General features: G+C 72.0%; 99 protein-coding genes, 3 pseudogenes and 1 riboswitch (2 of these 103 cut by a window edge). Of the genes and pseudogenes, 60 read left to right on the top strand and 42 right to left on the bottom strand.

Annotated features, from left to right (window positions below; translation table 11 throughout):
* Nucleotides 1-5: the 5' portion of a DUF559 domain-containing protein gene (locus CLT71_RS17870; RefSeq protein WP_486483321.1), read on the bottom strand. The gene continues 826 nt to the left of window position 1, outside the view; only the first 5 of its 831 coding nucleotides appear in the window; its start codon is at nt 3-5; its stop codon lies beyond the left edge, outside the window.
* Between the two features lie 363 nt (nt 6-368).
* Nucleotides 369-479, top strand: a riboswitch (TPP riboswitch).
* Here CLT71_RS17870 and thiE point away from each other — a divergent pair.
* From thiE to thiC, 7 genes and pseudogenes are all read left to right on the top strand, one after another.
* Nucleotides 474-1097 (top strand): annotated as a pseudogene (gene thiE / locus CLT71_RS17865) (thiamine phosphate synthase); the annotation flags it as partial. Its footprint overlaps the riboswitch before it by 6 nt.
* A gap of 206 nt (nt 1098-1303) precedes the next feature.
* A pseudogene (gene thiO / locus CLT71_RS17860) lies at nt 1304-2434 on the top strand (glycine oxidase ThiO); the annotation flags it as partial.
* Nucleotides 2435-2577: 143 nt separating this feature from the next.
* On the top strand, nt 2578-2778 hold the full coding sequence (gene thiS, locus CLT71_RS17855; protein ID WP_101368111.1) for a sulfur carrier protein ThiS: 201 nt from the start codon (nt 2578-2580) through the stop codon (nt 2776-2778).
* A gap of 5 nt (nt 2779-2783) precedes the next feature.
* The gene (locus tag CLT71_RS17850; protein WP_101371551.1) at nt 2784-3623 is read left to right on the top strand and encodes a thiazole synthase; all 840 of its coding nucleotides are present in this window, start codon (nt 2784-2786) and stop codon (nt 3621-3623) included.
* Between the two features lie 71 nt (nt 3624-3694).
* Nucleotides 3695-4348, top strand: coding sequence for a thiamine phosphate synthase (locus tag CLT71_RS17845; protein ID WP_101368110.1), 654 nt, complete (start codon nt 3695-3697; stop codon nt 4346-4348).
* Nucleotides 4345-5280, top strand: coding sequence for a bifunctional hydroxymethylpyrimidine kinase/phosphomethylpyrimidine kinase (gene thiD, locus CLT71_RS17840; protein ID WP_101371550.1), 936 nt, complete (start codon nt 4345-4347; stop codon nt 5278-5280). Before CLT71_RS17845 ends, thiD begins: the two co-directional genes overlap by 4 nt.
* Nucleotides 5277-6869, top strand: a complete 1593-nt coding sequence (gene thiC / locus CLT71_RS17835; protein ID WP_101368109.1) for a phosphomethylpyrimidine synthase ThiC — start codon at nt 5277-5279, stop codon at nt 6867-6869. The genes thiD and thiC overlap by 4 nt, the downstream gene beginning before the upstream one ends.
* 35 nt (nt 6870-6904) lie before the next feature.
* Here the strand turns inward: thiC and CLT71_RS38070 are convergent, their stop codons facing one another.
* From CLT71_RS38070 to CLT71_RS17820, 3 genes are all read right to left on the bottom strand, one after another.
* Nucleotides 6905-9286, bottom strand: a complete 2382-nt coding sequence (locus CLT71_RS38070) for a hypothetical protein (RefSeq protein WP_101368108.1) — start codon at nt 9284-9286, stop codon at nt 6905-6907.
* A gap of 132 nt (nt 9287-9418) precedes the next feature.
* On the bottom strand, nt 9419-10228 hold the full coding sequence (locus CLT71_RS17825) for an ABC transporter ATP-binding protein (RefSeq protein WP_101368107.1): 810 nt from the start codon (nt 10226-10228) through the stop codon (nt 9419-9421).
* Nucleotides 10229-10338: 110 nt separating this feature from the next.
* On the bottom strand, nt 10339-11532 hold the full coding sequence (locus tag CLT71_RS17820; protein ID WP_101371549.1) for an ABC transporter substrate-binding protein: 1194 nt from the start codon (nt 11530-11532) through the stop codon (nt 10339-10341).
* 454 nt (nt 11533-11986) lie between these two features.
* Here CLT71_RS17820 and CLT71_RS17815 point away from each other — a divergent pair, with 454 nt between their 5' ends.
* The 5 genes from CLT71_RS17815 to CLT71_RS17795 all read left to right on the top strand — a co-directional run bounded on the left by CLT71_RS17815 (nt 11987) and on the right by CLT71_RS17795 (nt 17378).
* Nucleotides 11987-15106 (top strand): sensor histidine kinase, encoded by a 3120-nt coding sequence (locus tag CLT71_RS17815; protein WP_101368106.1) that lies wholly within the window; start codon nt 11987-11989, stop codon nt 15104-15106.
* Nucleotides 15103-15513, top strand: coding sequence for a roadblock/LC7 domain-containing protein (locus tag CLT71_RS17810; RefSeq protein WP_101368105.1), 411 nt, complete (start codon nt 15103-15105; stop codon nt 15511-15513). The genes CLT71_RS17815 and CLT71_RS17810 overlap by 4 nt, the downstream gene beginning before the upstream one ends.
* Before the next feature lie 64 nt (nt 15514-15577).
* Entirely contained in the window at nt 15578-15946 is a 369-nt protein-coding gene (locus CLT71_RS17805) for a DUF742 domain-containing protein (protein ID WP_101368104.1), read from the top strand.
* Complete coding sequence (locus tag CLT71_RS17800; protein ID WP_486483320.1) at nt 15927-16586, top strand: GTP-binding protein; 660 nt, start codon at nt 15927-15929, stop codon at nt 16584-16586. Before CLT71_RS17805 ends, CLT71_RS17800 begins: the two co-directional genes overlap by 20 nt.
* 72 nt (nt 16587-16658) lie before the next feature.
* Nucleotides 16659-17378 (top strand): SDR family oxidoreductase, encoded by a 720-nt coding sequence (locus CLT71_RS17795; protein WP_101368103.1) that lies wholly within the window; start codon nt 16659-16661, stop codon nt 17376-17378.
* Between the two features lie 126 nt (nt 17379-17504).
* On the opposite strand, the gene CLT71_RS17790 is transcribed toward CLT71_RS17795, so the two are convergent.
* From CLT71_RS17790 to CLT71_RS17760, 7 genes are all read right to left on the bottom strand, one after another.
* A complete protein-coding gene (locus tag CLT71_RS17790; RefSeq protein ID WP_101368102.1) occupies nt 17505-18281 on the bottom strand; it encodes an ABC transporter permease in 777 nt (258 codons plus the stop codon).
* Nucleotides 18282-18451: 170 nt separating this feature from the next.
* Nucleotides 18452-19474 (bottom strand): ABC transporter substrate-binding protein, encoded by a 1023-nt coding sequence (locus CLT71_RS17785; RefSeq protein ID WP_158242251.1) that lies wholly within the window; start codon nt 19472-19474, stop codon nt 18452-18454.
* Between the two features lie 475 nt (nt 19475-19949).
* On the bottom strand, nt 19950-21038 hold the full coding sequence (locus tag CLT71_RS17780) for a uroporphyrinogen-III synthase (RefSeq protein WP_101368100.1): 1089 nt from the start codon (nt 21036-21038) through the stop codon (nt 19950-19952).
* Nucleotides 21038-21412: a nitrite reductase small subunit NirD gene (gene nirD / locus CLT71_RS17775; protein ID WP_101368099.1), complete on the bottom strand. Its 375-nt coding sequence runs from the start codon at nt 21410-21412 to the stop codon at nt 21038-21040. Before nirD ends, CLT71_RS17780 begins: the two co-directional genes overlap by 1 nt.
* Entirely contained in the window at nt 21409-23973 is a 2565-nt protein-coding gene (gene nirB, locus CLT71_RS17770) for a nitrite reductase large subunit NirB (RefSeq protein ID WP_101368098.1), read from the bottom strand. Before nirB ends, nirD begins: the two co-directional genes overlap by 4 nt.
* Nucleotides 23970-25457: an FAD-dependent oxidoreductase gene (locus CLT71_RS17765; RefSeq protein WP_101368097.1), complete on the bottom strand. Its 1488-nt coding sequence runs from the start codon at nt 25455-25457 to the stop codon at nt 23970-23972. The genes nirB and CLT71_RS17765 overlap by 4 nt, the downstream gene beginning before the upstream one ends.
* Nucleotides 25454-27607, bottom strand: coding sequence for a molybdopterin oxidoreductase family protein (locus tag CLT71_RS17760; RefSeq protein WP_101368096.1), 2154 nt, complete (start codon nt 27605-27607; stop codon nt 25454-25456). Before CLT71_RS17760 ends, CLT71_RS17765 begins: the two co-directional genes overlap by 4 nt.
* Nucleotides 27608-27764: 157 nt before the next feature.
* Between CLT71_RS17760 and CLT71_RS17755 the strand changes: the two genes are divergently transcribed.
* The 7 genes from CLT71_RS17755 (at nt 27765) to glmM (ending at nt 33416) form a co-directional block, all read left to right on the top strand.
* Nucleotides 27765-28463, top strand: a complete 699-nt coding sequence (locus CLT71_RS17755; protein WP_101368095.1) for a class I SAM-dependent methyltransferase — start codon at nt 27765-27767, stop codon at nt 28461-28463.
* Nucleotides 28464-28636: 173 nt separating this feature from the next.
* Entirely contained in the window at nt 28637-28894 is a 258-nt protein-coding gene (locus CLT71_RS17750; protein ID WP_101368094.1) for a DUF6364 family protein, read from the top strand.
* On the top strand, nt 28884-29177 hold the full coding sequence (locus CLT71_RS17745) for a type II toxin-antitoxin system PemK/MazF family toxin (RefSeq protein ID WP_101371547.1): 294 nt from the start codon (nt 28884-28886) through the stop codon (nt 29175-29177). The genes CLT71_RS17750 and CLT71_RS17745 overlap by 11 nt, the downstream gene beginning before the upstream one ends.
* Nucleotides 29178-29327: 150 nt before the next feature.
* On the top strand, nt 29328-30788 hold the full coding sequence (locus CLT71_RS17740; RefSeq protein ID WP_101368093.1) for an MFS transporter: 1461 nt from the start codon (nt 29328-29330) through the stop codon (nt 30786-30788).
* Nucleotides 30789-31026: 238 nt separating this feature from the next.
* On the top strand, nt 31027-31470 hold the full coding sequence (gene rplM, locus CLT71_RS17735; protein WP_101368092.1) for a 50S ribosomal protein L13: 444 nt from the start codon (nt 31027-31029) through the stop codon (nt 31468-31470).
* A gap of 20 nt (nt 31471-31490) precedes the next feature.
* A complete protein-coding gene (gene rpsI / locus CLT71_RS17730) occupies nt 31491-31943 on the top strand; it encodes a 30S ribosomal protein S9 (protein ID WP_101368091.1) in 453 nt (150 codons plus the stop codon).
* Between the two features lie 114 nt (nt 31944-32057).
* On the top strand, nt 32058-33416 hold the full coding sequence (gene glmM, locus CLT71_RS17725; RefSeq protein ID WP_101368090.1) for a phosphoglucosamine mutase: 1359 nt from the start codon (nt 32058-32060) through the stop codon (nt 33414-33416).
* Between the two features lie 80 nt (nt 33417-33496).
* On the opposite strand, the gene CLT71_RS17720 is transcribed toward glmM, so the two are convergent.
* The 3 genes from CLT71_RS17720 to CLT71_RS17710 form a co-directional block, all read right to left on the bottom strand.
* On the bottom strand, nt 33497-34390 hold the full coding sequence (locus tag CLT71_RS17720; RefSeq protein WP_101368089.1) for a hypothetical protein: 894 nt from the start codon (nt 34388-34390) through the stop codon (nt 33497-33499).
* Between the two features lie 284 nt (nt 34391-34674).
* Nucleotides 34675-35340 carry an ABC transporter ATP-binding protein gene (locus CLT71_RS17715; RefSeq protein WP_486483694.1) on the bottom strand — a complete coding sequence of 222 codons (666 nt, stop codon included), beginning with the start codon at nt 35338-35340 and terminating at the stop codon, nt 34675-34677.
* 80 nt (nt 35341-35420) lie between these two features.
* A complete protein-coding gene (locus CLT71_RS17710) occupies nt 35421-38240 on the bottom strand; it encodes an ABC transporter permease (RefSeq protein ID WP_101368087.1) in 2820 nt (939 codons plus the stop codon).
* A 90-nt stretch (nt 38241-38330) separates the two neighbouring features.
* Between CLT71_RS17710 and CLT71_RS17705 the strand changes: the two genes are divergently transcribed.
* Nucleotides 38331-38945: a PadR family transcriptional regulator gene (locus CLT71_RS17705; protein ID WP_101368086.1), complete on the top strand. Its 615-nt coding sequence runs from the start codon at nt 38331-38333 to the stop codon at nt 38943-38945.
* Nucleotides 38946-38972: 27 nt separating this feature from the next.
* Here the strand turns inward: CLT71_RS17705 and CLT71_RS17700 are convergent, their stop codons facing one another.
* On the bottom strand, nt 38973-40193 hold the full coding sequence (locus CLT71_RS17700; RefSeq protein WP_101368085.1) for a pyridoxal phosphate-dependent aminotransferase: 1221 nt from the start codon (nt 40191-40193) through the stop codon (nt 38973-38975).
* A gap of 32 nt (nt 40194-40225) precedes the next feature.
* Nucleotides 40226-41368 (bottom strand): MmpS family transport accessory protein, encoded by a 1143-nt coding sequence (locus CLT71_RS17695; protein WP_101368084.1) that lies wholly within the window; start codon nt 41366-41368, stop codon nt 40226-40228.
* Nucleotides 41369-41625: 257 nt separating this feature from the next.
* Here CLT71_RS17695 and glmS point away from each other — a divergent pair, with 257 nt between their 5' ends.
* From glmS to CLT71_RS17660, 7 genes are all read left to right on the top strand, one after another.
* Nucleotides 41626-43521 (top strand): glutamine--fructose-6-phosphate transaminase (isomerizing), encoded by a 1896-nt coding sequence (gene glmS, locus CLT71_RS17690; protein ID WP_101368083.1) that lies wholly within the window; start codon nt 41626-41628, stop codon nt 43519-43521.
* Nucleotides 43522-43569: 48 nt separating this feature from the next.
* Complete coding sequence (locus CLT71_RS17685) at nt 43570-43938, top strand: holo-ACP synthase (RefSeq protein WP_101368082.1); 369 nt, start codon at nt 43570-43572, stop codon at nt 43936-43938.
* Entirely contained in the window at nt 43935-45404 is a 1470-nt protein-coding gene (locus CLT71_RS17680) for an NAD(P)H-hydrate dehydratase (RefSeq protein WP_101368081.1), read from the top strand. The genes CLT71_RS17685 and CLT71_RS17680 overlap by 4 nt, the downstream gene beginning before the upstream one ends.
* Before the next feature lie 65 nt (nt 45405-45469).
* Nucleotides 45470-46588 carry an alanine racemase gene (gene alr / locus CLT71_RS17675; protein ID WP_101368080.1) on the top strand — a complete coding sequence of 373 codons (1119 nt, stop codon included), beginning with the start codon at nt 45470-45472 and terminating at the stop codon, nt 46586-46588.
* Between the two features lie 77 nt (nt 46589-46665).
* Nucleotides 46666-47730, top strand: a complete 1065-nt coding sequence (locus CLT71_RS17670) for an alpha/beta fold hydrolase (protein WP_486483693.1) — start codon at nt 46666-46668, stop codon at nt 47728-47730.
* Between the two features lie 9 nt (nt 47731-47739).
* Nucleotides 47740-48243, top strand: coding sequence for a tRNA (adenosine(37)-N6)-threonylcarbamoyltransferase complex ATPase subunit type 1 TsaE (gene tsaE, locus CLT71_RS17665; protein ID WP_101368079.1), 504 nt, complete (start codon nt 47740-47742; stop codon nt 48241-48243).
* Nucleotides 48244-48316: 73 nt separating this feature from the next.
* The gene (locus CLT71_RS17660) at nt 48317-49003 is read left to right on the top strand and encodes a uracil-DNA glycosylase (RefSeq protein WP_101368078.1); all 687 of its coding nucleotides are present in this window, start codon (nt 48317-48319) and stop codon (nt 49001-49003) included.
* Between the two features lies 1 nt (nt 49004).
* On the opposite strand, the gene CLT71_RS17655 is transcribed toward CLT71_RS17660, so the two are convergent.
* The gene (locus CLT71_RS17655) at nt 49005-49256 is read right to left on the bottom strand and encodes a helix-turn-helix domain-containing protein (protein WP_101368077.1); all 252 of its coding nucleotides are present in this window, start codon (nt 49254-49256) and stop codon (nt 49005-49007) included.
* 140 nt (nt 49257-49396) lie between these two features.
* On the opposite strand from CLT71_RS17655, the gene tsaB reads away from it, so the two are divergent.
* The 7 genes from tsaB (at nt 49397) to CLT71_RS17620 (ending at nt 56445) form a co-directional block, all read left to right on the top strand.
* Nucleotides 49397-50098, top strand: a complete 702-nt coding sequence (gene tsaB / locus CLT71_RS17650; protein WP_101368076.1) for a tRNA (adenosine(37)-N6)-threonylcarbamoyltransferase complex dimerization subunit type 1 TsaB — start codon at nt 49397-49399, stop codon at nt 50096-50098.
* A gap of 26 nt (nt 50099-50124) precedes the next feature.
* Nucleotides 50125-50589: a ribosomal protein S18-alanine N-acetyltransferase gene (rimI, locus tag CLT71_RS17645; RefSeq protein ID WP_101368075.1), complete on the top strand. Its 465-nt coding sequence runs from the start codon at nt 50125-50127 to the stop codon at nt 50587-50589.
* Nucleotides 50582-51628: a tRNA (adenosine(37)-N6)-threonylcarbamoyltransferase complex transferase subunit TsaD gene (gene tsaD, locus CLT71_RS17640; protein ID WP_101368074.1), complete on the top strand. Its 1047-nt coding sequence runs from the start codon at nt 50582-50584 to the stop codon at nt 51626-51628. Before rimI ends, tsaD begins: the two co-directional genes overlap by 8 nt.
* A 43-nt stretch (nt 51629-51671) precedes the next feature.
* On the top strand, nt 51672-51926 hold the full coding sequence (locus CLT71_RS17635) for a hypothetical protein (RefSeq protein WP_101371545.1): 255 nt from the start codon (nt 51672-51674) through the stop codon (nt 51924-51926).
* A 50-nt stretch (nt 51927-51976) separates the two neighbouring features.
* Nucleotides 51977-54370: an Hsp70 family protein gene (locus CLT71_RS17630; protein WP_143743500.1), complete on the top strand. Its 2394-nt coding sequence runs from the start codon at nt 51977-51979 to the stop codon at nt 54368-54370.
* Between the two features lie 96 nt (nt 54371-54466).
* Complete coding sequence (locus CLT71_RS17625; protein ID WP_101368072.1) at nt 54467-55105, top strand: winged helix-turn-helix domain-containing protein; 639 nt, start codon at nt 54467-54469, stop codon at nt 55103-55105.
* Nucleotides 55105-56445 (top strand): MFS transporter, encoded by a 1341-nt coding sequence (locus CLT71_RS17620; protein WP_101368071.1) that lies wholly within the window; start codon nt 55105-55107, stop codon nt 56443-56445. The genes CLT71_RS17625 and CLT71_RS17620 overlap by 1 nt, the downstream gene beginning before the upstream one ends.
* On the opposite strand, the gene CLT71_RS17615 is transcribed toward CLT71_RS17620, so the two are convergent.
* The 8 genes from CLT71_RS17615 to CLT71_RS17580 all read right to left on the bottom strand — a co-directional run bounded on the left by CLT71_RS17615 (nt 56423) and on the right by CLT71_RS17580 (nt 64332).
* Nucleotides 56423-57166, bottom strand: coding sequence for a copper homeostasis protein CutC (locus CLT71_RS17615; RefSeq protein WP_101371544.1), 744 nt, complete (start codon nt 57164-57166; stop codon nt 56423-56425). The two genes, CLT71_RS17620 and CLT71_RS17615, sit on opposite strands and share 23 nt — an antisense overlap.
* A gap of 160 nt (nt 57167-57326) precedes the next feature.
* The gene (locus tag CLT71_RS17610) at nt 57327-57629 is read right to left on the bottom strand and encodes a DUF1707 SHOCT-like domain-containing protein (protein WP_101368070.1); all 303 of its coding nucleotides are present in this window, start codon (nt 57627-57629) and stop codon (nt 57327-57329) included.
* 29 nt (nt 57630-57658) lie between these two features.
* Entirely contained in the window at nt 57659-58858 is a 1200-nt protein-coding gene (locus tag CLT71_RS17605; RefSeq protein ID WP_101368069.1) for an ROK family protein, read from the bottom strand.
* An 8-nt stretch (nt 58859-58866) separates the two neighbouring features.
* Entirely contained in the window at nt 58867-60135 is a 1269-nt protein-coding gene (locus CLT71_RS17600) for an ABC transporter permease subunit (protein WP_101368068.1), read from the bottom strand.
* Entirely contained in the window at nt 60132-60950 is an 819-nt protein-coding gene (locus CLT71_RS17595; RefSeq protein WP_101368067.1) for an ATP-binding cassette domain-containing protein, read from the bottom strand. The genes CLT71_RS17600 and CLT71_RS17595 overlap by 4 nt, the downstream gene beginning before the upstream one ends.
* A gap of 164 nt (nt 60951-61114) precedes the next feature.
* Nucleotides 61115-62206 carry a substrate-binding domain-containing protein gene (locus CLT71_RS17590; RefSeq protein ID WP_101368066.1) on the bottom strand — a complete coding sequence of 364 codons (1092 nt, stop codon included), beginning with the start codon at nt 62204-62206 and terminating at the stop codon, nt 61115-61117.
* Nucleotides 62207-62617: 411 nt separating this feature from the next.
* On the bottom strand, nt 62618-63097 hold the full coding sequence (gene ybaK / locus CLT71_RS17585; RefSeq protein WP_101368065.1) for a Cys-tRNA(Pro) deacylase: 480 nt from the start codon (nt 63095-63097) through the stop codon (nt 62618-62620).
* 11 nt (nt 63098-63108) lie between these two features.
* Nucleotides 63109-64332, bottom strand: a complete 1224-nt coding sequence (locus tag CLT71_RS17580; protein ID WP_101368064.1) for a THUMP-like domain-containing protein — start codon at nt 64330-64332, stop codon at nt 63109-63111.
* A 248-nt stretch (nt 64333-64580) separates the two neighbouring features.
* Here CLT71_RS17580 and groES point away from each other — a divergent pair, with 248 nt between their 5' ends.
* The 3 genes from groES (at nt 64581) to CLT71_RS17565 (ending at nt 68406) form a co-directional block, all read left to right on the top strand.
* Nucleotides 64581-64895 (top strand): co-chaperone GroES, encoded by a 315-nt coding sequence (groES, locus tag CLT71_RS17575; protein ID WP_199187625.1) that lies wholly within the window; start codon nt 64581-64583, stop codon nt 64893-64895.
* A 79-nt stretch (nt 64896-64974) separates the two neighbouring features.
* The gene (gene groL / locus CLT71_RS17570; protein WP_101368063.1) at nt 64975-66621 is read left to right on the top strand and encodes a chaperonin GroEL; all 1647 of its coding nucleotides are present in this window, start codon (nt 64975-64977) and stop codon (nt 66619-66621) included.
* A gap of 249 nt (nt 66622-66870) precedes the next feature.
* Nucleotides 66871-68406, top strand: a complete 1536-nt coding sequence (locus tag CLT71_RS17565; protein WP_101371542.1) for a molybdopterin-dependent oxidoreductase — start codon at nt 66871-66873, stop codon at nt 68404-68406.
* Between the two features lie 133 nt (nt 68407-68539).
* On the opposite strand, the gene CLT71_RS17560 is transcribed toward CLT71_RS17565, so the two are convergent.
* Nucleotides 68540-68950 carry a WhiB family transcriptional regulator gene (locus CLT71_RS17560; protein ID WP_101371541.1) on the bottom strand — a complete coding sequence of 137 codons (411 nt, stop codon included), beginning with the start codon at nt 68948-68950 and terminating at the stop codon, nt 68540-68542.
* A gap of 252 nt (nt 68951-69202) precedes the next feature.
* Between CLT71_RS17560 and CLT71_RS17555 the strand changes: the two genes are divergently transcribed.
* Complete coding sequence (locus tag CLT71_RS17555) at nt 69203-70222, top strand: helix-turn-helix domain-containing protein (protein WP_101368062.1); 1020 nt, start codon at nt 69203-69205, stop codon at nt 70220-70222.
* 223 nt (nt 70223-70445) lie between these two features.
* Here CLT71_RS17555 and CLT71_RS17550 read toward each other — a convergent pair whose 3' ends face one another.
* The gene (locus CLT71_RS17550; RefSeq protein WP_101371540.1) at nt 70446-70871 is read right to left on the bottom strand and encodes a DUF5319 domain-containing protein; all 426 of its coding nucleotides are present in this window, start codon (nt 70869-70871) and stop codon (nt 70446-70448) included.
* A gap of 274 nt (nt 70872-71145) precedes the next feature.
* Between CLT71_RS17550 and guaB the strand changes: the two genes are divergently transcribed.
* From guaB to CLT71_RS17535, 3 genes are read left to right on the top strand one after another with little or no spacing between them, the layout of a single operon-like run.
* Nucleotides 71146-72708 (top strand): IMP dehydrogenase, encoded by a 1563-nt coding sequence (guaB, locus tag CLT71_RS17545; RefSeq protein ID WP_101368061.1) that lies wholly within the window; start codon nt 71146-71148, stop codon nt 72706-72708.
* A gap of 47 nt (nt 72709-72755) precedes the next feature.
* Nucleotides 72756-73874, top strand: a complete 1119-nt coding sequence (locus CLT71_RS17540; RefSeq protein WP_101368060.1) for a GuaB3 family IMP dehydrogenase-related protein — start codon at nt 72756-72758, stop codon at nt 73872-73874.
* Between the two features lie 27 nt (nt 73875-73901).
* A complete protein-coding gene (locus CLT71_RS17535; protein ID WP_486483692.1) occupies nt 73902-75320 on the top strand; it encodes a M1 family metallopeptidase in 1419 nt (472 codons plus the stop codon).
* Nucleotides 75321-75412: 92 nt separating this feature from the next.
* Here the strand turns inward: CLT71_RS17535 and CLT71_RS17530 are convergent, their stop codons facing one another.
* Nucleotides 75413-76327, bottom strand: coding sequence for an NAD-dependent epimerase/dehydratase family protein (locus tag CLT71_RS17530; RefSeq protein WP_101368059.1), 915 nt, complete (start codon nt 76325-76327; stop codon nt 75413-75415).
* Nucleotides 76328-76410: 83 nt separating this feature from the next.
* Between CLT71_RS17530 and CLT71_RS17525 the strand changes: the two genes are divergently transcribed.
* The gene (locus CLT71_RS17525; RefSeq protein ID WP_101368058.1) at nt 76411-76890 is read left to right on the top strand and encodes a MarR family transcriptional regulator; all 480 of its coding nucleotides are present in this window, start codon (nt 76411-76413) and stop codon (nt 76888-76890) included.
* A 124-nt stretch (nt 76891-77014) separates the two neighbouring features.
* On the opposite strand, the gene CLT71_RS17520 is transcribed toward CLT71_RS17525, so the two are convergent.
* A complete protein-coding gene (locus CLT71_RS17520; RefSeq protein ID WP_486483319.1) occupies nt 77015-77956 on the bottom strand; it encodes a hypothetical protein in 942 nt (313 codons plus the stop codon).
* 133 nt (nt 77957-78089) lie between these two features.
* Nucleotides 78090-79184: an LCP family protein gene (locus CLT71_RS17515; RefSeq protein ID WP_486483691.1), complete on the bottom strand. Its 1095-nt coding sequence runs from the start codon at nt 79182-79184 to the stop codon at nt 78090-78092.
* Between the two features lie 266 nt (nt 79185-79450).
* Between CLT71_RS17515 and CLT71_RS17510 the strand changes: the two genes are divergently transcribed.
* Both CLT71_RS17510 and guaA read left to right on the top strand, forming a co-directional pair.
* Complete coding sequence (locus tag CLT71_RS17510) at nt 79451-81259, top strand: FAD-dependent oxidoreductase (protein ID WP_486483318.1); 1809 nt, start codon at nt 79451-79453, stop codon at nt 81257-81259.
* A 127-nt stretch (nt 81260-81386) separates the two neighbouring features.
* Nucleotides 81387-82940, top strand: coding sequence for a glutamine-hydrolyzing GMP synthase (gene guaA, locus CLT71_RS17505; RefSeq protein ID WP_101368055.1), 1554 nt, complete (start codon nt 81387-81389; stop codon nt 82938-82940).
* A gap of 265 nt (nt 82941-83205) precedes the next feature.
* Here the strand turns inward: guaA and CLT71_RS17500 are convergent.
* Nucleotides 83206-83517 (bottom strand): annotated as a pseudogene (locus CLT71_RS17500) (PspC domain-containing protein); the annotation flags it as partial.
* Nucleotides 83518-83683: 166 nt separating this feature from the next.
* On the opposite strand from CLT71_RS17500, the gene CLT71_RS17495 reads away from it, so the two are divergent.
* The 3 genes from CLT71_RS17495 (at nt 83684) to CLT71_RS17485 (ending at nt 87173) form a co-directional block, all read left to right on the top strand.
* Nucleotides 83684-84631 carry an NUDIX domain-containing protein gene (locus CLT71_RS17495; protein ID WP_101368054.1) on the top strand — a complete coding sequence of 316 codons (948 nt, stop codon included), beginning with the start codon at nt 83684-83686 and terminating at the stop codon, nt 84629-84631.
* A 286-nt stretch (nt 84632-84917) separates the two neighbouring features.
* Nucleotides 84918-85847 (top strand): NUDIX domain-containing protein, encoded by a 930-nt coding sequence (locus CLT71_RS17490; protein WP_101371537.1) that lies wholly within the window; start codon nt 84918-84920, stop codon nt 85845-85847.
* 390 nt (nt 85848-86237) lie between these two features.
* Entirely contained in the window at nt 86238-87173 is a 936-nt protein-coding gene (locus CLT71_RS17485; RefSeq protein ID WP_101371536.1) for a CDP-alcohol phosphatidyltransferase family protein, read from the top strand.
* Nucleotides 87174-87298: 125 nt separating this feature from the next.
* On the opposite strand, the gene CLT71_RS17480 is transcribed toward CLT71_RS17485, so the two are convergent.
* From CLT71_RS17480 to CLT71_RS17470, 3 genes are all read right to left on the bottom strand, one after another.
* Nucleotides 87299-88552, bottom strand: a complete 1254-nt coding sequence (locus tag CLT71_RS17480; protein ID WP_101368053.1) for a phosphatidylserine decarboxylase — start codon at nt 88550-88552, stop codon at nt 87299-87301.
* Nucleotides 88553-88861: 309 nt separating this feature from the next.
* Nucleotides 88862-89512, bottom strand: a complete 651-nt coding sequence (locus CLT71_RS38065) for a phage holin family protein (protein WP_486483317.1) — start codon at nt 89510-89512, stop codon at nt 88862-88864.
* The gene (locus tag CLT71_RS17470; RefSeq protein ID WP_101368052.1) at nt 89509-91134 is read right to left on the bottom strand and encodes a PspC domain-containing protein; all 1626 of its coding nucleotides are present in this window, start codon (nt 91132-91134) and stop codon (nt 89509-89511) included. The genes CLT71_RS38065 and CLT71_RS17470 overlap by 4 nt, the downstream gene beginning before the upstream one ends.
* A 206-nt stretch (nt 91135-91340) precedes the next feature.
* Here CLT71_RS17470 and CLT71_RS17465 point away from each other — a divergent pair, with 206 nt between their 5' ends.
* From CLT71_RS17465 to CLT71_RS17435, 7 genes are all read left to right on the top strand, one after another.
* Complete coding sequence (locus CLT71_RS17465; protein WP_486483690.1) at nt 91341-92582, top strand: PspC domain-containing protein; 1242 nt, start codon at nt 91341-91343, stop codon at nt 92580-92582.
* Between the two features lie 5 nt (nt 92583-92587).
* Nucleotides 92588-93271: a response regulator transcription factor gene (locus CLT71_RS17460; RefSeq protein ID WP_101368050.1), complete on the top strand. Its 684-nt coding sequence runs from the start codon at nt 92588-92590 to the stop codon at nt 93269-93271.
* 481 nt (nt 93272-93752) lie between these two features.
* On the top strand, nt 93753-95357 hold the full coding sequence (locus CLT71_RS17455) for a peptide ABC transporter substrate-binding protein (RefSeq protein ID WP_486483316.1): 1605 nt from the start codon (nt 93753-93755) through the stop codon (nt 95355-95357).
* A 180-nt stretch (nt 95358-95537) separates the two neighbouring features.
* Nucleotides 95538-96464, top strand: coding sequence for an ABC transporter permease (locus CLT71_RS17450; RefSeq protein ID WP_101368048.1), 927 nt, complete (start codon nt 95538-95540; stop codon nt 96462-96464).
* Between the two features lie 93 nt (nt 96465-96557).
* Entirely contained in the window at nt 96558-97496 is a 939-nt protein-coding gene (locus CLT71_RS17445; RefSeq protein ID WP_101368047.1) for an ABC transporter permease, read from the top strand.
* A gap of 8 nt (nt 97497-97504) precedes the next feature.
* Nucleotides 97505-98551: an ABC transporter ATP-binding protein gene (locus CLT71_RS17440; protein WP_101368046.1), complete on the top strand. Its 1047-nt coding sequence runs from the start codon at nt 97505-97507 to the stop codon at nt 98549-98551.
* Nucleotides 98532-99581, top strand: coding sequence for an ABC transporter ATP-binding protein (locus tag CLT71_RS17435; protein WP_486483315.1), 1050 nt, complete (start codon nt 98532-98534; stop codon nt 99579-99581). The genes CLT71_RS17440 and CLT71_RS17435 overlap by 20 nt, the downstream gene beginning before the upstream one ends.
* Nucleotides 99582-99761: 180 nt before the next feature.
* Here CLT71_RS17435 and CLT71_RS17430 read toward each other — a convergent pair whose 3' ends face one another.
* On the bottom strand, nt 99762-100097 hold the full coding sequence (locus CLT71_RS17430) for a chorismate mutase (protein WP_101368044.1): 336 nt from the start codon (nt 100095-100097) through the stop codon (nt 99762-99764).
* 313 nt (nt 100098-100410) lie between these two features.
* Here CLT71_RS17430 and pcrA point away from each other — a divergent pair, with 313 nt between their 5' ends.
* On the top strand, nt 100411-102816 hold the full coding sequence (pcrA, locus tag CLT71_RS17425) for a DNA helicase PcrA (RefSeq protein ID WP_101368043.1): 2406 nt from the start codon (nt 100411-100413) through the stop codon (nt 102814-102816).
* A gap of 41 nt (nt 102817-102857) precedes the next feature.
* On the opposite strand, the gene CLT71_RS17420 is transcribed toward pcrA, so the two are convergent.
* Entirely contained in the window at nt 102858-103649 is a 792-nt protein-coding gene (locus CLT71_RS17420) for a M23 family metallopeptidase (protein ID WP_101371535.1), read from the bottom strand.
* A 355-nt stretch (nt 103650-104004) separates the two neighbouring features.
* Nucleotides 104005-104727 carry a peptidoglycan DD-metalloendopeptidase family protein gene (locus CLT71_RS17415; RefSeq protein ID WP_101371534.1) on the bottom strand — a complete coding sequence of 241 codons (723 nt, stop codon included), beginning with the start codon at nt 104725-104727 and terminating at the stop codon, nt 104005-104007.
* Nucleotides 104728-105196: 469 nt separating this feature from the next.
* Here CLT71_RS17415 and icmB point away from each other — a divergent pair, with 469 nt between their 5' ends.
* From icmB to CLT71_RS17395, 4 genes are all read left to right on the top strand, one after another.
* The gene (gene icmB, locus CLT71_RS17410) at nt 105197-105604 is read left to right on the top strand and encodes a coenzyme B12-dependent isobutyryl CoA mutase small subunit (protein ID WP_101368042.1); all 408 of its coding nucleotides are present in this window, start codon (nt 105197-105199) and stop codon (nt 105602-105604) included.
* 503 nt (nt 105605-106107) lie between these two features.
* Complete coding sequence (gene sucC, locus CLT71_RS17405; RefSeq protein ID WP_101368041.1) at nt 106108-107286, top strand: ADP-forming succinate--CoA ligase subunit beta; 1179 nt, start codon at nt 106108-106110, stop codon at nt 107284-107286.
* A 1-nt stretch (nt 107287) separates the two neighbouring features.
* On the top strand, nt 107288-108175 hold the full coding sequence (sucD, locus tag CLT71_RS17400; RefSeq protein WP_101368040.1) for a succinate--CoA ligase subunit alpha: 888 nt from the start codon (nt 107288-107290) through the stop codon (nt 108173-108175).
* A gap of 189 nt (nt 108176-108364) precedes the next feature.
* Nucleotides 108365-109729 (top strand): cell division protein PerM, encoded by a 1365-nt coding sequence (locus tag CLT71_RS17395; protein WP_486483314.1) that lies wholly within the window; start codon nt 108365-108367, stop codon nt 109727-109729.
* A 149-nt stretch (nt 109730-109878) separates the two neighbouring features.
* Here CLT71_RS17395 and CLT71_RS17390 read toward each other — a convergent pair whose 3' ends face one another.
* Both CLT71_RS17390 and CLT71_RS17385 read right to left on the bottom strand, forming a co-directional pair.
* Complete coding sequence (locus CLT71_RS17390) at nt 109879-110445, bottom strand: hypothetical protein (RefSeq protein WP_101368039.1); 567 nt, start codon at nt 110443-110445, stop codon at nt 109879-109881.
* Nucleotides 110446-110474: 29 nt separating this feature from the next.
* Nucleotides 110475-110717 carry a CD225/dispanin family protein gene (locus CLT71_RS17385; RefSeq protein WP_486483313.1) on the bottom strand — a complete coding sequence of 81 codons (243 nt, stop codon included), beginning with the start codon at nt 110715-110717 and terminating at the stop codon, nt 110475-110477.
* Between the two features lie 297 nt (nt 110718-111014).
* On the opposite strand from CLT71_RS17385, the gene purH reads away from it, so the two are divergent.
* On the top strand, nt 111015-113213 hold the full coding sequence (gene purH / locus CLT71_RS17380) for a bifunctional phosphoribosylaminoimidazolecarboxamide formyltransferase/IMP cyclohydrolase (RefSeq protein WP_101368037.1): 2199 nt from the start codon (nt 111015-111017) through the stop codon (nt 113211-113213).
* Nucleotides 113214-113270: 57 nt separating this feature from the next.
* Here the strand turns inward: purH and CLT71_RS17375 are convergent, their stop codons facing one another.
* The 3 genes in view from CLT71_RS17375 to CLT71_RS17365 are tightly spaced (at most 60 nt apart) and all read right to left on the bottom strand, a layout consistent with a single transcriptional unit that may run on beyond the window.
* The gene (locus CLT71_RS17375; protein WP_101368036.1) at nt 113271-113717 is read right to left on the bottom strand and encodes a hypothetical protein; all 447 of its coding nucleotides are present in this window, start codon (nt 113715-113717) and stop codon (nt 113271-113273) included.
* A 60-nt stretch (nt 113718-113777) separates the two neighbouring features.
* On the bottom strand, nt 113778-114824 hold the full coding sequence (locus CLT71_RS17370; RefSeq protein WP_101368035.1) for a dipeptide ABC transporter ATP-binding protein: 1047 nt from the start codon (nt 114822-114824) through the stop codon (nt 113778-113780).
* A protein-coding gene (locus tag CLT71_RS17365) for an ABC transporter ATP-binding protein (RefSeq protein WP_101368034.1) crosses the window boundary here: on the bottom strand, nt 114811-115343 show its 3' portion. The gene runs 514 nt beyond the window's last position; only the last 533 of its 1047 coding nucleotides appear in the window; its start codon lies off the right edge, out of view; its stop codon occupies nt 114811-114813. The genes CLT71_RS17370 and CLT71_RS17365 overlap by 14 nt, the downstream gene beginning before the upstream one ends.

Genomic DNA, 115343 nt, shown 5'->3' with positions numbered 1-115343 from the left:
AACATGCTCCGGGTGATGAGCCCTGCGGAGACGGCTGCCCTGGCCGAGAACGGCAGGAACGCTAATCGGGCGGGTACCAGGGGAGGACGGGACATCGGGTCAGCCTGCCGCAGCCCTCACCGCTGCACTGCCCCGTCCACCAGCAACACCATCGCAGAACAGCACACACATCACCTCGCGGCGCCCTGCCTTCGACCTGGACACCAGAGGCGTTACCCGGTCCCGTTGACGCCTCTGGTGTCCAGGTCAGTGCGGGAGAGCGTTCGGGTGGTGTCCAGAGGCGAGCCTCGGTAAGTGGTGGAGTGCTGACAGTGTGCGATGTGTCACGGCTCTTTACGGATTCGTGACCGGCCGCGTACTCTCGCCGACAAGTAACCCACGGGAGCCCGGTGGACCGGGCTGAGAGGGGGGCTGTCGAGCCCCCGACCGTCGAACCTGATCCGGGTAATGCCGGCGCAGGGAGGAGCGTTGCCGTGCCATCCATCGGACGACTTCACCTCATCACCGACACCCGACCCGGCCGGGACCCGCTCGCGGTCCTCGACGCGGCCCTCTCGGTCGCTGGCCCCGAACTGGTCGTACAGGTCCGGGTCTCCGACGACACCGACGACCGGACGGCGTACGAGCTGACCGCCGAGGTGGCCCGCCGGTGTACCGCCGCCGGGGCGTCCTGCCTGGTCAACGACCGGCTACACCTCGCACTCGCCGTCGGGGCGGCCGGCGGGCACGTCGGCGCCCGGGACCTGCCGGTCGACGCCGCCCGCCGGGTGCTCGGCCCGGACGCCGTGCTCGGCGCGACCGCCCGGGACCCGGAAACGGGTGCGGCAGCGGTCGCGGCCGGCGCCAGCTACCTCGGCGTCGGCCCGTGTCACGCCACCTCCACAAAGGACGGGCTCCCCGCACCGATCGGCCCGGAGGGGATCCGCCGGGTCGTCGCCGCTGTGCCGGTACCGGTGATCGCGATCGGCGGGATCACCGCCGACCGGGTACCCGCACTGCTGGCCGCCGGGGCGTACGGGGTGGCTGTGGTGGGTGCCGTCTCCGGGGCCGCCGACCCGGCCCGGGCCACCGCCGAACTCCTCGCCGCCCTCCGCACCGATCCGCCCCCATCCGATCCGGGACGGGAAACATCGCCGGGGTGGGACCCCCGGCGTGGTTCCCCGCACTCCGGTCCGGGCGTGGGGGCGGGAGCGGGAGGATGGTAGGCGCCGGCCGGGAGGTGGTCGGTAACGGCGGCCGCAACGGCAACGGCAATGGCGACGGCGACGGCGACGCCGACGGCAACGGCAACGGCGACCGGAGGGTGGTCGGCGGCGACGGTGCGGTGGATGTCGCGGTGGTGGGCGCCGGCCCGATCGGGCTCGCCGTCGCCTGGCGCTGCGCCACCCGGGGTATGCGGGTCGACGTCTACGACGCCGCACCCGGCTCGGGCGCCTCCGACGTCGCGGCCGGAATGCTCGCCCCGGTCGCCGAGAGCTACTTCGGTGAGCGGGTACTGACCGGACTGCTTGTGGAGTCCGCCGCCCGCTGGCCGGCCTTCGCCGCCGAACTCACCGAAGCGACCGGCCTGGACCTCGGCTACCGGACCGAGGGGACACTCACCGTCGCGCTCACCTCCGACGACCTGGCCGAGGCGGAGCGGCTCTGGGCGTACCAGCGGAAACTGGGACTGCCGGTGACCCCGCTGCGGCCGGCGGAGCTGCGGGACCGCGAACCGCTGCTGGCCACCCGGCTGCGCGGCGGCGCCTTCGCCGCGAGCGACCACCAGGTCGACCCGCGTCGCCTGGTCACCGCGCTGCGGGTCGCCGCCGAACGCGCCGGAGTGACGGTGCTGTCCCGCTCGGTCCGGGACCTCGCCGAGTTGGACGCGGCGGCGACGGTCGTCGCTGCCGGCTGCGGCACGGCCGCGCTGACCGGCCTGCCGGTCCGGCCGGTGAAGGGACAGATCCTGCGGCTGCGGGCCCCCGGCGGAGCCCCGCCCGGCTTCCGGCACGTGATTCGGGGACACGCCGACGGCCGGCACGTCTACCTGGTACCCCGGACCGACGGCGAGGTGGTGGTCGGCGCCACCGTGGAGGAGCGGTCCGACCTCGGTGTCACCGCCGGAGCCGTACTCGACCTGCTCCGCGCCGCCACCGACCTGCTTCCGGAACTGGCCGAGTACGAGCTGGTCGAGGCCCGGTCCGGGCTGCGCCCCGGTACGCCGGACAACGCACCGCTGCTCGGACCGCTGCCGGACCGGCCCGAGGTGGTGGTCGCGGCGGGGCACTTCCGGCACGGCATCGTGCTCACCCCGCTCACCGCCGACCTGGTCGCCGACCTGCTCGCCACCGGCGTACCAGATCCGGCGCTCGCGCCGCTCTCGCCGGCCCGGTTCGCCGACCCGGCCGCGTCGGGGCCGACCGGAGTCGGGCGTGCGGCGCCAGCGGGTGCGGACGCGGTTGTCGCCGACCCGGTCCGGTCAGGACCGACCGGAGTCGGGCGTGCGGCGCCTGCGGGTGCGGACGCGGTGGACGGGACGGTGGCCGGCGGGGAGCCGGGGCCGGACGACGGAACGAGCAGGGTGGGGAGGACGCGGTGGAGCTGACCGTGAACGGAGTCGAGGAGCGGCTGCCCGCCGGGCTGACCGTGGCGGAGCTGGTGCAGCGGATCACCAGCGCACACCGGGGCGTGGCGGTCGCGGTCAACGGCGAGGTGGTGCCGCGCGGCGGCTGGCCGGCCCGGCAGCTCCGGGACGGCGACCGGGTCGAGGTGCTGACCGCGGCGCAGGGCGGGTGACCGCGATGTCGTTCGAAGTCCCCGCACCCGATCCCGGATTCGATCCCCGATTCGGTCCCGAGTCCGAGCCCGAGCCCGGATTCGTGCTCGCCGGGGAGAAGTTCGGCTCCCGACTGATCCTCGGCACCGGCGGGGCGACCAGCCCGTACGTGCTGGAGCAGACGGTCCGGGCCAGCGGCAGTGAACTGGTCACCGTCTCGCTGCGCCGGATCGACAGCAACGCCACCATGGGCGGCGGAGTGCTGGAGGTGCTCGGCCGGTGCGGCGTACGGCTGCTGCCGAACACCGCCGGTTGCCGTACCGCTGCCGAGGCGGTCACCGTGGCGCAGCTCGCCCGCGACGCGTTCGAGACGTCGTGGGTCAAGCTGGAGGTGATCGGTGACGAACGGACCCTGCTGCCCGACGCGGTCGAGTTGGTCACCGCCGCCGAGCGGCTGGTCGCCGACGGGTTCACGGTGCTGCCGTACGTCACCGACGACCCGGTACTGGCCCGCCGGATGCAGGATCTCGGCTGTGCCGCGGTGATGCCGGCGGGTGCGCCGATCGGTTCCGGGCTGGGCATCAACAACCCGCACAACCTGCGACTGCTGCGGCAGAACGTGGACGTACCGGTGATCCTGGACGCGGGTGTCGGTACCGCCTCGGACGCGGCGCTGGCGATGGAACTCGGCTGTGACGCGGTGATGCTGGCCAGCGCGGTCACCCGGGCGGCCGACCCGGTACGGATGGCCACCGCCATGCGGTTCGCCATCGAGGCGGGACGGCTGGCCGCCGGTGCGGGACGGATTCCCCGGCGCTTCCACGCGCTGGCGTCCACCCCGGACGAGGGGCGGCCGGAGCTGTGACCGGCCCGCGAGCCGTTGCGGCAGTGACGCCGGCAGTGACGCTGGCAGTGACGCCGACAGGGACGCTGGCAGTGACGTCACCGGTGCGGGGGATCGTGCTGGTCACCGACCGCTGGCAGGCGAACCGGCCGCTCGACGAGGTGGTCCGGGCCGCGGTCGACGGCGGTGCCCGGTGGGTACTGCTCCGGGAGCGGGACCTGCCCCGGCCGGAGCGGCTCGAACTGGCCCGTCGGTTGCGGGGGATCCTCGCGGCGGTGCACGGCACCCTGCTGGTCGCCGGGCCGGACCCACTCGACGGCGACGCGGTGCACCTGCCGGCCGCTGGCCCGTATCCGCCACCGGCGCTGCCGCTGGTCGGCCGCTCGTGCCACGACACCGCCGAGCTGGGGCGGCTCTGCACAGAGGACTACGTGACCCTCTCGCCGGTATACCCGAGCCCGTCCAAGCCCGGATACGGCCCACCACTCGGTCCGGAGGGCCTGGCGGAACTGGTCGCCCGCAGCCCGGTACCGGTGGTCGCGCTCGGCGGCATCGGTACCCCCGGGCAGGTCGACGCCTGCCTGGCGGCCGGCGCGGCCGGGGTGGCGGTGATGGGCGCGGTGATGCGCTCGGACGACCCGACCCGGCTGGTCAGCGACCTCTGCGCGGCCGTCGAGGCGCGGACCGGTGCGTCGGCCCCGGAGGACCCGATCCCGGGTGTGTCGGGCTCGGGGTGGGCGCGGTGACCCCGCCGGTGGTGCTGACCGTGGCCGGCTCGGACTCCGGAGCGGGCGCGGGCATCCAGGCCGACCTGAAGGTCTTCGCCGCGCTCGGGGTCTACGGCACGTCGGTGCTCACCGCGGTCACCGCACAGAACACCCACGAGGTACGTGCCGTCCTCCCGATCTCCGCCGCGATGGTGCGTGCGCAGCTCGACGCGTTGGCCGAGGACCTGCCGCCGCTGGCGGTGAAGACCGGGATGCTCGGCGACGCGGAGGTCGCCGCCGCGGTGGCCGAGGCCGCCCGGGCAGGGCTGCTGCCCGATCTGGTGGTCGACCCGGTGCTCGTCTCGACCAGCGGAGCCCGGCTCGGCGTGGTCGGGGCGATCGAACGGCTGCTGCCGTACGCCCTGGTGGCGACGCCGAACCGGGCGGAGGCGGCGGCGATCCTCGGCCGTACCGTCTCCGGTCCCGACGAGATGGCGCAGGCGGCCCGGGACCTGGCCGCCGGCGGCCCCCGGTACGTGGTGGTGACCGGCGGCGACAGCGACGACTCGGGGCTCGCCACCGGCGGCGGCGAGGCGTTCGGCGGGGCGGTCGACGCGCTCTGGACCGGCGTCGAGGTCCGGCTGTTGCGTGGCCCGTGGGTGCCGACCCGGAACACCCACGGCACCGGCTGTTCGTTCTCGGCCGCGATCGCCGCCCGGCTGGCGCTCGGCGACCAGGTGCCGGAGGCGGTGGCCTTCGCCAAGGAGTACGTCACCCGCGCGCTGCTCGGTGCCCGGAACTGGTCGCTGGGGCGCGGTCACGGGCCGCTGGACCACTTCAGCGCATCCGTGACGGCGGCGGGCGACAGGTCCGGCCCGTCCAGCGGATCCGGCCTGCCCAGCGGGTCTGATCCATCCAGCGGGTTCGGTTCATCCAGCGGGTTCGGTTCCAGTACAGGGAGGTTGTCATGAACGCTCGCCGCAAGGTGTACGTGACCGGGGCGCGTCCGGACGTCCGGGTGCCGTTCGCCGAGGTGGAGCTGGCCGGTGACGAACCGCCGGTACGGCTCTACGACACCTCCGGTCCCGGTTCGGACCCCGCCGAAGGGCTGCCGCCGCTGCGCGGGGCGTGGATCGCGGAGCGGGGCGACGTGGCCCCGGTACGCGGTGCCGGTACCCCGCTGGCCGGTCGGGACGGTGCCCGGCCCACCCAACTGGAATACGCCCGGGCCGGAATCGTCACCCCCGAGATGGAGTTCGTGGCGATCCGGGAGGGGATGCCGGCCGAGGTCGTCCGGGAGGAGATCGCGGCCGGCCGGGCGGTACTGCCACTGAACGTGAACCACCCGGAGTGCGAACCGGCGATCATCGGCAAGCGCTTCCTGGTGAAGGTCAACGCCAACATCGGCACCTCGGCGGTCACCTCGTCGATCGCCGAGGAGGTGGAGAAGCTCACCTGGGCCACCCGGTGGGGCGCGGACACCGTGATGGACCTCTCCACCGGCAAGCGGATCCACGAGACCCGGGAAGCGATCATCCGCAACTCCCCGGTGCCGATCGGCACCGTACCGATCTATCAGGCCCTGGAGAAGGTCGGCGGCGACCCGGTGAAACTGAGCTGGGACGTCTTCCGGGAAACCGTGATCGAGCAGGCCGAGCAGGGCGTCGACTACATGACCGTGCACGCCGGGGTACGCCTCGGTTACGTGCCACTGGCGGTCGACCGGGTCACCGGGATCGTCTCCCGGGGCGGCTCGATCATGGCGGCCTGGTGCCTGGCACACCACCAGGAGAACTTCCTCTACACCAACTTCGCCGAACTCTGCGAGATCCTCGCCCGTTACGACGTCACGTTCTCGCTCGGCGACGGGCTGCGACCCGGCTCGATCGCGGACGCGAACGACGAGGCGCAGTTCGCCGAGCTGCGTACCCTGGGGGAGCTGACCTCGGTCGCCTGGGAGCACGGCGTACAGGTGATGATCGAGGGGCCGGGCCACGTGCCGATGCACAAGATCAAGGAGAACGTGGACCTCCAGCAGGAGCTGTGCCACGAGGCGCCGTTCTACACCCTCGGTCCGCTCACCACGGACATCGCCCCGGCGTACGACCACATCACCTCGGCGATCGGCGCCGCGATGATCGGCATGTTCGGTACCGCCATGCTCTGCTACGTCACCCCGAAGGAACACCTCGGGCTGCCGGACCGCGACGACGTCAAGGCGGGGGTGATCGCGTACAAGATCGCGGCACACGCGGCCGACCTGGCCAAGGGGCACCCCGGGGCGCAGGCGTGGGACGACGCGCTGTCGAAGGCGCGGTTCGAGTTCCGCTGGGAGGACCAGTTCAACCTGTCGCTGGATCCGGAGACCGCCCGGGCGTACCACGACGCCACCCTGCCGGCGACACCAGCCAAGACGGCGCACTTCTGCTCCATGTGCGGCCCGAAGTTCTGCTCGATGAAGATCACCCAGGAACTGAAGGAGTACGCGGCACAGGGCATGCAGGAGAAGTCGACCGAGTTCCTGGCCTCGGGCGGCAAGGTGTACCTGCCACTGGCCTGACCACCTGCGCCCACCACCGGTCGACCGGGGAGCAGTCAGTCGGCGTGGTGACGGCCGGTCGAGCGCAGGGATCGCCGTACGCTGCGGTCCAGCCCGAGGTCGTCGCCGTTCGGGTCGGGCTCGCTGAGCCCGCTCACCCAGTCGACGTACTCCTCGTCGCGGGCCGGGACCGGTTCCTCCGTACGGTTACGGCCCTTCGCCTCCCGTTGCTTCGACTCGCCCCTGCCCGGCTTCGACTCGCCGCTGTCCTGTTTCGGGTCGCCCTTGCCGGTCTCACCGGTGCCGGTCTGCTCGGAGTCGGCACTGCCCCGGTTGCGCCGGAACAGGCCGCGACGAATCCGTCCCGTCGGCCGCTCCGCGTCTTCGGTGCCGGACTCGGACTCGGACTCGGACTCGGGCTGGGGCTGAGGCTGGGGATGGGGATGGGGATGGGGATGGGGATGGGCGGTGATTTCCGGGGCGGGGGCGACCGGCAGCGGGGTTCCGGGATCCGGCGTCGTCTGGACCGGGGTGTTCCCGGAGACCACCGGAATGGGCGGGAGCCGGTCGGCACGGGGACGGATTACCGGTGCGAAGGCGTCCCAGACGTCGTCGCTACGGGCTGGCGACGCGGGTGCGGAGGCAGAGGTTGCCGCCCGTGGCGACGGTGGTATCGGTGGCGGTGTCCTGGCAGGTGGCTCCGGTGGTGCCGCGGCTGCTGACGTCGGTGTCGGCGGTGCGACTGGCGCTGGCGGTGTCGTGGCAGGCGCTGGCGGTGTCGGTGTGCTCGGCGGTGTGGTGGTCGGCCAGAAGTCTTCGGTACGCAGCCGACGGGCACCGGACCAACCGGCCGAGGGCTCGGCATCGGCCGAAGCGGCACTCGATCCAGCACCGGCCCGACCAGGCGGCTCCGTGTTGCTCCACTGACCGCTTTCGGACACGGTCGGGGCCGGCGAACCGTACCGCTCGGTGGGGGCGGAGTCCTCCGTCGAGGCGCGCGGGCTCGGGATGCCTCTGCCGATGTCGAACGACCAGTTCCCGGTACTCGGTGGCTGCTCCCGGTAGGGCTCCGTCGGCTCGCCGTACGTTCGCCCACCGGCTGCCGCCGGACCAGGCGTCCAGGTACCGGTCGGTGTGGTGCCCGTGCCGGTGCCGGTGTCAGCGGTCGGGCGTTCGGGGTGCGGGATGTCCAACCGCCAACTCGGTGTGCTCCCGGCGGTGCCGCTCGGCGTGTTCACCGTCGGGATGCTATCGGTCGGCGCATCGTCGTCGTCGTTGGCACCCGCCGTCCCGCCGCCACCGCTACCTGCTGCTGCCGTCCCGCCCCCGTCGCCACCGACAGTCGCTGTCCCAGTGCTTCCGGTAGCTGCCATCCCAGTGCTTCCGGCAGTTGCCGTCCCAGCGGTGCCGATTCCCGCTGTCGCCGTCCCAGCGGTGCCGCCTTCGGGCGCCGTCGTGCCGGCGGAGCCGCCGAGCCCTGCGGCTCCGACCGAATCACCCGCGCCAGCCTGCGCCGCGACGCCTGTGGCCTGCGTCGGGTCGCCTGTGGCCTGCGTCGGGTCGCCTGTTGCCGGCGTGGAGGCGGGCGTGGTCAGCGGCCAGCGGGCCCACGCCGCGAGCGCCGAGCCCAGTGCACCGGCACCGACGGCGGTCAGCGCGCCCCAGTACGGTGCGGCCTGGTAGGCGTCGGCGGAGTCGCCTCGGCCGGCGACGACGTACGCCAGGGCGAGCATCGCCGGTCCCGCCACCCCGCAGCTGGCGACCACCGGCGTCGGCAGTTCGCGCCGCCGGGCCAGGGCGCCGGTGAGCGCGCCCGCGATCAGGGCCAGCGCCGGCATGGTGACCACGGCCAGCCGCTGGCTGGAGCCGGCGCCGAGCCAGCTCGGGTCGACGCCACCGAGCCGGACGGCGGGGAGCGGATCGCTGGGGCCGAGCGAGGGCAGTACGGAGAGCACGGCGAGGAACCAGACCGCGCCGGTCACCGCCCCGATGTTCCAGACCACCGGACGCTGGCTGAGCGCGGCCAGGGCGGCGACGAACCCCACCCCGGCACCGATCACGGCGGCCACTCCGGTCAGGCTCACCGGGTCTGCCGATGCGACCTGCGCCGCCCGGGCGGGCTGCATGGAGAGCGGGGCCACCGCGAGCGCGCCGAGGGCGGCCAGCGCGGAGACTGCCGCTCGGGTGCCGAGGGTGCTGGGCAGGGCGTACCGGCGGGCGAGCCGGTCCGCCACCAGCGCGCCGGCCACGGCTGCCACCATGGCGAACCAGCCGACCCAGCCGAGCTGGGCGGGCCAGTGGTTAACCGTGGCGCCCTCGAAACCACGGTTGAAGCGGACGAGGCCGAGGCCGTACGCGATCCCCAGCTGGCCGGCGCCGCTGACGATCCCGACGAGGAGTGCGGCGAGCAGCACCCTGCCCCAGGTCCGGTAGGCCATGCCGGGCACGTTACGCACTCGTCTGGCCGGCCCGCCACCCTGGGCCGGGACGTCGGGACGCCGTCGAGGGGCGCCCCGACCGGCTGTAACTCCCCGCTGACTGTCGGGTCAGCAGGCCTGCTGACCGTCGGGTCAGTGCGGTTTGTCTGCCTGGCCGCTACCGCTCAGTGCCAGACCAGGGCCGTTCTCGGGGTGGTCGAGCAGGAGTTCGTGCAGTTCCGCGCTGGCCCGGGCGACGTCCTCGAAGTGCGCGTTGCGGCCCAGCGAGCGGGGACGCGGGATGTTGATGTCGAGTACCTTGCGGATCTGCCCGGGGCGCGGGCTGAGTACGACGACCCGGTCGGCGAGCAGCACCGCCTCGTCGATCGAGTGGGTGACGAAGACGATCGTCGCCGAGTGTTCCATGTGAATCCGCTGGAGCTCGACCGACAGCTCCTCCCTGGTCAGCGCGTCCAGCGCGGAGAACGGCTCGTCCATCAGCAGCACCTTCGGCTGCTGGATCAGTGCCCGGCACAGCGACACCCGCTGTTGCATGCCGCCGGACAACTCGTGCGGAAGCCGCTTCTCGAACTCGCTGAGCCCGACCATCGACAGCAGTTCGCGGGCCCGGTCGCGGTGTGCGGCCTTGCTCCAGCCGAAGATCTCGGTGGGCAGCATGACGTTGTCGAGGACCGACCGCCAGGGCAGCAGCGCCGGGCGCTGGAAGACCATGGCGATGTCCCGCCGTGGCCGGGTGACCACCTCGTCCGCCACCCGGATCTCGCCCTCGGTCACCGGCAGCAGGCCGGCGACCAGCCGCAACAGTGTGGACTTGCCACAGCCGGAGCGGCCCACCACGGCGAGGAACTCGCCCTCGGCGACGTCGAGGTCGATGCCCCGCAGCGCCTCAACGGAACCGGACCGACCACCGAAGGTCCGGGAAACTCCGGAGAGTCGGATCATCGCTTTTGCCACCTCATTCGACAGGTCGACAGTGTCGACAGGCTATCCCGGACGCCTTCCGGCGGCGAGGACTCGTTCCGCGCCGCCGGTCCGCGTCGTCGATCGCCGGCTCAGCCGGCCAGCCGCCATCGGCCACCACGGGCCACCAGCAGGCTCAACGCCTGGGGCATCAGCCCCGAGTGGTTCTCCGGCGTCATCCGGATCGGGCCGGAGAGGCCGTCGGTCTCGGCGGTCTCCAGCAGGCTGCGGATGCGTGCCCGGTCCGGCTCCTCGCCGCCGCCGGCCCGTATCGCCGCGTCGACGATGAGTTGCAGCGCGTCGGCCGCGAACGAGGAGTACCCGTAGTAGCCGCCGAACCGGGCGGTGTAGTCCCGGAACCACTTCTTGCTGGCCGCCTTGGCCGGGGTGGTCGCGATCACGTCGTCGATCACCATGGTCTGGGTGAAGACCATTGTGGTCTTCTCCGCGGCGGTGCCGCTGTTGCCGATGAAGAGGTCGCCGGCGGCCACCGCGTCGAAGAAGACGTGACCCTTGAAGCCCTCGGCGGCCAGGCTCCCGATCGCCAGGTTGGCCTGGTCAGCGGGGGTCCAGACGATGATCGCGTCGGGTTCCTCGGCCACCAGCGCGCCGACCGGCTGGCTGACGTCGGTGTCGGTCACCTTCACGGACCGCTTCGCCAGGATCGGGATGTCGGTGGCGTCCTCCTCGGCGCCGACGAGTTCGCTCGCCAGCGTCCGCGCGCCCTCCTCGCCGTACTTGTCGGCGGTGTGCAGCAGCGCCACGGATTCGACGCCTCGGGTCCGGAGTTCGGCGGCGATCGCGGCGACGTTGTCACGGGCGTTCGGGCCGAGTTTGAACATGTATTCCCGGTCCGGTCCGGGTGCCGCGACTTCACCCGCGGGGGCGAGCGCGATCGTCGGAACCTGCTTGCTCTTCACCGTCTTCGCCGCACCGATGGCGCAGTCGTTACAACTGCCCATGATGATGCCGCTGATCGCCGGGTTGGCGGTGAAATCGCCGATGTTGGTTGCCGAGATGCTGGGGTCGAACTTGTTGTCCCGAACCTCCAGACGAACCCGGCGACCGTCCAGTGCACCGGACTCGTTCAGTTGTTCGACCTTGAGTTCCAGTGCCCGCTGGTAGGCCTTGCCGACCTGCGGGGCCGCGCCGGACAGTTCCAGGTCGGCGCCGATCACGATCTCCCCGGACTCCTTCTCCGGCGCGCCGAACTGGCAGCCGGTCAGCGAGGTTGCCAGGATGGCCGACGCGAGCAGCGCGGGTATCGCGGAGCGGATGGGCCTCAACTCAGTCCTCCAGGTATCCGGCGCGGGCGGGGTGCTTGCCCGGCCGCCGATCCGGTCGTCCACAATGGATGGCAGCGATCTGCCGTACGGTTCACGCGAAGCCTTCAAACCCGCAAAACCTTGCCAATGCCGGCCGCCTGGGTCAAGCGGTGGATGGCCGGCTGGTTTCGGGATGACGGGTCTCACATAGTGATAAGAGGGGGTACGGGTGCGGGATAACTTTCCAGATACAAGTGACCACTCTGGAGATATATGTGCTGATCAGAGACTTGCTGATTCGTCGATCTTCCGGGGCCGAGGGTAGCCGACGTCCCATGATGGACCTTTGCTGCCCTCCCGTCGCTTCCCAAAGCGGCCTTCTTCTGATGAAATCGCGGCCGTGCCGCGTGCGGCTCGATCCGCTGCAGCAGGCATCGGTCGACGGGTCACGTAATGAAACGACGGAGGCGATGTCGTGAGCACCGGACCTACGACCCTGCCCGCAAAAGGCCTGCGGGGGGGCGCTGCACCGCGCCGTTGGCTCCCTCGGTTACGGGACACCCGGATTCGGTCCAAGCTCGCACTCCTGCTGGTCGTCCCGGTCGCCGCGGTCCTCGCGCTCGCCACGATCCGACTGGTCGACATCGGACAGGGTGCCTACCAGGCCGGCGTGCTCCGGTCGCTCACCGAACTCTCCGCCGACATCTCGGCGCTCACCCAGGACGTGCACAAGGAGCGGATCGCCGCCGCGCGGCTCCTGGCCAAGTCGAAGGAAACCACGACCGAGGCGTACGACGCGTACGTGCAGCGCACCGATGCCCGGATCGCCGCGTACAACGACCGGCGGGCACAGGTCAGTGACGTCCCCGCCTCGGTGGAGGACCGGCTGCGGGTCATCGACGACCGCCTCGCGACGCTCAACGGCACCCGACAGGAGGTGCTGGAGCGCCCACAGATGCCGCCCGGCGAAGCCACCCTGCGGTACGGCATGATCATCGGCGAACTCGTGGCGTACGGCGAGGTGCTCGGCCAGATCTCCGGTGAGAGCGCGGTCGGCGACAGCCTGCGTACCCTCTCCGCACTTGCCCAGGCGAAGGAGGCGGTGGCCGAGCAGGAGGCGGTGGTCTACAGCGCCCTCGCCATCAACCGGGTGCTCGACCAGGAGCAGTTCTCGGCCTTCATCGCCACCCTGACCAGCCAGCAGGAGGCGCTGCTGGCCTTCGGTGCCTCCGCCAACGCCCGGCAGACCGCGGTGGTCAACGGTGCCGTCACCGGCGACGCGGTGATCCTCGCCGACAAGGTGGCCCGGGACCTGACCCGCTCGGTCGGGCAGAAGGCGCCGATCAGCGCCAGCTCGGCGGCGATCGCGATCGGCTCGATCAACGACCTGATGCGCTGGGCCGAGACGCTGCTCGAATCCGACCTGCTGGACCAGGCCGAGCAGGCCCGCTCCGAGGTCGTCCAGCAGGCGATCGTCGAGTCGGTGATCGTGCTGCTCACGCTGATCATCGCGCTCGCCCTCGCCGTGGTGCTGGCCCGATCGCTCAACCAGTCGCTGCGCCGGCTCCGCGAGGGCGCGCTCTCGGTCGCCAACCACGACCTGCCCGAGGCGGTCCGCCGGCTGCGCGACGTCGGCACCATCGGTGACGGCGGCGTCGACGAGATCGTCCGCCAGGTCCGGGACCCGATCCGGCTCAACAACAAGGACGAGGTGGGCCAGGTCGCCCTGGCGTTCAACGTCGTACACAAGGAAGCGGTCCGGATCGCGGCCGAGCAGGCCGCCCTGCGGACCAGCGTCTCGGCGATGTTCCTCAGCCTGGCCCGCCGAAGCCAGACCCTGGTCGACCGGATGATCGGTGAACTCGACGCGATCGAGCGGGGTGAGGAGGACCCGAAGCGGCTGGCACAGCTCTTCGAGCTCGACCACCTGGCCACCCGGATGCGCCGCAACGACGAGAACCTGCTCGTGCTGGCCGGCGCCGACTCGACGGCACCACGCCGCGAGGACGCGTTGCTTATCGACGCGCTGCGGGCCGCGCAGTCCGAGGTGGAGCTCTACAACCGGATCGAGTTCGGCACCGTCGACCCGGACATCTCGGTCGCCGCGCACGCGGTCAACGACGTGGTCCGGCTGGTCGCCGAGCTGCTCGACAACGCGACCCGCTTCTCGCCGCCGCACACCACGGTGGTCGCCGACGCCCGCCGGATCCGCGACTACGTGTTGATCCAGGTCGAGGACCGGGGACTCGGGCTCAGCGAGGAGCAGATGGACGCCCTGAACCGCCGGCTGGCCGAGCCGCCGGCGGTGGACGTGGCGGCCTTCCGGCTGATGGGTCTCGCGGTGGTGGGCCGGCTGGCGCACCGGCACGAGATCCGGGTCGACCTGCGCCGCAACGTCGAGGGCGGCACGGTCGCCCAGGTCACCCTGCCGGCCAGCACTGTGGTGCTGCCGAACCCGCGCGGTCGTGACCAGGTGCTCGGCCGGCAGCGGCAGCCGCTCGCGGTCGAGCAGGGACCGTCCGGCAGCCGGCCGTCGACCGGCGCGGCCTGGCAGGAGACGCTCTCCCCGGTCGGCGCGTCGCGTACCGCCGGCACGCTCACCGAGCAGTGGCGCAACGCGGGCGACAACCAGTGGCAGACCGGTGGCGACCGGGCCGGTGCGCTGCCGGCCAGCACCGGTGGCCCGGTCAACAGCCAGTTGACGGCGAACCAGTTGCCGGCGATGCCCGCGCCGACGTACCAGCAGGGCGTGACGCCGACCTACCAGAACCCGGCGTCGACGGCACCGCCCGCACACACCGGCCTGGCCGGTTCCGGGGTCACCTCGCCGACCGTGCAGTACCCCACTGTCGCGTCCTCGCTGCCGCAGCGTGGCGGCACGGGTGCCGCACCGGCCGGGACGCACGCCATGACCCCCGCGGTGGCGACACCGTCCGGTCTGCCCTCCGGCCCGGTCGCGGGTGCACCGGTAAGCGCCGCCTCCGCGGTGGCGCCCCGGGTGGAGGACACCGGCGAGGCGCCGATCTTCCGCGAGATGGAGGCGGTCTGGTTCCGTTCCCACGGATCGGACTCGACCGCGATCTTCACCGTGCCGCCGGGTGGCTACCAGTCGCCGCCGGCACCGGCTGCTCCGCCGTCGCCGAGTTCGGCGACACCGGGCCGCACCCCGCTGACCCCCCGTACTCCCGGGCGTTCGGCGCCGCCACCGGCCCCCTACACACCACCGACGCCGCCACCCGCGGCCGCACCGCCACCGGTCGCCGCGCCAGCGCCGGCCGCGCCAGCCCCGGCACCGGCCACGCAGGGCGGATCCGAGGGATCCTGGCGGACCGCTGCCGACGAGGGTTGGGCCCGGGCAAGCCGGGCGGCGGAGCCGGCCGCAGCGGGTACGACCCGGTCCGGCCTGCCGAAGCGGGTGCCCCAGGCGCAACTCGTGCCCGGCGGCGTCGAGCCCAAGAGCGGGCGCGAGCGGACCAGGCGTACCCCGGACGAGGTGCGCGGTCTGTTGTCGGCCTACCACCGTGGCGTACAGCGCGGACGGACGGCCGGTTCCGAGCAGAACGGCATGATCTCAACCAAGGAGACGAGCGGATGAACAGGCCAGCAGCGATGCAGGACATGGGTTGGCTGCTCAGTAACTTCGCCGACAGCGTCGCCGGCATCGCACACGTCGTCGCGGTCTCGGCGGACGGCCTGCTCCTCGCCTCGTCCCGGGACCTGCCGCCGGACCGGGCCGACCAGCTCGCGGCGATCACCTCCGGCGTGGTCAGCCTGACCGACGGCGCCTCCCGGATGTTCAGCGCCGGTGGGGTGCTCCAGACGGTGATCGAGATGGACAGTGGATACCTGTTCTTGATGTCCATCAGCGACGGTTCGTCGATGGCGGTGCTCGCCGCCCGGAGTTGTGACGTGGGCCAGGTTGGCTACGAGATGGCGCTGCTTGTGGAACGGGTCGGCGCGGCATTGGTGCCGTTGCCGCGCGAGGCCGTTTCGCGTCCCTAACCCGGCGCAGACGAAGGATGGCATCGGTGAGACCACGACTCGAAGCTGAGGAGGTGACCACGGCATGGAGGGACGACGCGATGATCCGCGTGGCGCGCTCGTCCGACCGTACGCGGTCACCCGTGGCCGTACCGAGGCTCGTCTGGAGATCGCGCTCGAGGCGGTGCTCGTGGCGAGCCCGGCCGCGGTCGTGGAGTCCCGGTTCGCCGGCCATGACAAGCACCGCATCGCCACGATCTGCGAGGGCCGGGCGCAGTCGCTGGCGGAGATCGCCGCGTACACCCGGCTGCCGTTGGGTGTTGCCCGGGTGCTGGTCGCCGACATGGTGGCGGACAGCCTGCTGACGCTGCACAATGCCGCTCCGCCGTCGGAGGCGTACGAGGAGCGGATGGAACTGCTTGAGAGGGTGCTAAGTGGACTTCGCAGGCTATGACCCGGCCAGGCCGCGTCGCGGCGGTGGTGGCGGTGGCGGTGGTGGCGGCGGCGGTGGTGGCGGGATCACCTCCGCGAAGATCGTCATTGCCGGCGGGTTCGGGGTCGGCAAGACGACGCTCGTGGGTGCGGTCTCGGAGATCACCCCGCTGACCACCGAGGCGGTGATGACCGCGGCCGGGGTCGGCATCGACGACCCCTCGAAGGTGCCGGGCAAGGAGACCACCACGGTCGCCATGGACTTCGGCCGGATCACCATGGCCCAGGACCTGATCCTCTATCTGTTCGGCACCCCCGGACAGACCCGGTTCTGGTTCATGTGGGACGAGATCATCCGTGGCGCGGTCGGGGCGGCGGTGCTGGTCGACACCCGGCGGATCACCGACGCGTTCGCGCCGCTGGACTACTTCGAGAACCGGCACCTGCCGTACGTCGTGGCGTTGAACTGCTTCGACGGCGCACCGCAGTACGAGGCGGAGGAGGTACGCGAGGCGCTCGCGATCGCCCCGCACGTGCCGCTGGTGATGTGCGACGCCCGACACCGCGAGTCGGTCAAGCACGTGCTGGTGAACGTGGTACAGCACGCGATGGAGACGTTGCGTGCGGAGCACGGCCGGGGGCAACCGACCCCGGTCGGCTGACCCTCGCGTTCGCAGGCTTGCCGGGCCCGGGGAGGCTCCGCGGTTCAATCCTGCACAACGAGAGGGACAGATATGCCACAGCACGATGGCCCCGATGGCGGCTGCGTAGTCGTCATCGGGGGTACCTCCGGCCTCGGCCGGGACGTGGCCGAGCACTACGCGAAGCGGGGGCTCGAGGTCGTCATCACCGGACGCGACGCGGCCCGGACCGAAGCGGTCGCCGCGGAGATCGGCGGCCGGACGACGGGTGTCGCAGTCGACCTCGCGAAGCCCGAGTCCATCGCCGCCGCGCTCGCCGGGATCGGCGAGATCAAACACCTTGTCCTCTCCGCCTTCGTCCGGGACGTCAACAAGGTCTCGGATTACCAGATCGACCGGGCGGTCAGCCTGGTCACGGTCAAGCTGGTCGGCTACACCGAGGTGGCGCACACCCTGTCGTCCCGGCTCTCCCCGAACGGTTCGGTGCTGCTCTTCGGCGGCGGTTCCAAGGACCGGCCGTTCCCGGGTTCGGCGACGGTCTCCACCGTCAACGCCGGGGTGGTCGGCCTGGTCAACGTGCTCGCCGCCGAGCTGCGGCCGGTCCGGGTCAACGCCCTGCACCCGGGCATCGTCGGCGACAGCCCGTTCTGGGCGAAGCAGCCGGCCGAGGTGCACGAGACCTACCGGGCGCGTACCGCGACGGGCCGGCTGACCACGATGGCGGACGTCACCGACGCGGCGGTGTTCCTGCTGGAGAACCCGGCCGTCAACGCGGTCAACCTCGACATCAACGGCGGTTCCGGACTGATCTGACCCGTTGGGCGGATCGCCGCTTGACCTGGCGGGCGGGTCATCGTTTGACCCGGTGGGCGGATCACCGTCGGCCAGCGTGGCAGCGGTGATCCGCCCGATCGGTCCGGCGCGGGACGGGGTGGCGGCTCAGGCGGAGATCTTCCGAGCCCACGGCACGGCGAGCCGTTCGGCCACGACGACCGCGTAGAAGACGCTGATGCCGATCACCCCGGTCAGGGTGATCGCGGCGAACGCCAGCGGGGTGTCGAAGGACTGCTGGGTGTTGTAGATGATCGCGCCCAGCCCTTGGTTGAGGGTCTGCAACTCGGCCACCACGGCACCGATCAGTGAGAGCGTGATGCCGAGCTTCAGCCCCACGAAGACCTGGGGAAGCGCCCAGGGCAGCCGGATCTTCAGATAGGTCTTCAGCCGGGACGCCGACAGCGACCGGGTCAGCTCGTAGAGGTCGGCCGGGGTCGAGGTCAGGCCCGCCATGGTGGAGATCATGACGGGGAAGAACGCGATCAGGACGACCAGGGCGATCTTGGTCCGCGAGTCGTAGCCGATCCAGAGGATCAACAGCGGCACGAGCGAGACCTTCGGCACCGCGTTGAACGCCACGATCATCGGCAGGGTGGCCTGCTCGATCAGGCGTGAACTGGTCAGCAGCAACGCCGCGATCATCCCGCCGAGTGCCGCGAGGCCGAAGCCGACGAGGGTTCCCCAGAGGGTCGCCCAGGCAGCCTCGAACAGATAGGCCGGTTCCCGGCGGAAGGCGTCGACGACCTCCGGCGGGGACGGCAGGAACAGGGACCGGACGTCGAAGACGATCGTCACCAGCCACCATAGGGCGATCGCGACGACGGTGCCGATGATCGGCAGCGCGATCCGGGTACCGGAGGAGAGGTTCTGCCGGCCGCTCATCGGATCCGCCGGTGTCTGGAACCGGTGCCCGGGGTCGTCGGCCGGTACTGCGGGTCGCGGGCATCGCCGCCCGGAGGGGTACGGACGCGCAACATTTTCGCTCCTCTTGCGTCGAAAAGGGGACGGCGAGTGGCTCTCCACTCGCCGTCCCCGAACTGCTCCGGCGTCGGTCAGGCCTTTGGCGCGATCGAGAAGTCGATGACCTTGTCCGGGGTGAGGCCGGCCGGGATCAGCTCGGCGCCCTGGAGGATGGCGATGGCCCGGGCGGCACGCTGCTCGTCGAGCGCGCCGATGGTGTTGCCCGGTGCCGAGGTGACGTACGGCGTCATCAGCTTGATCTCCGCCGCCGCGCCCTGCTCGTTCACGTTCGGGTTGTTGGCCTTCATGATCTTGGCGGCCTCTTCGGGGTTCTCCACCGTGTACTTGAGACCCTTCATCGCCGCGTCCTTGAACCGCTTGACGATGTCCGGGTTCTCCTGGGCGTACTTGGCGGTGGTGGTGAGGCCGGTGCCGAGCAGGTCCCGCAGGTAGTCGGTGAGCGGCATGACGGTCATCGTCTGCTTGGTCACCGTCTCCACCGTGTTGCGGGTGATGACGAAGGTGCTCAGCACGTCGACCTTCTTGCTCACCAGCAGGCCGACGAGGGTCTGCGGGGTGCTCTCGACGAACTGGAGCTTGCTGGCGTCGAAGCCGGCGAGCTTGCCGTACGCCGGGAGCAGGGTCCGGGTGATCGAGCCCGCCGCCACGCCGACCCGCTTGCCCTCCAGGTCCTTCGGCTTGGTCACGCCGGAGCCGGGCGGCGCGAAGATCGCCACGAGCGTGCTCTGGTGCACCGCCGCGATCACCCGCATCTCGGTGACCTGCCCCTTGCCGGTCTGGATCATCAGCTGGGTCACGTCGCTGTAGGTGAACTGGGCCTTGCCGGAGAGCAGACCCTGGTTGTTGGTGGCCGGCGCGCCCTGCTGGATGGTGACGTCGAGCCCGGCCTCGGTGAAGAAGCCCTTCTCCTTGGCCACCCACGCGAATGCGTCGTGTCCACCGGTGCCGAACCCGGTGAGGTACGTCACCTTGTCCGGGGTCTTACCGCCGCCGGTGTCACCGCCCTCGGAGTCGTCCGAACCGGAGCAACCGGCGGTGACCAGCATGGCCGTGGCCAGCGCGGCGGCGGCCAGCACGCGTATACGCCTCGTCATTCGTACCTGTCCTTTGAGGAGAATCCATTTAGGATGTGGATCGGTCGCCCGGTTCAGGACCGGCCGCGCCCCGCTGATGGCGCCACGGGTGCAGAGGATTGCCGGCGGCTCGCTATGGCCGGTGCCCGCCATGATCGTAATGCCTTGCCCGATGTCTCCGGCAGTCCTCCTGACGCGTTCGCGAGCAGGGTGTGACGCGACCCGAACTAATCTCTGCCAGGGCGACCGAGCGCCTCACCCGTCCCCTGTGCACAGTCCCGGAGGGCAGTTTACGGGCGCTTCCAGGACGTTGCGGCCTTACCCTGCCAACCGCCTGTCCGCCAGTCAAGGGATCAAATCGAGCCGATACCCAAGCGTGAGGCGGCGGATCGACGGGTCGTCGCAGCTGGTGAACCTTCCTCGCACCGCGTGGTGTCGCGCAGCACGCGGTGGCCGGTCGGGGGCGGGGGTGAAGAATCCTCGGGCACGGGCGACCTCAGTCGACCGGCAGCCGGTAGCCGCGTTTGACCACGGTCTGCACGACACCCGGGGTACGCAGCCCGGCCCGCAACCGGGCCACCGCCATCTCGACGGCGTGCTCGTCGGCGCCCCTGGGCAGGGTACGCAGCAGGGCGGCCCGGGACATCACCCGGCCGGGCGTACTCGCCAGGGCCCGCAGCACCGCCATCGGGGCCGGTGCCAGCGGGCGCAGCTCGCCGTCCAGGATGGCGGCGTGCCCGCGCAGGGTGAGCAGGTGCCCGGCGACCTTGACGCTTATCGCCCGCTGCGGAAGCTCGTCGACGATTGTCCGGACCAGCGCGCCGAGCCGGGCCCGGCTCGGTGACACCACCGGTACCCCGTGCCGGCGCAGTGGCGCGGCGGTGACCGGCCCGACGCAGGCGGCCAGTACGTCCGAGCGCAGCGCGTCGAGTACCGCGTCGGTGCTGGAGCCGGCGGCCCGGAGCAGTGCGCCGACCGCCGGTGCGGAGGTGAAGGTGACCGCGTCGACCAGCCGGCCGGCGATCAGGTCGACCAGCCGGTGCAGCGGGGCCGGGTCGGTAGGCGCCGCCCAGCGGTAGACGGGTACCTCGATCACGCTCGCCCCGGCCGCCTCCAGCGCCGCCGTGCACTCCGGCTGCCGCTCGCCGTGCAGCTGCATCGCGATCAGCTGACCGCGTACGCCACGCTGCCGCAGGTGCTCGATCACCTCGTCGCAGCTCTCCGAGGCGGGCGACCACTCGTCGTGCAGCCCGGCGGCCCGGATCGCGCCCCGGGCCTTCGGTCCCCGGCTGACGATGTAGGCCCGGCCCAGCACCGAGCGCAGCGGCTCGGCCAGCCCCCAGCCCTCGGCCGCCTCCAGCCAGCCGCGCATCCCGATCCCGGTGTTCGCCATCAGCACGTCGGGCGGGTTGTCCAGGCAGGCCCGGGTCGCCGCGCGCAGTTCGGTGTCGTCGGCCAGCGGCACGATCCGCAGCGCCGGGGCGAGCACCACCCGGGCGCCGCGCCGTTCCAGCATGGCGGTGAGTTCGTCGCGGCGTCGGTCGGCGGTGACCCCGACGGTGAAGCCGGCGAGTTCGCCGGACATCAGGCGTCCCCGGCCGGCCGGTGTCGGGGCGCCACCTCGACCAGCCCGTCCCGGCAGCGCACCCGGTAGGTCGGCACCGCCACCCCGGGCACGTCGAGGCAGTCGCCGGTGCGCAGGTCGTAGACCTGTTTGTGCAGCGGGGAGGCGACCGTCGGGATCTCGCCGCGGCTGCCGACGATGCCCCGGGCCATCACGTACGCGCCGGCGATCGGGTCGCGCTGGCCGATCGCGAAGAGTCGGCCGTCGTGGGTGCGGAAGACCGCCACCTGGTCGCCGTCGACAAGTGCGGCCACCCCGCGCTCCGGCTCCAGCCGGGGGTACGGGCAGACGGCCGTCCAGCTCACGTCGTCGTTGATCGTGATGTCGAGAGTCAACTCGGTACCCCCATGGTCGTCGGGAGGCCGAGCGTCACCGGTCGGCGGTCTCCCAGGGCCGGAACGGGCTGTCCCCGTTCCACCTCGAACGTGATCGACGGGTCCGGCACGTCGGGTGCGTTGACGAAGGAGGTGAACCGGCGCAGCCGGTCCGGGTCCGCCAGCGTGTCCCGCCACTCGTCCGAGTACGACCCGACGTGCCGGGCCATCGCGGCGTCGAGTTCGGCGCAGAGCCCGAGCGAGTCGTCGACGATCACCGCCCGCAGGTGTTCCAGGCCGCCCTCCATCGCCTCGATCCAGGCGGCTGTCCGCTGTAGCCGGTCGGCGGTGCGGATGTAGAACATCAGGAACCGGTCGACGTACCGGACGAGGTCCTCGGTGCTGAGATCCTGGCCGAAGAGTTCGGCGTGCCGGGGGCGGAAACCGCCGTTGCCGCCGAGGTAGAGGTTCCAGCCGCCCTCGGTGGCGATGATCCCGAAGTCCTTGCTGCGGGCCTCGGCGCACTCCCTGGCGCAGCCGGAGACCGCTGACTTGATCTTGTGTGGGGCGCGCAGTCCTCGATAGCGCAGCTCCAGGGCGATCGCCAGCCCGACCGAGTCCTGCACCCCGTACCGGCACCAGGTGGAGCCGACGCAGGACTTGACCGTACGCAGCGCCTTGCCGTAGGCGTGCCCGGACTCGAAGCCGGCGTCGACCAGCCGGCGCCAGATCCGCGGCAACTGCTCGACCCGGGCACCGAAGAGGTCGATCCGCTGCCCACCGGTGATCTTCGTGTAGAGGTTGAAGTCCCTCGCCACCTCACCGATCACGATCAGTTTCTCCGGGGTGATCTCGCCACCCGGGATCCTCGGCACCACCGAGTAGGTCCCGTCCCGCTGGATGTTGGCCAGGAAGTGGTCGTTGGTGTCCTGCAACGACGCCTGCTCGCCGTCGAGCACGTAACCGTTGCCGAGCGAGGCGAGGATCGAGGCGACCACCGGCTTGCAGATGTCGCAGCCCCGGCCCCGGCCGTGCTCGGCGACCAGCCGGGAGAAGGTGCGGATCCCGCGTACCCGGACGATGTCGAAGAGCTCCTGCCGGCTGTGGTCGAAATGCTCGCAGAGCGCCCTGCTCAGGCTCACCCCGGAAACCGCAAGCAACTGCTTCAGCATCGGTACGCAGGAGCCGCAGCTCGTACCGGCCCGGGTGCACGCCTTCAGCCCCGGTACGTCGGTGCAGCCCTCGGCGATCGCCCCGACCAGCTGGTCCTTTGTCACCGCGTTGCAGGAGCAGACCTGGGCCGACCCGGGCAGCGCCGCGATCCCGGCCCCGGTGGCGGTGCCGTCGCCGGCCGGGGCGAGCAGTGCCAGCGGCGGGCCGGGCAACGCGCCGCCGACGCTGGCCCGCAACGTCGGGTACGCCGTCACGTCGCCGACCAGCACCCCGCCGAGCAGGGTTCCCGCGTCGTCGGAGAGGACCAGCTTGGCGTAGACCCGGGTGGCCGGGTCGGTGAAGGTGACGTCCAGGCAGCCCGGGGTCCGGCCGTGCGCGTCGCCGAACGAGGCGACGTCCACCCCGAGCAGCTTCAGCTTGGTGGAGAGGTCGGCGCCGGGGAAGGTCGCCGTGCCGCCGACCAGCCGGTCGGCCACCACCTCCGCCATCGCGTAGCCGGGGGCGACCAGGCCGTAGCAGGTCCCCTCGACCGCGGCACACTCGCCGATCGCCCAGATCCGCTCGTCGGCGCTGCGGCAGCTCCCGTCCACCCGGATCCCGCCCCGCTCGCCCAGCTCCAGGCCGGCCGCCCGGGCCAGCTCGTCCCGGGGCCGGATGCCGGCGGCCACCACCACCAGGTCGGTGGGGAGCCAACTGCCGTCCGAGAGGGTAAGCCCGGCCAGCTCGCCGTCCGGGCGGGACCGGATCGCGGTGGTGGCCACCCCGAGGCGCGGCACCACACCCAGCTCCTCGACGTAGCGGCGCAGCATCGCGCCGCCGGCCTCGTCGATCTGCACCGGCATCAGCCGGGGGGCGAACTCCACCACCGAGGTGGCGAGGCCGAGCAGCCGCAGCGCGTTCGCCGCCTCCAGGCCGAGCAGCCCGCCGCCGATCACCGCACCGCTGCGCCGGCCCTTGGCGAAGTCGCGGATCGCGGCCAGGTCGTCCAGGGTTCGGTAGACGAAGACCCCGGGCCGCAGTGCCGGCGTCGGGCCGGGCGCGTCCGGGCCCGACGCCACGTACGCGCCGTCGATCGGCGGCACGAACGGGTACGACCCGGTCGCCAGCACCAGCGCGTCGTAGGCGTACTCCCCGCCACCGGTGACGACCCGTCGACCGGCCCGGTCGATCTCCACCACCGGCTCGCCCAGCCGCAGGTCCACCCCGTCGTCGGGCCGGTGCAGACTCAGCTCGTCCGCGTCCACCCCGTCGAAGAAGGCCGAGAGCCGCACCCGGTCGTACGCCGGCCGCCCCTCCTCGGCCAGCACGGTGACCTGCCAGCGGCCCCCGGTGTCCCGGGAGCGCAGCGCCTCGACGAAGCGCTGCCCCACCATGCCGTTGCCGACCACCACGAGCCGCCGTTTGCTCATGCCGCCACCTCTGCTTCCACCGGGTCGGGAGTGTCGATCGAGGAGAGCCAGCCGAGGATCCCCTCCACGGCGTCCCGGCAACTGCCGCAGCCGGTGGTGGCCCGGGTCGCGGCGACCACGTCGTCCAGGGACCTCGCCCCGGCCCGCCAGCAGCGCACCAGCGCGCCCTTGCGCACGGTGTTGCACTGGCAGACCGTCGCCGCGTCCGGCATCAGCGCCGGTGACTCGACAGGCATCGCTCCGACGCCGTCCCGGCTGCGGCCGAGCAGCAGCGCCCGGCGGTCGACAGGCACCGGGGTACCCCGGTCGAAGAGTTGGATCACCGTGCCGACCGCCGGGTTGTCGCCGAGCATGATCGCCCCGGTGAGCCGTTCACCGACGATGCGCAGCCGGGCGTAGGTGCCCCGGACCGGGTCGGAGAAGCTCAGTTCCTCGACGTCCGGGGCCGGGCCGGCCGCCGCGTCGCCCATCGCGGCCAGGTCGATCCCGGCGGCCTTTAGCCGGGTGACCGACGGCTGTGGCCGGTACCGGTCCCGCGGATCCCGCCCGGCGAGCACCTGGGCCAGCACCCGGGCCTGCTCCCAGGCGGGTGCGACCAGCCCGGTGACCACGCCGGCGTGCTGGGCGCAGTCGCCGATCGCCGAGATGTGCGGATCGCTGGTACGCAGCCGGTCGTCGACCACCACCCCCCGGTCCACGGCGAGCCCGGCGGCCCGGGCCAGTGCCACGTCGGGGCGTACCCCGCAGGAGAGCACCAGCAGGTCGGCGTCGAGGGCACGCCCGTCGGTGAGGGTCAGGGTCAGCCCGTCGGGCCGGGCGTGCACGGCGTCGGCCGCCACCTCCAGGTGGGTGGTGACGCCGAGTCCGGCCAGGGTACGGGCCAGCACCGCGCCGGCCGTCGGATCGAGTTGCCGCTCCATCAGGTGCCCGACCGGGTGCACCACGTGCACGTCGAGTCCCCGGGCGGCGAGCCCACGGGCCGCCTCCAGCCCCAGCAGCCCGCCGCCGAGCACCAGTGCCCGGCGTGCTCCGGTGGCGGCGGCCAGGATCCGCCGGCAGTCGTCGAGGGTGCGGAACACCGCCACCCGGTCCGGCAGCCGTTCCCGGTCCAGCCCGGCCAGCGGCGGCACCAGGGCGCGTCCGCCGGTGGCGAGCACCAGGTGGTCGTACCCGATCAGGTCGCCCTGCCGGGTCGTCACCGTGCGGCTGGCCCGGTCGACGCCGGTCACCTCCACCCCGGGGCGTACGTCGATGCCGTGCCCGGCCGCCTCAGCCAGCTCCACACCGGACTCGTCGACCTTGCCGGCCAGCAGGCTGGACAGCATGATCCGGTTGTACGCCCGGTGCGGCTCGGCACCGAGTACCGTGACCTTCGCGTTGCCGGGCCGGGCGGACAGCTCGGCCGCCAACCGCGCGCCGGCCATGCCGTGCCCGACGATCACGACGCGGTGGGGTGATCCGTCCACTGTCTCCTCTGTCGTCATGCCGTCCCCTCGCTCGGCGTTGCCTTCTCGACCCTCACCGCGCACACCTTGAACTCGGGCATCCTGGAGACCGGGTCGAGCGCGTCGCTGGTCACCGAGTTGACCCGGCCCGCACCCGCCCAGTGGAACGGTGCGAAGACGGTGTCCGGCCGGATGGCCGGGGTGAGCCGGGCCGGCGCCCGCATCTCGCCCCGGCGGCTGGTCACCCGCACCTCGTCGCCATCGTCGATCCCGAGCCGGGTGGCCAGGTCGGGGTGCAACTCCACGAAGGCGTTCGGGGCGACCCGGCGCAGCGCCTCGACCCGCCGGGTCTGCGCACCGGACTGGTACTGCGTCAGCACCCGCCCGGTGGTGAGATAGACCGGATAGTCCGGGCAGACCTCCTCGGCGGCCGCGCGGTGCTCGACCGGCAGGAACCGGGCCCGCCCGTCCGGGGTCGGGAAGCCGTCGGTGAACATCCTCGGTGTGCCGGGCCCGTCCTCGGCCGGGCAGGGCCAGAAGACGCCCTCCTCGGCGTCGATCCGCTCCCAGCTGATCCCGGCGTAGTCGGCGGCACCGCCGGCCGAGGCGCGCCGCAGCTCCGCGAAGACCAGTTCCGGCGAGGCCGGAAAGCGGGACCCGCCCAGACCGGTCGCCCCGTCGACGTGTTCGAGCCGGTCGGCGAGGTCGGCCAGCAGCGCCAGGTCGGTGCGTACCCCTGGCGGCGGCGGGCGGAGCGCGCGGCGACGCAGTACCCGACCCTCCAGGTTGGTCATCGTGCCGTCCTCCTCGGCCCACTGCGCGGTCGGCAGCACCACGTCGGCGATCTCGGCCGTCTCGGAGCGGACGAAGTCGGCCACCACCAGCAGGTCGAGCTCGCGCAGCCGGCTGGTGACCAGGCCCGCCCGGGGTGCCGAGACGACCGGGTTGGAGCCGAACACCAGCAGCCCGCGCGGGCCGCCGTCGGTGCCGAGCGCGCTGAGCAGCTCGTACGCCGAGACGCCCGGTCCGGGCAGCGCGTCCGGGTGCACTCCCCAGACCCCGGCGACGTGTGCCCGGGCGGCCGGGTCGTCGATCCGCCGGTAACCGGGGAGCTGGTCGGCCTTCTGCCCGTGCTCCCGGCCACCCTGGCCGTTGCCCTGCCCGGTGAGGCAGCCGTACCCGGAACCGGGGCGGCCGGGCAGGCCGAGCGCGAGGGCCAGGTTGACGAAGGCGGTGACCGTGTCCACGCCCTTGGCGTGCTGTTCGGCGCCGCGCGCGGTGAGGATGATCGCCCGGTCGGCGGTGCCGAGCGCCCGGGCCGCCGCCTCCAGGTCGGCCACCGGCACCCCGGAGAGCCGCTCCGCCCGGGCCGGCCAGTAACCGGCGGTCACCCGCCGCACCTGGTCGAATCCGGTGGTACGGGCGGCCACGTAGTCCTTGTCGACAAGTCCCTCGGCGAGCGCGATGTGCAGCAGCGCGTTCGCCACCGCCAGATCGGTGCCGGGGGTGGGTTGCAGGTGCAGGGTGGCCTGCCGGGCGGTGGCGGTGACCCGGGGGTCGACCACGATCAGGGTGCCGCCGCGCTGTCGCTGCTTGACCAGGTAGCGGACCAGCGGCGGCATCGTCTCGGCGACGTTCGCGCCGACCAGCAGCAGGGTGTCGGCGGTGCCGAGGTCGGCCAGCGGGAACGGCAGCCCCCGGTCGATCCCGAAGGCGCGCATCCCGGCGGCGGCGGCCGAGGACATGCAGAAGCGTCCGTTGTAGTCGATGTTGCGGGTGCCGAGCGCGACCCGGGCGAATTTGCCGAGGGCGTACGCCTTCTCGTTGGTCAGTCCACCCCCGCCGAACACGGCGACCGCGTCCCGGCCGTACCCGGACTGGATCCGGCGGATGCCGTCGACCACCCGGTCCAGCGCCTCCGGCCAGCTCGCCGGGCGCAGGTCCCCGCCGGGGCGGTCCCGCAGCAGCGGGGTGGTCAGCCGGTCGGGGTGGTCGAGCAGTTCGGCGGCGGTCCAGCCCTTCTGACAGAGCCCGCCCCGGTTGGTCGGGAACTGCCGGGGCAGCACCTCCACCCGCTCGGCGGTACGGCGCAGTGTCATCCCGCACTGGAGGGCGCAGTATGGGCAGTGCGTGACGACGTCCTGGGACACATCTTCCGAATGCGTCGCAGTGCGTGCACCGTCTGTCATGTCCGAAGCGTGCCGGCGCCCGGTTTCACGGCCGGGTCCCTCTTGTTTCGGGCCTGTCAAGAGCCGCTCACACGGACCTTGCTCATCGGGTCGGCTCGGCCTGCCGGGAGTGGATCTATGATGTGGAAGGTCGTTCCACATCTTAGGAGGCACTCCGATGGCCGTGGTGTCGCTCTTCGACGCGGTGGCCGGGTCGTACGACGAGTCCCGTCGCCGGCTCGTGCCGTGCTTCGACGACTTCTACGGCACGGCCGTCGAGGTGGCGGCCCCGCCGCTGCGCCGGGCGCTGGCCTCCGGGCGGGTACCGACCGTACTCGACCTGGGCGCCGGTACCGGGCTCTTCTCGATCCTGCTCGGTGCCGCCGTACCGGGGGTCCGGAGCACCCTGCTCGACGGCGCCCCGGCGATGCTCGCGGTCGCCGAGGGGCACCTGACCCGGCGCGGGGTACCGCACGAGACGGTGGTCGCCGACCTGACCTCGCCGCTGCCCGGCGGCCCGTACGACGCGGTGGTCTCCGCGCTCGCCATCCACCACCTGCCGGACGCCGACAAGCGGGACCTCTATCGCCGGATCCGGCAGGTGCTGGTCCCCGGCGGGGTCTTCGTGAACGCCGAACAGGTCTCCGGCGGCACCCCCGACCTGGACTCCCGGTACGACGAGGTGTGGTTGGCCCAGGTCACCGCGCTCGGTGCCACCGGGGCGGAGATCGCCGCCGCCCGGGAGCGGATGCTGCACGACCGCCCGGCACCGATGCCGGACCAGTGCCGCTGGCTGGTCGAGGCCGGTTTCGTCGGGGTCGACTGTTTCTACAAGTCCTGGCGGTTCGCCGTCTTCGGCGGCCGCCGCGAGCTGTGAGCTGCGACGGCAGCGTCTGTGAGCTGTGAGCTGTGACGGCGGTTGCCTGTGTGCACGGCGGCGGCCGGTGCGCGGCGTGCACGGCCGTGGCCGGGCAGGGCGGCGGCCGACCGACCCGGGGTTGGTGCGGCGTTGGAATGACGGCTGGTCATACCGCCGGTAGGCTGAGCGGCATGACCGCCAAGGTGACCCTCTCGTTCTCCGACGAGACGATCGAAGAGGCGCGGCGCTTCGCGAAACGGGACGGCATGTCGCTTTCCGCCTGGATCGACCAGGCGGCCCGGGAGAAGGCGCTCCGCGAGGTCTTCGCCGCACACGCCGCGGCCGTCGGTCGGGCCCGCCTGGACATCGAGGCCGCCGCGATCGCCGACGCCCAGGAAGCCGCACTCGTCGACGCGGCTCTCGGCGGGCGCCCGAGTGCTGCTGCATAGGGGCGAGATCTGGCGGATCGACGGGGCCCGGTCCCGGCTCGGTCTGGTGATCAGCTCCGACGTCTACAACTCCACTGACGTACCGATAGTGATCGTCGCCGAGGTGGTCGACTCCGAGCTGCTCCGGGACTCTCCGCTCGCCGTCACCATGGGGGAGTACGTGGTGATGCCCGACCGGCTCTCGTCGCCGATGAAGAAGTGGTTCACCGACCGCGTCTCGGTCGCCGACGCCGACACCATGTTCCGGGTCAGCCGGGCACTGCGTATCCTCCAGGGCATCTGAGCGTCGGATCCGTCGGCGCAGCGCCCCGCCGGGCCGGGCTGGGTGGCCGGGGATCTCACCGCCTGCGGTGACCCGCCGTGCGCCGACCGTTGCCGCGCCGACTTCCAGCCCGAACCGCCGGGAAACCCCACGCTCCTACGTTCGGGCGGCATGACGAGTACTGCCACCGGCCCGACCGCCGGTCCCGGGACCGACCGCACGGCCACCGCCCCGGCGGCCGGCCTCGGCACCCTCGCGCCACCCGAGCCCGCAGCCGCCCCCGCAGCCGCCCCCGTGGCCGCCCGCCGGCACCAGATCGACGACTGGCGCCCCGAGGATCCGGACTTCTGGCGTACCACCGGAGCGCCGATCGCCCGGCGCAACCTGATCGTCTCGATCGCATCCGAGCACATCGGCTTCTCGGTGTGGACCCTCTGGTCGGTACTGGTGCTCTTCCTCGGCCCGGAGTACGGGATCGATCCGGCCGGGAAGTTCCTGCTCACCGCCGTACCGGCCGCGCTGGGGGCGGCGCTGCGGCTGCCATACACCCTGGCGGTGGCCCGGTTCGGTGGGCGGAACTGGACGATCTTCAGCGCCCTGCTGCTGCTGGTCCCGGCGGTGCCGATGACGATCCTGATCGAGCCCGGGGTGTCGTACGGCACGCTCATGGTGCTCGCCTGCCTGGCCGGGGTCGGCGGCGGCAACTTCGCCTCCTCGATGGCGAACATCAACCTCTTCTATCCGCAGCGGCTCAAGGGCTGGGCGCTGGGCCTGAACGCGGGGGGCGGCAACCTCGGGGTGGCAGCCGTGCAGCTCGTCGGGCTGGCGGTGCTGGCCACGGCGGGTGCCGCGTACCCGCGCCTGGTGCCCGCGGTCTACCTCCCGCTGATCGTGCTCGCCGCGCTCGCCTCGGCCCGCTACATGGACAACATCACCGGGGTCCGCAACGAGCGGGGGGCGCTGCGGGAGGCGGCCCGGGACCCGCACACCTGGGTGATGTCGGTGCTCTACATCGGCACCTTCGGGTCCTTCATCGGCTTCGGCTTCGCCTTCGGGCAGGTGCTGCTGGTGCAGTTCGGTGACCGGTTCGGCACCCCGCTCGACGCGGCGTACCTGACCTTCCTCGGGCCGCTGGTCGGCTCGCTGATCCGGCCGGTCGGCGGCCACCTGGCCGACCGGTACGGTGGGGCCAGGGTGACCCTGGTGACCTTCGCCGCCATGGCGGCCGGCGCCGGGCTGGTCCACCACGCCTCCGGGGAGCGCTCGCTGACCCTCTACCTGATCGGGTTCATCGGGCTCTTCGTGCTCTCCGGGATCGGCAACGGATCGACGTACAAGATGATCCCGGCGATCTTCCGGGCTCGGGCGAACCGGGCGGTGGCCGACGGCGAACTGGACCCGGCCGACGCACAGCGGCGGGCGTGGCGGCTCTCCGGTGCGTTGATCGGGATCGCCGGGGCGGTCGGCGCGTTCGGGGGCGTACTGGTCAACATCGCCTTCCGGCAGTCGTTCCTGGCGTACTCCTCGGCCGACGCCGCCTACCTGGCCTTCATCGCCTGGTACGCCCTCTGCCTCGTGGTGACCTGGGTGGTCTACCTCCGCCCGTCCCCCCACCGCCTCCCCGGCGTGTGACTTGCCTGCAAGGTGCAAGGAAGGGCCCCCGCATATCGTTTTCTGTTGTAGCGGGGGCCCTTCCTTGCACCCGTTTTGACCTCGGCGCCGGCTAGCGGGTATCGTTGCCTGCTGTTGTGTGACACCCAAGTTTTCACGTGACATCCGCGGGCGTGCCTTCTCCGGGTACGCTTGGTCGTTTGCGCGTGCCTGGCGACCGGTGCGCGACCCCAGACCGACGACGAGACAAGGTAGACCTGTGCGTACGTACAGCCCGAAGCCGGGTGAGATCGAGCGTCAGTGGCACGTCATCGACGCGTCAGACGTCGTGCTGGGCCGTCTGGCCTCCCACGTTGCCACGCTGCTGCGGGGCAAGCACAAGCCGACTTTCGCGCCGCACGTGGACACCGGTGACTTCGTCGTCGTCGTGAACGCGGGCAAGGTGGCGCTGACCGGCAACAAGCGGCACACCAAGGTCGCCTACCGGCACTCCGGCTACCCGGGCGGTCTGAAGCAGGTCGGCTACGACGAGCTGCTGACCAAGCGTCCCGACCGGGCCATCGAGCTGGCCGTCAAGGGCATGCTCCCGCACAACAAGCTCGGCCGTCAGCTGATCAAGAAGCTGAAGGTCTACGCCGGTGCCGAGCACCCGCACGCCGCGCAGCAGCCGGTGCCGTTCGAGATCAAGCAGATCGCGCAGTGAGCGCGGGCGAAGGAAACAGCATGACCGACACCATCGCGACCACCGAAGCCCCGGTGCCCGCCCCGGTGGCCCGGGCTCCTCGTGGCGACCGGCCGATCCAGACCGTTGGCCGGCGCAAGGAGGCGATCGTCCGGGTCCGGATCGTCCCGGGCAGCGGCAAGATCACCTGCAACGGTCGTGAGCTTGAGGCGTACTTCCCGAGCAAGGTGCACCAGCAGCTCATCAAGGAGCCGCTGGTCACCGCCGAGAAGGCCGAGGCGTTCGACATCATCGCCAACCTGCGGGGCGGCGGCACCACCGGCCAGGCCGGCGGGCTGCGGCTGGCCATCGCGCGGGCGCTGATCACCAACGACCCCGATGACCGCCCGGCGCTGAAGAAGGCCGGCTTCCTCACCCGGGACGCCCGGGAGAAGGAAAGCAAGAAGTACGGTCTCAAGAAGGCCCGCAAGGCGCCCCAGTACTCCAAGCGTTGATCAGCGGCAACACCTTGTACGTCTGACGTACGGCCGGAAACCGCCCCCTTCCGCGGTGGCGGTGTCCGGCCGTTTCGTCGTTTACCACTGGTGCGCTTCCCGGAGGTCACGCGCATGGGGCGGCTGTTCGGCACTGACGGCGTACGCGGACGCGCGAACGCCGACCTCACCCCCGAGTTGTCACTCGCGGTCGCCGTCGCGGCCGCGCAGACCCTCGCCGAGTCCGACCGGAGCCATCCACCGCTCGCGGTGGTCGGCCGGGACACCCGGGCCAGCGGCGAGATGCTGGAGGCCGCGGTGGTGGCCGGGCTGACCAGCGCCGGGGCCAACGTGGTCCGGGTCGGGGTGCTGCCCACACCCGGCGTGGCCTTCCTGGTCGGCGAGGCCAAGGCCGACCTCGGGGTGATGCTCTCCGCCTCGCACAACCCGATGCCGGACAACGGGATCAAGCTCTTCGCGGCCGGCGGGCACAAGCTCCCCGACGACGTCGAGTTGAAGATCGAGGCCGCGGTCGAGGCGAATGGCTCGGCCGGCTGGCAGCGGCCGACAGGTGCCGGCGTCGGCCGGGTACACGACCTGCTCGACGGTGCCGAGCACTACATCCAGCACCTGGTCGGCACGATCCCGCACCGGCTCGACGGGCTCAAGGTCGTCGTCGACTGCGCCAACGGCGCCGCCTCGGAGGTCGCCCCGGTGGCGTACCGGGAGGCCGGTGCCGAGGTGATCGCCATCCACGCCGAGCCGGACGGGCTCAACATCAACGACGACTGCGGTTCGCAGCACCTCGACGACCTGCGGGCCGCCGTGGCGGAGCACGGTGCCGACCTCGGCATCGCGCACGACGGCGACGCCGACCGCTGCGTCGCGGTCGCCGCCGACGGCACCGAGGTGGACGGCGACCAGATCATGGCGATCCTGGCGCTGGCCATGCGGGAGGCCGGGACGCTGACCCAGGACACCCTGGTCGCCACCGTGATGAGCAACCTCGGTCTCCGGCTGGCGATGTCCGCGGCCGGGATCCGGCTGGTCGAGACCAAGGTCGGCGACCGGTACGTCCTGGAGGAGCTGCGCGCCTCCGGGCTGGCGCTCGGCGGCGAACAGAGCGGACACCTCGTACTTCCCGCGTACGCGACCACCGGCGACGGCGTCCTCACCGGGCTGCACCTGATGTCCCGGGTGGCCGCCACCGGCCGTAGCCTCGCCGAGCTGGCCTCGGTGGTGACGAAGCTGCCGCAGGTGCTGATCAACGTGCCGGTCGCGGACCGGACGGTGGGAGCCGGTGCGCCTGGCGTACTCGGCGCGGTGCAGCGGGCCGAGGCGGAGCTGGGCGAGACCGGGCGGGTGCTGCTGCGCCCCTCCGGTACCGAGCCGCTGGTCCGGGTGATGGTCGAGGCGGCCACCCTGGAACTGGCCCAGGATGTCGCGGAGCGGATCGCGGCCGAGGTGCGTACCGCCAGCCCGGCACCGGCGTAACGCGCCTGCGCGCAGGCGCTGCCGCCCCGTCGGGCGGAACGACGGGGCGGGCCGAACCACGGACCCCGGCCGGACTCGGGTCAGGGAGACATCCCTGACGGTGTGTCGGGGTCACCCTCGGCGTGCCACCAGGTGCCGGCGATCCGTGGGCTGATCATCACGATTCCGGTATCGGACCATGCGTTGGGATTGATCGTGAAGTAGTTGCCGTCCTGCAGGTTGTCGCTGTGGTATCCGTGGCCGTTGGTGAAGAATCGGGTGTCGTCGGTGAAGCAGGAGAGGAACTGGGCGGCGCGGTTGCGGGCGACGTCGGCGCCAGGGTCCCACCGGGGCCGTTGACTCCAGACGAGTGAGGTGCGCTGGACGGCGACGATGTGCTCGACGGCTTCGTTCCGGCCGACCTCGACCCAGGGATTGGGGTAATTGCGCCGGTAGGACCAGTGGGCGATGAAGCGATCGAGTTCGCTCGTGGGATCGGGCTCGGGCAGTGCGTGGCCGACCCGGCGTTGGATGAGCCAACTGGCCGGATCGAAGCGGCCGTTGAAGTCGGTCTGCGCCCCGATGGCCCGCGTCATGTCCCCGTCGTCGGGGGCTCCGAAGCGTACCGGTGCCAGCAGGGGGCCTTCGACGGGCAGGGAGGCGAGGTCGACGCCGAGCACCCTCTCGATCAAGGCGACGTACGACCGGACCGGCAGCGGCCACTCAAGGTCGTCATTCGAGTACGAGGCGAACTCGTACCGCTGGTGCGCCTTGGCCAGGGCGCTTACCGCATCGTCCAGCTGGAGCCTTCGCCACAGGTCTGGATGTCTCGTTCTGTCCTGCCCGGGTCCTGCGGCATCCAGCACCCATTCGACCGCACGGAGTGCGACATGTGCGGTCAACCAGCCGTCGTCCAGGTGGGAGTCGGCAGTGTCGACAGTGCCGCCGAGCACCTCGGTCAGCAGGTCGACAAGCGCGGTCCGAACATCGTCCACCAAGGTGGTGACCTCCCGTCTCCGTGACTTCCGGTGCCAGCCGTCGACGCGGTGCTCCGGTGGCGGCTGTCCCGTGGCCGTGAACCGGCGCTCCTGCCCAGCGGAGGGCGGCCGTCGCGGGCTGCCCTGGCTCGGTGCGGTCGCCGCGAGCCGGCACGTCGAGGCGGATCCGGTCTTCCTCTATTTTGCGCCCGCTCCGCCGCCCCGAACCACGGGCGGGACGGCGGAGCGGGCCTGGACCGCCGGCCTGCGTCACGGGACCATCGGCGTGGCCGGCGGAGGTTCTAGAGCCGGAGCTGGCTGGCCCGGGCCAGGGTGTGGTCCGGACCGTCGCCACCGGTGAGGTCGAGGTCCTCGGTGACCCGGCCGTCCCTGAGCCGGACCAGCCGGTCGCACCGGGCGGCGATGTGCTGCTCGTGGGTGGCCAGCAGGATCGTGACGCCCCGCTCGGCGCGCAGCCGCATCAGCAGGTCGATGATCTCCCCGCCGGTGGTCGAGTCCAGGTTGCCGGTCGGCTCGTCCGCGAGCAGCAGCGCCGGCTCGCCGATCAGGGCCCGGGCCACCGCGACCCGCTGCTGCTGGCCGCCGGAGAGCTGCGCCGGCAGGGCCCGCTCCCGGCCGCCGAGCCCCACCGCGTCGAGCAGTTCCCGGGCCCGGGCCGTCCGGTCGTAGCCGACCCGGTACGGCAGCACCGGCGCCAGCACGTTGTCCAGCGCGGTCAGTGCGGGCAGCAGGTGGTAGCGCTGGAAGACGAAGCCGACCCTCCGGCGGTACGCGGTCAGGGCGCGGCGACCCAGCCGGGTGATCTCCTGCCCGCCGACGACCACCGAGCCGGAGTCGGCTGGTTCGATCGCCCCGAGCAGGTGCAGCAGGGTCGACTTGCCGGAGCCGCTCGGCCCGGTCAGTGCCACCACCGAGCCGGCGGCCACGTCGAGCGACAGCTCGTCCACCGCGACGATCGGGAGTTCTCCGCCGGAGAACCGCTTGGTCAGCGCGGTGACGGTGACGCCGACCCCGGTGTCCGCCATTGTCACTCCTCGGCTAGCAGACGACTTGTGGGAGCCCGGCGCAGCAGTGCCGCCGGGACGAGCGCCGCGAGGCAGGCGACGAGCGCTCCGGCTGCGGCGGTGCCGACCCCGGTGAGGACGACTCCCGTGGAGAGGCCGCCGATCAGCGCGGCGGCGCCGGCCAGCCCGACCGCCGTACCGGCCAGCGCGCCGAGCAGGCCGATCCCGGCTCCCTCGTAGGCGGCCAGCCGGGTGAGCGCGGACTCCGTCCAGCCGGTCGCCCGCAGTGCCGCCAGCTCGGCGGCCCGGTCGCGGATGTTCAGGTAGAGCACGTCGGCCACGGCCGCCGCGCCGAGCAGCACGGTGGCGGTCGCGGCGACGGTGTCGGCGGTACGCACCGTCGCCGAGACGGTGTCGCCGAGCAGGCTGCCCAGCACCGTGTCCCGGAAGGCGTAGTTGATCGCGGCGAGCACCGTCGACGCGGCCACCCCGATGCCGAGGGCCGCCGCGCCGAGCAGGGCGCGGCCCGGTACCCGGATCAGGTTGAGCACGGCGAGGCCGAGCACTCCGCGTACCCGTCGACTCCGCCGGACCGGGGCGATGGCCGGCCGGAGCGCGCCGGCCGGATGTGAGCGGGCGGCCCGCACCGCCGGGCCGGCGCCGGCCACGACCGCGAGCAGCAGCGCCACCGGTACGGCCAACGCCGCCCGCCGCCAACCCACCTCCACGCCGAGCAGGGCGCCGAGCGGGGCGGCGAGGAGCAGTGACAGCAACCCGGCGGCGAGGCCGATCAGCGCCACCTCGCCGAGGATCGCCGCGCCGATCCGCCGGGCCGGCCAGCCGAGACAGGCCAGCACCGCCAGCTCGGTCCGACGGTCCCGGACGGCGGCCGAGACCGCGTTGGCGAGGAAGAGCGCGCAGACGGTGAGGACGAGCAGGAAGAGTACGACGCTCTTCCGGTCCACCGCCCGGACGATCACCGACGCCACCCCGATCGAGGACCAGCCCTCGGTCAGCCGCAGTTCGGGCCGGCCGAACGAGCCGGCGGGCAGCTCGACGGTCTGCGGGGCCGGTGACGAGCCGAAGGTGACGTCGACGTCGAGTCCGGTACGGGCGGCGATCCGCTCCGCGACCTGCCGGACCTGCCGTTCCGCCGCCTCGGTGTAACCGGCGACTCCGGCGACCCGGATCCGGATCGCGCTGATCGGGGCGGCCAGTTGCGGGTCGTTGCCGCCCTCCAGCAGCCTCGGCACGGCGGCGAGGCTGGTCAGCAGCAGCGGCGGGCTGGAGAGGTAGCCGGCCGGGTTTCCGCTGGGCAGCAGCGGGCGGTCGCCGAGCGCCTCCCGGCTGGCCGGGTCGGCGCCGACGGCCTGCGGTGGCGCGTACGTCTCCAGCGGCACCTCGGAGAGCGCGCTGAAGCTGCTCAGCCGTTCCGGGTCGAAGATGCCGACCGCCTGCCAGCCCAGCCCGGCCCCGCTGCGCGAACTCGGCTGGTCGAGCTGGCGCAGTGGCCGGAAGGCGACGTCACTGGCGAGCCACGGCGCCGGATAGGTGCCCGGCCCGTCGGCCCGGTACGCCGGCAGGTCGGGACTTCCGGCCCGGGGCCGCAGGCTGCCGTCGGAGAGTTGACGGTAGTCGATCGACCCGGCCTGCACGACCGGGCTCAGGCTGCCCAGGCCGGTCTGCTGCCGGACCGCCTCCCGCATCTCCTGCTGGTAGTTGGTGGTCGGATCGGCGCTCGCGCCGCCGGCCGGCTCGCCGCCGCCGCTCAGTGCGGCAAGCAGTTCCTCCTGTTGCAGGCCGGCGACCCGGTCCGGGCGCAGTCGGGTGTAGCTGGCCGCCACCCGGCCGTCCAGGTAGGGGCGGCTGGTGGCGAGCACCGGGACGTTCTGGTAGCCGGGGCCGAGCAACCTGTTCTCGACTGTCGTGTCGTGCCGGGTCAGTGGCCTGCCGTGCACCACGGCGTCGGAGAGCCCGACCAGCCGGTCCTCGGCGGGCGGGTCGACGGCGGCGAGCAGGAACGGGACGATCCACCGGACCGGCAGCACCAGCCGGTCGGTCGGGGTGGGTGCGGGGTCGCGGAGCCCGACGGTGTGGTGCGGCGAGTTCTCGAACCGGCCGTCCGGCAGCAGCCGGGCGACGACTACCTCGGTGTAGTCGGTGTCCGGCGAGGTGCGGGTGAGGGTCGGCTCCGCGCCGATGTTGCAGACCGGTTCGGTCCGCCCGTCCGGGAAGATCTCCCGGGGGACGATGTAGCCGGTCCGGCAGGGGTTGAGCGGGTACCGCCGGCCGTCTGTGTAGAGGGCCGAGCTCGCGACGCCGCCGTTCTCCCAGACCGGATAGGCGAGGCGGTTGCGGGTCAGGTAGACGTACCGGGGTTTGCCCGTGGTGCGGGACAGGCCGCGTTCGGCCAGGAAGGTCGGGTCGACCCGGATCACCTGCCGGTCGAGGGAGCGGTCCACCGCGTCGGTGAGGTCGAGATGGGCCCGCATCTCGTGCAGGGAGTAGCCGAGCATCGCCACCGGGGCCGCGACGTCGACGCCACCGACCGTGCGAACCTGCTCGTACTGGGCCATGCTGATGCCGCCGAAGAGGCCGGAGAGGTAGTTGGGGCGTACGACACCCCGCGCCGTCTCGAGTTCGGCCTGTGTCCCGTTCGGACGGACGAGAATGTCATACGCGGCGCGGGTCTCGCGCTGCACCCGATCGTTGAGGCGCAGTTGGGAGGTGGTGGTGGTGCCGGTGAGCACGACGAATCCGGTGGTCGCGACGAGCACACCGGTCAGCAGGGCGAGCGATCGCCAGAGCCGGGCCCGCAGCTGCCGCCAGATGAATCCGACCACCGGGCCCCTCCTCTTCTCCCGCAGGACACTCTGCGCTATACATTGTCACAATGCAAGAGGCCGTGTTGACGGCCGGAAGGTGGGTCAGGAATGGCCATCCAGCATGCGGTACTCGCGCTGCTCGCCGACGGCCCGAGCTACGGCTACGAGCTGAAGGGCGCCTTCGAGGCTGCCGTCGGTCCACAGTGGGGATCGCTGAACATCGGCCACCTCTACCAGATCCTCGACCGGCTGGCCCGGGACGAACTGGTCCGGGCCGAACGGCAGGCGCAGCCGGTCAAGCCGGACCGGGTGGTCTACGAGATCACCCCCGCCGGCCGGACCGAACTGTCCAAGTGGCTGGCCGAGCCGAGTACGCGCAGCGGCGGCTTCCGGGACGACTTCTTCCTCAAGGTCACCGCCGCCGCCCGCTCCGGCTCCGCCGACGTGGTGCGTACGGTGCTCGCCAACCAGCGCGGCTACCTGCTGCGCGAACTGCGCAACCTCGGCACGCTGCGCCGGGAGGCGACCGACCCGGTGGTCGAGTTGCTGCTCTCCGCCGCGAGTCGGCACGTCGAGGCGGATCTGGCCTTCCTCGACGACGCCGAGACGGCCCTGCTCGACGGCGACCGGATCCGCATCCCGACCGCGCGGACGGGCGGCACCGACGCCGTACCCGGATCGCTGCCCGACGGCCGCGTCACCGGCCTGGCCGAGGGCGCCTGAGCGTCGGCGCGACCGGGGTCAGCCCGGTCAGCCCTCGCCCTCCGGCGGTCTTCCGGGCCAGCCGCCGAGCGTGCCCAGCCGGGTCACCGCCTCGGCCAGCACCTCCGGTCGCTTGCAGAAGGCGAACCGGACCAGCCGCCGCCCCGCCTCGACATGGTCGTAGAAGACCTGCGTCGGCACGGCGACCACCCCGCAACGTTCCGGCAGCGAGCGGCAGAACTCCACCCCGTCCCGCCCGCCCAGTGCGGTGATGTCGGCGGTGACGAAGTAGGTCCCCTCCGGAACCAGCACCTCGAAACCGGCCTCGACCAACCCGGCCGAGAGCTGGTCCCGCCGCGCCTGGAGGTCGGCCCGGTAACCGTGGTAGTAGTCGTCCGGCAGGGCCAGGGCCACCGCGACCGCCGGTTGCAGCGGTGCGCCGCCGGTGAAGGTGAGGAACTGCTTGACCCGCATCGTCGCCGCCACCAGCGGTGCCGGACCACTGGCCCAACCGATCTTCCAGCCGGTGCAGGAGAACGTCTTGCCCGCCGAGGAGATCCGCAGGGTGCGCTCCCGCATCCCCGGCAGGGTGGCCAGCGGGATGTGCCGGCTGCCGGCGTCGGTGAAGACCAGGTGCTCGTAGACCTCGTCGGTGACCGCGAGGGCGTCGAACTCCTGGCACAACCGGGCGATCAGCGCCAGTTCCTCGGCGTCGAAGACCTTGCCGGTGGGATTGTGCGGCGAGTTGAGCAGTACCAGCCGGGTCCGGGGCCCGAAGGCGGCGCGCAGTTCCGCCGGATCGAAGGCGTACCGGCCGCCGTCGACCGGGCGGAGCGTCACCGGCCGCCGTACCGCACCGGCCAGGGCGATCGAGGCGGCGTACGAGTCGTAGTACGGCTCGAAGCAGACCACCTCGTCGCCGGCCTCGCAAAGCCCGAGGATCGCCGCCGCGATCGCCTCGGTCGCCCCGGCCGTGATCAGCACCTGCCCGTCCGGGTCGTAGTCGAGCCCCCAGAACCGGCGCTGGTGTGCGGCGACGGCGGCGCGTAACGCCGGAATCCCCGGCCCGGGCGGGTACTGGTTCTGCCCGCCCCGCAGCGCCGCCACCGCCGCGGCCAACATCTCGGGCGGCCCGTCCGTGTCCGGAAAGCCCTGGCCCAGGTTGACCGCTCCGGTGCGCACCGCCAGCGCCGACATCTCCGCGAAGATGGTGGTGCCGAACGGGCGCATCCGGCGGACCAGGGGATCGGAGTCGGTTGTCGTCGTCACCCCGTCACCCTAGAACCGTGCTGGGCCGTTCGTCAGATCCCGAAATCCGAGCAGGTGAGGGTCGCGTAGTTGCCGCTGGCGGTCTTCGATGCGGTGGACTTCCCGTCGACCGTGATCTTGCAGGCGATGTCTCCGGAACCACCGCCGGTGCGGATCGCCACCACCGTCTTCAGCTCGTCCTCGGGGAGCTTGACCTCCTTCTTCCACGGGAGCTCGACCGCCGGCAGGTGCACCTGCTTGCCGCCGCCGTCGATGTAGGAGAGCGCGACGCGACCCTCGCCGGTCACCTCGTAGACCACCGTCTGGCCGGTGCCGCCCGCGTCACCGCTGTCCTGGCCGTTCGAGGTGGATGGTGGCGGGGTGGCGTCGAGGCTGGTCTCCACCGACTTGCGCAACTGGTCCATGAAGGAGAGCGGGCCCAGGCAGAGCCCGACGCAGGCGATCAGCACGACCACCACCACGGCCACGATCACAATGATCATGGTCTTGTTGCTCTTCTTCGGCGGTGCCGGCGGCGGGAACTGCCCGCCGGGGTAGCCCGGCTGCTCGGGCTGCCCGTAACCGGGGTAGCCGCCGGCGCCGGCCGCCGCGTAGGGGTCGGTGCCGGGCGGAGCGGACTGCGGCGGGCCGGACTGCGGCGGGTAGAGGCCGTAACCGACGTCCTGCTGGTTCGGCGCCCCGCTGGTCGGGTATGGCGTGGCTGGTGGGCCGGACTGCGGCGGGTACGCCGGGCCGGCACCGTAGGGCGGGGCCGGCGGCTGACCCGGGCCGGGCTGCTGCGGCTGGGCGTACGGGTTCGGCTGCTGCGGCTGGGCGTACGGGTTGGGTTGCTGCGGCTGGGCGTACGGGTCCGACGGCTGCGGCTGGCCGTACGGCTGCTGCGGCTGGCCCCAGGCCGGCTGCCCGTACTGGCCGGGTTGGGGCGGCTGTCCGTATCCGCCCGGTTGGGCCGGTGGCTGCCCGTACGTCGTCGGCTGCGCCGGTTGCCCGTAACCGGACGGCTGGCCGGGCTGCGGCTGCTGCGGCGGGGCGTACCTCGTGGTCGGGGCGTCCTCGTCCTCGGCGGGCGTGGGGTTGTCCGGCCGGGGCTGCTGTGGCGGGCCGAACTTCGTCGTCGGCGGCTCGTACTCGGCGGAGGGGTCGTACGGGTTGTGCGGGGGCGGCGAGTCGGTCATCGGGTCTGGCTCCAGATATGGCGGACAGCAGGGGCGCGGCGACCGGGAGAGGGAGGCGCCGGAGGAGATGGCAGCGGATGCGCCAGTCACGGTACCCCGTCCCCGCTGGTCGCGATGTACCGGTGAAGGGCAGGCCGGATTCCGGAGCGACGGTTCGTCCGGTTCTGCCGAGCCGTCGGGATACCGAGCAGGGGCAGTGATCGAATGCGCACCTTTCGAGCACGCTAGATGAGCGAACTTAGGTTAGGCTGCGGGCCATGTGCGGAATCGTGGGTTACGCCGGCGCCAGGCCGGCGCTGGGCATCGTGCTGGACGGGTTGCGGCGGCTGGAATACCGCGGCTACGACTCGGCCGGCGTGGCGGTGGTCGCCGAGGGCGAACTGCTGACCGAGAAGAAGGCCGGCAAGCTGGCCAACCTGGAGAAGGCGTTGGCCGAGCGGTCGACGGACGACGCGGTGCCCGGCATCGGCGCCGGTACCACCGGCATCGGGCACACCAGGTGGGCCACCCACGGCGGGCCCACCGACCGCAACGCCCACCCGCACCGGGCCACCGACGGCCGGGTGGCGGTGATCCACAACGGCATCATCGAGAACTTCGCCAAACTCCGCGCCGAGCTGGAGGCCGACGGCGTCGAGTTCAGCAGCGACACCGACACCGAGTGCGCCGCGCACATGCTCGCCAACGAGCTCGCCCGGCTGCGCGCCGCGGGCGAGCCCGACGGGCCGGCGCTGCTGGCCACCGCGATGCGCCAGGTCTGCCAGCGGCTGGAGGGCGCCTTCACGCTGCTCGCGGTGGACGCCGCGATCCCCGGCGCGGTGGTCGGGGCCCGGCGCAACTCGCCACTCGTGGTCGGGCGCGGGGCCGGGGAGAACTACCTGGCCAGCGACGTTTCCGCGTTCATCGAACACACCCGGGAAGCGGTCGAGCTGGGTCAGGACCAGGTCGTGCTGATCACTGCCGACGCCATCGAGATCACCGACTTCGCCGGCGCCCCGGCCACCGGCAAGGACTTCCACATCGACTGGGACGCCTCGGCCGCCGAGAAGGGCGGCTACGACTACTTCATGCTCAAGGAGATCGCCGAGCAGCCGCAGGCGATCGCCGACACCCTGCTCGGTCGGCTAAAGGAGAACGGGGAGATCGTCCTCGACGAGGTCCGCCTCTCCGACCAGGACCTGCGGGACGTCGACAAGGTCTTCATCGTCGCCTGCGGCACGGCGTACCACGCCGGGATGGTGGCGAAGTACGCCATCGAGCACTGGACCAGGATCCCCTGCGAGGTGGAGCTGGCCAGCGAGTTCCGCTACCGCGACCCGGTGCTGGACCGGTCCACCCTGGTGGTGGCGATCTCGCAGTCCGGCGAGACCATGGACACCCTGATGGCGCTGCGGCACGCCAAGGAGCAGAAGGCCCGGGTGCTGGCGATCTGCAACACCAACGGCTCCACCATCCCGCGCGAGTCCGACGCGGTGCTCTACACCCACGGTGGACCCGAGGTGGCGGTCGCCTCCACCAAGGCGTTCCTCACCCAGTTGGTCGCCTGCTACCTGATCGGCCTGCACCTGGCCCAGGTGCGCGGCATCAAGTACGCCGACGAGGTGGCCGCGGTGGTCGACCAGCTCCAGGAGATGCCGGAGAAGCTGCGGGAACTGCTCGCCGGCATCGAGCCGATCCGCGAGCTGGCCCGGGATCTCAAGGCGGCGCCGACGGTGCTCTTCATCGGCCGGCACGTCGGCTTCCCGGTCGCCCTCGAAGGCGCGCTCAAGCTCAAGGAACTCGCCTACATGCACGCCGAGGGGTTCGCGGCCGGCGAGCTGAAGCACGGGCCGATCGCCCTGATCGACCAGGGCACCCCGGTGGTCTGCATCGTGCCCTCCCCGGCGGGGCGGGGCATGCTGCACGACAAGATCGTCTCCAACATCCAGGAGATCCGGGCCCGGGGCGCCCGCACCATCGTGATCGCCGAGCAGGGCGACGAGGCGGTGACGCCGTACGCCGACCACCTGATCTACGTACCGCGTACCCCGACCCTGCTGGCGCCGCTGGTGACCACGGTGCCGCTGCAGGTGCTCGCCTGCGAGATCGCCGCTGCCCGGGGACACGACGTGGACCAGCCGCGCAACCTGGCCAAGTCGGTCACCGTGGAGTGAGCCGTGCACCGTCGCGTGCGTACCCGCCTCCGCCGGTAGGGTGAGGCGGTGATCGTCGCAGTCGGCATCGACGTCGTACTCGTCGACCGGTTCGCCCGGGCACTGGCCCGCACCCCGCTGCTGGCCGACCGGCTCTTCACCGGGGCGGAGCGGGTCACCGGCTCCGGCAACCCGCGCTCGGCCGAGTCGCTCGCCGCACGGTTCGCCGCCAAGGAGGCGGTGGCCAAGGCGCTCGGCGCACCGGCCGGGCTGCACTGGCACGACTGCGAGGTGGTCTCCGACCCGGACGGGCGGCCGTGGCTGACCGTCTCCGGCACGGTCGCCGCCGCCGCCACCGAGCGCGGGGTGCAGCGCTGGCACCTGTCGCTGTCGCACGACGGCGGGATCGCCTCGGCGATGGTGGTGGCGGAGCGATGAGGGCCGCGTGGCGGGTGGCCGACGTCCGCGCCGCCGAGCGTGCCCTGATGGCCACCCTGCCGGCCGGCACCCTGATGCGGCGTGCCGCCGGTGGGCTGGCCGGGCACTGCGCCCGGCTGCTCGCCGAGCGGGGCGGCGGGGTCTACGGCGCCCGGGTGCTGCTGCTGGTCGGCTCCGGCGACAACGGCGGCGACACCCTCTACGCCGGTGCCCGGCTCGCCGGCCGGGGAGCGGCGGTCCACGCCGTGCTGCTGGATCCGGCGCGGGTGCACTCCGGCGGCCTGGCCGCGCTGCGCTCGGCCGGCGGGCACGTCGTCGACGGGCTGCCGGACCGGGCCGACCTGGTGCTGGACGGGATCGTCGGGATCGGTGGCTCGGGCGGGTTGCGCGAGCCGGCCGCCCGGCTGGTGGCGGGACTGGCCGGCCTGACCGGTCGCTCCGGGGACCGGCCGCCGGTGGTGGCGGTGGACGTGCCGAGCGGGGTCGAGGTGGACACCGGCGAGGTGCCGCGTTCCCTCGGCCTGCCCAGCACTGTCACCGCCGACCTGACGGTCACCTTCGGCTGCCTAAAGCCCGCCCACGTGGTCGGCCCGGCCGCACCCCGGGCCGGGCAGGTCGAGCTGGTCGACATCGGGCTCGGCCCGTGGCTGCGGACCGATCCGGCGGTACGGGTCACCGAGTGGTCGGACGTACGGGACTGGTGGCCCCGGCTCGGTCCCGAGGAGGAGAAGTACAGCCGGGGCGTGGTCGGGCTGGCCACCGGCTCGGGGACGTACCCGGGTGCGGCGGTGCTCTCGGTGGGCGGCGCGGTTGCCGGACCGACCGGCATGATCCGGTACGCCGGTGGTGCCCGTACCGAGGTGCTGCGCCGTTATCCCTCGGTGGTCGCCGCCGACCGGGTCAGCGACGCCGGCCGGGTGCAGGCCTGGGTCTGCGGCTCGGGGCTCGGTACCGACGAGCGGGCCGCCACCGAGCTGCGCTGCGTACTCGCCTCGCCGGTGCCGGTGGTGCTGGACGCGGACGCGCTCACCCTGCTGGTCGACGGCTCGATGGCCGAGCGGCTGCGGGGGCGGGACGCGCCGATCGTGGTCACCCCGCACGACCGGGAGTACGCCCGGCTCTGCGGCGAGCCGCCCACCGACCGGGTCGCCGCCGCGCTGCGACTGGCCACCTGGATGAACGCGGTGGTGCTGCTCAAGGGCGACCGGACGGTGGTCGCCACCCCGGACGGGCGGGCCTTCGCCAACCCGACCGGCACCCCGGCGCTGGCCACCGCCGGCACCGGGGACGTGCTGGCCGGGTTGCTGGGCTCGCTCCTCGCCGCCGGACTGCCGGCCGAGCAGGCGGCGGCCTCCGCCGCGTACCTGCACGGGCTGGCCGGGCAGGAGGCCGCCCGGCGCGGGCCGGTGGTCGCCGCCGACGTGGCCGCCGCGCTGCGCCCGGTGATCGCCCGGCTGCCTCGGTGAGCGGCGCGGTGTCCTGGTCACGCCACCCGGGGCCATTTCGATCTACTCAGAAGTAGGCTGGGCGCATGTGGCAGGCCGAGGTACGCGTCGATCTTGACGCGATCCGCGACAACGTGTCCCGACTGCGGTCCGGGACGAGCGCCGAGCTGATGGCAGTGGTCAAGGGCGACGCGTACGGCCACGGCATGCTGCCGGCCGCCGGGGCGGCGCTCGACGCCGGGGCGGACTGGCTGGGCGTCTGCACCCTGGACGAGGCGTTGACGCTGCGCCGGGCCGGGCTCACCGTCCCGGTGCTGGCCTGGCTGCTGGCGCCCGGGCTTCCGCTGCACGACGGGGTGACCGCCGACGTCGACCTGGCCGCCGCCAGTCTCGGCCAGCTCGCCGAACTGGTCGCCGCGGCCGAGCGGGCCGGCCGGCCGGCACGGGTCCACCTCAAGATCGACACCGGTCTCTCCCGGGGCGGTGCGACCCTGGACGACTGGCCCGAGTTGCTCGACGCGGCGGCCAAGGCCCAGGCCGACGGGCTGATCGAGGTGGTCGGGCTCTGGAGTCACCTGGTCTACGCCGACGCGCCGACGCACGCCACCACCGACCGGCAACTGGCCGTCTTCGCCGAGGGGCTGGCCCTGGCCGAGCGGGCCGGGCTGCGTCCCCGGCTGCGGCACCTGGCCAACTCGGCGGCCACGCTCACCCGGCCCGACACGCACTTCGACCTGGTCCGTCCCGGCATCGCCATGTACGGGCTGTCGCCGGTCCCCGGCGAGCAGTTCGGGCTGCGGCCGGCGATGACCGCGCGGGCCCGGGTGACGCTGACCAAGCGGGTACCCGCCGGCACCGGCGTCTCCTACGGGCACACGTACCACACCGAGCGGGAGACGACGCTTGCCGTCGTACCGCTGGGCTACGCCGACGGGGTGCCCCGGCACGCCTCCAACGTCGGGCCGGTCCAGCTCGCCGGTGCCCGGCGGCGGATCGCCGGCCGGGTCTGCATGGACCAGATCGTGCTCGACTGCGGCGACGATCCGGTCGTCCCCGGTGACGTGGCGACGCTCTTCGGCGACGGTGCCGACGGTGGCCCGACCGCCGACGACTGGGCGGAGGCGATCGGCACCATCAACTACGAGATCGTCACCCGGTTCGGCGGGGTCCGGGTGCCTCGGGTGTACGACGGGCGACAGCCGTGAGCCCGGCCAGGCGGCTCGCCCCGCCCCGGGTACCGGTGCAGCGGCAGCCCGCCCGTAACCAGGCCCGGGCCGGACTCCTGCGGGTGGCCGGCATCATCGGCGCGGCGGCCGGGGTGGCGGCGGCCGGCATCGCCGCCGGGGTGGCCGCCGAACGGGCGGTGGTACGCCGCTCCAAGTCCGCCCCGGGTGACCGGTACGCGACGGAGCCCTTCGGCACGCTGCCGTACGACGAGTCCTGTGTCATCACCACCGCCGACGGCACCGACATCCACGTGGAGATGGTGGGTCCGCCGGCCGGCCCCGGGCGGCCGACCCTGGTCTTCGTGCACGGCTTCTGCCTGGACATGGGCACCTTCCACTTCCAGCGCAGGATGCTGACCGAGCTGGGCGAGGACCGGTTGGTCTTCTACGACCAGCCGGGGCACGGCCGGTCCGGCCGGCTGGAGTCCGGCGAATACCAGCTCCAGGCGCTCGGCGAGACGCTCCGCTCGGTGATCGACCGGACCGCGCCGACCGGCCCGCTGGTGCTGGTCGGGCACTCGATGGGCGGCATGACCATCATGGCGTTCGCGGAGCGCTATCCGGAGCTCTTCGCCGAGCGGGTGATCGGGACGGTGCTGATGGCCACCTCGGGCGGGCTGGTGGCGGAGACGAAGTTCGGCCTGCCGACGATCATCGCCCGGGCCGGTGCACCGCTGCTGCCGGTGGTGGACAACGCCACCCGGCTGACCGGTAGCGTGCTCGACCGGGCCCGGCGCGCCTCGGCCAACCTGGCCTGGCTGCTCACCCGCCGGTACGGCTTCGGCACCCCGACGCCCAGCCCGGCGCTGGTCTCCTATGTGGAGGAGATGAACTCCCGGACCTCGACCGAGACGGTGGCCCGCTATCTGCGCACCATCTACACCCACGCCCGCTATCCGGTGCTGGCCGCGCTGCGGGACAGTCCGACCCTGGTCATCGTGGGCGAGCGCGACATGATCACGCCGGTCACCCACTCCGAGGAGATCGTCCGCTGGCTGCCGGACGCCGAGTACGTCAAGGTGCCCGACAGTGGGCACGTGGTGATGCTGGAACACGCCGACGAGGTCAACCGGGCGCTGCTGGACTTCCTCGACCGGCTGCCCGGCCGAGAAAGGGATTGAGCTGTCTCGATGAGTGACGCGTTGCGCGGTACCGAGCTGGTCCGTGAGCTGCCGACGGTGGCGCAGACCCACGAGTTCGGGCGGCGGCTGGGCGGAGTGCTCGGCGCCGGGGATCTGCTGGTGCTCACCGGCCCGCTCGGCGCCGGCAAGACCGCCCTGGTGCAGGGGATCGCCGCCGGTCTGGGCGTACTCGGTGAGGTCACCTCGCCGACCTTCGTGATCGCCCGGGTACACCGGCCGGATCCGGCTCGGGGTGGCCGGGTCACGCTGGTGCACGCCGACGCGTACCGGCTGGGCGACGCGGTCGACCCCCGGGCCGAGATCGACGACCTCGACCTGGACGCCTCGGTCGACGAGTCGGTCACCGTCGTCGAGTGGGGCGAGGGCATGGTCGAGCACCTGGTCGACACGCACCTGCGGGTGCTCATCGACCGGCGCGACGACGACACCCGGCGCATCGAGCTGGTGCCGTGCGGCGGGGACTGGGCCGAGCGGCTCGCCGAGTTGCGCTGACGGACCGGGGTGCCTGGTGTCGTACCGGACTTCTAGAGTGCGGGAAACGACCGTGGCGTTCGAGAGGTTACCGATGACCCTGGATCTTCCGGCCCTGCTGCCCCCGGCCTGGCGGGCGGCGCTGGACCCGCACCTCGACCCGGCCCAGACCGCCGCGTTGGGCGAGTTCGTCGCCGGGGAGTACGCGACCCAGACCGTCTTCCCGCCGATGGAGGATCTCTTCACGGCCTACCGGCTCTGTGCCCCGGAGGACTGCCGGGTGCTGATCCTGGGCCAGGATCCCTACCACAGGGCGGGGCAGGCGCACGGGCTCAGCTTCAGCGTCCGGGACGGCGTCTCGGTGCCACCGTCGCTGCGCAACGTCTTCAAGGAACTGGCCGACGACCTCGGGGTGCCGGTGTCGCGCAGCGGCAACCTGACCCGCTGGGCGAGCCAGGGCGTGCTGCTGCTCAACGCCGTGTTGACCGTCCGGCAGGCGACGCCGGGATCACACGCCAACAAGGGCTGGGAGGGCTTCACCGACGCCACCATCAAGGCCCTCGACGCCCGCCCGGAACGGGTCGTCTTCCTGCTCTGGGGCGGATACGCCCGCAAGAAGGCCGCGCTGGTCACCAACCCGGCGCACGTGGTGCTGGAGGCAGGTCACCCGAGTCCGATGAACCCGCGCGGCTTCCTCGGCAGCCGCCCGTTCAGCGCCTGCAACAAGGCGCTCGCCGACGCCGGTCGGCCCACCGTCGACTGGGACCTCTCGGCCGGTTGAGTCAGTCCGCCCGGGCGTGCCGGGCCCGCCACCGCCGCAGCGGCTCGACGCCGACGGTGAGCTGGAGGTCGAGCGCGGCCAGCAGTTTCTCCAGCATCGCCACTGTTGGTGCCCGCTCGCCCTGCTCGATCCGGGTCACCGTCGACCGATCGGTCCCGGCGAGCCGGGCCAGCGCGTGCTGGGTGAGGCCACGTAGCTCGCGCTGCTGTCGCAGGGTCCTGCCGATCAGGACGGTCAGCCGGGATGTGCGCATTCCTCGGATGCTGCCGCTATCCGGTCGAGCGAGGTGTCACAGTGTCACCAAGGTGACTTCCTGGCACCTCGGTGAAACGGGTACCCGGTGCCCGGCCGGGTCCCGTGAGCCCGGAGCGACCGTCCGGTTAGGGTGCCTATGTGCTCGTACTCGTGTTGGACTCCTCGACTCCGGCGGTGACCGCCGCGCTGGCGGAGATCACCGCCGACTCGGTCGCGCCGCGCGGCGAACGCAGCGTCGTCGACGCTCGCGCGCACGGCGAACTGCTCGCGCCGCAGGTCTCCGAGGTGCTCGCCGGGGCCGGCGCCCGCCCGGCCGATCTGGCCGCCGTGGTGGCCGGGGTCGGCCCGGGGCCGTTCACCGGGCTGCGGGTCGGCCTGGTCACCGCGGCCAGCATGGGACAGGTGCTCGGCATCCCCACCTACGGCGTGCCCTCGCTCGACGCGATCGGGCACGCCGCCACCCATCCCCGGTCCGGTGCCGCCCCCGAGGTCGGGCCGGTGCTGGCGGCCACCGACGCCCGCCGTCGGGAGATCTACTGGGCCGTCTACGACCTGGCCGGCGAGCGGCTGGCCGGGCCCGAGGTCGACACCCCGGCCGCCGTCGCGGAGCGGGCCCGGGAACTCGGCGTCCGGGTCGCGGTCGGCGAGGGAGCCCGCCGGTACGCCGAGGTCCTCGGACTGCCACCGCGAGCCGGCCTGGACTACCCCCCGCCGTACGCCCTGGCGGAGTTGGCGGCGCAGCGGGTCCGGACCGGCGCCCCCGGTGAGCAGCTCACCCCGCTCTACCTGCGCCGGCCCGATGCGGTGGCGGCGACCGGCCGTAAACCGGTCCTGCGGTGAGGACGGCGGTCGGGGAGGGGAGCGCCGTGGCGACCAGGTTGAGCCCGTTCCGCTGGTGGCACATCTCCGAGGCGTTGCCGATCGAGGCGGACCTGTTCGGCGCCGAGCAGTGGTCGGCGGCGATGTTCTGGAACGAGCTGGCCAACGGGCACCACTACGTGGCGGCGCTGGACTCCACCGACGCGCTGGTCGGCTACGCGGGACTCGCCGTCGCCCCGCCGGACGAGGCGTGGGTGCAGAACGTGGCGGTACGCCGCGACGCCCAGCGCGGCGGCATCGGCCGGATGCTGCTGGTCGACCTGCTGGCCGAGGCGACCCGGCACGGCGTACGCCGGGTACTGCTGGAGGTGGCGGTGGACAACGCACCGGCCCAGCGCCTCTACGCGACGTACGGCTTCGAGCCGGTCGGCGTACGGCGCGGCTACTACCAACCGAGCAACACCGACGCGCTGGTTATGCAGCTCGAACTGGAGCGGGCGAACAATGGCTGACGAACCCCTGATCCTCGGGATCGAGACGTCCTGCGACGAGACCGGCGTCGGTGTCGTACGCGGGCACACCCTGCTCGCCGACGCCCTGGCGTCCAGTGTGGACGAGCACGCCCGGTTCGGCGGGGTGGTGCCGGAGGTGGCCAGCCGGGCCCACCTGGAGGCGATCGTGCCGACCATGCGACGGGCGCTCGACGACGCCGGGGTGACCCTGGCCGACATCGACGCGATCGCCGTCACCGCCGGTCCCGGCCTGGCCGGCGCCCTGCTGGTCGGGGTGGCCGCAGCCAAGGGCTACGCGCTGGCCGCCGAGAAGCCGGTGTACGGCGTCAACCACCTGGCCGCACACGTCGCGGTGGACACCCTGGAGCACGGCCCGCTGCCCGAGCCGGCGATCGCGCTGCTGGTCTCCGGTGGACACTCCTCGCTGCTGCTTGTCGACGACCTGGCGACCGGGGTCACCCCGCTCGGCGCCACCATCGACGACGCCGCCGGGGAGGCGTTCGACAAGGTGGCCCGCCTGCTCGGGCTGCCGTTCCCGGGCGGCCCGCCGATCGACCGGGAGGCGCGCGCGGGTGCTCCGGACGCGATCGCCTTCCCGCGCGGACTGACCGCGCCGAAGGACCTCGCCGCGCACCGGTTCGACTTCTCCTTCTCCGGCCTCAAGACCGCGGTGGCCCGCTGGGTCGAGGCGAAGCAGCGGGCCGGCGAGCCGGTACCGGTGCCGGACGTGGCCGCGTCCTTCCAGGAGGCGGTCTGCGACGTGCTGACCAGCAAGGCGATCGCGGCCTGCCAGGACCGGGGCGTCGAGACGCTTGTGCTCGGCGGCGGGGTGGCGGCGAACTCCCGGCTGCGGGCGCTGGCCGAGGAGCGGGCGGCCAGGCACGGCCTCCGGGTCCGGGTACCCCGGCCGAAGCTCTGCACCGACAACGGCGCGATGGTGGCGGCGCTCGGTTCGCACCTGGTCGCCGCCGGGGTGGCGCCGAGCCGGCTGGACCTGCCCGCCGATTCCGCACTGCCACTCACGACGGTCAGCGTGTAGTGTTCCGGCGGCGTCGAGGGTGGTGGGGAGAGTGACGGCCGAGGTGATCGTACGGATGTGGGAGGTACGCGCCGAGCGTGCCGGCTTCGCCGACCTCATCTCCTGGGTCTGCGACACCGCCCTGCCCGAGTTGGAGCACAACCCGCTGCACATCTCCAGCGAGGTCTTCTCCTCCACCGACAACCGGCTGGTGGTCATCTCGAAGTGGCGGGCCAGCCCGGTCTCGCTGCCCGAGCCGCCGCCCCGGATGCTTGCCCGTACCCCGCACGTCTGGGACTTCACCCAGGTCGACCGCTGACCGCGGGTCAGGCGTGGGCACGGTTGGCCCGGCCCGCATAGAGTGTCGGCGTGGCGGGGGACGGAGTGCGGGTCGGCGTCGATTTCGGCACGTCGAGCACCGCTGCCGTACTCGCCGGTCCCGGAGCGCAGGGCCGCCCGCTGCTGTTCGACGGCTCGCCGCTTCTGCCGTCGGCCGTCTTCGCCGACGCGGACGGCGGCCTGCTGACCGGGCGCGACGCGCTGCACTCGGCGCGTACCCAGCCGGAGCGGTTCGAGCCGGCGCCGAAGCGGTGCGTGGACGACGGGGCGGTGCTGCTCGGGGACCGGGCCGTACCGGTGGCCGAGATGATCGCCGCGGTGCTGCGTCGGGTGGCGGCCGAGGCGCACCAGGTCGCGGGAGAGCCGGTCCGGCGGGCGGTACTGACCCATCCGGTCTCCTGGGGACCGGTGCGCCGGCAGACCCTGCTCGGCGCCGCGTCGACGGTGTTCGCCGAGCCGGCGCTGGTCACCGAGCCGGTCGCGGCGGCGAGCTACTTCCTCACCGTCGCCGGCCGCGAACTACCGGTCGGCTCCACCGCAATGGTGTACGACCTGGGCGCCGGCACCTTCGACGCCACAGTGGTACGCCGCAACGCCGACGGTTTCGACGTGCTCGCCACCGGTGGGCTGGACAACGTCGGCGGGTTGGACATCGACGCCGCGCTCGTCGCCAGCCTCGGCGAGGTTTACCGCCCCCGGGACGAGGCGGCCTGGACACGTCTGCTCCAGCCGAGCACGCCGGCGGACCGGCGGGCGTCCCGGGCGTTCTGGGACGACGTACGGGTCGGCAAGGAGCTGCTCTCGCGGGCTCCGACCGCCATGCTGCACGTACCGATCCTCGACGACGAGGCACTGCTGGGGCGGGAGCAGCTCGAACGGCTCGCCGGACCGATCCTGGACCGTACCGTCGAGGTGGCCGCCCGGGTGCTGGGCGAGGCCGGCAGGGCTCCTGGCGAGCTGGCCGGGTTGTTCCTGGTCGGTGGCGCGAGCCGGATGCCGCTGGTCGCCACGCTGCTGCACCGGCGCTTCGGGGTACCGCCGGTGCTGGTGGACCAGCCGGAGCTGGTGGTCGCCAGCGGCAGCGTGCACGCCCCGTACTCGGCGCGGATCGAACTCTCCCCGCCCTCGCCGCCGGCCGCGCCTGCCGTCGCGCCGCCGCCGGTGGCCCACGTGCTGGTTCCGCACCAGGTGTACCCACCGGCGGGGGTCGGCCCGCGATCGTCCACGGGGCGGGACAACGCCCGCAGGCGGCTTCTCCTCCTCGCCGTCGGTGTGGTGGCCGTTCTCGCGCTGCTCGGCTATTCGGTGTGGAGCGTCGTGCCGTGGAATCGGGGCACGACGGACCTCTCCGGTGATCCGACACCGAGTGCCACCCCGAGTGTCTCGACGACGCCTGTCGTGCTGGAACCACCGGCGCCGACCATGCTGAAGATGCCGGCGGACGCCGAGGCGAACAGTGTCGTGCTGAGTACCGACGGCCAGCGGGTGGCGGCCGTCGGCGCGTACACGATCAGGACGTACACCGTGCCGGACCTGCGTCCGGTCGGGAAGCAGTTGACGGTGGGCAAGGAGACCCGTCGGGTCGCCAGCGGCCCGAGCGAGGTTTACCGGGAGGACTTCGGGGCGGCGACGTTCAGTGCGGACGGTCGGCTGCTCGCCACCTACGACGGTGGGATGTTCGGCTACGTCCAGATCTGGGACGTGGCGACCGGCGCCCGGGTACGCCGGCTCAGTGACGCCTGGTGGGCTTCCTGCCTTGCCTTCAGTCCCAAGGGTGACCAGTTCGTCGCCTGTGCCGGCCCGGACCAGTCGGTGCGGTTCTGGAACGTCTCCGGCTGGAACCGGCCTGGCCGGGTCAGCAGTGACGATCCGGCCGTGGTCCAGCACGTCGCGTTCAGTCCGGACGGCCGGCTGCTGGCCACCGACGGTGGCAAGGGCCGGACCCTGCTCTGGGACGCGCACTCCCGGAAGCGGCTGGCCGTCTTGCAGGCCAGTGAGGTTCCGAGCGGGTTGGTGCCGGTCATGGACCGGGGCGTGCCGGTGGCGTTCAGCCCGGATGGTGGGACGATGGCGACCGGCGGAGCCGACGGCACGGTGCGGCTGTGGGACGTCGCCACCCGCAAGCAGACCGCAGTGCTCGGCACGCACGGCAGTGGCGTGGTCGACGTGGCCTTCGCCGAGGACGGCACCCTGGCCAGCGCGGACCCCAGCGACGTCTGGCTGTGGGACGTGGCAGCCCGCCGGCAGGTCGGCGTGGTCCCGTCGAACTGGGACCGGCCGAGCCAGCGGGAGGGGCTCAACTTCGTCCCGGACAGCCGCTCCCTCGCCTTCACCCCGGACAGCCGTACCCTCTCCGTCTGCCATGGCGACACCATCTGGCGCTGGGACGTCGGAGCCGTCCGGGCCTACGGCACCCCTCGATAGTCAGTCGGAGAGCACGCCCCGCCGGTACGCCCCCACGATTTCCGCTGACCGCTGCACGTCTTGCAAAGAGTTCTTTGCAACGCTAGCTTTGCAAACATGTCTGGTGATGAAATCCGGCTGAACCCGACCTCGCTGCGCGGCCTCGCCCACCCGCTGCGGGTCCGGATACTCAACGCGCTGCGTGAGTACGGTCCCGCCACGGCCACCCTGCTCGCCGAGCGGCTCGGCCAGTCAACCGGCGCCACCAGCTACCACCTGCGGCAACTCGCCCAGTACGGCTTCGTGGTCGAGGAGCCTGGGCGCGGTGCCGGTCGGGAACGGTGGTGGCGGGCAGCGCACCGGAACACCCGGCTCGACAGCGAGGTGGGTCGGGAGGCACTGCCGGACATCGAGACGTACCTGCGATCCGTCGCCGCGCTCTACGCCGAGCGGGTCGACAGGTGGCTCAACGAGTTGACGAATCTCCCGGTGGAGTGGGAGCGGACGGGCACGCTCAGCAACTGGCAGCTCCGGCTGACCCCGGCCGAGGCGCGGGAGTTCTCCGAGGCGCTGACCGCGCTGATCAAGCGGTATCGCCGGGACGAGCCCGGGGTGGCGGCACCGGACGACGCCGAGTCGTTCGTGGTGCAGGCCCAGTTGATGCCCTTCGTCCGGCGCGACGAGCACCGGCAGATTACCGAGGGCGACGACAACCGGCCGACCGGGGGCGACGGCGCGGCGGAGGAGGCGGGCTGATGGCCGGCAACCGCCGACCGCTGATCGGGCTGCTGGTCGCCGAGGGAGTTTCCCTGGTCGGCAGCCGGATGAGCATGGTGGCGCTGCCGTGGTTCGCTCTCCTGGTAACCGGCAGCGCGGCGCGGACCGGCCTGGTGGCGTTCGCCGAGATGCTGCCGTACGTGCTGGCCTGCGCGCTCGGCGGGCCGCTGATCGACCGGGTCGGCGCCCGCCGGAGCAGTATCGTCGCCGACCTGGGCAGCGCGGCGGCGGTGGCCACCGTACCGCTGCTGCACCTGGCCGGCGTGCTCCACTTCGGCACGCTCGTCGGCCTGGTCGCGGTGGCCGGGCTGCTGCGCGGGTTCGGTGACACCGCCAAACGGGTGGCCTTCCCGGAAACCGTTGAGGTGGCGGGCATCCCGATGGCCAGGGCGACCAGCCTGCACGACGGGCTCAGTCGGCTCGCCACGCTGCTCGGCGCGCCGCTGGCCGGGTTGCTGATCGCCGTACTCGACGCCCCGCTGGTGCTGCTCCTCGACGCGGGGACGTTCCTGGCGGGCGCACTACTGGTCGCCCTCACCCTGCCGAAACGCCTATCCACAGTGGATCCGGCGCCGGCCGGGGACGGTGCCGCACCGGGTCGGGAGCCGTACCTGAGCGCGCTGCGCGGTGGCCTGCGCTATCTGCGCCGCGACCGACTCGTGCACGGCATCGTGTTGATGCTGCTGGTGACAAACCTGGCCGACGCGGCGTACACCTCGGTGCTCGCTCCGGTCTGGGCCAGCGAGGTGGTCCGGTCGTCGACGGCGCTCGGCCTGCTCAGCGCGAGTTTCGCCCTCGGCGCGGTGCTGGGCAACGTCGTCTTCACCGTCGTGGCGCACCGGGTGCCGAGGTTTGTCGTCTTCGCGGTCGGCTTCCTGCTCGCCGGGGCGCCCCGGTTCGTCGCACTCGCGCTGCTGGACCGGCTCTGGGTGGTCTATCTGGTCTCTTTCGTCGCCGGGGTCTCCGTCGCGGCGGTCAATCCGATCCTCGGCGCGGTCAGCTTCGAGCGGATCCCGGAGCGGCTCCGGGCCCGGGTGCTCGGGCTGACGCACGCCGCGGCCTGGGCCGGCATCCCGCTCGGTGGGCTGCTCGGCGGGCTCGCCGTGCAGGAGCTACGGCTGCCGGTCGCCTGCCTGGTGCTCGCGGCGGCGTACCTGCTGGTCACGCTCCTGCCGTTCGTGATGCCGGTCTGGCGCGAGCTCGACCGGCCACCCACCCCACCGGCCGATCAGACCCCACCGTCCGAGCCGACTCCACCGGCCGAACCGGCGAGGTCGGCGGCGGGAGGACCGGAGCTTACCGGCGCACCGCGCCGATGATCTGGCCGATCCGCTCCGGCGAGGTCTCCGAGCGCTGGTACTCCGAGCGGCTCAACACCCCACCCATCCGGGGTACCGGGTTGCGGTGCACCGCCGGACCGTCCGCGCTGACCCGGGCGGTGAAGTGGTATTCGTCAGCCCCGGTGGCGGCGACGATCCGGGCGATGTTCCGCTCGTTGATCCCGCCGCCGGCCATCACCGCGATCCGGCCGGCGGCCTTGCCGACCAGGTCGGCGATGAGCGGAGCGCCGGCCAGCGCCGTCTCCTCCTGACCCGAGGTGAGCACCCGGGGGATGCCCAGTTCGATCAGCTGCTCCAGCGCCTCGAACGGATCCCGGACCATGTCGAAGGCCCGGTGGAACGTGACGCTCGCACCGTCGGCGGCGGCGAGCAGCCGCCGCATCGTCGGCAGGTCGAGATCGCCCTCCGGGGTCAGCGCGCCGATCACCACCCCGTGCGCGCCCACCGTCACCGCCGCCTGCACGTCGCGGACCATCGCGTCGACCTCGTACGGGGAGTAGATGAAGTCCCCGCCCCGGGGCCGTACCAGCACGTGCACCCGGATCTGCTCCGCGTGCCGCAGGGCCAGCTCGATCGTGCCGATGCTGGGGGTCAGCCCGCCCTCGAACAGCCCCGCGCAGAGTTCCACCCGGTCGGCACCGGCCCGCTGGGCCGCCAGCGTCCCCTCGACGCTGTCGACACAGATCTCGAACGTGCTCATGCCAGCCTTCTCCCGAACGAGGTTGTTGAACAACCCGAACCAGCCAAGGGCCATCCAAGGGTGCCCGACCGGACCGGGCAACCGCATGTGGGGAAGAACGCTTCGCCGGCCCGGCGGGCGGGGTGGAACGTGACGCCGGGAGCGGTACCGGACGAACAGGTCAGCGGGTGACCGCCATGAAGACCATCAGCAGCAGCAGGGTGGCGACGGCGACGGCGAAGACGATCAGCAGTTCCCGCCGGCTTCCGGTGCCGCCGCCGCCCTCGGCCGGCTCGGCGGTGGCCGGCACCGCGGGCAGGTCGCGGGTGACGCTGGCCAGCTCGCCGAGGGTACGGGCGGTGTAGACCGCGCCGACCCGTTCGGAGAACTCCTCCAGGCTCAACCGGCCCTGCTCGGTGTGCTGTTGCAGGTCGGCGACCACCCGTTGCCGATCCGAGTCGGAGGCGCGCAGTTGCCCGTCCACGCCGGACAGCGTACGCCCCGGGCGCCCGGTCAGCCCGCGTCGAGCGGGTCGGCCAGCAGGTGCTCGAAGGCCAGTTCGGCGGCACCGACAAGCGCGGCGTCCTCGCCCAGTTGCGGGGTACGCAGGCGTACCTGCTCGCGCGCGGTGGGCAGGGCCAGCGAGTTGAGCCGGCTGCGTACCCGGGCCGCCGCCGCGAGGTAGACGTCCCGGAGGGTACCGCCGAAGATCACCACACCGGGGTTGAAGATGTTGACCAGGTTCGCCACCCCGAACCCGAGCCAGTCGCCGACCTGCCGGACCGCCGCCTGGGCGTTCGCGTCACCCTGGGAGGCGGCGTCGACCACCCGCAGGGCGGCCTCCCGGCCCACGGCTTCGCCCCGGCCGGCCGCCAGCAGCAGGGCGTACTCGCCGATCTCGGTCTCCCAGCAGCCGTACGAGCCGCAGCCGCACGGGTTTCCGCCGGGGTTCACCACCATGTGCCCGACCTCGCCGGCGTAACCGCCCTGCCCGGTCAGCCGCCGCCCACCGACGATGATTCCGGCGTCGATGCCGACGTCCCGGTGCAGATAGATGACGTCGTCGTAGCCGCTGGCCGCCCCCCGGGCGTGCTCGGCGACCGCGCTGGCGTCGGCGGCGTTGCTGACCAGCACCGGGCGCTCCTGCGGCAGCAGTTCACCGAGCGCCTCGGCCAGCCGCCGGTCCAGTTCGCCGCCGCCGGCCCAGGCGGCAGTCTCGGGCCGGAGGTGCACCGCGCCGTCGGGCCGGCGCAACCGGCCGCAGACCGCCACGCCGCTGCCGACGTAGACCGAGCCGTCCGGTACCGCCTGGTGCATCTCCTTCACGAAGCCGGCCAGCAGCGGCAGGCTCTCCACCGCCGGCAGCCCCGGCGGACGCTCGGCCTGCCGGCGGTCCAGGACGATCCCGCCGAGCCCGATCCGGGCGGCCCGCAGCCGGTCCACCTCGACGCTGTACGCGTATGCGAAGACCCGCCCGGACTCGGGCCGGACGACAAGCGACGGCCGTCCGGCCCGCCCGGTCTCCCGGGGTGCCCGTTCGCTCACCAGCCCGGCGGCGGCCAGTTCGGCGGTGAGGGCGCCGATGGTGCTCCGGTTCAGCCCGAGCGAGGTGGTCAACTCCGCCCGGGAGGTGGCGCCGTGGATGTGCACGTACCGCAGCAGCGCGCCGAGATTCTGCCGGCGAATCTCCTCCTGGCTCGGCCCCGCGCGCATCGTGCCCCTTATCGGTTACCGGTCGCTGCGGCCCGACGTCGGGAGAGTGCGTCCACACTGGCCGCGAGCAGCAGTACCAGTCCGGTCACCACGAAGGTGAAGCCGGAACTGCGGCCGAGCAGCCCCATCCCGTTGTCGATGACCGCGATCACCGCGCCGCCGAGCACCGCGTCCACGATCCGGCCCTTGCCACCGAAGAGGCTGGTGCCGCCGATCACCGCCGCGCCGACCGCGTAAAGGAGGACCTTACTGCCTCCGGTGTTGGCGTCGACCGAGGTGGCCCGACTGGCCGCCACGATGCCGCCGACCGCCGCCAATGTGGAGCAGATCACGAAGACCGAGATCCGGATCCGGTCCACGTTGATGCCGGCCCGCCGCGCCGCCTCCCGGTTGCCGCCGACCGCGTAGACGTGCCGTCCGTACGCGGTGCGTTGCAGTACGAAGGTCAGCACGACCAGCAGGACGACGATGATCGGCACCACGATCGGTACGCCCTTGAGCGAGACGAGCGCGTTGCGGCTGCGCTCCAGGTTCAGCAGGTAGACGGCGGTACCGGCGACCACCGTCAGCACCCCGATCCGGATCAGCACCACGGCGAGCGGATCGGTGACCAGCCCGAGCGCGCTGCGCCTGCGGTGCCGGACGAGCTGCACCGCGGCGTAGCCGGCGACGGCGAGCAGGGTGAGCGCCCAGCCGAGCCACGGTGGCATGTTCCGGTTGGCGATCGCCACCAGCACCTCGTCCCGGACGGAGACGTTGGTGCCGCCCTTGATCAGCAGCAGCACGATGCCCTGGAAGGCCAGGAACGCCGCGAGGGTGACCACGAAGGACGGGATGCCGACCTTGGCGACCAGGAAGCCGATCACCAACCCGATCACCACGCCGGTGACGAGTGCGGCGCCGACCGCCACGTACCAAGGGAAGCCCCGCAGGGTGACGAGTTGGGCGAGCACCGCCGCGCAGACCCCGCTGGCGAATCCGGCGGAGAGGTCGATCTCGCCGAGCAGCAGGACGAAGACCAGCCCCATCGCGATGAGCGTCACCGCCGCGCCCTGGGTGAAGAGGTTCGCGAAGTTCCCCTCGGTCAGGAAGGTGGTCGGGCGCAGCGCGGTGAAGGCGGCGCAGAGCGCGATCAGACCGAGTACGGCCGGCAGCGCGCCCATGTCGCCGCCGAGTACCCGGGCCAGGTAGTCCCGGAAGTGGCTGCCGACCGTGGGCACCGGCGCGACCGGCACCTCGACCGGCGGCACCACTGTGGTGGGTGGGGCGGCGCTCATCTGTCTGCTCCTGCGCTCGTCGTCTCGGTCGTGTTGGGTGGGGTGCCGTTGCCGTTCTCGCCGGTCAGCCCGAGGCCGCCACTGCGTCCGGCGGTGATCAGCTCGACCACCTGGGCGTGCGTGACGTCGCTGGTGCGCAGCTGCGCGACCATCTGCCCGAGGTAGAGCATGGCGATCTGGTCGGAGACGGCGAAGACGTCGTTCATGTTGTGTGAGATGAGTACGACGGCGAGGCCGTTGTCGGCCAGCCGGCGGACGAGTTCGAGTACCTGGGCGGTCTGCGCCACGCCCAGCGCGGCGGTCGGTTCGTCGAGGATGACGAGCCGGCTGTTCCAGAGCACGGCCTTGGCGATCGCCACGGTCTGCCGCTGCCCGCCGGAGAGGCTGGAGACGTGCTGCCGCAGCGACTTCACGGTCCGCACGGAGAGCCCGGCCAGGGTCTCGGCGGCCATCTGCTCCATCGCGGGCTCGTCCAGGACGAGTCCGCTGCGCTTCTCCCGGCCGAGGAACATGTTCTGCACGATGTCGAGGTTGTCGCAGAGCGCGAGGTCCTGGTAGACGACCTCGATGCCGAGGGTGGCGGCGTCCCGGGGGTTGTGGATCTGCACCGGTCGGCCGTCGAAGAGGATCTCGCCGCCGTCGGCCGCGTGGATCCCGGCGACGCACTTGACGAGGGTGGACTTGCCGGCGCCGTTGTCGCCGACCAGCGCGGTCACCTCGCCGGGATTCACCGACAGGTCGACGTTGCGGAGGACCTGGACGGGACCGAAACTCTTGTCGATCCCGCGCAGCTCCAGCAGGGGTGTGGCGGACACGGGTTGGTCTCCTTTACACGGGTGTCCGGTGGCGGGTGCCGATCGCGGGGTAACCGATCACGGATCCGGTCCAGTTCTCCAGGGGCGAGGAAGCCGCCCGGTACGGATGGTTCCGTACCGGGCGGCGTCTCGGCGGGGCGGTCGAGCCCGCTGCCGTCCTACGGTCAGCTCACGCCCGCCTCGGCGCAGGCGGCGGCGAAGGCGTCCTTGCAGAGTTCTTCCTTGGTGACGTAGCCGTCGGTGACGACGTCCTTGACGTTCTCCTTGTAGATGGCCTTCGGCTCCAGCAGCACCGCGGGCACGTCCCGGTTGCCCTCGGGGTCGCGGACCGTGGTCGGCGCGGTCTTCCGCTCACCCTTGGCCAGCGCGATCGCCAGTTCGGCGGCGGCGTCGGCCTCCTTCTTGACCGCCTTGTAGACGGTCATGCACTGGTCACCGGCGAGGATGTTCTGCAGACCCTGCACTGTGGCGTCCTGGCCGGTCACCGGGACCTTGCCGTTGAGCTTGTTCCGCTTCAGCACGGAGATGACCGCGTTGCCCAGTCCGTCGTTCGCGGCCAGTACGCCGTCGATCTTGCCGTTCTGCTGGGTCATCATCTGCTCGAAGATCGTGCCGGCCTGGGTGTTGTCCCAGGCGGGTACCCACTGGTCGGGGCCCTTGACGTACTCCTTGGCGTCGTACTTGGTCTTCAGCACGCCGTCGTAGCCGTTCTTGAACAGCGTGGCGTTGTTGTCCGTCTCCGAGCCGTTCAGTTCGGCGATGACGGGGTTCTTGACACCCTTGTCGGTCAGGCACTTGACCAGACCCTCGCCCTGGAGCTTGCCGACGGCCTCGTTGTCGAAGCTGACGTAGTACTCGGCGGAGCCGCCGAGGGTCAGCCGGTCGTAGTCGATGGTGAGTACGCCCTGGCTCTTGGCCTTGTCCAGCACGGCCTTGCCGGTGCCGGAATCCAGGTTGACGATCATCAGGACGTTGACGCCCTCGGTCATCATCTGGTCGGCGAGGGTCTGGAACTGCGCCTTGTCGCCCTGGGCGTTCTGGATGGTGTGCTTGATGCCGGCAGCGTTGAACGCCGCCTCCAGGTACTTGCGGTCCGCGGTCTCCCAGCGTGCGGAGGAGGCACTGTCCGGAAGGATGACGCCGATCTTCGGCTCGGCGGTGCTACCGCTGCCGTCGCCGGAATCGTCGCCGCAGGCGGCGAGCCCGCCCGTGGTCAGCAGGCCCACGGCGGCGATGGTGAGGATCCCTCTGCGCATTGCACGGGTCCTTTCGGGGTGGGTGTGGTGTCTCGGGTTCCAGCGGTGGTACGCCCGGACGGTCGCCGAGTGGTCCGGTGGCCTCCCCCCGTTGGGCTGCCTGGAAAAGCGGGCTCCGCCGGGTCGCGCTCCGGCGGGGCGTCGGTGCCCCGCGAGGGCCGGACCTGGCGTGTCGGCGACCGCCGCCTCACTTTTGTTGTGTCCGGCAACGTATTGCGCGGAGACTCCTCGGGGCAAGGTCAACGAGGCCACGAGTTTGTTGTTGGCGATAACAATTCGGCAACGTGACCGAGATCCTGACATCGGCCAGTTGCGATACGCCGGAAATGATCGATCTTCGGCAGGTCCCGCCGAGCCGTTCCGCGCCGCCGGGTGGGGCGCCTCCCGCGTCGCCGGAGTGAGGCGCCGGGATCAGGGCGCGGCGACCGGGGCGGTGCTGGCCGAGGTGAGCCGGATCAGGTCGGCCGGGGCGAGTTCGAGTTGCAGTCCCCGGCGGCCCGCCGAGACGTAGATGGTGCCGAAGCGCTCGGCGGAGGCGTCGACGACGGTACGCAGCAGCCGGCGCTGGCCCAGCGGACTGATCCCGCCCCGGACGTACCCGGTGGTCCGCTCGGCAAGCGTCCGGTCGGCAAGGGTCGCCCGCTTGCCGCCCACCGCCGCCGCCAGCATCTTCAGGTCGAGTTCCCCGGTGACCGGTACCACCGCCACGGTCAGTACCCCGTCGACGCTCGCGACGAGCGACTTGAAGACCCGCTCCGGCGGTACGCCCAGCGCCGCCGCCACCTCGGCGCCGTAGTTCGGCGTCTCCGGCGCGACATCGTACGGGTGCAGGGTGTGCGGGATCCGCTGCCGCGTCAGCAACGCGGTCGCCGGGGTTCCCCTGCCTGCCACGGTCCCGCACCCTACCCGGTCGACGCGTCCGGCTCCGGTGCCGGCACCGGACGGCAGAGCAGCACGGTGGGGGCGTCGGCGACCCGGGTCAGCACCAGACTGATCGCCTCGCGGCCGGTCAGCCGCAGGTCGCGGCGGAGCCGCTCCGGCTCCAGCGCCGAACCGCGCTTGAGGATCTCCGCCCGCCCGACGTCGAGGTCCCGCAGCCGGGCACGCAGCCGCTTCAGCGAGAACGGCAGCGGCTCGAGCACCTCCAGGCACCTGGCGTACGGGGTGGGTCGGGCGGTGTCGGCGTAGACGTACGCGATCTCGGGGTCGGCGAGGGTGCCGTCGACCGTCCCGGCGAACTCGGCCACCAGGTGTGCCCGGACCACCGCCGGGTCGGGGTCGTAGAGGTAGCGCCGGACCGGGCCGACCGGGGCCCGCCGGGTCCCGTCGCCGGTCAGTTCCCGCACGGCCGTCCCGGCCAGCAGGGTGGCCCGGCGGGGCGCGGCGGCGAGCGGGCCGGACCAGACGGTCGCCTCGACCAGGTCGCCGTCGACGCTCACCCACTCGCCCTCGGCACCGGCCGGCAGCAGCCGGTGGTCGATCCCGGGCGCGACCTTGAAGACCGTCCGGGGGATCCGGGCGGCCAGACCGAGCAGGAAGTCCCAGGGCGGGGAGTAGGCGGCCGGGTCGAAGATCCGCCGGCCGGTGCCGGCCCTGCGCCGGGCCGGGTCGCAGAAGACCGCGTCGACCGGGTCGGCCACGGCGGTCAGGTCGAACCGGGTCGCGTCGCCGAGCGTGACGGTGAACCGGTCGGCCACCCCGGCCGCCTCGGCGTTCGCGGCGGCCATCGCCGCGGTGACCGGGTCGGCCTCCACGCCGTACACCCGGATGCCGGCCCGGGCCGCGGCGAGCGCGTCGGCGCCGAGACCGCAGCCGAGGTCGACCAGGGTGGCCACCCCGGCGACGCGCAGCCGGGCGGCCCGGCGGGCCGCGACCCCGGCCCGGGTGGCCTGCTCCAGCCCGGCCCGGGTGAAGAACATCCGGGCCGCCTCCGGGCCGAACTTGGCGGTCGCCCGGCGTCGCAGCTCGGCCTGGGTCAGCGCGGCGGCGGCCAGCCCGGCGGGTATCCCGGCGGCCCGCAGCGTGGCCGCCGCGTTCAGCGGGTCGCCGCCGGCCAGCTCGGTGGCGGTGGCCAGTGCGGTCTCCCCCTCGGGGGTACGCAGCGCGGCGAGCTGCTCGGAATCCACCGGAGCATTGTGCCGGCCGAGGCCGGACACAGGCGTGTCGGGTTGGCACTCTCCTTGACGGAGTGCTAGCCGTCGGCATAACCTGCGGTTAGCACTCTCAAACCGAGGGTGCCAACTTCCGGACCGTTGTCCGGGAGTTGAACGCCAGGCGGACCGGCACCCGCGACGACGGACCCGCCCGGTGGCATGTGGCAGATTGACGCTGGTCGGCTCGCCGGCCAGCACAGAAACCAGTACCCCAGGAGGGTATGCCCGTGACTACCGCGACCAAGGTTGCGATCAAGCCGCTCGAGGACCGGATCCTGGTCCAGGCGAACGAGGCTGAGACGACCACGGCGTCGGGCATCGTGATTCCCGACACCGCCAAGGAGAAGCCGCAGGAGGGCACCGTCCTCGCTGTCGGCCCCGGCCGTTTCGACGACGACGGCAACCGGATCCCGGTTGACGTGAAGGTCGGCGACACGGTCATCTACTCGAAGTACGGCGGCACCGAGGTCAAGTACGCCGGCGAGGAGTACCTGGTGCTCTCCGCCCGCGACGTCCTCGCCGTCATCGAGAAGTGATCTGACTGATCCAGTGACGCTGCCCCGGACCGGCCCTGCCGGGCCGGGGCAGCGCTCGTGAAGGGACCCTGTTTACACAATGGCGAAGATTCTGAGCTTCTCGGATGACGCCCGGCACCTGCTGGAGCACGGTGTCAACACGCTCGCGGACACGGTCAAGGTCACTCTCGGCCCGCGCGGGCGCAACGTCGTCCTGGACAAGAAGTTCGGTGCTCCGACGATCACCAACGACGGCGTGACCATCGCCAAGGAGATCGAGCTCACCAACCCGTACGAGAACCTCGGCGCGCAGCTGGTCAAGGAGGTGGCCACCAAGACCAACGACATCGCTGGCGACGGGACCACCACCGCCACCGTGCTGGCCCAGGCCATGGTCCGGGAGGGGCTGCGCAACGTGGCCGCCGGTGCCGGGCCGGCCTCGCTCAAGCGGGGCATCGACGCGGCGGCGGCGAAGATCTCCGAGGCGCTGCTGGAGAAGGCCGTCGAGGTGGGCAGCCGGGAGTCGGTCGCGAACGTGGCGACCATCTCGGCGCAGGACGCCACCATCGGTGACCTGATCGCCGAGGCGATGGAGAAGGTCGGCCGGGACGGCGTGATCACCGTCGAGGAGGGTTCGACCCTCGCCACCGAGCTGGAGGTCACCGAGGGCCTCCAGTTCGACAAGGGCTTCATCTCGCCGAACTTCGTCACCGACACGGAGTCGCAGGAGGCGGTGCTCGACGAGCCGTACATCCTGATCACGACCCAGAAGATCTCCTCGATCGAGGAGCTGCTGCCGCTGCTGGAGAAGGTCCTGCAGACCGCGAAGCCGCTGCTGATCATCGCCGAGGACGTGGAGGGGCAGGCGCTCTCCACCCTGGTCGTCAACGCCATCCGCAAGACCGTCAAGGTCTGCGCGGTGAAGGCGCCCGGCTTCGGTGACCGGCGCAAGGCGATGCTCCAGGACATGGCGATCCTGACCGGCGGCGAGGTGGTCGCCCCCGAGCTGGGCTACAAGCTCGACTCGGTCGGCCTGGAGGTGCTCGGCACCGCCCGCCGGGTGGTCGTCGACAAGGACAACACCACCGTGATCGACGGCCGGGGCCGGGACAACGACGTTTCCGAGCGGATCACCCAGATCCGCAAGGAGATCGAGGCGTCCGACTCCGACTGGGACCGCGAGAAGCTCCAGGAGCGGCTCGCCAAGCTCTCCGGCGGCATCGCAGTGATCAAGGCCGGTGCGGCGACCGAGGTCGAGATGAAGGAGCGCAAGCACCGCATCGAGGACGCCATCGCCGCGACCAAGGCCGCGGTCGAGGAGGGCACCGTACCGGGCGGCGGCGCCGCGCTGGTGCAGATCCGCTCGGCGCTCGACGGCGACCTGGGCCTGACCGGTGACGAGAAGGTGGGCGTCTCGATCGTCCGCAAGGCGCTTGTCGAGCCGCTGCGGTGGATCGCCCAGAACGCCGGCCACGACGGCTACGTGGTGGTGCAGAAGGTCGCCGAGCAGGGCTGGGGCACCGGCCTCGACGCCGCCACCGGCGAGTACAAGGACCTGGCCAAGGCCGGCATCATCGACCCGGTGAAGGTGACCCGCAACGCGGTCACCAACGCGGCGTCGATCGCCGGGCTGCTGCTGACCACCGAGAGCCTGGTCGTGGAGAAGCCGGAGAAGGCCGAGCCGGCCGCCGCCGGTGGCCACGGTCACGGCCACGGCCACGGCCACCAGCACGGACCGGGCTTCTGACCGTCCCGTCCGGTTCGCGCTGATCCGAGCCGGCCGCGACACCGGGATCCGCGTGAGCGGTCCGGCGTGGGCTCACCCCACGTCCGGTACCCCGCTCACGCGGATCTTCGTTTCCGGGCCCGTCCACCCTGGCCAACCTGAGCTGCCCTTTCCGCCGCCGCCACGGCGGGCGACACTTGTCGGGTGAGTGCGATCCCCGATCTCGACGGTCCCGGGCCGGCGGCTCCGGTCCCGACCCGGCATGCCGGCCTGCCACGCCGGTTCGGTGCGCTGGCCGGGGTTGCCGCCGCGGCCGTCGCGGTCGGCGCGGCCGAGGTGGTGGCGGTGCTCACCGGTGCCCGCTCCGCCCCGCTGGTAGCGGTCGGCGGCGCCGTGGTGGACCTGGCGCCCGCCCCGGTCAAGCGGTTCGCCGTCGACGTCTTCTACGTGTACGACAAGATCGCCCTCCTGGTCGGCACCGCCGTGCTGCTGGCCGGCTTCGCCGCCCTGGTCGGGCTGGTCGCGATCCGCTCACTGCCCCTCGGGTACGCCGGGATCGCCCTCTTCGGCGCGGTCGGGGTGCTCGCGGCACTGACCCGGCCCGGGGCCGGCCCGCTCGCCGCACTGCCCTCGCTGCTCGGGGCGGTACTCGCGGCCGGCGTACTGTGGCTCTTCCTCGCCGGCCCGCCCGGCCGGGCCCTGGCCGTACCGGCCGTCGCCGTCACCGCCCATCCGGACACGTACGCCCGGCGCCGGTTCCTGACCGGGGTCGGGCTCGCGGTCGGCGGGGCGGCGGCCGGCGGCTTCGGCGGGCGCTGGCTGTCGACCCGGCGAGGCGTCTCGGCCGCCCGTGCCGCGATCGAGTTGCCGGCACCGGCCAGCCCGGCGGCGCCGGTGCCGGCCAGCGCCGAACTGGGGGTGTCGGGGCTGTCGTCGTACGTCACGCCGAACCGGGACTTCTACCGGATCGACACCGCACTCGTGGTACCCCGGGTCGACCCGGAGAACTGGCGGCTGCGGATACACGGCCGGGTGCGGAACCCGATCACGCTGCGCTACGCAGATCTGCTCGCCCGGCCGATGATCGAACGGCACATCACCCTGGCCTGTGTCTCCAACGAGGTCGGCGGGGACCTGATCGGCAACGCCCGCTGGCTCGGCGTACCGCTCGGGCCGCTGCTCGCCGAGGCCGGGCCGCTGCCCGGTGCCGACCAGGTGGTGGCCCGCTCCACCGACGGCTGGACCTGCGGCAGCCCGACCGAGGTGCTCACCGACGGCCGGGACGCGATGCTGGCGGTCGGGATGAACGGCGAACCGCTGCCGATCGAGCACGGCTTCCCGGTCCGGGTGGTGGTGCCGGGGCTGTACGGCTACGTCTCGGCCTGCAAGTGGGTGGCGGAGCTGGAGTTGACCAGTTTCGCCGACTTCGACGCGTACTGGGTGCCCCGGGGCTGGTCGGCGCGGGGGCCGGTGAAGACCCAGTCGCGGATCGACACCCCACGGGCGGGCCGGAGCCTGCCGGCCGGGCCGGTCACCGTGGCCGGGGTGGCCTGGGCGCAGCACGTCGGGATCCGGCAGGTGGAGGTACGCGTCGACGACGGTGACTGGCAGCCGGCGACCCTGGCCGGATCGGTCTCGACCGACACCTGGGTGCAGTGGTCCTGGCGCTGGCTCGCCACCCCTGGCGAGCACACCCTCCGGGTACGCGCGACCGACGCGACCGGGGCGGTGCAGACCGGGCAGTCACGACCGGTCGAGCCGGACGGCGCCACCGGCTGGCACACGGTGACCGTCACGGTGGACTGAACGTTCCCGCCACCGGTCGCGGCCGGCGGCGGTGGGACGCGCTCGGGGGCGGCCGAGCGCGACCGTAGCCGGGTCAGTCAGGCCGAGCGTTGCGGCGGAACCGGGGTCAGGCCGAGCGGGGACCGTCGCCGGGTCAGGCCGAGCGTTGTGCCGGGACCGGGTCGGGGCGGACGCTGTTGGCCGGCATCGTCGACCGGAACGGCCGGCCGAGCCGGGCCTCCAGCCGGGCCACGTCCACCCGGCTCTGTCGACGGTCGGCGAGATCCTCCCAGCCGACGGCGAGCAGCCGGAGCCGCTCGGACTCGCTGAAGCCACCCCACACCCCGTACGGCTCGCGGACGGCGAGCGCGTGAGCGGCGCACTCGGCCCGGACCGGGCAGGTCACGCAGACCGCCTTGGCACTGGCCTCACGACGGTTGCGGGACGAGCCGCGCTCACCCTCCGGGTGGAAGAACTGGGCACTGTCCCGGCCCCGGCAAGCGCCAAGCCGCTGCCACTCCCACAGGTCGACGATGGGTCCAGGCAGCCTGCGTACGTTCGACATCAGCACCCTCCTTCCGCGCGGCACCGCGATGACCTGCTCGGTCGAGATCCGGGCGGCGGGCCGCGCAGGCGCACCGATCCGACCACGGTCCCGGTACCCCGGGCGTGGACGGCTCACACGTACTTGATCGCGAACTTCTGCCCCCGAACCCGGTCGCTGGGGCGAATCGTCCAAAAAGTTTGTGGTTCATCCGTGGAAACTCATCATGATCATTCGCCGGCATGGTCTCCTCGTTTCGGAGAGGAGAGCATCGTGCGCACCGTTCTTGTCTGCGTCCGGACCCCGCTCGCGGCCCAGAACGTCGCGGCGGCGGCGGCCCGGCTCGGGTTGGCCGCTGCGGTCCGGACCGCGGTGTCCGACCCCGAGGCCATGCTCCGACTCGCCGAGCGGCCGGCGGACGTGGTGCTCGCGGACACCGCGCTGACCCGCCCGGACAGCGTCGGTTTCACCCGGCGGGTACTGGCCAGGTCGCCGGGAGCCGCGATCCTGCTGCTCGGCGCCGAGGATCCGGGGGTCGCCGCGGCGACCATCGCGGCCGGCGCCCGGGGATTGATCCAGGGCGGCGACCACGACCTCGTGAGCGTGGTGGCCAAGGCCCTGCTGCTGCTCGGCGGCCGGCCCGGTCGGGGCGGTGCGACGCTGCCCGGCGGCGCGCTGGCCGGCGGCGGCCAGACCGGTCCCGGTGCCGGCCGACCCCAGCCCGGGGCGGGCGGCCAGCCCTCGGCCGGCCAGCGCCTGGGCAGCGTGGTGCGGGCACCGGCCGGACCCGGCCGGGACGGCCCGGGCGGGGACGCACCGGGCGGTCGGCCGCCCGGCGACGAGTCGACGCCGCGTGGCCCGCAATCGCGTACCGGCGCCGGAGAGAGCACAGGTGAGCAGCCGACCCCGGCGGTGGTACCCGCACAGCGTGCCGACGACCCGAACGCGCCCACCGACCCGGGTACGCCGGCCGGTGCCGGACAGTCGTACCCGCCGGAGAAGGTCGGCCCGGACGGAGCCGGCGGAGGCGCTCCGGGGCAGGAGACGCGCGGTGCCGACGGCCCGGGTGGAGCCGGACGGGCGGCGCCGGCCCGCCGGCCCGTGCTGACCGAGCGCGAGATGCAGGTCCTGGTCGGGATGGCGGACGGGAAGAGTAACGCGGAGATCGGCCGGGAACTCTTCGTCTCGGAGGACACCGTGAAGACCCACGCCCGGCGGTTGTTCCGCAAGCTCGGGGCCCGGGACCGCGCGCACGCGGTGGCGGCCGGATTCCGGGCCGGCCTGGTGGCCTGACCGCCGCGACCGGTGTGACCGCCCCGACTCGCGTGACCGCCCCGACTCGCGTGACCGCCTCGACTCGCGTGACCGCCTCGACTCGCGTGACCGCCTCGACTCGCGTGACCGCCTCGACTCGCGTGACCGCCTCGACTCGCGTGACCGCCTCGACTCGCGTGACCGCCTCGACTCGCGTGACCGCCTCGACGACCCGCTCGCCGTGCGGGCGGCGCCGTCCCGCTCAGCGCGGGGTCTCGGCCTCGCCCTCGCTCTCGCTCTCGTCCGCGGTCTCGCTCAGGGTGTCGTGCACCCCGTCGGCGTAGCCACGGGCGTAATCCCAGGTGACGTAGTGATCCGGGTCGGGATCGTAGGCCGGCTCGTGCACCCGGGGCCGGCCGGAGTTGAGCAGGTGCCGCAGGTTGCCCCGGAGCAGGTCCCAGTCGAAGTAGTGCGGCTCCCGGCAGTCCTCGCACTCGATCACGAGGCCGCGTACCCCGACCGGACCCAGCAGCGCCTGGTAGATCTCCAGGTCGGCGAGATCCTCCAGCACGTCCTGGCGCTCGACCTCGCTGAGCGGGTCGAGTTCGGTCTCCTCGTCCGGGTCGTCAAGGCCGGCGGAGGGATCGGCGGGGTCACCGTTGAACGGGTCGATCGGCTCCTCGTGCACCCCTCCACCGTAGTCCCAACACCGCCCGGCGTGGTCACCCGTTGTGGCCTGTACCGCCGCCGTACCCGCGCCGGCGACGCCCACCCCGCCGGATGGGTACGATGAACCATCGCGCCGTACCCGGGCGAACCCCGGCACCGCCCCGCGCGGGCAGCCTGTCCGACCAGCTCAGCGCCGAGACGACCCAGCTCGGCGAGATGGCGGCCGGGCCGGCGGTGACCGTCGTCGACCCGTCAGCCAGAGCATCGTCAACCACAGCAGCAGGGGACACATCGTGGAGAACCGACCCACCAACGACCTTCCGCTGGCCACCGACGCCGACCAGCTCGCCGGGCACCTGCCCGAACTGCCGGCCGGTTCGGCCCGGGTGGTGCCGCTCGGGTTGACCTTCGACGACGTGCTGCTGCAACCCGGCGAGTCCGAGATCATCCCGAGCCGGGTGAACACCATCACCCGGCTCAGCCGCAACGTCAAGCTCTCCATCCCGCTGGTCTCCAGCCCGATGGACACGGTGACCGAGGCGCGGATGGCGATCGCGATGGCCCGGCAGGGCGGGATCGGCGTACTGCACCGCAACCTCTCGATCGAGGACCAGGCGTCCCAGGTCGACCTGGTGAAGCGCTCCGAGGCGGGCATGGTCACCAACCCGGTCACCTGTGGGCCGGACGACACCCTCCGGGACGTCGACGCGCTCTGCGGCCGCTACCGGATCTCCGGGGTGCCGGTGACCGACGCCCAGGGCACCCTGGTCGGCATCGTGACCAACCGCGACATGCGGTTCGTCACCGACGGCGGCACCCCGGTGCACCAGATCATGACCCAGATGCCGCTGGTCACCGCGCAGGTCGGGGTCACCAAGGACGAAGCGCTCCACCTGCTGCGCCGGCACAAGGTCGAGAAGCTGCCGATCGTCGACCCGGACGGGCGGCTGCGTGGCCTGATCACCGTCAAGGACTTCGCCAAGAGCGAGCAGTACCCGCTCGCCACCAAGGACGACGCCGGCCGGCTCCGGGTCGCCGCCGCGGTCGGGGTCGGCGAGGACGCCTACAAGCGGGCCCGCGCGCTTGTCGAGGCCGGGGTGGACGTGCTCATCGTGGACACCGCGCACGGGCACCAGCGGGCCGTGCTCGACATGGTCGGCCGGCTCAAGAAGGACACCACTGTCGACGTGATCGGCGGCAACGTGGCGACCTACGCGGGGGCGAAGGCACTCGTCGACGCCGGTGCCGACGCGGTGAAGGTCGGGGTCGGGCCGGGCGCCATCTGCACCACCCGGATCGTCGCCGGGGTCGGCGTACCGCAGATCACCGCGATCATGGAGGCGGCCCGGGCCGCCCGCCCCGCCGGGGTACCGGTGATCGCCGACGGCGGCATCCAATACTCGGGCGACATCGCCAAGGCGCTGGTGGCCGGCGGCGACACGGTGATGCTCGGCAGCCTGCTCGCCGGCTCCGAGGAGAGCCCCGGCGAGCTGATGTTCATCAACGGCAAGCAGTTCAAGGCGTACCGGGGGATGGGGTCGCTTGGCGCGATGCAGTCGCGCGGGCAGGCCCGGTCGTACTCCAAGGACCGCTACTTCCAGGACGACGTGGCCAGCGAGGAGAAGCTGGTACCGGAGGGCGTCGAGGGGCAGGTGCCCTACCGTGGCCCGCTGTCCCGGGTCGCCCACCAGCTCGTCGGCGGACTGCGGCTGGCGATGGGCTACGTCGGCGCGGAGACCATCCCCGAGCTGCACCGCCGGGGGCAGCTCATCCGGATCACCGCCGCCGGGTTGAAGGAGAGCCACCCGCACGACATCCAGATGACGGTCGAGGCACCGAACTACCACACCCGCTGACGGTCACCGCCTCCCCGCCACCACCCCCTTCTACTCTGGAGTGACAGATGCGTGACGTGGTCGAGATCGGGCTGGGTAAGACCGCACAGCGCGGCTACCACCTGGACGACATCGCGATCGTGCCGAGCCGGCGCACCCGGGACGTGGACGACGTCTCGACGGCCTGGCAGCTCGACGCGTACCAGTTCGGAATCCCCTGCGTCGGGCACCCGTCGGACGCCACCATGAGCCCGGAGTCGGCGGTCGCCCTGAGCCGGCTCGGCGGGCTCGGGGTGCTCAACGTCGAGGGGCTCTGGACCCGCTACGAGGACCCGACCAAGATTCTGGAGGAGCTGTCCCGGTTGGAGGAGGGCTCCGCGGCAACCCGCCGGCTCCAGGAGGTGTACGCCGAGCCGATCCGCCCCGAGTTGATCGCCGAGCGGGTGCGGCAGATGCGCGACGGCGGCGGTACCGTCGCCGTCCGGGTCTCCCCGCAGCACACCCTGGCGCTGGCCCCGGTGATCCTGGACGCCGGGGTGGACATCCTGGTCATCCAGGGCACCATCGTCTCGGCCGAGCACGTCTCCACCACCGACGAGCCGCTCAACCTCAAGGAGTTCATCGCCGACCTCGACCTGCCGGTCGTCGCCGGTGGCTGCACCGACTACAAGACCGCGCTGCACCTGATGCGCACCGGTGCGGCCGGCGTGATAGTCGGGCTCGGCGGCGACGACTGGTCGACCACCGAGTCGGTGCTCGGCATCCGGGTGCCGATGGCCACCGCGATCGCCGACGCGGCGGCGGCGCGGCGCGATTACCTCGACGAGACCGGTGGCCGGTACGTGCACCTGATCGCCGACGGCGACCTGCAGACCTCCGGCGACATCGCCAAGGCGCTCGGCTGCGGCGCCGACGCGGTGATGCTCGGCGAGCCGCTCTCGCTCTGCGCCGAGGCGCCGGCCGGCGGTGCCTGGTGGCACCCGGCGGCCAGCCACCCGAAGCTGCCGCGCGGCGCCTACGGGGTCGCTGACGAGCCGCTCGGCTCGATGGAGAAGCTGCTCTACGGGCCGTCGGACGACCCGGAGGGCCAGCTGAACCTGTTCGGCGGGCTGCGCCGGGCGATGGCCAAGTGCGGCTACCGGGACCTGAAGGAGTTCCAGAAGGTCGGGCTCGTCCTCGACCGGTAGTCGCCACGGCTATCCTGAGGCGTGGTGATCAGGTCGGGGCGGCCGGTGCTGGCCGGCGTACTGGTGACGCTGCTGGTGGCGCTCTCGGCCGGCGGCTGCACCGCCACCCCCTGGGACGACAAGCAGCCGACCCAGGTGTTCCGCCCCGGCGCACCCGGGGTCGGCGACCCGTACTTCCCGACCTACGGCAACGGCGGCTACGACGTCGCCAACTACCGCCTCCAGGTCAGGTACGACCCGGCGACCGACCAGCTGACCGGCGACGTCACCATCGAGGCGACCGCCACCCAGGATCTGTCCCGGTTCAACCTTGACCTGTCCGGGCTGACCGTGACGTCGGTGCAGGTCGACGGCGTCGACGCCGAGCACGGTCGGACCGAGGACGAACTGGTGGTCACCCCGGCCAAGGGCCTGGGCAAGGGGAGTTCGTTCGGGGTACGGGTGCGCTACGCGGGCAAGCCGGCCCCGATCACCAGCCCCGAGCTGGGCAGCGGCGGGCTGCTGCACACCTCGGACGGCGCGATCGCGCTCGGCCAGCCGGAGTCGGCGAGCACCTGGTTCCCGGTCAACGACCACCCGCTGGACAAGGCGACGTACCAGATCGAGGCCACCGTGCCGGCGGGGCTGGCGGCGCTGAGCAACGGTGTACCGGGCGGCAGCACCACCGACGCCGGCTGGACCACCTGGCGCTGGGCGGAGCGGGCCCCGATGGCCAGTTACCTGGTCACGCTGGTGATCGGGAAGTACCGGGTCAGCACCGGCGCCCACGCCGGCAAGCCGCTGGTCACCGCGATCGCCGAAGGTCTGCCGGCGGGTGGTCCGGCGGAGCGGTCGCTGGCCCGTACCGGCGAGATCGCCGACTTCCTGGCCACCCGGTTCGGCCCGTACCCGTTCGACGCGTACGGCGGGATCGCGGTCGCCGACAGCCGGATCGGGTACGCCCTGGAGACCCAGTCCCGCCCGGTGTACGGCCCGGCGTTCTTCACCACCGGCCCGAACCTGGAGGTGGTGGCGCACGAGCTGGCGCACCAGTGGTTCGGGGACAGCGTCTCGATCGGCCGCTGGAGCGACCTCTGGCTCAACGAGGGCTTCGCCAGCTATGCCGAGTGGCTCTGGACGGAGCACGACGGCGGGCCGAGCGTGCAGAGCATGTTCGAGCAGGAGTACGCCGGTACCGACTGGGCGGAGCCGGCGCTGGATCCGGGCCGGACGGAGATCTTCAGCCGGGCGGTCTACAAGCGCGGGGCGCTGGCCGTGCACGCGTTGCGGCGTACGGTCGGCGACGAGACGTTCTTCCGGATCCTGACCGGTTGGACGGCGGAGCGGCGCAACGGCAACGCCACCACCGACGACTTCGTCGCGTACGCCGAGCGGGTCTCCGGGAAGCGACTGCGCCCCCTTTTCGACGCCTGGCTCTCCGGCACCACCGCACCACCCCGGCCCTGACCGGGCGGTATCGGCCGGGCCGCGAACGTGAAGCGTCCGCGGCAGCGAGCGCGCCCCGCCAACTGCGCCACCCGCCGACCTGATCGCTGTGGTCAATCGGCGTTCAGCTCGTGACGGATCCAGTCGGTCGCCGAGCCGTGCCGGGGTGTCCAGCCCAGTTCGGCACGGGCGCGGACAGCCCGGACCCGGCTGTTGGAGCCCAGGGCGTAGACGGCGGGCTCGTAGCCCCAGGCGGCGATGGCCGATTCCATGTCCCAGGGCTGCGCCATCCCCAGTCCGAGGACGTCGGCGATCGCCTGGGCCAGTTGGGCGAACGTCGACTCACCGTTCTCGACGAAGTAGAACGACCCCGGTCGGGCGGCCTGCAACGCGGCGAGGTAGAGGTCGACGACATCGTCGATGTGTACGGTCGACCAGATGTTGCCGCCGGACCCGATGTGCCGGGCGGTGCCGGTGGTCCTCGCCTGAGCCACCAGGCGTGGAATCTGCACGCTGTCTCGGGACAGCCCGCGCCCGTGCCCGTAGATCAGACTGTTGCACAACACCACGGACCGTACGTCCCGGGCAGCGGCGTCGAGGACGGCACGGTCGAGGTCCACCCGGGCGGCCTTGTCCGGCGCCGGTCGCCACTCGCTGCCGGGGGCGACATCCTCCTCCGTGAAGATCCGGTGTGACACCTCGCCACCGGCATCTTCGCCGACGATGCTCGAACCGCTCGTGTGCAGCAGGGGTCTACCCGAACCGGCGAGGGCTTCGATCAGGACGTCCACCGCCGTACGGTGGTCGCTGTCCGCCGCGTTGACGACCGCGTCGGCCCGGCCCGCCTCGGTCGTGAGGAGTTCCGCGTCGTCGAGCGAGCCGACGACCGCTTCGACTCCGAGCCGCGCGAGCCGGCTGGCTGCGTCCTTCGAGCGGGTCAGTCCGATGACCTGATGGCCGTCCTGCCGGAGCCGGGCTGCCAGTGAACCGCCGATGAAACCGGACGCCCCGGTCAGGAAGACCCGCATGACACCTCCAAGAGTACGTGCACACACAGTATGTGCACGTGCAGATAGTGTCAGAGCACAGGACCTCTGTCAAAATTCCTGGCATGCAGCCAAAACGGCAGGGCGGACGACCTCGGATCCAGCTCCCGACAGAGCTCGAACGGCAGTGTCAGGCGCTACGCCGGCTCCAGGGCCGGATCGACGAGGCCACCGAGCGGGCACTGCAGGGCCAGCACGGGATCAGCGTGTCGGAGTACCTGGCGCTGGCCGCGCTCGCTTACTCCGACGACGGCGGGCACCTCCGGCAGCAGGTCTTGGCCGCCGCGATCCCGTTGAACCACAGCTCGGTCAGTCGCCTCGTTGCCCGGCTCGAACGGGACGGGCTGAGCGAACGCTACCTCTGCGAGTCCGACCGCCGAGGGATCTACACCCAGATCACCGAACGGGGGCGCAAGACGGTCGAGGCCGCCCGCGAGAGTTATCTGGCGGCCCTACGTACGGTGCTGTCCGAGGCGGAACAGGATGCCGAACTGGCCCCGCACGCGAAATACCTCAGCCGAACCGCGACCGCAGAAAAAGCGTGAACACACCGCGCCCTTGGGCGGCTGTCTCGCAGGGGTCGATTGGCGGGGAATTGAGTGATGGCTTCAGAACTCAAGGACTCGCTGTGGCTCCGTCGAGCCACAGCGAGTCCCGCCGTCGCGTGGTTCAGGCCGCGACGTAGCCGTTGAACACGTGGACCCCGTCGGCGGCGCCATCCGCGTTCGCACGGTTCGTGTTGAAGTACAGCTTGCCGTCGCTGATTCCTACGCCTTCGATCTCGAACAGCGTGTACGCCGAGGACGTGATACGGAAGGAGAGGTCAGCGGCTGCCGGTGCAGTTCCCGTCGTCGTCGGCGACACGTTCCGATAGACGAGCACGATACTGCGGTTCGCCTTGGTCAGCGGGTAGTAGAGAACCTTCTTCGGGGCGTCGTAGAAGAAACCCTGGTTGGTGAAGGTTGCCAGGTCCGACACCACCGCGCCATTGACGAGAGCGCCCTCGACCTGGAGGGTGAACGCGGGCGTCAGGTCGATGGTCCCGGAGGAGGCGCGCAGCGGCAGACTGCCGTTGTAGATCGTCCGGCCGCTCTTGAACATGAACGTGATCGTGGTGCTGCTGACCGAGACCTTGTTGATCCCGGACGGCGTCGCCACGGCGCCGTTGAGACGCAGCTGGTACGACCCGGCGTGGTAGTAGGTGGTGCCGTCGTAGCGGAGCCTCACCAGCTGCGGGCCGCCTGCCTTCATGGTCACGATGAACATGTGGTGCTGCGCGTCGATGTCGACGATCGTCATGTCGTTGCCGTGCCCGAGCCAGGGGTTGGTCGTCCCGCCGTTCGTGCCATTCGTCATCAGTACCCGCGCACCGGTGGTCTTGTGGATGCGGTAGATGACGGAGGTGTCGTCGTAATTGGTGCGGTTCTTGATCGAGTAGAGGTAGGTGGAACCGGCGGCGAAACCCTGAACCCCGGTGCAGCAGCTCGTGTTGGGCGTGCTGGCAATGGTGGTGTAGGTGTTGTAGTAGGCGGCCTGGGCCGCATTTCCGGACAGCAGCAAGAAACTTAAGACAATCGCGACCAAAATCGTCAACCGATTAGCGAATCGCATGTGTCCTCCCCGAATTTTGGCGACCTGAGGCCGGTTGCCCCAGTGATCGCCGAGTGCAGGCTATTGCCCGACGGTAGGGCGGTCAAGGCATCGACGAGATTTACCGAGGTGCCCGTGGAACGCCGTCATCGGGTCAGTTCCGCACCACCAGTTTCGGGTTGGCCGTCAGGTAGGCGTCGGCCCGGCCGGCACGCAACTCGGCGATGAACTTCCGGCCCACCGAGGTGAGCTGCTCACCCCGATAGGAGCCACCCCGGCCCACCCCGCTGCCGGGGAGTGCGACCAGGGTCATCGCCTCGGGGCGGAGCCGACTCAGCGCGTACCCGAAGTCGACGATGTCCGAGCCGCTGCCGCTGGTGAAGGTGAGCGCGTCGCCGAGCGAGCGGACGACCTGGCCCACCCGTTCGGAGTCCCGGGCCAGATCCTGGCTGAGGATCTTCGTCAGCATCGCCTTGATGAGCTGCTGTTGGTGCCGCTGCCGGGTGTACGCGCCGCCGGTGGTGTAGCGCTGCCGGGCGTAGTCCAGCGCCTGCCAGCCGGTCAGCGTGCGGCGGCCCTTCTCGTAGACCATCTGCGGCCCGACGTAACCGCCGCCGCGCAGCGTACGGTGCGTGCCGTCCGGTTCCCGGTGCTGCGAGACCACCCGCTGGTCCACATAGAGTTCCACCCCGCCGAGGGCGTCGACCAGCTTGTCGAAGCCGCCGAAGGTGAGTACGGCACCCGCGTCGAACCGCTTGATCCCGGTGTACGCGCTCACGGTCGCGGAGAGCAGTTGGAAGCCCTGCGCGGTGCTCGGGCGCTTGTTCCTGCCGGGTACCCGGCTGCCGTAGCTCATCGCGTGGGTCAGCTTGGTGCGGTCGCCGGGGAAGTTCGCCTTGGGGAAGCGCGGGATGTCGACCACCAGGTCGCGGGGGAGCGCGAACAGGTAGGCCCGGTCGAGTTCCTTCGTGACGTGCAGGATCAGCACGGCGTCGGCGTGTGGTTCCCAGTCCGGCTTGCTGACCCGGGTGTCGACGCCGACCAGCAGCAGGTTGAGCGGTCCGGTGATGTCGGCGCCGGGCTCCGGGGTCGGGCTCGGGGTGGGCGACGGCGCCACCGTGGTCGGTGCCGGGGAGCTGGGTCGGGCGGTCGGCGCCGGATCGGAGCGGCTGCCCCAGAGCCGGTCGGCCGCGTAGCCGGTACCGGCGAGCAGCACCGCGACCGCGACGACCGCGGCGAGCCAGACGATCCGGCGCCGTCTGCCTCGGCCGCCGTCGCCGGGCGCCGGCCCTCGATCGCCGTCACCGGGCGCCGGTCCGTCGCCGTTTCCGGGTACGCCGGTAGCGCTTCCCCCGTGATCTGCCACGCGTCCACTTCCCCTCGGCCGAACGGTCTGCCAGGACCGGCCGTAACCCATAAGACGCATCGTCGGCCCGCCGACGTTGCACCGCCGGAGCGCGGCAGCAGGAAATGATGGCGCAGATCCGCCCCTGGTGCGATAGCTACCGCTCGGTAATGATGCTCGTCATGGGGCAGAGCGGCGGCACCGATCCCACCCACCGCACCGACCCGCCCAGCGTCCCCGCCCTCGACACCGACATCGATGTCGTGGTCGTCGGCTCGGGCTTCGGCGGCAGCGTGGCGGCGTTGCGCCTGGTCGAGAAGGGTTACTCGGTCCTCGTCCTGGAGGCCGGGCGGCGGTTCGCCGACCACGAGTTGCCGAAGACCTCCTGGCGGATCCGCCGTTTCCTCTGGGCGCCCGCGCTGCGCTGCTACGGCATCCAACGCATCACGCTGCTCCGCTCCGCCGGCCGGGCCGCCTCCGGCGAGCGCGGCGGTACGGCACCGGCGAAGGTACTGGTGCTCTCCGGTGCCGGCGTCGGGGGCGGCTCGCTTGTCTACGCCAACACGCTCTACGAGCCGCTGCCCGCGTTCTACACCGATCCACAGTGGCGGGAGATCACCGACTGGCGGGTTGAACTCGCCCCCCACTACGACCAGGCGAAACGGATGCTCGGCGTCACGACGTACCCGAATCGGACGGCAGCGGACCGGGCGATGCGCGCGGTGGCCGACCGGATGGGGGTCGGGCAGACCTTCCACGCCACCCCGGTCGGGGTCTATCTGGGGCGGCCGGGCCAGCGGGCGTCCGACCCCTACTTCGGCGGCGCCGGGCCGGAGCGGACCGGCTGCCTGCACTGCGGCGCCTGCATGACCGGCTGCCGGCACGGCGCCAAGAACAGCCTGGTCAAGAACTATCTCTGGCTGGCCGAGCGGCACGGCGCACGGGTCCGCCCGCTGACCACCGTGACCTCGGTCCGGCCGGCACCGTCGGGCACCGGCTACGAGATCGAGACGGTACGCACCGGAGCCTGGCCGATCCGGCACCGCCAACGGATCAGGGCCGGTCAGGTGGTCTTCGCCGCCGGTGCGTTGCAGACCCAACGGCTGCTGCACCGGATGCGCGCCGCCGGGGCGCTGCCGCACCTCTCGCCCCGGCTCGGCGCGCTGACCCGGACCAACTCGGAGGCGATCCTCGGCGCCACCGTGCCGCTGCGAGCCGCCCGGCGGGCCGGCCTGGACTTCACCGACGGCGTGGCGATCACCAGCTCCTTCCACCCCGACCCGGCCACGCACGTCGAGCCCGTCCGGTACGGCCACGGCGCCAACCTGATGGGACTGCTCCAGTCCGCCCTGGTCGACGGGGGCCCGGGCCGGGTACGGCGCTGGCTCGGCACGCTGGTCCGGCGGCCCCTGACCTACCTGCCGCTGCTCTCGGTCCGGGACTGGTCCCGGCGCACCGTGATCGCGCTGGTCATGCAGTCGCTGGACAACTCGCTGACCGTGCACTGGCGCCGTGGCCGGCTCGGGCGGCACCGGCTGGCCACCGTACCCGGCCACGGCGCCGGCAACCCGACCTGGATCCCGGCCGGCAACCAAGCCGTCCGGCTGCTCGCCGAGCAGATCGGCGGCATCCCCGGCGGGTCGGTGACCGAACCCTTCGACATGCCGATCACCGCACACCTGCTCGGCGGGGCGGTGATCGGGGCCACCGCCGCCGAGGGGGTGGTCGACCCGTACCACCGGGTCTTCGGGCATCCGGGGCTGCACGTGGTGGACGGGGCGGCGATCTCGGCGAACCTCGGGGTGAACCCGTCGCTGACCATCACCGCCCAGGCGGAACGGGCGCTCTCGTTCTGGCCCAACCGGGGCGACCCGGACCTCCGCCCCCCACTCGGCACGGCGTACACCCGGATCGCACCGGTTCCGCCGCGCCACCCGGCGGTCCCACCCGACGCCCCCGCCACCCTCCGCTGGGTGTAAGGAAGGGCCCCTCCTTATCGCTTTTTGTATAGGAGGGGCCCCCTCCTAACACCTCCGCCGAGGGCGTGGCTCCGCGCGGTGGCGGCGGGTTCCGGGTGCCGGTCGGGGCTGGGTAGGCTTCTTACACATGAACACGCCGCGCCCGGTCCTGGTGGTGGACTTCGGAGCCCAGTACGCCCAGCTCATCGCCCGGCGGGTCCGGGAGGCCCGGGTCTACTCGGAGATCGTCCCGCACTCGATGCCGGTGGCGGAGATGCTGGCCAGGGATCCGGCCGCGATCATCCTCTCCGGCGGTCCGGCCAGCGTCTACGCGCCGGGCGCCCCGCAGGTCGACCCGAAGCTCTTCGACAGCGGCGTGCCGGTCTTCGGCATCTGCTACGGCTTCCAGGCGATGGCCCGGGCGCTCGGCGGCACTGTGGCGCACACCGGCGGCCGGGAGTACGGCGGCACCGCCCTGCGCGCCCGCTCCGACGCGACCGCCCTGCTCCGGGACCTTCCGGCCGAGCTCTCTGTCTGGATGAGCCACGGTGACTGTGTGACCGAGGCGCCGGACGGGTTCACCGTGACCGCCGACTCCCCCGGGGCGCCGGTGGCGGCCTTCGAGGATCTCGCCGGCCGTCGGGTCGGCACCCAGTTCCACCCGGAGGTGGGGCACACCGAGCACGGCCAGCGGATGCTGGAGCGCTTCCTCTACGACGTGGCGGGGATCGAACCGACCTGGACCCCGGAGAACATCATCGCCGACCAGATCGCCGAGATCCGCTCCCGGGTCGGCGACAAGGAGGTCATCTGCGGCCTCTCCGGCGGGGTCGACTCGGCGGTCGCCGCCGCGCTGGTGCACCAGGCCGTCGGCGACCAGCTCACCTGTGTCTTTGTCGACCACGGCCTGCTGCGGGCCGGTGAGGCCGAGCAGGTGGAGTCCGACTACGTCGCGGCCACCGGGATCAAGCTCAAGGTGGTCGACGCGGCCGACCGGTTCCTCGACGCGCTGGCCGGGGTGACCGACCCGGAGCAGAAGCGCAAGATCATTGGTCGGGAGTTCATCCGGGTCTTCGAGGCGGCGGCCCGGGAGGTGGCGGCCAGCGGGGACGTCGAGTTCCTGGTGCAGGGCACCCTCTATCCCGACGTGGTGGAGTCCGGCGGCGGCTCCGGAACCGCCAACATCAAGTCGCACCACAACGTCGGCGGCCTGCCGGAGGATCTGAAATTCTCGCTGGTCGAGCCGCTGCGCACGCTCTTCAAGGACGAGGTACGCCAGCTCGGCCTGGCGCTGGGGCTGCCCGAGGCGATGGTCTGGCGGCACCCGTTCCCCGGCCCGGGGCTGGCGATCCGGATCATCGGGGCGGTGGACCGGCAGCGGCTCGACCTGCTCCGGGCGGCCGATCTGATCGCCCGGGAGGAACTCACCGCCGCCGGTCTCGACCGGGACGTCTGGCAGTTCCCGGTGGTGCTGCTCGCCGACGTACGAAGCGTCGGGGTGCAGGGTGACGGACGCAGTTACGGGCACCCGGTGGTGCTCCGGCCGGTGTCGAGCTCCGACGCCATGACGGCGGACTGGTCCCGCCTGCCGTACGACGTGATCGCCCGGATCTCCACCCGGATCACCAACGAGGTCGCCGAGGTCAACCGGGTGGTGCTCGACGTGACGAGCAAGCCGCCGGGCACCATCGAGTGGGAGTGACCCCGGTTCACACCTGTTGACGCGGGTCGGGCGGAGTGTCGCCGAACGCCTCCGTCGGCCCGTCCACGCCGGCCGTACCCGTGGCTTCCGGGCCGGTCGGTGCCGCCGGCTCAGCCGGGTACCTCTGCTGGGCCCCCGGCGTCGGCCCGGCGGCCGGAGCACCGGTCGGCGCGGGCGGCGCCGTCGGGGTGGTGGGCGGAGTCATCGGAGCGGCGGGCGGGGCCGTCGGGGTGGTGGGCGGAGTCATCGGGGTGGTGGGCGGAGCCGCTGGTGGGTGCGGCGTGGTTGGCCGGGTGCCGGTTGCCCAGCTCGGCGGCCAGACCGGGCCGGTGCCGGCCGGGTGCGGCCAGGCGGGAGCGTCGGCCGGCTCCTCCGGCATCAGAAACCAGAGCACCGGATAGGCAAGCAGGCCGAGCCCGCCGGTGAAGACCGCGACGGCGGCGAAGGCGACCCGGACCAGGGTGGGGTCGACGTTGAAGTAGCGGCCGAGTCCGCTGGCCACGCCGGCGATCATCCGATCGGTGGTCGGTCGGCGCAGCTGCTTGTACGGGGGCTGGCTGAGCGGTATCTGCGTCATGGTTCAACGGTCCGCCCGGAGGGCCGACGCGTCCTCGGTGACCGCCCGGATAGCGACCCTGACCATTCCCTGACCTCCTTCACGGGTGCACCGGACAGAGGGTGAACTGTCAGGAATCCGACTCTTTTCGTGGCCGGGTCGGGCGACCAAGGGAGAATTTGGCCCTGTGACCCCCGCGCTGGAACCGATCCGCAAGATCGCCGCATACGCGATTTGCACTGATTCAACCGATCGGGTGCTCCTGGTCCGGGCCTCCTCCCGGTCCGGAACACCCGGTGTCTGGTCGCTGCCCGGCGGCGCCGTCGACCACGGCGAGGACCCCAACCACACAGTGGTACGCGAGACCGCCGCCGAGACCGGGCTCTCCGTCTCCGTCGTCGGCCTACGGGACGTCCTCGCCGACATGAGGTCGATGCCGCACCGGGGCGTCACGATCCACACCGACCGCCTCCTCTATGAGGTCTCGGTGCGGGGCGGCACACTCTGCGACCGGATCGGCCAGCCGACCGACCTCGCCCGCTGGCACAGCCTGGAGGAGGCGGAGAAGCTCCTGCTGCGGCCCTTCACCGCGCGCGCCCTCGGCCTGCCCGGCGGGCCGATCGACCTGCGGCCGGAGGAGGCGCCGGAGTTCCCCTCCTTCCACGCCGTACCCGGGCCGGACGGGCTGCACCGCGCCCAGCGCTTCGCGGCGTACGCGGTCGCCACCGATCCGGACGGCCGGGTACTGCTGACCCGGGTCGCCGACGGCTATCCCGGGGCCGGCTGCTGGCACCTGCCCGGCGGCGGCACCGACTACGGCGAGCAGCCCGGCGCCGCGCTGATCCGGGAACTCGTCGAGGAGACCGGGCAGCGCGGCCGGCTGGTCGAGCTGATCGGGGTGGCGAGCCACCGGGACGCCGCCTCGCTCGGCCCAGAGGGTTATCCGATCGACTGGCACGGGGTGCGCGCCTTCTACCGGGTGGTCGTCGACTCGCCCGCCCCGCCGACCGTCGGCGACGTCGGCGGCTCCACCTCCGAGGCCCGCTGGTTCGGCCGGGAGGAGTTGGAGGCGCTGCCGGTGGACCGGCTGACCGAGGTGACCGCCGAGGCCGTCCAGGCGGCCCGGCTCGGCTGACCGCCCGCCTCTTCCCGCCGCCCACCTGTTCCGGCGCCCCGCTCTTCCCGCTGTCCGCCTGTTCCCGGCGCCCACCTGTTCCCGCCGTCCGCCTGTCCCGGCGGATCCCGATCCTGACCGATCCCGCCCCGGCCGGTCCCGATCCTGCGCCCTGACCGATCCTGACCCCTGACCGATCCGGATCCTGGCCGATCCCGGCCCTGGCCGTCTCCGATCGTGACCCGCCGGTGCCGGTTGTCGGCCCGGACCGGCATGATCGGTGCGGGCGTGCGGAAGGGGCGGCGTGGTGCGACGGCGACGGCGGATCGGGGCGTACGGGGTGTGTCGGGACGGCGAGCGGGTGCTGCTCGTCCGTGGCTCGGCGACCGCGGCATTCCCCGGCGTCTGGCAACTGCCCGGCGGCGGTGTCGAGCACGGGGAGCATCCGAGGGCGGCGCTGCACCGCGAGTTCGCCGAGGAGACCGGGCTCACCGTCGCGGTGACCGGGCTGCGGCTGGTGCTCGCCGACGTGATCAGGCTGGTCGAGGTCGACGGCCCGGTGGCCGAGCACTCCGACCGGATCGTCTACGACGTCGTACCGACCGGCGGCGAGTTGCGTGCCGAGGTGGCCGGCGGCACCGACGGGGTCGCCTGGATCGCGCCGGAGGAACTGGCCGGGCTGGCCCTGATGCCGTTCACCGCCGATCTGCTCGGCCGCCCGGTGGACCCGCTGCCGGAGATCGCCGGACCCGCGCCGGAGGAGGCCGGGTCCGCGCCGGGCGAGGCCGCGCGCCCGGCGCCGGTCGACCGGCGCCAGCGTTTCGCGGCGTACGGGCTGGCCACCGATCCCGCCGGCCGGATCCTGCTGACCAGGATCGCGACCGGCTTTCCCAGCGCGGGCCGGTGGCACCTGCCCGGTGGGGGTACCGACCACGGCGAGCAGCCGGTCAGCGCGCTGCTACGGGAACTGGTCGAGGAGACCGGGCAACTGGGCCGGGTGACCGGGCTGCTGCACGTGTCGCACCGGCACGACAACGCCGAATTCGGTCCCGAGGGTCGGCCGCTGGACTGGCACGGGGTACGGGTGATCTACCGGGTCGAGGTCGACGCACCCACCGAGGCGAGGGTCACCGAGGCGGCGGGCGGCTCGACCGAGACCGCCGGCTGGTTCTCCCCGGACGAGGTGGCGCGGCTGCCGCGTACCGATGTCGTGGACGCGGCGCTGTCGCAGATCTAGGCGGATCCGGGCCGCATCCGGGCGACCGGTGCGAACGCGGAAATCTCTCCTGAAACGACGTCTGTGACTGGTTCGGCTAGAGTTGGAGGCGGGCCGAACAGTGTGTGCCGCCGGGATGACGTCCCGGATGGGAAGGTCTGCGTGTCTTGGGGTGGTTTGGGATAAATAGCCCTCAGGCAGCTATCGCCAATCCCTGCCGTCTGTGCGATGGTGTAGGCCGCAATTGGTTGCCGGCCAAGGAGTCCCGGCGCCCGATGGCGTCAGGGCGGGTGCCGCCACGGTGGCGGACAAAGTTGACCCGGTGATGGAGGAAACGTGCCGAGAGCCCCATGGCGTCGGCGTCGTACGTCGGACAGCCCGCGCCCGGCAGGGCGTCGCTGGGCGGGGCGGCTGCGTCGCAGCGGCACGTTCGCCCGGCAGGTGTTGCTGGTCCGGGTGGGACGCCGGGATCACGACCTGGGCGAGCCCAGCCCCGGTGGCCTCGTACGGCCCGACCGTTTCTACCCTGAGGACTCCACCCGACTCGACCCGTACGACGTCGATCCGCTGACCGCCGCCGAGATCGAGGCGGTCGTGCCGGTGAGTCCGGCCGTCGGCCCGGCGGACCCGGTCGACGCATCGGGGTCGGGGATGGGGATCCCGCTGCTCCCCGGCGAGCGGACCATGCTGCGCCGGATCAAGTTCGCCTTGGTCAACGCCTGCACCCTGGCCAGCCTGACCCTCGGGCTGCTCGCCATCTTCGAGGCGATGCAGGGCGACGTGCGGGTGGCGGCGTACTTCCTGATCGCCTGCGTGGCATTCGACGGCCTCGACGGGGCGTTGGCCCGCAAGATGGGCGTGGCCAGCCCGTTCGGTGCCCAGATGGACTCGCTGGCCGACATGTGCTCGTTCGGCCTGGCCGCCCCGGTTGTGGTCTACGCCTCGCTGGTCGGCTCGGTCTCCACCGCCGCCGCCGCGGTGGCCTGCGCCCTCGTGGCGGCCTGCGCGGCGATCCGGCTCGCCCGGTTCAACGTCTCGCCGAAGGACGGGCGGTTCTTCTGCGGCGTACCCACCACGATGGCCGCGGCGGTGCTCGCCCTGGCGGTGCTGATCGGGCTGCCGGTCTCCGGCGCGGTACAGGTGGCCGGGGTGGGGCTGCTCGCCTTCGCGATGGTCTCCAGCTTCCCCTACGCCAAGCTGGCTCGCCTGATCAAACTGCCGCCGTGGCTCTGGCTGGCCCCGCTGATCGGTGCCCTGGTCGACATCCGGCTCACCTTCGCGATCCTGGTGGTCGGCTACCTGGCCAGCGGGCCGCTGCTCTGGTGGCGCCAGCGTCGCACCGCCTGACCGTCCGCCGCCCACCCTTCGCGCGGCCGCCGGGTTCGGCTACCCGCCGCTACTGGCGCGGCCGGACAGGTCCGGCCGCGCCAGTCGACGGTAAGCGTTTCGCAGCCGACGGTCGCGGCGTCCGGTCAGCGCCAGCGGGCGATCACGGAGGATCCGCCGATGACCCGTTCGCCGGGGCCGACCACCGGCTCGGCCGCGTCGGCCGGCAGGTAGACGTCGGTACGCGAGCCGAACCTGATCAGGCCGAACCGCTCGCCCCGGGCCAGCAGTGCGCCGATCGGCGCCCGCTGCACGATCCGCCGGGCGATCAGGCCGGTCCGCTGGGCGACCACCACCGTGCCGTGCTCGGTGTCGAGCACCGTGTACGCGGCGACGTTGTGCTCCGCGTCCGGTTTCATCGCCGCCGCGAAGCCGCCGTCGGCGACGAAGTAGTCGACCACCTTGCCGGCCACCGGCGAGCGGTTGACGTGCACGTCGAGTACGGAGAGGAAGACCGCGATCCGGAGGAACTCGCCGTCACCGAAGCGCTCGTCCCGGAGCCGCTGCACGGAGAGCACCTGCCCGTCGGCGGCGGCGACCACCGCGGACTCGTCGTCCGGGATGTCCCGTTCCGGGTCCCGGAAGAACGCGGCCACCGGGCCGGCGGCGAGCGCCGGCACCAGCCAGAGCCGGGATTTCGGCCGGGTGACCCGGGTGAGCGCGGCCAGCCCGAGCGCGATACCTGCCGCCGCGACCCCGTTGGAGTCGATGTGCATCCCACGGGTCAGCGGGATGCTCGACGTGCGGTGGGCGGGCGCCAGCCGGGACGCCACCGAGACCTGCGCCGGGGTGAACCGGAGCCGGTGCGCTCGGACCGGTGGCTGGTTGACCAGGACGAGGTCGGTGCCGACGCCGAACAGCGCGCTCTGCCGTTCGAGTTCGCCGACCGCGCCCGGTGCCCGGCCGGGCAGGGCGGGTACCAGCACGCTGAGCACGCCGCCGTCGGCCAGGTACTTGCCGAGTTCGTCAAGCGCGCTCCGGGTCTCCTCGGCGCTGCCAGTCAGCGGTTCCGCCGCGATCACCACGTCCGCCGCGTCCGCGTCGGCCAGCGAGTCGGCGACCCGGACCCGTTGTGCGGTCCACTGCCCGAGGGCGGTGACGTGCTCCCGCAGCTGGTCGGCGCCGAGCGCGTCCGCCGGTACCACGGTGAGTGCGTCGCCGGGGAGCAGTGCGTCGACCGCAGCCGCCAGTACGGCCGAGTCGGTGGTGACCCCGACCAGCAGGGTGGTCTTCGGTCCGTGGTGCCGGGCCATCTCGGTGGTGAGTACGCGGGCGGCGCGCTCGCCGACGCGGACCGGGCGGCCTGGGCCGGTGGCGCGTACGGCGGGGGACTGGGTCATCTCGGGCGGGCTCCTCGCGAGGTCAGGACGGGCGGCTGCCGATAGCGGCGGGCTACGCGGTGCGGCGGGTTCGGGCCGCTGCCACGTGCCGGCCGGCGGAGGCGCGAACCTCCGCCGGCCAGTTTAGGCACGGCCTGACCGAGTCGCACTGATCGTGCGGGCCGTCGCCCGTCGCGTCACGCGAGCCGTGCCTGTCGCGTCACGCGAGCCCGTGGCCGTCGCGCCTGTCGCGTCACGCGAGCCCGTGGCCGTCGCGCCTGTCGCGTCACGCGAGCCCGTGGCCGTCGTGCCACGCCGCGTCCGGTGCCGTCACGCGGGCCGCTCGTCGCGCCGGTCCGGCGCTGTGCCGGGCGGGTCGGCCGGTTCCCCCGCCGGGGCCGGGAGTACCTCGGTGTCCCGGTCGGCGAGTGTGCCGCTGGACCGGGGAGCGGGCTCGGCGTCCGGCGCGGGGTACAGCTCGGCGGTGGGGTGCTCGAAGGATTCTCCGGCCGGCCGGTCGAACTCCGCCGTCCGATCGACCTGCCGGCCAGGGTCCCGCCCGGACAGGTCGACCGGCTCCGGATCGAAGCGGTCGACCGGCTCCAGGTCGAAGCGGTCCGCCGGGTCCGGGTCGAAGCGGTCCGCCGGCTCAGGGTCGAAGCGGTCAACGGGCTCCGGGGTGAAGAGTGTCCCGAGGGGCGCGTCGGTCGGTCCGGGCTCGGTGTCGGTCGGTGCGGCCGGGGCAGCCTGGGCAGCCGGGTCGGGTGCGGCCGGTGCCTCCGACGGCTGCCGGCCGGACCGGTTGGCCCGGAGCGCGCCGACCAGGCCGAGCGCGCCGACCCCGATCAGGCCCGCCGCCACCAGCCAGCCGATGGCCGGCAGGGTGACGTGGGTGAGCTGCGCGAACAGCCACCAGGCGGTGAGGCCGAGGAAGATCACGGCGAACGTCAACGACACGCCGTCGGTACGGTGCGCCTTCATCGAGTCACCTCCGCGGTGGCGGCGTCGACCGAGAGGTTGAGCAGCAGCTTCCCGCCACCCGGGCCGTCCTCACCGAGGTCGGTCACCTCCCGTTGGCTGCCGTCGAAGTTGCTGTACCTGCGGTCCAGGATCAGGACGTCGCCCGCGTTCACGTTGAGTCGTACCGTCACGTCGACGGTGGGCGGCAGGATCACCTTCACCTCGCCGAGGTCGACGTCCACGCTCACCCGGGCGTTCCGATCGGTGAAGTCGATCCGGCTCAGGTCGAGCGTGGCGTTGCCCAGCCGGGTCTCGTAGCGGTCGGCCATGACCTCGTAGCTGGCCGGCACCCAGAGCACGTTCTCGTCGGTGCGCAGCCGGGTGTAGGACTCGGCGACCGTGGAGATGCCGAGGGCGCAGGCCGCGACCAGCCCGAGGGCGATCAGCCAGCGGGCCCGGCCGAACCACGCCCCGACCAGCAGCCCGAGGGCGATGGTCAGCAGGACGGCGGCGAAGTAGGTGGACGGCATGACCCGGATCGCGTCGGTCAGGTCCAGGATCGCGACCACACCGATCGCCACGAAGATCATCGAGAAGGTGGCGGCACCCAGCGCGGACCGCTCACGTGGCCGCTTCGGCTGCTTGACCTTGGGCGGTGGCGGCGGAGTCGGAGCCGACCGTGGGGCGTACGGGCCGTGCGGCGCGAAGGGTGCCCGGTAACCCCCCGGCCCGGGCGGTCCGGGCGGCACCGGCGGTACGACCAACGGATGCGGTCCGGTCGGTACGGCCACCGGCGGCGGGTACGCCGGCCAGGCGGGAGCCGGCGGGGCCGGTACGGCCATCGCGGGTCCGGCGGGGTGGCCCGGTGCCGCGGTCGGCTGCGGTGCCGCCGGGTACCAGACCGGCTGGCCGGGCGTGGCCTGCGGCGGTACCGGCTGGCCGGGGCCCGGTGGCGGGTACCCGGCCGGTGGCGGTGGTCCCGCACCCGGTTGCCAGTACGGTCCGGTGCGGTTCCGGTCGCGGTTGAGCAGCAGCGCACCGCCGATCAGCACGAACACGCCGAGCAGGACCGCCCGGTAGGTGTCGGTGACGATGAAGCCGAACATCACCGCTGCGGTGATGCCGAGCACCAGCACGGTGACCGGGGACATGCTCGACCGGCCCCGGCCCAGCATCGACTCGACCGGCGAGGCGGTGTCGCCCTCGGACGGGATGATCAGCCAGGCGGCGAGGTACACCAGCAGGCCGATGCCCCCGAAGAAGCCGAGTACGGCGAGGAGGACCCGCCAGAGGATCGGGTCGCTGTTCGTGGCCCGGCCGATCGCGGCGCAGACCCCGGCCAGGTAGCGGCCCTCGCTCGGCCGGATCAGCCCGTACCGGTAGGTGAACCCGAACTCCGGCGGCGGTCCGCCGGCTCCGGGAGGCGGCGGACCGGGTGGCGGGGTCGCGCCAGGTGGCGGGGTTGCGCCATGCGGCGGGGGCCAGCCGGTCCCCGGTGGCGGTGTCGGCTCGGCGGGTTCCGGGCCGGCGGCGGCCGGGCCGGGCGTGCCGGGTGCCTCCCAGGCCGGGCCAGGGCTGTCCGCTCGGTCGGGGCCGCCCGCCGGACCGGGCGTTCCACGGGCGGCGGCAGCGTCGTCGGTCATGCTCCGATCCTCCGTCGTCGCAGGTGCGGCCGGCCTCAGGCGACAACCCTGAGCCCACCCTGAGATATCCGGTACGTGAAGTCCGGGGAGTCCCCATGGCTGCTGGGCCGGCGGACGTGTGACGATCGGAGCATCGGCGGAACGGGACGTGACCCGGCAGGTTGCCGCAGGTCACCCCACCGCCCGAGTCGACGAGGAGTCCGAAGATCCGCGCCACGACCGAGCCGCCCCGCCTCTACCGGGCCCGCGACCACCGGATGGTCGCCGGCGTGGCCGCCGGGATCGCCCTGCACCTGGGCATCCGGGCGGTGTGGGTACGCGTGGCGTTCCTCCTGCTGCTCGGGTTCAGCGGCCTCGGCCTGCTGCTCTACGCGGCGTTCTGGGCGGTGGTGCCGCCACTGCCCGGCGGTACCCCGCCCCGGCGCAACGTCTTCCAACTGCTGCCGTTCGTGGCCATCGGCCTCGCCGTGATCCTGATCGAGGTACTCGCCTTCAAGTCCGACGGGGTGGCCGGCACCGCCGGCTGGCTGGTCTCGATCATCGCGGTCGGCGCCGGGGTGATCTGGCACCAGTCCGCGCCGGAGCGCCGCTGGCAGTGGGACGGGTCGCCGCCGGTGCCGTGGCTCGGTGCGGTGGTGGCGGAGAGCGACCGGCGGGCCTTCGTGCTGCGGTTCATCGGCGGCGGAGTCCTGGTCGCGGTCGGTCTGATCGGTGTGGTCGCGGTCTACCGCCCGCAGGGCAACTTCGACGCGGTGATCAACGGGGTGATCTTCGCCCTGGTCGCGCTCGCCGGTGTCGGCGTGGTGGCCGCCCCGGTGCTCTGGCGGACGTACAACCAGCTGCGGGCCGAGCGGGAGGGGCGGATCAGGGAGCAGGAGCGGGCCGAGCTGGCCGCGATGATCCACGACCAGGTACTGCACACCCTCGCCCTGATCCAGCGCAACGCGGCCGACGTCAAGACGGTGCAGCGGCTCGCCCGGGGGCAGGAGCGCTCGTTGCGGAGCTGGCTCTACAAGCCGACCGGTTCGCCGAACGAGCGGTTCGCCGCGGCCCTGGAGCAGGCCGCCGCCGAGGTGGAGGACACCTTCGCGATCACCGTGGAGGCGGTGGTGGTCGGCGACCGGGAGACTGACGAGCGGGTCGGCGCGCTGGTGGCCGCGGCCCGGGAGGCGCTGGTGAACGCGGCCCGGCACGCCAAGGTGCAGACCGTATCGCTCTATGCCGAGGTGGAGCCGGAGCAGGTGAGTGTCTTCGTCCGCGATCGCGGCGCGGGATTCGACCCGACTACGGTTGAGGACCACCGGCACGGCGTACGCGGCTCGATCATCGGGCGGATGAAGCGGCACGGCGGGCGGGCGGAGATCCGCAGTACGCCGGGAGACGGCACCGAGGTGAGACTCTTCCTCCCGATACCCCGGGAGGGCGCGGCACCAGGGAAGGACAGGTAACGATCATGGTTGAGCCGACGGAGCCGGCGCGGGAGGACTCCCCGCAGCCGCGACCGCTGCGGGTCTTCCTCGTCGACGACCACGCGATGTTCCGGGCCGGCGTCCGCGCCGAGTTGGGGGCGCACGTCGAGGTGGTCGGCGAGGCCAGCACGGTGGCCGAGGCGATCAGCCGGATCGCCGCCACCGAACCGGACGTGGTGCTGCTCGACGTGCACATGCCGGACGGCGGCGGCCGGGCGGTGCTGGAGGCGGTCCGGCGTACCCGCCCCGAGGTGCGGTTCCTGGCGCTCAGCGTCTCCGACGCCGCCGAGGATGTGATCGGGTTGATCCGGGCCGGTGCCCGGGGGTACGTCACCAAGACCATCTCGCCGGACGAGCTGACCGCCGCGATCCGCCGGGTCGCCGATGGTGACGCGGTGTTCAGCCCCCGGCTGGCCGGGTTCGTGTTGGACTCCTTCGCGTCCCGGCCGGACGCGCCGGTCGCCGATCCCGAGCTGGATCAGCTCACCAACCGCGAGCGCGAGGTGCTCCGGCTGCTGGCCCGGGGTTACGCGTACAAGGAGATCGCCAAGGAGCTGTTCATCTCCATCAAGACGGTGGAGACGCACGTCTCGAACGTGTTGCGCAAGCTCCAGATGTCCAACCGCTACGAGTTGTCCCGGTGGGCGGCGGACCGGCGCCTGGTCTGAGCCGCGCCGACGGGCCTGCCCCGGCGGGCGGTCGATGCGGCATCGGCGGATCCACCGGTACGGGACTGACCGAGCGGTGGGTGTCCAGACGGTGACGATCAGATACCGTCAATCGACATTTGTAACTGTCTGCCGGACCGCCGGACCCCCGGTGTGCAGTCCCGTATCGTCCAAACGGACGAGCACGGTAGGTACGCGCTTGACATCGGAGAGCGCCCGGGGTGACGCGGGGAAGGTCACAACGAGCCGTGTGGGCCATCGTCGGAGTGCGCCGCGCCGATGACGTTTTCCCTGGTCAGGGGCATATTCGAAGAGATGGGCGGAAGATCGTGCACACGCCTGAAACATTGCCGGCAACTAACGGGTTGATAACGGCACCTTTCCGCGCTAGGCAGCTCAGTGTCACAGTGTCAGTCACCTCACAGTCCCTCGTGAGCGCCCTGAGGAGGCTTCACTCATGCGCGGGCAATTCCCGTTAAAGATGGCGGTCGGTGCGACCGCCATAATGTTGTTGGCGGCAGGCTGCGGCGGCGGCGACGACGAGAGCTCGGCGGCGGACGCCCTGATCTCGATCGGCATCGGCGAGCCGCAGCACCTGATCCCGTCGAACACCACCGAGTCCAACGGTGCCGAGGTGCTGGCCGCACTCTTCTCTCCGCTGGTGGACTTCGACGCCGAGAACAAGCCGTACACGGTCGCAGCCGAGTCGGTCGAGTCGACCGACAACAAGGTCTGGACGATCAAGCTCAAGGACGGCTACACCTTCCACAACGGTGAGAAGGTCGTCGCCGACAACTACATCAACGCCTGGAACCACGCGGCGTACGGCCCGAACGGCAACGGCGGCTCGTACTTCTTCGAGCGCATCGAGGGCTACAAGGACCTGCAGTCCGAGGACCCGGACGGCGACGGCCCGCAGAAGGCTCCGGACCCGAAGGCCAAGACCCTCACCGGTCTGAAGAAGGTCGACGACTCGACCTTCACCGTGACGCTGGCCGAGCCCTTCTCCGGCTGGCGCTCGGTCATGGGCTACACCGTCTTCTACCCGCTGCCGAACGCCGCGTTCGCCTCCGAGGGTGTGCTCAAGGAGGACTACGAGCAGGCCCCGATCGGCAACGGCCCCTTCAAGATCAAGGGCACCTGGCAGCACGACTCGAAGATCGAGGTCGAGCGCTACGACGCCTACCCCGGCGACAAGCCGAAGGTGGGCGGGGTCACCTACAAGATCTACCAGGAGCAGACCGCCCAGTACGCCGACCTGATGGGTGGGCAGCTGGACGTGGTGACCCAGATCCCGATCGAGAACCTGGGTACCGCCCCGGCCGACCTCGGTGACCGCTTCAAGAAGGGCCCGAACTCGGTCTTCCAGTTCGTCGGCTTCCCGACCTTCCTCCCGCAGTACTCGAAGGTCGAGGTCCGCAAGGCGATCTCGATGGCGATCAACCGCAAGGAGATCACCGACAACGTCTTCCGTGGTTCGCAGACCCCGGCGACGTCGTTCGTCTCCCCGGCCGTGGCCGGCTACCGCGAGAACAGCTGCGGCGAGGCCTGCACCTACGACCCGGCCAAGGCCAAGGCTGCGTACGACGCCGCGGGCGGCCCGAAGCAGATCAAGATCACCTACAACGCCGACGGTGGTCACAAGGCGTGGGTGGACGCGACCTGCAACCAGCTCAAGACCAACCTGGGCGTCGACTGCGTCGGCGTCGGCGAGCCGAAGTTCGCTGACCTGCTCACCAAGGTCGAGGCCAAGGAAGACGTCGGCATGATCCGGCTCGGCTGGATCATGGACTACCCGCTGATGGAGAACTACCTCGGCCCGCTGTACGGGACCGGCGGTTCGTCGAACTACTACGGCTACAGCAACACCGAGTTCGACAACCTGGTCAAGCAGGGATCGGCCGCTGCGACCGAGGACGAGGCGATCAAGCTCTGGCAGCAGGCCGAGGACATCCTCGCCCGCGACATGCCGGTGATTCCGCTGCGGCTCGGCCAGAACGTCTACGGCCACTCGGAGCGGGTCAAGAACGTCGAGCTCGACAAGTTCCAGAAGGTCGAGCTCCTCAAGATCGAGGCCACGAGCTGACCTGACTGCTCCAGCGACGGACGGTCCGGTCCGCCCGGCCCAGCTGGGTCGGATCGGACCGTCCGTACAAGCCTCACCGGCCCCGGTGACGGGACCGGTGAGGCTGCGGTCGCTACCGTGCGCATCACGGTCTGCTGCCCGGCAGGCAGTCACCGATGCTCGTCTCTAAGGACTTGAGATATGTTCCGCTACTTCGTGCGGCGCGTGCTGCAAGGGGTCCTGACGTTTTTCGGGGCCACCTTCATCGTGTACGCGCTGATGTTCGCCAACCAGGATGACCCGCTCCAGGCTCTGGCGGGTGAGCGTCCGATCCCGGAGAACGTCCGGCAGGCGCTCACCGAAAGGTACCACCTGGACGATCCCTTCCTCTTCCAATATGGCCACTACATGCGTGGCCTGTTGACAGGTGACTTCGGCATCTCGCTCACCAACCGGCCGATCAGCGAGATGATGCAGCAGGCCTGGCCGGTGACCATCAGGCTGGCGGTCTTCGCGATCATCATCTCCGCGCTGTTCGCCATCACCGCCGGCGTCGTCTCCGGGATCCGTCGTGGCGGAGTCTTCGACACCACCACGCTGATCATCACCCTGATCCTGCTCTCCCTGCCGATCGTGGTGCTGGCCCCGCTGGCCCAGCTCGTCTTCGGGGTGCAGCTGAAGTGGTTCCCGGCGACAGCCGGCGCCGAACCCGGGTTATATCAACTCCTCCTGCCAGCGGTGGTGTTGAGCTGTCTGGTGATCGCCACCCAGATCCGGGTGACCCGGGCCTCGGTGGCGGAGAACCTGCGCTCGGACTACGTTCGTACCGCCCGGGCCAAGGGACTGGCGAACCGCCGGGTCATCGGTGTGCACGTGCTGCGCAACTCGCTGATCCCGGTCGTCACGCTGATCGGTGTCGACCTGGGCAACCTGATGGCGGGAGCGATCGTCACCGAGGGTGTCTTCAACATCCCGGGCGTCGGCTTCAACCTGTTCCGCGGGATCCGCACCGAGGACGGCCCACTGGTGGTCGGCTTCGTCAGCATCCTGGTGATCGTCTTCCTGGTGGCCAACCTGGTCGTCGATCTGCTGTACGCGGTACTCGACCCGAGGATCCGCTATGAGTGAGCGAAGTGCACGAATCAGTCAGCTCGGCGTGAAACCGTCCTTCGGGCGGCGCCGGGTGGAGCGAGGCGGCGGCACGAGTAAGCGAGGCACCCGATGAGCAACGTCGAATCCGTCACCAAGGCGGAGGTACCCGGTGCCGCCGGTGTGCCGGTGTCCCCGGACGGCGGCCCGGAGAAACCGCGCAGTCTGACCGGGGATGCCTGGAACGACCTACGACGCAACTGGATCTTCTGGGCCGCCGCCGTCCTGGTGCTGCTGGTCGTGACGATGGCGGCCTTCCCAGGTTTGTTCACCTCGGCCGACCCGGACGCGTGCGCACTGTCCCGGCAGCACCAGGGGCCGAGCGGCTCGGCCATCTTCGGCTACAACTTCCAGGGCTGCGACGTCTACGCCCGGACGATCTACGGTGCCCGCAACTCGGTGCTGATCGGGCTCTTCGCGACCCTCATCGCCGGGGTGATCGGCCTGATCGTCGGGATGGCGTCCGGTTACTTCGGTGGCTGGATCGACGCCCTGCTCGCGCGGGGCATCGACATCGTGCTGGGCATCCCGACCCTGCTCGCGGCGATCGTGCTGGCCCGGCGGCTCGCCTCGGACCCGCAGAACTCGGGCTTCTGGGCGGTGGTCTTCACCCTCGGTGTGCTGACCTGGACCACCGGCGCCCGGATCATGCGTTCGTCGGTCATCTCGGCGAAGAACCAGGACTACGTGGCCGCGGCCCGGATGCTCGGCGCCGGTTCCGGTCGACTGATGCTCCGGCACATCCTGCCGAACGCGGCGGCGCCGTTCGTGGTGGTGTTGACCATCCTGCTCGGTGTCAACATCTCCACCGAGGCCACCCTGACCTTCCTCGGCGTCGGTCTGCGAGGCGACGCGATCTCCTGGGGGATCGACATCTCGACGGCGGCCCCGTACGTCCGGGAGACGGCCACCCCGCTGGTCTGGCCATCGGTCTTCCTGGCGATGACCGTGCTGGCGTTCATCATGCTCGGCGACGCGATCCGCGACGCCTTCGACCCGAGGCTGCGGTGAGTCGAACCATGACCGATATCAAGGCAGAGATCGACGTCCTGCCCGGGTTGGACTCGTCCGCCCGGCTGCTGGAGGTCGATGGCCTGCACGTGGAGTTCCGTACCCAGGTCGGGGTCGCCAAGGCGATCAACGGGGTGGACCTGCACCTGGATCCCGGCGAGACGCTGGCGATCCTGGGCGAGTCCGGTTGCGGCAAGTCCGTCACCGCCCAGGCGATCATGGGCATCCTCGACTCGCCACCCGGCTTCGTCACCGGGGGCGCGATCCGCTACCGCGGCGTGGACCTGCTCAAGCTCCCCGAGGAGCAGCGTCGCAAGGTACGCGCCAACCACATCGCGATGATCTTCCAGGACGCGCTCTCCGCGCTGAACCCGGTCTTTCCGGTCGGCTGGCAGATCGGTGAGCTGTTCCGGATGCATCGCGGGATGTCCCGGCAGGACGCCAGGAAGCGGGCGATCGAGCTGCTCGACCTGGTGAAGATCCCGGCCGCCAAGCAGCGGATCGGGGACTATCCGCACCAGTTCTCCGGCGGCATGCGGCAGCGCGTCATGATCGCGATGGCGCTGGCGCTCGACCCGAAGGTGCTGATCGCGGACGAGCCGACCACGGCGCTGGACGTCACGGTGCAGGCACAGATCATGAACCTCCTCGCCGAGCTGCGGCGGGAACGGAACATGGGCCTGATCCTGATCACCCACGACATGGGGGTGGTCGCCGACGTGGCCGACCGGATCTCGGTGATGTACGCCGGGAAGGTGGTCGAGGAGGCGCCGGTACTGGACATCTACGCCCGGCCGGCGCACCCGTACACCAAGGCCCTGCTGGAGTCGATTCCCCGGCTGGACCTCAAGGGGCAGCAGCTCAACGTGATCAAGGGCCTGCCGCCCAACCTGACCCGGATCCCGGCCGGCTGCCCGTTCCACCCACGGTGCGGGTACGCCCGCGACGTGTGCCGGGCCGACCCGCCGCCCCCACAGTACGAGGTGGATCCGGCTCGGACAGCGCGGTGCCATTTCTGGACGGAGGTGGTCGGCGATGACCAAGCCGGCAAGTGAAGCGATGAGCCAGCCGGCAAGCAAAGATGTCGTGCTGGAGACCCGGGGGTTGGTCAAGCACTTCCCGATCACCCAGGGCATCGTCTTCCAGAAGAAGATCGGTGCGGTACGCGCGGTCGACGGAATCGACCTGAGTCTGCGCCGGGGTGAGACCCTCGGCGTGGTGGGCGAGTCTGGCTGTGGCAAGTCGACGCTGGCCAAGCTGCTGGTGAGGCTGGAGCGGCCGACCAGTGGCGCGATAAACGTCCGGGGTCAGGACATGACCCGGATGTCCGGCGGTGAGCTGCGCAGGGCCCGGCGCAACATCCAGATGGTGTTGCAGGACCCGTACACCTCGTTGAACCCGCGGATGACGGTCGGCGACATCATCGGCGAGCCGTTCGACATCCACCCGGAGGTCGCCCCGGCCGGCGAGCGGAAGCAGCGGGTCCGTGAACTGCTGGATCTGGTCGGGTTGAACCCGGAGCACATCAACCGGTATCCGCACCAGTTCTCGGGTGGGCAGCGGCAGCGGATCGGGATCGCCCGGGCGTTGGCGTTGAATCCGGAGATCATCGTCTGTGACGAGCCGGTGTCGGCGTTGGACGTGTCGATCCAGGCTCAGGTGATCAACCTGCTGGAGCGGTTGCAGGACGAGTTGGGTCTGTCGTACATCTTCATCGCGCATGACCTGTCGGTGGTGCGGCACATCGCCGACCGGGTCGCGGTGATGTACCTGGGCAAGATCGTGGAGATCGGTACCGAGGACGAGATCTACGAGCGGCCGACCCATCCGTACACCCAGGCGCTGCTCTCGGCGGTGCCGGTGCCGGACCCGACGCTGCGCGGCCAGCGGGACCAGATCGTCCTGGAGGGCGACGTGCCGTCGCCGGCCAACCCGCCCTCGGGCTGCCGGTTCCGCACCCGGTGCTGGAAGGCGCAGGAGATCTGCGCCACCCAGGAGCCGCCGCTGGTGGTGCGGGAGCACTCGGCGCACCCGAGCGCATGCCACTTCGCCGAGGAGCGGAACGTGGTGCACGCGGTCGAGTAGACCGGTCAGACGCGGTGGTGAGCCTGACCCGGCCCACCACCGATGCGAGAAGAACGCCTCCTCACTGCCCGGGGCGCGGGCCGCCATCCATGCGGCCGGCGTCCCGGGCTCGCGTCGGCGGCCCGGCCGTCGACGGCCACGGCGCCGCGCCGGTCACCGCGGACCCGTCCGAGGTACGGCTCAGAGCGGGCCGCGGCCGGCCCGGAGCAGCAGCAGGGCGAGCTGGGTACCGTCGGCGCCGAGCGCCTCGCGGAACCGGTCCAGGATCTCGCGCTCCCTGGAGAGGACGAGGCGGGTGCCGCCGGAGGCCATCCGGGTCCGGCCGACCTGCTGGGAGAGCGCGGCACGCTCCTGCCAGAGGGCGATCAGCTCACGGTCGATCTCGTCGATCCGCTCCCGCAGCCCGATGATGTGCTGCGAGGCCTCCGGCGCCTTCGTCCCGGTCTCGGGCTCGGCGCCGTTCGCCGGAAGCTCTGCCACCTCTGCCGCCACCTCTGCCGCCACCTCTGTCGCCATGGGGTCCTCCTTGCCAGCTGGGCCCCCGGTGCCTGGATCCCGACGCGAAAAGCCCCGGGCTCCAGGAGCCCGGGGCTTTTCGTAGGTCATGTTTCAGGCGCGACCCACGGCTGCCGGACTCCCGGAGCCGTAGTAAAAGTAAGTCTGCGCCTGACGGATCACGGGTTTGAGTATGCCCAGCCAGCGGTGTCTTGGCAAGCACATCGGCGATGCCCGCGGAAGCCGGGTGAAGGCCACCGCGGCAACGCCTCCGCCGGCTACGCGCCCGGCGGAGGCGTACGTTGTCTGCCCGGCGGCATAGACTCGCGGGGCGATGCATGCTCTCTTCGAACCCCCGCCGCCCTCCGTCCCTCCGGCCCCGGACGGGCCCCGGCACCGGCCCTCCGGCCCCGACCCGCAGGCCCTGCTGGCCGGGCTGAACGGGCCGCAGCGGGACGCGGTGACCCACTCCGGGGCACCGCTGCTGATCGTGGCCGGCGCCGGCTCGGGCAAGACCCGGGTGCTGACCCACCGGATCGCCTACCTGCTCGCCGCCCGGGACGTCCATCCGGGGCAGATCATCGCGATCACCTTCACCAACAAGGCGGCCGGGGAGATGAAGGACCGGGTCGCCGCGCTGGTCGGGCCGAGAGCCCGGCTGATGTGGGTCTCGACGTTCCACTCCGCCTGCGTACGCATCCTGCGGGCCGAGCACGAGCACGCCGGCCTGAAGTCGACGTTCTCGATCTACGACGCCGACGACTCGCGCCGGCTGATGCAGATGGTCACCCGGGAGCTGGACCTCGATCCGAAGCGCTATCCGGCCCGGGGACTGACCACCCAGGTCTCCAACCTGAAGAACGAGCTGATCGACCCGGAGACCTTCGCCGCCCGGGCGAAGGGGCCTAACGAGCGGGCGCTGGCCGAGGCGTACACGCTCTACCAGCGGCGACTCACCGAGGCGCACGCGCTCGACTTCGACGATCTGATCATGACGACTGTGCACCTGCTCCAGTCGCACCCGCACGTCGCCGAGAGCTACCGTCGCCGGTTCCGGCACGTACTCGTCGACGAATACCAGGACACCAACGCGGCCCAGTACACCCTGGTCAAGGAGCTGGTCGGCGGTACACCCGGGCTCGAGCCGGCCGAGCTGTGCGTGGTCGGCGACGCGGACCAGTCGATCTACGCGTTCCGGGGTGCCACCATCCGGAACATTCTCGAGTTCGAGCGGGACTTCTCCGACGCCCGGACGATCCTGCTGGAGCAGAACTACCGCTCCACCCAGACGATCCTCAACGCCGCCAACGCGGTGATCGAGCGGAACAGTTCGCGTAAGCCGAAGCGGCTGTGGAGCGAGGAGGGCGCGGGGGAGCAGATCGTCGGCTACGTCGCCGACACCGAGCACGCCGAGGCGGACTGGGTGGGTCGGGAGATCGACCGGCTCTGTGACGCCGATGCGGCCCGGCCGGGCGACGTGGCGGTCTTCTACCGCACCAACGCGCAGTCCCGGGTCTTCGAAGAGGTCTTCATCCGGGTCGGCCTGCCCTACAAGGTGGTCGGCGGGGTCCGGTTCTACGAGCGCAAGGAGGTCCGGGACGCCCTGGCCTACCTCCGCGCCGTGGTCAACGACGACGACACGGTGAGCATCAGGCGGATCCTCAACACCCCCCGCCGGGGCATCGGCGACCGGGCCGAGGCCTGCGTGGAGGCGCTGGCCACCCGGGACCGGATCTCGTTCGGCGCCGCGCTGCGCCGGGCCTCCGAGGCGCCCGGCATCTCCACCCGGTCGGCCAACGCCATCGCCGAGTTCGTCAGCCTGCTCGACGGGCTGCGGGAGCTGGCCGAGACCGCCCTGCCGGAGGAGGTGCTGGAGGCGGTCCTCACCCGCTCCGGCTACCTCGGCGAGCTGGAGGAGAGCATCGACCCGCAGGACGCCGGCCGGGTGGAGAACCTCCAGGAGCTGGTCAGCGTCGCCCGGGAGTACACCGAGCGGGTGGAGGCGCTGGCCGACGAGGGCGCGGCCGGCGCCACCCTGGCCGGCTTCCTGGAGCAGGTCGCGCTGGTCGCCGACGCCGACCAGGTGCCGTCGGACGATCCCGACCACCAGGGCGTGGTGACCCTGATGACCCTGCACACCGCCAAGGGGCTGGAGTTCCCGGTGGTCTTCCTGACCGGGCTGGAGGACGGCGTCTTCCCGCACCTGCGGGCGCTCGGCGACAACCGGGAGCTGGAGGAGGAGCGCCGGCTGGCCTATGTCGGGATCACCCGGGCCCGCAAGCGGCTCTACCTGTCCCGGGCGGTCACCCGGTCGGCCTGGGGGCAACCGTCCTACAACCCGCCGTCCCGGTTCGTCGACGAGCTGCCGGCCGACCTGGTCCGCTGGGAGCGCACCGGGGCCGCCTACACCTCGTGGTCGGGGACCGGCGGCGGCGTGGGTGGCCGGTCCGGCTCCGAGGACCGGTCCGGCGCCTACCGGGGTGGCGGCTTCTCCGGGGGTACGCCGAAGGCCGCCCAGCTCGCCTCCCGGCTCGGCATCGACGGCAGCCGGCTCAGTACGGCCAGCGAGTTGAAACAGCCACCCAAGGTCGCCGCCGGTGACCGGGTCAACCACCAGCGCTACGGCCTCGGTCGGGTGCTGGCGGTCGAGGGGCACGGTTCGGGTGCCCGGGCACAGATCGACTTCGGCGACCAGACGCTCTGGCTGGTGCTCCGGCACGCGCCGATCGACAAACTCTGACGACCGGCGCCGGCCGCCTCCCGGCCGGCGCGTCCGAGCACTCAGCAGCCCAGGTCCACCCCGCGGGCCCGCATCCAGGGTGCCGGGTCGACCTGGTTCCACAGCCCGTTGTGCACCTCGAAGTGCAGGTGCGGGCCGGTCGAGTCACCTGTGGAACCCTCGTACCCGATCAGTTGGCCGGGCTTGACCCGGTCCCCGACGCTCACCACCGTCCGGCTCTGGTGGGCGTAGTGGGTGAGCCAGCCGTTGCCGTGGTCGACGACGACCGAGATGCCGTACCCGGCGAAGTCCCAGCCCGCGTTCAGCACGGTGCCGCCTCCGGCGGCCCGGATCGGGGTCTCGGCCGGCATCGCCAGGTCGATGCCGGCGTGCATCACCCCCCAGCGCATCCCGTAGCAGGAGGTGACGGCGGCGCCCGGCATCGGGTTGACCCAGGCGGCGGCCTTCCGGGTCACGGTGGGGCTGGCCGCCTTCGCGCTGCTCCGGCTCGGCTTGGCGCTCGGCGGTCGGGTGGTGGCGGTGGCGCCCGGAGTCGGCGTCGCGGTCGCGGTGGGGGTCGGGGAGGTCGTCGGCGAGGTCGTCGGGGCGGTGGCCTCCCGTGCGGACCGGTCGGCACGCTCTGCGGCGGCGGCCCGAGCCGACTCCTCGGCGGCCACCGAGACCCGGTCGGACGACCCGTCACCGCCGAGGGTCACCGCGGTCACCGCGCCGGCCACGCCGAGGCCGAGCAGAGCGACCAGGCCGGGTACGAGGTAGCGGCTCCGGCCGCCGACCCGGTGCCGGGCGACACCCGACCCTCCGGTACGCCGGGGCGCGGCGGGTTCGGCGCCCAGGTCATCGGCGCCCAGGTCATCGGCGCCCAAGCCATCGGCGCCCAGGTCATCGGTCGTCTCGGGCTTGTTCGGATCGGTCTCCGGCACGACGGGTCCCTTCTGGAAGCGGAGTGGACCCGGAAATGGTGGTCGGCGCGGGGGTGCCCGGCCCGACCGGGTAGTCGGGCACGGCCGGGAGCCGGACCGCAGCAACCGGAGTTGTGCCGGAAATCAACCTCCTTGCCCCCGGTGTCGCCTGCGCTGTCTGTGCGTTCGGTCACATCGCCGGGTGTGGCGCAGGGAACTTCACCGACGCTCGGGCAAAGAAAACCGCCCAACCGGTGTCGGTTGGGCGGGAAGGTGGCGTTACCTGCGGTCAGGAGGCGGCTACACCGGCGTACGGGTCGTCGACTTGTAGCTGGATGTCCACATCCCGGTCCCGCAGGTAGGGGATCGGGTCGATCGGCTTGCCCTTGACATGCAGTTCGAGGTGCAGGTGTGAGCCGTAGGCGTGGCCGGTGTTGCCGACCAGGCCGAGCTGGTCACCGGCCTTGACCTCCTGCCCCTCGCTGACCAGCAGCTTGGAGGAGTGTCCGTAGATCGTCTCGGTACCGTCGGCGTGCTCGACGATCACGCAGTAGCCGTACCCGCCGAACCAGCCGGCCTTGGTGACCGTGCCCGCGTGCACCGCGTGGTAGGGGGTTCCCTCGGCGGCGGCCAGGTCGATGCCGGCGTGCAGCTTGTTCCACTTCATGCCGTACGGCGAGGTGAAGCTGTATTTCTCGAGCGGAAGCCGCCAGACGTCGGGCGCGGCGGCAAGTGTGGAGGCGAGACCGTCTTCCCGGTCGTCCCGGGAGGGCCGCTCGGCATCGGCGGCCCGGGCGCTCAGGTCCTCGCTGGTGGCGGCGGCCTTCTCCAGGTCCGCCAGCGCGGACGGGCTGACCGCCTTGGCGTCGGGCAGGGCCCCCGCGCCGAGCGCGACGACGCCGGCTCCGACGAAAGCGGTGGTGACAACAGCGGCGTAGCGACTACGCGGGGGTGTGGGGACGCGGCGTCGCCCTCGATAGCGATCGGGCTCAGACGACAGGCGCTGGCGCACGCACACCCTCCGTTGTCGGGTCAGTGTTGCGACCGTGACCGATGTTCGACCATCGAAGTGAACTCCGGTTGACCGCGTTGTCGCCGGGTCAGAGACCTGATGACAACCGTCGCCACGGTAGCCAACCCCTAGGCGCGCCACAAGTCGCAGCGCCAGATTGCCGGTTCGCTGTGCGGTTGTGCGTCATGGAATGCCACATCTCGTAACCTTTTGCGATCCACCTCGTTAGTGACTCTCCGTTACTTGTCATGCAGCGGTGTGTCATCGATTCGACCGGTGAGGGCATCGGCTCGGTGGACTCCCTAGGGGTGTGGCCGGAGGACCCTGGTTCGGGCCGGCGGGTCGGCGGGGCGTGCCGACACGCCGCCGGTGGGGGCTGGTTGCCCCGGGGAGTTCCCGGGCGGCCGGCAACCGGGTTACCGTTCGTTAAGGTAGCTCTGGCCGGTGTCCCTGGAGAGGTGTTGCGCTGATGAGTTCTCGGATCCGGGTGGTGGTCGCCAAGCCCGGCCTGGACGGGCACGACAGGGGAGCGAAGGTGGTCGCCCGGGCCCTGCGGGATGCCGGCATGGAGGTCATCTACACCGGCCTGCACCAGACGCCCGAGCAGATCGTCGAGACGGCGATCCAGGAGGACGCCGACGCGGTCGGCCTCTCGGTGCTCTCCGGTGCGCACATGACGCTGTTCCGCCGGGTGCTGGAACTGCTCGCCGAGCGGGACGTGACGGACCTCGTCGTCTTCGGCGGCGGGATCATCCCCGACGCGGACATCCCCGAGCTGGAGCGGCTCGGCGTCGCGAAGATCTTCACACCGGGCGCCACGACCGGTTCGATCGTGGAGTGGGTCCGCAGCAACGTCGGCCAACCGGTCGTCGGCTGACGCTCCGCCGACCGCCCGCCGACTGATCGGACCACGCGCCGGCTGGTGGTGCGGTGTGCTGGGTCGAGGTGCCGCGCCCGGAACCGAGGCAGCGGTCGGAGATGGGGGAGAGGCCGGACGCACCCCTCACACGTCCGGCCTCTCTATGCGCGATGCCCCGCCGCCACCCCTCGACCGACAGGGCATCGGCCGTCTCCGTCCTCGCGCTCCCCCGAGCGCTCCGACATCAGACTCAACGACGTCCCTTACGCCGGGTTACGCCGCCCCGGAAATCTTTTCCCGCGGTCCCGGGCCGGTGACTCCGCACGGCTCCGGTCGACCCCGCGACGGCCCGGCAACCTGCTGTGCGTTACCGCACACCGAGCACCCACGTGGATGCCGGGCGTGTCCACCTCGCTAGGCTGCGGCCGTTGACCTGTTGGTGGGTACAGCAGGTCAAAACTCATTCACACGCTGGCGGCGGTGCGACGGCGCGCCGCGGAGACGGGACGGGACGCGCAATCGTGGACCTGTACGAATACCAGGGGCGTGAGCTGTTCGAGCGGCACGGGCTGCCCGTGCTGGCCGGCGGTGTCGCGACGACCCCTGACGAGGCCCGCGCGATCGCCGAGCGCCTCGGCGGCCGGGTGGTCGTCAAGGCTCAGGTTAAGGTCGGCGGCCGGGGCAAGGCGGGCGGCGTCAAGCTCGCCGAGGGGCCGGACGAGGCGGTGGCCCGGGCCACCGACATCCTCGGCATGGACATCAAGGGCCACACGGTCAACAAGGTCATGCTGACTGTGACCGCCGACATCGCCGAGGAGTACTACTTCTCCTATCTGCTCGACCGCGCCAACCGCACCTTCCTCTGCATCGCCAGCGTGGCCGGCGGGATGGACATCGAGCAGGTGGCCGCCGAGACGCCGGAGCGGGTCGCCAAGGTCGCCATCGACGCCAACGCCGGGGTCGACGAGGCGAAGGCGCGGGAGATCGTCGAGGCCGCCGGCTTCCCGGCCGAGCTGACCGACCAGATCGTGCCGATCGCCGTACGCCTGTGGCAGGCGTTCGTGGCCGAGGACGCCACCCTGGTCGAGGTGAACCCGCTGGCCCGGACGACCGACGGCACGGTGCTCTGCCTCGACGCGAAGGTCTCGCTGGACGAGAACGCCGGCTTCCGGCACCCCGACCACGAGGCGCTTGTCGACCAGGCCGCGGTGGACCCGCTGGAGCAGCGGGCCAAGGAGAAGGACCTCAACTACGTCAAGCTGGACGGCGAGGTCGGCATCATCGGCAACGGCGCCGGCCTGGTGATGTCCACTCTCGACGTGGTGGCGTACGCGGGCGAGTCGCACGGCGGCGTCAAGCCGGCGAACTTCCTCGACATCGGTGGCGGCGCCAGCGCCGCGGTGATGGCGAACGGACTGGAGATCGTCCTCTCCGACCCGTCGGTACGCAGCGTCTTCGTGAACGTCTTCGGCGGGATCACCGCCTGCGACGAGGTCGCCAACGGCATCATCCAGGCGCTGGCCCTGCTCGCCGAGCGCGGCGAGACGGTCGACAAGCCCCTCGTGGTACGCCTCGACGGCAACAACGCGGAGGCCGGACGCGCGATCCTCGACGGCGCCGCCAACCCGCTGGTGCAGCGGGTGGACACTATGGACGGCGCGGCCCAGCGGGCCGCCGAGCTCGCGGCTGCGGGGGTTTGAGATGGCAATCTGGCTCACCAAGGAGTCCAAGGTCGTCGTACAGGGGATGACCGGCTCCGAGGGGATGAAGCACACCAAGCGGATGCTGGCCGCCGGTACCAACGTCGTCGGCGGGGTCAACCCGCGCAAGGCGGGCCAGAAGGTCGGCTTCGACAACGTCGAGCTGCCGGTCTTCGCCAACGTCGCCGAGGCGATGGCGGCCACCGGTGCCGACGTGACGGTCATCTTCGTACCGCCGCAGTTCACCCGGGGCGCGGTGATCGAGGCGATCGACGCCGGCATCCCGCTCGCCGTGGTGATCACCGAGGGCGTACCGGTGCACGACACCGCCGCGTTCTGGGCGTACAACCTGGCGCAGGGGGAGCGGACCCGGATCATCGGGCCGAACTGCCCCGGCATCGCCTCGCCGGGCGCCTCCAACGCCGGCATCATCCCGGCCGACATCACCGGTGCGGGCCGGATCGGCCTGGTCAGCAAGAGCGGCACCCTGACCTACCAGATGATGTACGAGCTGCGCGACATCGGCTTCTCCACCTGCGTCGGCATCGGCGGTGACCCGATCATCGGCACCACCCACATCGACGCGCTCGCGGCGTTCCAGGCCGACCCGGAGACCGACGCGATCGTGATGATCGGCGAGATCGGCGGTGACGCCGAGGAGCGGGCGGCCGAGTTCATCAAGGCCAACGTCACCAAGCCGGTGGTCGGCTACATCGCCGGTTTCACCGCGCCGCCCGGCAAGACCATGGGGCACGCCGGGGCGATCATCTCCGGTTCGGCTGGTACCGCCGACGCGAAGAAGGCCGCGCTGGAGGCGGTCGGGGTCAAGGTCGGCAAGACGCCGAGCGAGACCGCTCGGCTGATGCGCGAGCTGATGTCCGGCGGCTGAGCCGTCGACGCTTTCTGCCCCGGGGTGGTCGGCCTGTGCCGGCCACCCCGGTTTCGTACCTGCGCCCGGTTCCGTAACCGCGCGAGCGGGTTCCGCGGCGGGGACAAAGCGGATATCCCGCTGGCCCTGCCCATCCGTACGGTGGTGTCGCGAACCGGCCGACCCGCCGCCGTGCCAGAGTAGGTGCTGATGCCGCCACCCACCGTTCCCGACCGGCCGGAGCCGCCGAAGACCGAGCCGGTCACCTCGGCCGAGCCGGTCACGCCGGCCGCTGCCGCCGAGCCGGCCGGCCGTCGCGGGCCGCCGGCCGACCGGGAGCCACGCCGGAGCCGGCCTGCCGGCGCGTCATCGGCCGGACCGCGTCGGGTGCCCCGACAGAGGCCGGGCGGGCGGGGCCGGGCCCCACTGGCGGTCGCGGCGGCGGTGGCCGCCGGTTGGGCGGCCCTGGTCGGTTACCTACCGGTCGCCGTGGTGCTCGGGGTGGCCCGGTTCGCCGAGGGCAGCGGCGAGATCGTCGGCGCGGCCCGGCTGGGCCTGGCCGGATGGCTGCTCGGGCACGGCGTTCCACTACAGACCGACGCCGGGACGTTCGGTCTGCCGCCGCTCGCCCTCGCCATGCTGGCCGCCTGGCGGCTGAACCGGGCCGGGGTGCACGTCAGCCGGGCGGTCCGGGTCCGGGAACGGCCGACCGTGGGCCGCGCGCTCGCCGTCGCGCTGGCGGTCGGCATCGGGTACGGCGTGCTCGGCGGGCTGGCCGCGCTGCTGCTCGGCGGTGCCGGGCCGACCGTCGAACCCGTACGGGCCGCGTTGACGCTGGCCGGCTTCGGCACCCTCGCCGCGTTCTTCGGTGCCGCCCGGGCCAGCGGTGTGCTGGTGGCGGTGGCCCGGCGTACTCCGCTGGCGCTCCGGGACGGGCTGCGCACCGGGGTGGTCGCCGCCATGCTGCTGCTCGGGGCCGGTGCCGGGGTGGCCGGGCTGGCGGTGGCCACCGGCGGGGGCGAGGCCGGCGACATGATCGGGGCGTACCGCACAGGTGTGCTCGGCCAGGCGGGCATCACCCTGGTCAGTCTCGGGTACGCGCCGAACGCCGCCGTCTGGGCGGCCAGCTATCTGCTCGGGCCGGGGTTCGCCGTCGGTACCGACACGGTGGTCCGGACCTCCGAGGTCTCCATCGGAGCGCTGCCGGCCGTACCCCTGATGGCCGGGCTGCCGCAGGGCCCGCTCGGCGGGGTCGGCGGTGCCGTGCTGGCCGTACCGGTGCTGGCCGGCATGACCGCGGGCTGGTTGCTCGCCCGCCGCCGGATGCGGTCCGCGGCCGAACGGAACGTGGCACCGCCCGGCTGGCCCGCGCTGCTGGGCGCGGCGGCGGTCGGCGGTCCCGTCGCCGGGGTGGTACTCGGGGTGGCGGCCCTGCTCTCCGGCGGACCGCTCGGCGGCGGCCGGCTCGCCGAGGTGGGGCCGGCGCACTGGCAGGTGGCCGCCGGGGCGGCCGTCGTCGTGCTGGCCGGCACCCTGATCGGCGCCGCCGCGACCCGCGCCGTCGCCCGGAGTTGAGCCGCTGGCCTGCGGGCCCGGAGACGCCGCTGGCGTGCGGGCCCGGAAACGTGCTCGGGGCGCCCCGGAAATCCGGGGCGCCCCGATGCGGCTGTCGCGGCTCGCGGCCGGTCACCTCTCCGGACGGTGGTACCCCGCCCGGCTGGTCGTCACGGCGTGTAGCCGAAACCGTTGATGTTCAGCACGAGCGCGAGGATCATGCTGACCACTCCGAGGAGCACGCCGACGCCACCGCAGATGAGGCCGGCGAGCGCCTGCCCGCCGTTGCTGGCCTCACCCCGGCTGGCCTTGCCCCGGCCGAGGAAGCCGAGCACCACGCCGGCGATCCCGGCGATGAGACCCAGCGCGGCACAGCACACCGCCGCGGGAATCGAGACGATGCCGACGATCATCGCGATCAGGCCGAGGGTGTTGTTCTGCCCGCCGGCCGGCGCGTATCCGCCGCCCGGGTAGCCGGGTGCCGCGCCGTAGGGCTGGCCCGGCATCGGCTGCTGACCGTACGGGTCCTGGTACGGCTGCTGCGCGTCCTGGTACTGCGGCTGCCCGTACGGCTGGCCCGAGGTCGGCTGCCCGTAGGGCTGGCCCGAGGTCGGCTGCCCGTACGGCTGGCCCGAGGTCGGCTGCGGTGGCTGCGCGTACGGATCCTGGTGCTGCGGTGCGTTCGGATCCGACGGCTGCTGCCCGTACGGGTCCTGACCTGGGTAGCCGGGCTGCATGACAAGACTCCTTCGACAGGTCTTTCAGACTAGATGCTCGACGCCGAGTTGGCGCTGATGACGAAACTGATGACGCAGCAGATCAGCGAGACGACCCAGAGGCAGATGCCGATGATCAGGGCCAGCTTCGACCACTTGCGCGACTCGGCGGCGGCGGCCTGGGCCGCCTGGTAGTTGCCCTGCTGGAGCAGGGGGTTCACCTTCGAGGCGTTCATGATCGCCGGGATGGCCAGCGGCCAGAACAGGAAGATCGCGACGATGGACATCGTCATGTTGTTGTTGATCTCTTGCGGGGGGTGTGAGGGGTACCCAGGTTGCATGTGTCTTGGCTCCTTGGCCTGCACTCAGCGCATGTGTGAAATTACCGAGGGATATCTCCTGGGGCAGGTTGCTGCCCCGAGCGTCCGGCAGCGTACCTAATCAGTGCCACTTTGGTGGCCCGCTCGCCGCCCGACATGCCGATAGTGATCGACACCGCCCTCTGCGGTGACGTCGCCGGGGTCGCGCCGCCGGGTCGACGGGGTCGCGCCGCCGGTAAGTCGGCCTGACCTGCCCGGTAGGGTGCTGGGGTGACTGAGCCCGTGTCGGCAGCCCGTGTCGTCGTCCTCGTCTCCGGCTCCGGGAGCAACCTCCAGGCCCTTCTCGACGCCTGCGCCGACCCGGCGTACGGCGCCCGGGTGGTCGCCGTCGGTGCGGACCGGGACGGTATCGCCGGGCTCGACCGCGCCGCCGCGGCCGGGGTACCCACCTTCGTCGATTCCGTCAAGGCGTACCCGACGCGCGAGGAGTGGGACCGGGCGCTCACCGCGCACGTCGCCGGGTACGAACCCGACCTGGTCGTCTCGGCCGGCTTCCTCAAGCTGGTCGGCCCGCACTTCCTGGCGGCCTTCGGCGACCGGTACGTCAACACGCACAACTCGCTGCTGCCCGCCTTTCCCGGCATGCACGGGCCGCGCGACGCCCTCGGCTACGGAGTCAAACTCGCCGGGGCCACGCTCTTCTTCGTCGACGCCGGTGTCGACACCGGGCCGATCATCGCCCAGGTGGCGGTGCCGGTGCTCGACGACGACGACGAGGAGACCCTCACCGAGCGGATCAAGGTGGCCGAGCGGCGGCAGCTCGTCACGCAGGTCGGCCGGCTGCTCCGGGAGGGTTGGACGATCACTGGAAGGAAGGTCACGATCGGAGTGAGCGACACGAGTTCCGGCGCGGACGGCCGGCGGCCGATCAGGCGCGCGCTGGTCAGCGTCTACGACAAGACCGGGCTGGTCGAACTGGCCCGGGCGCTGCACGGCGCCGGAGTCGAGATCGTCTCCACCGGCAGCACGGCGGCGACCATCGAGGGGGCCGGGATCCCGGTCACCCCGGTCGAGGCGCTGACCGGCTTTCCCGAGGTGCTCGACGGTCGGGTCAAGACGCTGCACCCGAAGGTGCACGCCGGGCTCCTGGCCGACCTGCGGCTCCAGCGGCACGAGGAGCAGCTCGGTGAGCTGGGCATCGCCCCGTTCGACCTGCTGGTGTCGAATCTCTACCCGTTCACCGAGACGGTCGCCTCCGGCGCGGACTTCGACAGTTGCGTCGAGCAGATCGACATCGGTGGGCCGGCGATGGTCCGGGCGGCGGCCAAGAACCACGCCTCGGTAGCGGTGGTGACGTCGGTGTCGGCGTACCCGTCGGTGCTGGCCGCCCTGGCCGACGGTGGTTTCAGCGCCGGGCAGCGCCAGCAGCTCGCGGCCCGCGCCTTCGCCGACATCGCCGAGTACGACGTGGCGGTGGCGAACTGGTTCGCGGCGCGGACCGGGCCGGAGGAGCAGGAGTGGCCGGCCTTCGCCGGTCAGGTGCTGAGCACACCCACCCCGCTGCGGTACGGCGAGAATCCGCACCAGGCGGCGGTGCTCTACGTCGACCCGGCGTCCCCGCCCGGGCTGGCCCAGGCCGAGCAGTTGCACGGCAAGGAGATGTCCTACAACAACTATGTCGACGCGGACGCGGCCTGGCGGGCGGTGAACGACTTCGCCGACCAGCCGGCGGTGGCGATCATCAAGCACGCCAACCCGTGCGGCATCGCGGTCGGCACCGACGTGGCGCAGGCGCACCGGCGGGCACACGCCTGCGACCCGGTCTCCGCGTTCGGCGGGGTGATCGCGGTCAACCGGCCGGTCTCGGTCGAGATGGCGCAGCAGGTCGCCGAGGTCTTCACCGAGGTACTCGTGGCACCCGACTTCGAGCCGGGTGCGGTGGACGTACTCTCCGGCAAGAAGAACATCCGGCTGCTGCGCGCGCCCGCCTGGGCGCCGTACCCGGCGGAGTGGCGGCCGGTCAGCGGCGGCGTACTGATGCAGATGGCCGACCGGGTGGACGCGCCCGGCGACGACCCGACGGCGTGGCGGCTGGCCACCGGCGAGCCCGCCGACGAGGCGACCCTGGCCGATCTCGCCTTCGCCTGGCGGGCCGTCCGGGCGGTGAAGAGCAACGCGATCCTGCTCGCCGCCGACGGCGCGACCGTGGGGGTCGGGATGGGCCAGGTCAACCGGGTCGACTCGGCGCACCTGGCGGTCTCCCGGGCCGGTGCCGAGCGGGCCCGGGGCGCGGTTGCCGCCTCGGACGCGTTCTTCCCGTTCCCGGACGGGCTCCAGGTGCTGATCGACGCCGGGGTCCGGGCTGTCGTCCAGCCCGGCGGCTCGGTACGTGACGAGGAGGTCGTCGCGGCGGCCACGGCGGCCGGGATCACCATGTACCTCACCGGCACCCGGCACTTCTTCCACTGAGGACGGTTCCACGGACGAGGGCAGCGCTCCGCCCACCGCCGGCCCGGCCCGGTCCGGTCAACCGACCCGCAGCAGCACGCTGCCGGTCGCGCCACCGGACCGGCTGGCCTGTACGGCCCAGCAGCCGGCGGTGGGGAAGTTCCAGCCGGTACCCCACTCGTCGCCCGGCCTGGTCCAGCTGCTCGCGCCGTGTCCGGTGGGTCCCCAGACCGGTTCGACAGTGACCCCGCCGGGGCCGGTGGCCCGGATGCTCAAGGTGCCGGAGCCGGTCATCCGCCAGACGATCTTTTCGTCCCGCCCGGGGTGCAGCCCCGGGTCGCCGCGCGGGAAGAGCAGGCCCCAGAACGAGTTCCCGGCGTCCGCGATCCCCTGCACCTCGAGCGGGTTCTCGGCGCTGCCCGGGGTGGCCGGGCAGGTGTCGACCGGCCCGGTGGCATCCTCGGTCAGGACCAGCGGGACAGTCACGGCCAGCGAAGCCGCCAGGGCCAGCAGGACCAGCGTCACGGGTACGACTCTTCGTGCCATGTAGACGAGAGCCGGGGGACCGTCGCGCGGTTCCCGGCGTCAGGAGACGACGTGCTGCTTCAGTTCGGCGAAGTGGCAGGCGGACGGGTGTGGCTCGACGGCCCGGAGCACGAGCTGCGGCTCCTGGGTCGCGCAGATCTCCTGCGCCTTCCAGCACCGGGTGCGGAACCGGCAACCCGACGGCGGGTTGGCCGGCGACGGCACGTCACCGTCGAGCCGGATGATCTCGCGGTGCGACCGGGCCTTCGGGTCCGGCACGGGTACCGCCGAGAGCAGCGCCTGGGTGTACGGATGGGTCGGCCGCTCGTAGATCTCGTCCTCGGTACCGATCTCCACGATCTTGCCCAGGTACATAACCGCGACCCGGTCGGCGATGTGCCGCACCACAGACAGGTCGTGCGCGATGAAGATGTAGGAGAGCCCGAGTTCGTCCTGGAGGCTCTCCAGCAGGTTGATCACCTGGGCCTGGATCGACACGTCCAACGCCGACACCGGCTCGTCACAGACGATGATCTCCGGCTTCAACGCCAGCGCCCGCGCGATACCGATCCGCTGCCGCTGCCCACCCGAGAACTGGTGCGGATACCGGTTGATGTGCTCCGGGTTCAATCCGACCAGATCCAACAACTCCCGCACCCGCTGCCGGCGGGAGCCGCGCGGTGCGGCGTCCGGGTGGATGTCGAACGGCTCCCCGATGATGTCGCCGACCGTCATCCGCGGGTTCAGCGAGGTGTACGGGTCCTGCATGACCATCTGCACGTTCCGGCGCATCCGGCGCAGTTCCCCGCCGGAGAGCTTGAACATGTCCCGGCCCTCCAGCATCGCCCGGCCCGAGGTCGGGGTCTCCAGCCGCATCAGCAGCTTGGCCAGGGTCGACTTGCCGCAGCCGGACTCACCGACGATGCCGAGGGTCTCGCCCCGGTTCAGCTCGAAGCTGACCCCGTCGACCGCCTTGACGGCGCCGATCTGCCGCTTGAAGACGATGCCCTGGGTGATCGGGAAGTGCTTGACGACGTTCTCGACCCGCAGCACGGTCTCGCCGCGCGGCTTGGCGGTACTTGTCTGCTGCTGGTCAGAGGGTGCCATCGAGGACCTCCTGGGCGAAGTGGCAGGCGCTGGTCCGGCCGTTGCCGAGCGACCGGCTGGCCGGCACGACGTCGACGCACTCCTGCCGGGCGTACGGGCAGCGCGGGTGGAACGGGCATCCACTGGGGATCCGCATCAGGTTGGGCGGCAGGCCCTTGATGGTGGTCAGCCGCTGACCCTTGAGGTCGAGCCGGGGAATCGACTCCAGCAACCCCTTGGTGTACGGGTGTGCCGGTGCCTCGTACAGCGAGTGCACGTCGGCGTGCTCGACGATCCGGCCGGCGTACATCACGGCGATCCGGTCGGCCACGTCGGCGACGACCCCGAGGTCGTGGGTGATCAGGATCATCGCCATGTTCAGGTCCCGGCGCAGCTCGCCGAGCAGGTCCATGATCTGGGCCTGCACCGTCACGTCCAGCGCCGTGGTCGGCTCGTCGGCGATCAGCACCGCCGGGTCCAGGGCCAGCGACATCGCGATCATGACACGCTGCCGCATGCCGCCGGAGAACTGGTGCGGAT

The sequence above is a fragment of the Plantactinospora sp. CNZ320 genome (assembly GCF_002846275.1).
This window is presented reverse-complemented; position numbering and strand designations above follow the sequence as displayed.

Bases quoted from the DNA above. Each gene is read 5' to 3' on its own strand.
- CLT71_RS17740 (WP_101368093.1), top strand. From the start codon at position 29,328: ATGACGAGTACTGCCACCGGCCCGACCGCCGGTCCCGGGACCGACCGC.
- CLT71_RS17765 (WP_101368097.1), bottom strand. From the start codon at position 25,457: ATGACGACAGAGGAGACAGTGGACGGATCACCCCACCGCGTCGTGATC.
- groL (WP_101368063.1), top strand. From the start codon at position 64,975: ATGGCGAAGATTCTGAGCTTCTCGGATGACGCCCGGCACCTGCTGGAG.
- CLT71_RS17825 (WP_101368107.1), bottom strand. From the start codon at position 10,228: ATGATCCGACTCTCCGGAGTTTCCCGGACCTTCGGTGGTCGGTCCGGT.
- nirB (WP_101368098.1), bottom strand. From the start codon at position 23,973: ATGAGCAAACGGCGGCTCGTGGTGGTCGGCAACGGCATGGTGGGGCAG.
- CLT71_RS17470 (WP_101368052.1), bottom strand. From the start codon at position 91,134: ATGACCGACGACGCTGCCGCCGCCCGTGGAACGCCCGGTCCGGCGGGC.
- CLT71_RS17750 (WP_101368094.1), top strand. From the start codon at position 28,637: ATGACCGCCAAGGTGACCCTCTCGTTCTCCGACGAGACGATCGAAGAG.
- groES (WP_199187625.1), top strand. From the start codon at position 64,581: ATGCCCGTGACTACCGCGACCAAGGTTGCGATCAAGCCGCTCGAGGAC.
- CLT71_RS17385 (WP_486483313.1), bottom strand. From the start codon at position 110,717: ATGACGATGTCCATCGTCGCGATCTTCCTGTTCTGGCCGCTGGCCATC.
- CLT71_RS17450 (WP_101368048.1), top strand. From the start codon at position 95,538: ATGTTCCGCTACTTCGTGCGGCGCGTGCTGCAAGGGGTCCTGACGTTT.
- CLT71_RS17680 (WP_101368081.1), top strand. From the start codon at position 43,935: ATGAGGGCCGCGTGGCGGGTGGCCGACGTCCGCGCCGCCGAGCGTGCC.
- glmM (WP_101368090.1), top strand. From the start codon at position 32,058: ATGGGGCGGCTGTTCGGCACTGACGGCGTACGCGGACGCGCGAACGCC.
- CLT71_RS17705 (WP_101368086.1), top strand. From the start codon at position 38,331: ATGGCCATCCAGCATGCGGTACTCGCGCTGCTCGCCGACGGCCCGAGC.
- CLT71_RS17660 (WP_101368078.1), top strand. From the start codon at position 48,317: ATGACCCTGGATCTTCCGGCCCTGCTGCCCCCGGCCTGGCGGGCGGCG.
- CLT71_RS17785 (WP_158242251.1), bottom strand. From the start codon at position 19,474: ATGACGAGGCGTATACGCGTGCTGGCCGCCGCCGCGCTGGCCACGGCC.
- alr (WP_101368080.1), top strand. From the start codon at position 45,470: ATGTGGCAGGCCGAGGTACGCGTCGATCTTGACGCGATCCGCGACAAC.
- CLT71_RS17390 (WP_101368039.1), bottom strand. From the start codon at position 110,445: ATGCAGCCCGGCTACCCAGGTCAGGACCCGTACGGGCAGCAGCCGTCG.
- pcrA (WP_101368043.1), top strand. From the start codon at position 100,411: ATGCATGCTCTCTTCGAACCCCCGCCGCCCTCCGTCCCTCCGGCCCCG.
- CLT71_RS17760 (WP_101368096.1), bottom strand. From the start codon at position 27,607: ATGACAGACGGTGCACGCACTGCGACGCATTCGGAAGATGTGTCCCAG.
- CLT71_RS17695 (WP_101368084.1), bottom strand. From the start codon at position 41,368: ATGACCGACTCGCCGCCCCCGCACAACCCGTACGACCCCTCCGCCGAG.
- CLT71_RS17370 (WP_101368035.1), bottom strand. From the start codon at position 114,824: ATGGCACCCTCTGACCAGCAGCAGACAAGTACCGCCAAGCCGCGCGGC.
- CLT71_RS17790 (WP_101368102.1), bottom strand. From the start codon at position 18,281: ATGAGCGGCCGGCAGAACCTCTCCTCCGGTACCCGGATCGCGCTGCCG.
- guaA (WP_101368055.1), top strand. From the start codon at position 81,387: ATGAACACGCCGCGCCCGGTCCTGGTGGTGGACTTCGGAGCCCAGTAC.
- CLT71_RS17525 (WP_101368058.1), top strand. From the start codon at position 76,411: ATGCAGCCAAAACGGCAGGGCGGACGACCTCGGATCCAGCTCCCGACA.
- CLT71_RS17455 (WP_486483316.1), top strand. From the start codon at position 93,753: ATGGCGGTCGGTGCGACCGCCATAATGTTGTTGGCGGCAGGCTGCGGC.
- CLT71_RS17625 (WP_101368072.1), top strand. From the start codon at position 54,467: ATGTCTGGTGATGAAATCCGGCTGAACCCGACCTCGCTGCGCGGCCTC.
- CLT71_RS17600 (WP_101368068.1), bottom strand. From the start codon at position 60,135: ATGAGCGCCGCCCCACCCACCACAGTGGTGCCGCCGGTCGAGGTGCCG.
- rpsI (WP_101368091.1), top strand. From the start codon at position 31,491: ATGACCGACACCATCGCGACCACCGAAGCCCCGGTGCCCGCCCCGGTG.
- CLT71_RS17590 (WP_101368066.1), bottom strand. From the start codon at position 62,206: ATGCGCAGAGGGATCCTCACCATCGCCGCCGTGGGCCTGCTGACCACG.
- CLT71_RS17480 (WP_101368053.1), bottom strand. From the start codon at position 88,552: ATGACCCAGTCCCCCGCCGTACGCGCCACCGGCCCAGGCCGCCCGGTC.
- CLT71_RS17615 (WP_101371544.1), bottom strand. From the start codon at position 57,166: ATGAGCACGTTCGAGATCTGTGTCGACAGCGTCGAGGGGACGCTGGCG.
- icmB (WP_101368042.1), top strand. From the start codon at position 105,197: ATGAGTTCTCGGATCCGGGTGGTGGTCGCCAAGCCCGGCCTGGACGGG.
- CLT71_RS17780 (WP_101368100.1), bottom strand. From the start codon at position 21,038: ATGTCCGGCGAACTCGCCGGCTTCACCGTCGGGGTCACCGCCGACCGA.
- CLT71_RS38070 (WP_101368108.1), bottom strand. From the start codon at position 9,286: ATGGCCTACCGGACCTGGGGCAGGGTGCTGCTCGCCGCACTCCTCGTC.
- sucD (WP_101368040.1), top strand. From the start codon at position 107,288: ATGGCAATCTGGCTCACCAAGGAGTCCAAGGTCGTCGTACAGGGGATG.
- CLT71_RS17850 (WP_101371551.1), top strand. From the start codon at position 2,784: ATGTCGTTCGAAGTCCCCGCACCCGATCCCGGATTCGATCCCCGATTC.
- CLT71_RS17520 (WP_486483319.1), bottom strand. From the start codon at position 77,956: ATGCGATTCGCTAATCGGTTGACGATTTTGGTCGCGATTGTCTTAAGT.
- CLT71_RS17445 (WP_101368047.1), top strand. From the start codon at position 96,558: ATGAGCAACGTCGAATCCGTCACCAAGGCGGAGGTACCCGGTGCCGCC.
- CLT71_RS17795 (WP_101368103.1), top strand. From the start codon at position 16,659: ATGCCACAGCACGATGGCCCCGATGGCGGCTGCGTAGTCGTCATCGGG.
- CLT71_RS17620 (WP_101368071.1), top strand. From the start codon at position 55,105: ATGGCCGGCAACCGCCGACCGCTGATCGGGCTGCTGGTCGCCGAGGGA.
- CLT71_RS17530 (WP_101368059.1), bottom strand. From the start codon at position 76,327: ATGCGGGTCTTCCTGACCGGGGCGTCCGGTTTCATCGGCGGTTCACTG.
- CLT71_RS17605 (WP_101368069.1), bottom strand. From the start codon at position 58,858: ATGCGCGCGGGGCCGAGCCAGGAGGAGATTCGCCGGCAGAATCTCGGC.
- CLT71_RS17510 (WP_486483318.1), top strand. From the start codon at position 79,451: ATGATGCTCGTCATGGGGCAGAGCGGCGGCACCGATCCCACCCACCGC.
- CLT71_RS17435 (WP_486483315.1), top strand. From the start codon at position 98,532: ATGACCAAGCCGGCAAGTGAAGCGATGAGCCAGCCGGCAAGCAAAGAT.
- CLT71_RS17540 (WP_101368060.1), top strand. From the start codon at position 72,756: ATGCGTGACGTGGTCGAGATCGGGCTGGGTAAGACCGCACAGCGCGGC.
- CLT71_RS17440 (WP_101368046.1), top strand. From the start codon at position 97,505: ATGACCGATATCAAGGCAGAGATCGACGTCCTGCCCGGGTTGGACTCG.
- tsaD (WP_101368074.1), top strand. From the start codon at position 50,582: ATGGCTGACGAACCCCTGATCCTCGGGATCGAGACGTCCTGCGACGAG.
- CLT71_RS17810 (WP_101368105.1), top strand. From the start codon at position 15,103: ATGAACAGGCCAGCAGCGATGCAGGACATGGGTTGGCTGCTCAGTAAC.
- CLT71_RS17655 (WP_101368077.1), bottom strand. From the start codon at position 49,256: ATGCGCACATCCCGGCTGACCGTCCTGATCGGCAGGACCCTGCGACAG.
- tsaE (WP_101368079.1), top strand. From the start codon at position 47,740: ATGAGTGACGCGTTGCGCGGTACCGAGCTGGTCCGTGAGCTGCCGACG.
- CLT71_RS17755 (WP_101368095.1), top strand. From the start codon at position 27,765: ATGGCCGTGGTGTCGCTCTTCGACGCGGTGGCCGGGTCGTACGACGAG.
- CLT71_RS17560 (WP_101371541.1), bottom strand. From the start codon at position 68,950: ATGTCGAACGTACGCAGGCTGCCTGGACCCATCGTCGACCTGTGGGAG.
- CLT71_RS17460 (WP_101368050.1), top strand. From the start codon at position 92,588: ATGGTTGAGCCGACGGAGCCGGCGCGGGAGGACTCCCCGCAGCCGCGA.
- CLT71_RS17430 (WP_101368044.1), bottom strand. From the start codon at position 100,097: ATGGCGACAGAGGTGGCGGCAGAGGTGGCGGCAGAGGTGGCAGAGCTT.
- glmS (WP_101368083.1), top strand. From the start codon at position 41,626: ATGTGCGGAATCGTGGGTTACGCCGGCGCCAGGCCGGCGCTGGGCATC.
- CLT71_RS17805 (WP_101368104.1), top strand. From the start codon at position 15,578: ATGGAGGGACGACGCGATGATCCGCGTGGCGCGCTCGTCCGACCGTAC.
- CLT71_RS17395 (WP_486483314.1), top strand. From the start codon at position 108,365: ATGCCGCCACCCACCGTTCCCGACCGGCCGGAGCCGCCGAAGACCGAG.
- CLT71_RS38065 (WP_486483317.1), bottom strand. From the start codon at position 89,512: ATGAAGGCGCACCGTACCGACGGCGTGTCGTTGACGTTCGCCGTGATC.
- thiC (WP_101368109.1), top strand. From the start codon at position 5,277: ATGAACGCTCGCCGCAAGGTGTACGTGACCGGGGCGCGTCCGGACGTC.